A 115,343-nucleotide genomic window follows, 5' to 3' on the forward strand; every position below is an offset into this window, starting at 1 on the left:
ACTCTTGCGGGCGAATTTGGACACCCTACTCACCTTCCCGGTGAATTGCAGGTCTTTTTGCGCTGTCATTCGTACCTTAACCGGCATTCCCACCTTGAGCCTGAACATTTCTTCCTCGCCAACAATCGTCATGAATTTCAGTTTGCTGATATTTGTAATGGACCCGATTAGCTGTCCTTCCGTCACCGCACGTGTCTTGCTGTCTTCTTCATTCATCTGAAATATACCGGAAGCAGAAGTATATACAACAGACTTACTGATTACTGCCTGCTTTTTCTGTATCTCCTTCTCCTTGAGGACCAGTGCTTTTTGATTCAACTCATTCGTCAGGCGTTTGCCTTCCCGGTCTGCAAATGCCTTTTTGCGCTCTTCTTCCGTCACGCCAAGTGACTCGCTCATATTCGCCTGATCCAGGCTAACCTGATTCATCTTATTTTCGAGCTGGGCTTTCTCCAGATCACTCTGCAACTGTTCTACTTCTGTTTGTAACGTGGAAGTATCGAGGGTAAACAGGATATCGCCTTTGCTCACCTGCTCACCACTTTTCACGTGCCACTGCTTGATGTTGGAAGCATACGGAGCGAAGATATCCGTCTGATCGGCGTATACGGATTTCCCCTTTACCTGTATCGTTTGCGTCATCGTTTCCTGTGTCACATCAAAGGTAATCGGGGGCGGAATCTCTATAGGCGCCTCCGGTTTTGGCTTGTACTTTTCATACAGCCAGTACCCTACACCTGCCAAAAGTACAACGGTGATGATGATTTTAATCCATTTCTTCATGTGCCCAATTTCCCTTTCGCTGATAAAATTACATCGATTTGATCACAGTTAATGCATTGGTTCGGGATGCGCTGATTGCCGGATATATACCCGATACAATGCCAACCAGAACAGCAAACATGATGCCTAGCGGCAGAGCGGACTGCTGAATAACCACGGTCATCGGGCCATTGACCTGATCTGCCATCTGACTCGCCAGCAGACTGTTCACCCCGCCCAGGGCAGCAAAGGCAATCCCCACACCAGCCACACCGCCCATTAATCCAAGCATCGCTGCTTCTGTAATAAACATCTGGCGGACCTGCCACAGATTTGCGCCCAGCACCTTCATCACACCTATCTGTTTACGACGCTGATGCGTAGACATAATCATCGCTACGATAATGGATAACGAGGCCAGCAACATGATAAAACCACCAATCCCCAATGCTGCTTTCTGATACATCGCCAATTGGCCTGCCATCGCTTCCTCCTGGAACAGATTACTCTGTGTGTTTAACGTCAGCTTTTTAATCTGTTCTTCCACCTGGGATACATAACGTTTGTCCTCAACCTTGACCAAGGCCGAGTTAAGATGCTTAGCCGCACTGCTGTCGGCCTGCTGTAACCCAAGCTCATCCTGCAATGCACGAGCTGTATCCAGCGGCAGATATACTTTTTTATCGTTTTGAGCACTCATCTCATCCATGTTGGAAGGCTTCGTCAGTTCTCCAGATACGCGTATAGAGCCACTCATTTTGGTTTTGCTCGCATTTGCATAATCTTCATATCGAAACTGAATACGCTGCTGGACCAGCTGGTCCTGCTTCGCTGACATTTCTGTATACTGCTGCAAAAGCTCATTGTTATATGGATCCGCATTCAACTGCTCGAATAACTTCTGGGTTACTTTGGGGTCTACGAGTCCAAATGCGGCCCCATAACTGGTCACCGCCATACGACCATCCTCCGCCCCACGTCCCTCAGCATATGTGTATCCAAACCCGTTAAGGGTCTCCAGCTGGGTACCAATGACCTCAACATACGTGCTGCGACCATCCGGAAGCACCATTTCGAGCGAATCCAGCTTTAACATGGGAGCCACAGCAACAACATGGGGAAGTCTTTGGATAATCTGAATTTTTTCCAACGTCAACGCACCCCGTTCAAACTTCGATGTCTGACCGCTCCCCTTGCCGTTGCCGGTACGTATGCCTTCATTGGGCGTAATCGTAATTTCATCCATCTTGTAGTTGTCGTTTAATGTTTTCTCGCTATAGGTCTGTACGGACTGCCCTACACTAAGTGCAGTAATCATGGCGGCAGAACCGATCGACAGCCCCATCATACACAGCAGCGTAACCATTTTTCTGCGAATGATCTGTCCCCAGGCCATACGTGCTACATCCCGTATTCTCACATTTCCTCTCCTTTTGCCTCAAACTTCCCTTACAGCTTCTTCGACCAGTATGCCATGTTGCAGTGTAAGCACGACTTGCATCTGCTCCGCTACCTCTGCTTCATGTGTCACAATGACAAAGGTCGTATTCATATCCCGGTTAAGCTGCTGCAAAATCGCAATAATCTCTTCTTCCGTCTCGGTATCCAGATTACCGGTAGGCTCATCTGCAAAAATCACCGAGGGTTCGGTAATGAGTGAACGTGCAATACTGACACGTTGTTGTTGACCGCCCGACAACTGAGACGGGAACAAGTTTGCTTTTTCACCCAGTCCAACCTGTTCCAACAGCTTCAATGCTTTTGCTTTGCGTTTCGAAGGGCTTATGCCCATAAACACCAAGGGTAACTCTACATTTTCCCGGATCGTAAGATTGGACAGCAGTTCATAGGATTGAAAAATAAACCCGATATGACTGCGCCTGAACTCAGCCAGGCGATTTTCACTGAAACGTACAATATCTTGTCCCGCAATTAGAATCTTGCCCTGATCCGGTTTCATCAGCCCTGCCATCAAATTCAGCAGTGTGGATTTACCCGAACCAGAACTGCCCAGCAGGGCTACCATCTTGCCTTCTCCAATCGTCAGATTGATATTTTGAAGCACCGGCACGGTTCCCTGGCTATTACGGAACGAGTGGGATAATTGTTCAACTTGAAGCATTGCTACATGTCTTCCTTTCTTCTTACTGCATATGTAAAGATTCGCGTAGCACATTCCCCTTTCATTATAGGGTGGAGATGTATCCGGGCTGGCCGGAGTTGTATCCAACTTGTAAAATGTCTTAACAAAAAGACCTTGTCCGCAGAGTAGCTATCGCCAGCTCTAAACAGACCAAGGTCTTATATTCGTATACTTTCCACAGCTTACCAGGCTCTGAAACTAAAGCGGTACAGCTCACTTTTATCCATCGTACTGCCCACTGCAAATAGCTCATCGTCATTCCACTTCAGATTAGTAAAGTTATCAATATTGCGGTAGATCACCGTATCGGACGAAAGCTTGCTGTCATTCAGGTAAGCAACATGCAACTCACTCTTCTGATTCTGATTGTCCACCGGGTAAAAGTAAGCTATTCGCGATTCATCTGCATCCAGTTCGAAGTTCCAGATGGAACCTTTTAATACCAGATCATATTGCTCCTGCGCTGCACGATACCGATATAGTCCCTGTACCTTATTCATCGTTCCCTGGATGAGCATGTCGCCATTTTTCAGCAACTTGAATTGTAGAATGTCATCCATTGCAGCATACGCCTTCACTTCATGCCCGTCCTCAAGCGATACACGATAGATGGCATACTTGTCTTTCAGCATCACCAGCATATAAAACTGCTTCAGATCTTCGCTGACCTGCAACACATCCATTACGATAAACGTATCATTCGAACTTTTCCCTTGTTTCGGTCCTGTGAACATGTCCATCAGCTCTTCATGCGTGTAGATGATATGACTCGTCCCCTGGCTCAGATCAACTTGTTTAAATAACAGATCATCCTGACCAATGTAGGATTCGTTCCCTACAAACACTCGATAATACGAGTTGTCGTTCGGAAGCTTGCGACGTTTCCCATCCTCAATCACATACTCATACGATGTCTTCTGCGCCTGACCTGCCCGGTACTGGGAGTATATGATTTTCTTGTGATCTGGACTGATTGCAACGCCATAATCTGTATTACTCGCAATATTCTTCACTTCATTATCATCCAGATGCAGGAGAGACAGCTGAAGCCCTGAATAGGAAGGTTCCGATTGATTCAATATAATCGTGTTCCGGTCTACCACTTCAAAATCAAAGATCGCAAAGTCATTCGGAATCTTGGTCGCCGACTCGATCTGAATCGTACTGCTCGGTGGTGGCGCCAGACGACTGTTGAATTGCTCACTTGGCAAAATTACTGTTCTAGGCTTGAGATTTCCGATACTGAACAGACTTCCAATCCCAAAAATCCCGCTGACAAATGTGATCAACAGCCCGGACAGCATCAATATGTCTCGGTGTTTACGCCAAAATCCAGGATGTCTCATGCGTTCATTTCCCCCGGAAGACTTATATTTACTTGTGTCCCTTGCCGCATGATGCTCTTCATCTCCACTGTTCCTCCATGACGCTCAACGATGTTCTTCACAATAGACAGTCCCAGCCCGGCACTGCCTTTCTCGGCCCTGTTGATTCCTTTATCCTGGTAAAAGGGTTCAAATACATGCTGGAGCGCTTCAGCACCAATTCCTTCTCCCTGATCACGGATCACAATAGCAATGGAATCAACTAACCGGAAGGATTGCACTTCGATGATGGAGTTCACATCACTGTACTTGACCGAGTTATCCAGAACGTTGAGGAAGACCTCCTTCAGCTTATCCCGATCTCCCTGAAGATACTGGTGTTCCTCCAGCTCATAATGAATCCCTATATTGTACTTACTGGCCTTAATCGACATATCCTCGCAAGCTTCACGGATAATATCCGATACATCGATACGTTCGAAACGGTACGCCTGAATGACCGCAGAGGAGACAGAGACCTCCAGAATATCCGCAACCATCGTGTTGAGACGCTGACTTTCCTTGATAATATAATTCATGCCTTTGTCAAAAAAGTCCTGATCGGTAAATCCGTTATCCCGCAAAATCTGGGCGTACCCCAGGATCGTTGTTAAGGGTGTCTTCAATTCATGCGTCACATTGTCAAAAAAGACTTTGCTTCGCGCCTGCACTTGTTTTACTTCGTCCCGCTCTCGCTCAATCACATCAATCTGCTCCCGTACCCGATTAATCATGACGGTGAAACTTGAAGCCAATTCACCGATCTCATCCTTGGTTGTAATCTGAATGTCCGCATTCAGACTTCCCTGAGCCACTTCCGCAGAACGTTTCGTGAGTACACGGATGGGTTGTGTAATTTTCCGGGAAATAAAGATGGACCCGATAAATACAAATACGAAAATAACCGCTGCAAACAGCTTGATCGTATTCTGGAACCGAAGATTGCGTTTGTACAAGTCCGTGTAATCCTTTTCCAACTGCACAATGCCAATCAATTGTTGATCCATCTGAAGTGGGAAGGACAGACTGGAGATGACCCGACCTTTATCCACAACGGTGGTGTAAGCGATCCGGGATTGTATGGCTTGCTCCACATCAGGATGGTCAGATCGCTTGGCAACATTAACCTCGCTGCCAGCAGATCCGTAAGGCGAAGCATCGGGACGGTATACCGTAATCTTCCCGCCAACGGCTGATCCAATCTGCTCCGCGAGCTCGCGGCTTCCTGCTTCGAGCGAGTCTCTGCTCATGCGTTTGTTATGAATCAGGAAGTACTGATTGAGCGCGATGTCCAGATTTCTTTTGGATTGCACCATATCCTCATGCACTTCCCGGTACATATTCTCCTGTGCCACCTTATTGGACAGAATCAGCAGAACAGAGAATCCGATAAAGACAATGACCGAGAATAACACCACCATTTTGAACTGGATCGTCCACTTCATGTCTGTACCTGAATATTCAGCTTGTACCCCACACCGAATACCGTTTCAATCATCGAAATGCCTTGCACACCACTATCCAGTTTCTTGCGAATCCGTTGCACATGAATGTCCACCGTTCGGGTATCCCCTGCAAAATCAAATCCCCATACCTTGTCCAGTAGTTCAGAACGTGTATGAACCTTACGATGATGGGTCACGAGAAATAACAACAGATCATATTCTTTATTCGTGAGTCCTGCCCGTTCCCCGTCTTTCCACACTTCCCGTTCATCCTTGCGGATCTCAATATGCTTACCAAGCCTTACCACCTCATAGGACTGATTCTCCAGTGTCTCGCTGATCAGATCAATCCGGCGAAAGATCGCCCGAATGCGCGCAACCACTTCACGGATATCAAAAGGCTTCGTGATATAGTCATCTGCCCCCAGCTCCATGCCAAGTACCTTGTCCAGCATGTCCGACTTCGCAGTAATCATGATGACGGGTATCTTGGAGTTCACAGATAGTTGCCTGCACACATCAAAACCGCTCATATCCGGCAGCATCAGATCCAGCAGGATCAGATCCGGCTTCGAATCCCGAAGCAGATCCAGACCCTCTTTTCCCGTAGCTGCTTCCTTGATCTCAAATCCTTCCTTACGTAACGAATAGGACAAAATATCGCGAATGGACTCCTCGTCCTCAATAATTAAAATCTCTTTTTGTCTCATGATACTTTCGTAATCTCCCTGCTCTATGAATTTCCTTCATCTGCCTATATTTTGTATCCCAAGCCGTATGCTTGAATAGAGGGAAGCACGAAATGTTACAACTCCGATACAACTCTGAACCGTTTGGAAACAACCTCCCGCTATACTTGGATCATAAGAGACTCATACCAGACCGGACCCAAGCCTGATCTGCATCCAAGGGGGATTCACATCATATGAACAGCACACAAATTAATGATGCTTATGTCAACTATAAATCAGAAATCACAAGGTATCTATCCCATATCGTCAAACAACCGCAAGACGCAGAAGATCTGGCACAGGATTGTTTCATTCGACTGATGAACGTTACCGTGGATATCCCTGAAGATCGGCTTCTCTATTATCTCAAACGCATTGCCCGTAACCTGGCGATGGACAGCTTCCGCAGGCGGACCCGCACACTCAGACGAGACAGCCGTCTGGAGGTACCTACCCATCACGTCGATACATCCCACCTTGAAATTAGCGAAGGCGTTCATGATCTTGTCTCCCATATTAACAACACCGAACATCGTAAAATATTAGAACTTCGCCTCATCCATGGATACTCCATTAAGGAAACGGCAGAGCTGGTGAATCGCAGCGAAGGCATGATTAAATCCTCTGTCTTCCATGCCGTCAATCGAATTCGGGCCAAAGTCATCTCATAAGAGATGGCTTTTTTTATGCCGAAAGCAATATACGAGGGTTAATTGGATAAATGAAGACGGACCGAAATACCTATCGATATGTCAAAAGACCCAATTTTACAAATATCGAGTTAATTTTTACAAATTGTTATGACTATGTGAGATTTTCATGTGGTAGAATATGGACGAACTCATGAATCAACTAATATTTGGGAGGGATTTGGTTGGGTAAATTAACAGGTATGCGAGGAGTATTTTTAAAATCACTCCTGGCATTGTCCATGGCTTTGCCGCTTCAGATCGGATTATGGAACGGAGATGCATCGGTTCATGCGGAAGGACCGACAGACCCGGCACCGTTCATCCAGGCAAAGGTTGTAAACCAAAATGCAGGTAAAAAAGTATTGTTCGACAACTCTCACGGCCAAACGGCTGGAGCTGCAGACTGGGTCATTGATGGAGGTTTCTCCGACTTCGGGAATGCACTCGCGAATGATGGTTATTATGTCAAAGAACTTCGCAAGACAACTCCATTTACCTATGATGATCTGAAAGAGTATAACGTATTCGTTATTGCAGAGCCTCAAATTCCTTTCAAAACATCCGAACAAGCAGCACTCAAACAATATGTTGAAACGGGCGGCAGCATCTTCTTCGTTGGAGATCACTATAATGCAGACCGTAACAAAAACCGCTGGGATGGCTCTGAAGTCATCAACGGCTATCGTCGGGGAGCATTCGAAGATCCGGCCAAAGGCATGAGTACAGATGAGCGTAATTCTGAAGCGATGCAAAATATAACCAGTTCGGACTGGTTGTCCGATAACTTCGGCGTACGTTTCCGCTATAACGCACTTGGCGATATCAACGCCAATATCGTTGTACCGGCAGATCAAGCCTTCGGCATCACAGAAGGGGTATCGGCTGTAGCCATGCACGCCGGTTCAACACTTGCAATCACCGATCCGGAAAAGGCAAAAGGTATTGTGTACCTGCCAAAAACCAACGCAAAATGGAATAACGCCGTAGACCAAGGTGTCTACAACGGTGGCGGGATTGAAGAAGGTCCTTACGTGGCCGTATCCAAGCTGGGTGCAGGTAAGGCTGCCTTCATCGGTGACTCCTCTCCAGTAGAAGATGCATCACCAAAATATTTGCGTGAAGAGACAGGCACACGCAAAACAACTTATGACGGTTTTAAAGAAGCCGATGATGCGGTGTTGCTCGTAAATACCGTGAACTGGCTTGCTACACAAGAGAACTACACGGATCTAACTCAAGTGAACGGACTTGAACTGGACACAGCTACAGCGCTGCTGCCATTCGAGGAACCGGCTGCTTCCACAGAACCTCAGGCTGAACCTTGGGCCGCACCTGCTGCCGGATATAAGTGGTACGATCGTTCCACGTTCAAGGCTGGTTCTTACGGCGGCCCTGCATCCAGTGCAAACGCTGCTTACAGCTTCGTGAAGCAGGATACACTTCCGAATGCAGAAGACTTCCAGATTCGTGTAGTTGTGGAGAATATGGCTCCGAACACAACCGTATCCGGTTATAGTGCCGGTATCTATCTGACTGGCGGAACACAAGTAGCCATGATCCAGAATGAAAGTGGTACTTGGCCGACTTCGTACGGCTACAGCTCCACATTCAGTGTAACCTCGGACAGCCAAGGTCGCGCGATCAAAGATCTGAACGTACGCATCAAACCGGGTACAACTGGCGCTGCGAGCTTGCGTCTGCGTCTGAATGGCAGCAACCTGATCACCAATGCCGTGACTGTTGGCAATGTGCCAGCAGAACAGCTTCCGGAAGAAGAAGGACCGATTCCAGCGGCTATCACAGTTGCTGAAGCACGCACCAAAGCTGTTGGTACGACCGTAACTATCGAAGGTGTTGTGACGACAGAACCGGGTGCATTTGGTGGACAAGCCTTCTATCTTCAAGATGAAACTGCCGGAATTTACGTATTCCAGCACACCAGCGGCTTCCATGCTGGTGACAAGGTGAAAGTAACGGCAGCAACAACCATCTATAACAGCGAGTTCGAGCTTACGGATATCGTTGCGATTGAGAAAACAGGTACAGCTTCCGTACCTGCTCCAATCGAAGTTACAGCAATTACAGATGCGAACCAGGGTCAACTGGTTCAATTGAAAAATGTAACGATCGAAAACATCATCAGTGCTACACCAGTTGGATCATTTGAATTCGACGCCGTAGCAGCAGATGGAACAAGCACACATATCCGTGTAGATACCCGTACAGGTGTGACGGAGACTGCCTTCCCTTATGTTGCTGGTGACAAAATCGATATCACAGGCGTTTCCGCTATTTTCAAAGACGTTTATCAATTGAAACCTAGAAGCTTGAATGATTTTGTACCTGCTGAAAATCAAGGTGGAGGCGAAACACCTTCCACTCCAGCTGAAGGGGCACCGGGTAAACCGGTGCTTTCCTCTGATAATGGATATACCACTGGCCTGTTCGAAGGTTCGTACAACGTAAGCATGAACCTCTGGTGGGGCGAAAATGGTTCTGAGTACAAACTGTATGAGAACGGCGTTCTTGTGGATACCCAGAAGTTAACTGCAACTACACCGTCCGCCCAATTTGCCAAAACAACAATTACAGGTAAAGCCAACGGCACGTATACTTACGTAGCTGAGCTGACCAATGACAAAGGCACAACACGCAGTGACGTGCTGACGGTACAAGTAACTAATGCTGCTCCCGGGAAAGCCAACTTGTCCCAAAACAACTGGGATGGTGACGGCAGCTATAACGTATCCATGAACCTCTGGTGGGGTACAAACGCTACTGAATACCGTCTCTATGAAAATGATGTTCTGATTGATACACAAGCGTTGAAAGCTGCTACACCAGCTTCTCAAAGTGCTACAACTGAATTGTCCAATCGCGCTAACGGAACGTATACGTACCGTGCTGAGCTGATCAACGCCGCAGGCGTAACAAGCACCGAGACAATTACGGTTCAAGTTACTAAAGCATTGCCTTTGGCTAGCTAAGAAGATTGTAAGAAGCCTACCGTTTAACCCAGCAACTAAAAAACCGAAACCAACATTGCCTGATTCACAGGGCAACACGGTTTCGGTTTTTTTATTCATTTCAAACGTTCCGGCTCATATCCATTTCTAACAAATAGAATGCTGTTCCATACAGCACAATAAGCGGCCACGGAGATGACACTAATGACAAAAATCAAGTTCATCTGTGTAAACGTATAACTGCTTCCCGTAAAAATGATCAGGATTGCACTGAGTCCAATATTTTCTCTGTTATGTTTTTTAAACTTCTGAAAGATCATTCTGTACAGTAATAGGAGTACCATAAACCCAATCCATATAAAATAAAATATCTCCATAGGACACAATCCTTTCGAAAAACTCACTTCTTATATTGGTATCGATAGGGAGTATTGATTAATAACCTTAATTCCCTTTATATAGAAAACTATTAATATTACATGTAAATGGAAAATAATTCAATCATATTATACAAATTCTTGGAACCCTCTTATTCCTCAACGGTTAGCTGAACAACAAGAACGCACCGTTGTTTATTTGCAGACACGAAAGAAGACTATCCCTGCCAATATTCTGGCACCGAATAGCCCTCTCTTCTTACGCTATCATCTAATCTTAATTTATCCTCTAATATATTCCTAGCTCCACATCAACTCTATACCAGCTTCTTACGAATATAACCCGAGATCAAGTCAATAATCGTGATCATCACGATAATACCCAGCAGGATAATACCTACTCGAGGCCAGTTTCGTGTGCTCAGTGCAAAGATCAGCGGGGTACCAATCCCCCCTGCTCCGATTACCCCCAGTATGGTCGCGGAACGTACATTAATCTCAAAACGATACAACGTATAGTTCAGGAATCCAGGCATAACCTGCGGCAGGATGGCAAACCACAACTGCTGCATGCGATTGGCTCCGGATGCAAGCAGCGCCTCAGATGGGCCATAGTCGATATTTTCAACTTCATCCGCGTATAATTTGCCTAACATGCCGATGGAGTGTAATCCAAGGGCGAGAACCCCTGCAAACGATCCGGGACCTACTGCCTTAATGAACAACAAGGCCATGATAATCTCAGGGAACGTACGGATAAAGCTGAGTACCATTTTGCCTGCACCCGAGATGGAACGATGCCCACTCATGTTACGGGCAGACCAAAAGGCAAACGGAATACAGAGTACAGCCGAGATCACAGTACCCAGCACGGAAATCGCCAGCGTATCCAACAATCCCCGCAGCAGGTCTTCCCCCTCAGGCAAATATACAAAATCCCAGTCCGGTGAGAAAATCCCGGATACAATAGCCTTCATAATCTGAGCGGCGGTTTCTTTGAAACCAGTAAATGGTACACCGGCAAGAGCCCAGACATACACAAGGATCAGCAGTAACAAAATGACCCAGCGAAGCGGGTTTTTCCGTGGTTTAGGCCGGATGCGGCTTGTTTCATTTTTCATCATAGCAATTTCTCCCGCAGCTTAGTACTTACATAATCAATGATCAATACAATGACAAGAGTAAACAGAATAATTACGCTGGTCTTGTCATACTCCAGGAATCCAAGTGTGGCCTCATAGTAGAGTCCAATTCCTCCAGCTCCCACCAGTCCCAGAATGGCAGCAGCACGTATATTAATTTCGAAGGCATACAGCACATAGGATGTGAACTGGGCAGCCAGTTGCGGCACCACACCATATACAATGAGCTGAATCCGGTTCATGCCAACAGCCGTCATCGCTTCCAGTGGCCCCTTATCAATGGTTTCCAGCGTCTCATAGGTCAGCTTCGCAATCAGACCTATCGAGAACACAGCCAGTGCCAAGATTCCGGGGATTGGCCCCAGACCAAACACAGCGACAAATAAAGCAGCAAGCAGCAGATCCGGCACGGTCCGAATCAGGTTGAGCAGAAAACGTGCCGGATAGTAGATCCAGCGACTTGGCATCAGGTTACCGGCACAGATAATCGAGACCGGAATTGCAATAATCGCACCAATGGTTGTCCCAATCAGGGCCATTCGGATCGTTTCCAGCATGCCTTGCACGATATTATCAAAGTAACTCCACCGGGGTGGAAACATTTCCTTCAACAATTTCCACATTTCAGGGAATCCCTTAAATAACTCTGTGAAGCCAGCATCGGTCTGCTTGGCACTGGCCCATAGAAGGAGCAGAATGATCACTAAGGTGAGCAAATGTTTCGTACGCCCGGGCGGTTTCGGGCGATTCACAACCTGAGTCGGGCTGGAACCAGGTTCCTTTCCCACTCCGCCTGAATTCTGAAGTGGAACGTTGGACTGCCCCTTCATACCACAACTTCTCCCTGCTCATGCACAACCTGCTTGTCCAGCAATTCGTCAGCCAGAATCGGTCTGCCGTATATTTCTGCAAAACGCTCATCCGTTGCTTCGGATACCGGACCATCAAACACTACTTCGCCGGCACGCAATCCAACAATACGGGTCGCATACTCTCTCGCCAGATCAATAAAGTGAAGGTTAACGATGGTGGTAATCCCAAGGTCTTGATTGATGCGTTTCAGGTCATCCATGACCTGCTTCGTTGTAAGCGGGTCGAGTGAAGCAACCGGTTCGTCGGCCAGAATAATTTTTGCTTCCTGTGCCAGTACACGGGCAATAGCCACACGCTGTTGCTGTCCACCCGATAGCTGATCTGCACGGGAATAGGCTTTCTCCGAAATATTCACGCGATCCAGCGCAGTGAATGCCAGTTCGATATCCTCTTTTGGAAAACGACCCAAAATGGTACGCATGGTGGAATGATATCCAACCCGTCCAGCAAGTACGTTACGTAGTACACTGGACCTTTTCACCAGATTGAAACTCTGGAAGATCATGCCGATGTCACGTCTGATCATGCGCAGCCGTTTGCCTTGTGCCTTCGTGATGGAACTTCCGTTAATCAGAATCTCGCCCTCACTAATGTCGTGCAGTCGGTTAATGGAGCGTAAGAGTGTTGATTTACCTGCACCGGACAGACCCACTACAGCAATGAATTCACCCTGCTCAAATTTCAGATTAATATTATCCAGGCCCTTGGTGCCGTTAGCGTAAGTTTTGGTAACGTTATGAAGCTCAATCATGACAATATCCTTCTTTCATTCATAATGATCAACCATACATGAGTCCTTGCTATAATGGCACAAGCCAGCGCAGCGTAGATCACGCTGAACTGGCCTGTCCATTGCTACGATTAAGCTGTTCCCATCCAAGAAAGCTACTACAAAGTGAACAGATCCCGAACTACTTTTGGATCAGAATTATTCACCTTTCACTTTTTCACCATACTGGCGAACGATCTCAAACTTGCTATCATCGGACTCTACATAACCTTCATGCGTATAGATTTCTTTGATGATCTGGTGACCTTCAGTATCTTTACCGATATCGATGAAGGCTTGTTTGATCTTCGCAGTCCAATCTGCATTCATGTCTGTACGAACGGCAATGGTATCGTTAGGAATAGGCTCAGTGAACGCCAGTACACGTGTATCTTCAAATACAGTTGGATAGTCTTTGACTACCGTGTTGCGGGCATCTTGGAAAATAGCTGCGGCATCAACGTCACCGTTCAATACAGCGATAACAGCCTGGTCATGACCTTTCAACGTTACAGGTGTTACATCTTTTAATGGATCAATGCCTCTGTCCAGAAACAGAGCTGCTGGCCATACATAACCTGCGGAAGACGTTACGTTTTGGTAAGCGACTTTTTTACCTTTAAGGTCCTCGATGGATTGAATCGGTGAATCTTTTTTCACAATGAACATGGATTTATATGAATCTGCCAGTTGCTCTGTTGGAGCTCCAGTCTCATCATTAACACCAAAACGTTGTGCTTGCAGAATAACTTGTGCAGCGCCTTTTTCTTTAGCCAGTACATAAGCTGTCGGAGGCAAGAAACCTACGTCTACTTTGTTGGAAGCCATTGCTTCAATAATTGTGTTGTAGTCAGTCGATACGCTGACTTTTACCGGAATGCCCAGTTTGTCACCAAGCAGCTTCTCCAGCGGTTTCGCTTTGGCTTCAAGCGTGTCTGCGTTCTGGGAAGGAACAAATTGAACCGTCAGTTCAGTTGGCACATAACCTTCGACAGCTTTCTCTGTCTCTGCTGTAGGCGTACCGGATGCATTGGAACTCGAATTATCCCCGTTAGCCGAACCTGTTGTACTACTGCTAGACCCACAAGCACTCAGAAACAGAACCAAAATCAACAATGGTAAAAATAAAGCAGACTTCTTCAAACGAACACCCTCCAAAGAGTTTCTATTTTTCAGTACTTATCTACTATAGTTGCCAAATATTAGCGCGATGTGAAACGAAATTTGGAGTTTTGTAAAGTTTCCTGTCAGGCTGTCAGCGCGACTTGTATCTGTTAGAATAGGCTCATTATGGTTGAAGATATAAGAAGAACATCGGAGATAACGGCGTATACTTCGGTTCTTCAGGCTATTCATTCTTCTCCGTTTTATGGTAATTCCATATATCTGAACTTATATATTAGAGGAGATTGTAAAATGACATCCACAAACCATACGGCAAGTTTCGATATTCTGTATACCAGTGATCTGCACGGGGCGATCCGTCCCATTCATTACAATACCAATGCCTACCGTCCGGCTGGGCTAGCCCTGCTGGCTTCCCTGATTCGTAAGGAACGTGAACGTTCACCTGAATTGATGCTGGTGGATAACGGGGATCTGCTGCAAGGATCACCCTTGGCCTCCTATGCAGCTTCACAGGTTTCCAAAAACGAAATGCATTCATTCATAACAGTATTGAATGAACTCGGTTATGATGCTGCGGTGATGGGCAATCACGAGTTTAACTATGGTCAGAATCTGTTGCGTGGAGCAGTTGAAGCTTCCAACTTCCCATGGCTGTCTGCCAATATTGTAAAAGATGAGCAACCGGACGTACCTGCGTACGGTCCTCCGTATCTAATCAAAACATTGTCTACGGGTGTCAAAGTAGCCCTGCTAGGCGCAACTACGCACTACATCCCAAACTGGGAGCATCCGAAGAATATTGAGGGGTTACAGTTCATTGATGCCTTGGAGACGATTCGTGAATGGGTTAGCTATATCCATCAGCATGAACAACCAGATGTAATGGTTGTCAGTTATCACGGCGGATTTGAAAATGATCTGGAGACAGGCGAGCCCACCGAACGATTAACTGGAGAAAATCAAGGCTATGCCATCTGCCGGGACATCGAAGGCATCGATGTGTTGCTTACTGGACATCAGCATCGTCAGCTTACCGCTAATATTCATGGTGTAACCGTCATTCAGCCGGGCTTCAGTGGAAATGGTGCGGGGCATGTATCCGTTCAGTTGGAACAATCATCGGGCGGGAAATGGCAGATTACAGATAAGCAGGCTCGGTTGTTACTTCTGGATGAACATAGTGAAGTTGAGCCTGATGCGACGGTCTTGAAACTGACGGATGAGGTAGAAAATGAGGCTCAAGCATGGCTCGATCAACCCATTGGCGAGGTGACTGGGGATTTATCCATCATCAATGCTACGGCTCTGCGACTCAAGGCACATCCATTCATTGCTTTTGTACATCAAGTGCAGATGGAAGCGACTGGAGCGCAGCTCTCCAATACCGCCATGCTGAGTGAAGAAGCTCGCGGTTTCGGGAGTCACATCACCGTTCGGGACGTATTATCCAACTTCATCTATCCTAATACTCTGACGGTACTGGAGTTGAGTGGTCAGGATATCCGGGAGGCACTGGAACAAACGGCACGTTACTTTGAAGTGAATGCTTCTGGCGAGGTGGCAGTTAATCCGGCTTATATGGAGCCCAAACCCCAACATTATAATTACGATATGTGGGCTGGCATGGAATACGAGTTGGATATCTCCCAACCTGTGGGCAGTCGAGTTGTAAAGTTGGAACGTGAAGGCAAGCCAATGGACATGAATGGCATGTACTCTGTGGTGATGAACAGCTACCGCGCTGCTGGCGGCGGGGATTATGCAATGTACCCGGGCAAAAAGGTACTGCACGAGGGTGCCACGGACATGGCCGCACTGGTGGAGGATTACATCCGCAGACATCAGCCGTTAACGGTTGAGCAGGCGGATAACTGGAAAGTTATTGGAAGTTAAATGAGAAAGAGCAGGTCCCATGATCAGGATCTGCTCTTTTGTTTTAAACGATATAATCACCTATAAGGACTACAATTAGAAAAGCAACTAACCAAACGAGAAACAAATTAGCAATCACCATAGCCCATTTGTATTTGCCGTAATGATAGAATACCCAACAAATAAATGAGACTAACACACCAATAGGATAAGTAGCCATGAGGCCTGCTGTTACAATCTCCAACAATTCTTGATCACTTGAATGACTGTAGGCATACATGTATAGACTCATCATCAGTACAAAAGGATAGGGTAAAAGCGTGATAGCGTAAATGCCATTAAAGAGAATAAGCCTATGGGCGACTTTTTCATTTTTCAAAACCGATGGTAACCTCCCTAAAAACGAACTTAATCCAGTATATCCACCTGTATACATACCGTCATGGTTACATTTTCCATTTTTATTCAAGGGAATATGCAAAAAAAGAGCAGGAATGCGGAGCATCATGCCCCTATCCCTGCTTTATTTTTATACAACCACAACGATCTAGTAAAACATTCCCTAGAGGCTCCCAAAATGACTACTGTGCCTTTTTACGCAACTGACTGTAATACAGCTCGCTGTAGAAACCGCCTTGTTCCAGCAACGCATCATGCGAGCCTTGCTCCAACAGATGCCCATCCTTCAGCACCAGAATTCGATCGGCCTGACGGATCGTGTTCAGCCTGTGGGCAATGACAAAGCTGGTACGGCCTTGCATCAGGCGTTGTAACCCTTCCTGGATTTTTATCTCCGTAACGGTATCAATACTGCTCGTCGCTTCGTCCAGTACGAGTATGGATGGATCGGCCAGAATTGCCCGGGCAATGGCGAGTAATTGCTTCTGCCCCTGACTAATGCCGCTCCCATCGGCTTGGAGCACTTTGTCGTACCCGTCCTTCATGCGCACAATGAAGGAATGGGCATTCGCCAGTCGGGAGGCTGCTTCCACCTCTTCATCCGTCGCATCGAGACGGCCAAATCGAATATTTTCCCGAATCGTGCCCTGAAACAGAAATGAATCTTGTAGTACAAATGCCATATGGGACCGCAGATTCTCACGCCGAATGGTGGTCATATCGCGTCCATCTACCGTTAACGTGCCACCTGTCGGATCATAGAAGCGGGATAATAGCTGAATTAATGTTGTTTTCCCCGCTCCGGTCGGACCCACAAGGGCAATCATCTCCCCCGGTTTGGCTTCAAAGCTGATGTCATGCAAAATGTTACGTCCTTCATCGTATCCAAAGGATACTTTGTCGAAACGAACGGCTCCCTCTACCTTGTCCAGAGATACCGCTGCCCCTTCATCCTTCGCTTCCTCATCTTCATCCAGCACCTCGAATACACGCTCAGCCCCCGCAATCGCAGACAATAATGTATTCCACTGGTTCGCAAGATCATTCAGCGGACGGGTGAATTGACGAGCATATTCCACAAAGATAATAATTACCCCAACCGTAACCGAACCCTGAATCGCCAGAATACCACCGATACCCGCCACAATCGCAAAGCTCAGGTTATTCAATCCATTCATCAGTTTCGGGATAAAACCAGAGATCGTCTGTGCCCAAAAACCGGAAATCCGGATGCGGGTATTCCGTTCCTCAAAACCGCGAATCACCCGCTCTTCTTGAGAGAATGCCTTAATGATCCGCTGCCCGGATAATGTCTCTTCAATGTAACCGTTAAGTTCACCGAGATTGCGCTGCCGCTCCTTGAAGAGAGGTCCCGTTCTGCGCGTAATCCAACGCATACCAATGGCCATCAAAGGCACAACGATAAAGGTAAGCAGGGTCAGTAGCGGACTGAGCCAGAGCATAACCCCAAACGTCCCGAGCAGCGTCAATACACTTGAGAAAATCTGGATGGCTGAGCTGTTCAACGTACCGCTGACATTCTCGATATCATTGGTCACCCGACTCATAATCTCCCCCTGCTGGCGTTTACCGAAGAATGGAATCGGTAATTTGTGCAGATGGGAGAACAGATCATACCGCATGCGGAACACGGTTTCCTGTGCAATTTCGATCATCCATATATTTTGTAACCAGGATGTAAGAGAGAACAAGACATACACTGCGGTTAATCCAATCAGAAACCGAGTCCAGCTTGCCCCGCCTTCTCCCGCGATGAAATCATCCACGGCCACCCCTACCATGTAAGGGCCAAGCAAAGCGAGCGCGGAGCTGGCAAACACCATCAACAGTACCATGGACAGCTTAACCTTGCGACGTGCCAGATAGGTCCAGATACGACCTAGTGTACCTGACCAGTTCTTCGCCCGTGCCTTGGGTTTGCGACCACCACCTGATCGTAACGTCTCCGGATCAATCGGCGGTGGCGGCTGACGGAAAGGCTCAATGAATGCTTTGAACATGCTGTGCACCCTCCCCGTATTGTGATTCATGAATTCGACGATACAGCTCTGACGATTCCATCAGGTCTTCATGTTTTCCCTGCCCAATGAGTTGTCCATCATCAAGCAGCAGAATCAGGTCCGCCGAAGTGGTCGAACTGATCTTCTGGGTGATGATAAACGTGGTACACGACAATTCCTCCAGCGCATCCAGCAGTCTGCCTTCTGTAGCTACATCCAGCGCACTCGTGCTATCGTCCAGAATCAGAATTCTTGGTCTGCGTACCAGTGCTCTTGCAATGGAAAGTCGCTGCTTCTGTCCACCGGAGAGATTCACTCCCCGTTGTCCCAGCAATGTATCATAACCGTTTGGTAAATTCTCAATCGTTTCATGGATCTGCGCGCGCTTTGCGGCTTCCACGATCTCATCCAAAGTAGCATCTTCCTGACCCCAGGCAATATTCTCCCGTATGGAACCAGTAAACAGGACAACCTCCTGAGGCACATAACCAATCGCACCACGCAACATGGACAGATCCAGCTCTGATGCATCGGCACCATCAATCCGTACCTTTCCTTGATCCTCTGTGTATAACCGCGGAATAAGCTGTACCAGTGAAGATTTGCCTGAGCCAGTTGCTCCCATAATGGCAATGCGCTCCCCCGCTTTTGCAGTGAATGTGATGTTATCCAGTACTGTGATTTCACTATTCGGATAACTGAAGCCTACACTTCGGAATTCAACCGCTCCCTGTACAGTGCGCTGTTTCTTCGCTGAGTATGAAGATTGCGGAAAATGTAAAGATTTCACAGATCCAGCAGATGGTGCAGACGCTGATAATGCCTTTGTCTGTTCAGTCTCCGACGTGTCCTCCGTATTGAATACTTCATTCAGCCGTTGCGCCGAAGCACTTGCTCTGGAGAAGGTTACCAGAATCCATGACAACACAGACATGGCACCAATCGTGCGAAGCAGGTAGTTAATGACGGCGACCACTTCACCCACGGTCGCATTACCGGAGGCGATGTCTACTCGCCCAAACCACAGCACGGCGATGATACAACCGTTCATCATGAGCAGCATGAACGGCATCGTGGTCTCCGTCAGGCGTAGCGCGGAGATCGTGCCTTTCATCAGCTTGCCGCTGAATCCGGCAAAGCGTTCAATCTCATGGCCCATCCGTACGAAGACACGGATCAGCCGAATGCCTGTCAGATTCTCCTGGATGATTCCATTGACGGCATCCAGTCTGCGCTGCACATTGCGGAACAGCAGCGCTGCCTTTTTGATCATCCACACCACAACAATGAGCAGTACAGGCACCATGACAACCAGCAGCAGACCCAACCTCGGGTTCACGATCACTGCCATAATCATGCTACCAATCACCACCAGGGGCACACGTGTCATGAATCGCAGACTCATGAAGACCGCGTCTTGAACCTGGGTCACATCCCACGTTAATCGGGTAATCAGGGACGACGTTGCGAACCGGTTAAAGACGGCATAAGAGAACGTTTGCACTTTCTCATACAGCTTCTCCCGCAGATCGTATCCGAACCCCAGACTTGCATGGGATGCAAAGAACGAACTCGCAATTCCGGCAGCAAAAGCCACAACAGCACTAGCAACTAGCACACCGCCCCACAACCAGACGACAGATAAGTCTCCCTGTTGAATCCCGTTATCGATGATCTTGGAGATCAGATAAGGCTGAGCCAGCTCCACCGCAAGCTCAATTAACATCATGACCAGGGCTGCAATCGCGGCAACTCGGTACTTCTTCAAGTAGTACAACAGCTTGATCATAAGCATTCCTCCGGCTCGGAGCACCCTAAACCGATAACACGTTCCAGCTCAGAGCCTCCATTAGACATGTTGATTTCTCCACTTCGTCCAATATGTAATCATTTCTATGTACACATATGGTTATTATAGCGTATTTTACAATGCCGCTTCTATTCTTATTACCCTACTTTTCCCAATACAATAAACTTCTCATCATTTTGGCAATAAAAAAAGGAAGGTCTCCCTTCCTCACACTAGTTAAGTGCTTACAGCTGACGTAGTTTTTCACTTAGATACTCCCGACGTTTCACCACATATTCGCGAATTCTTTCCGGTTCACCTGCAAATACGTCCATGGGCCATTTCATGTAAGGATCTTTGTTGACATCTTCACGAATCTCATTGTGCAATCGATGGACTAGAGGCATAATTCGCTTCTCTGTAAAAGCATTCATCAGATGCTGCCGCATCAGCTTCTTATATTGTTGACGGAAACTACGAAATGCCAGCAATCGTCCGGTAAGTCTGTTATACCCCTGAATACGAACAAGATTGGGATCAACTCGTGTTCCATAACAGTTCCTCCCCCAAGTACCCTCATAATCCCAAGGCAGGATGCCATATTTACCGCTTTTGATTTTCTCATACCATGTGTAATTCTGATGAAATCCATCGAAGTTCCCTGTAAGCACAGCTCCACTTAACCAGCGTAAATAATTGTCTGTATCCACCCTCGACTGTAAAAAACGAAACAATTCCAGCCTGGACTTTGTGTTCAACTGCTGAATAAAGTGACGTAGCCTTGTGCGATCCACATCTTTGCCACGAATTAAGCTGTACCCGGACAATAGATCGGTACTTGTTGAAGAAGAGTCCGAATTTATCGTAAAACCAGCATGATCATTCACCGCATAGAAGATACTGCGCACAGGGATTTTCCTTTGGCGAAAAAAGAAGGACTTCACCCCTTCGATCCGCAGGTATACACCCAGAAGCTGCCCGTTCAGATAGAGCACGCAATGTTGTGTAGACGGTGCGGGTACACGAATCGACTCAAAAAAACGAAAAGAAAGTGCGTTTCGCAGCAACGAAGGATCATCATACTCCGCATTAAAATGATACGTCCGGCTGGATGTACGAATCTCAAATGATTTTTTCACATAGCCACGTGTATGGCCTCCCCGGTATCGAAGCCGGATCGGAAATGGCTTGCCGTCCATCTGCATCGTGCTGTTCACAAACGTCTCTGACCAAATGTTGGACGTTAACTGTTTATATTCGGTTGGAGACAAGCTGATATGGTAGACAGGTAGAGCCATTTCCATCCGCCTTTCGAGTACCTGTAAGATTCGCCCGTAGGCTCTTACATCATCCTATGCAGATGCACAGAAAGTCGTACGGGCGAATGCACAGTCCTGATACTTATCACATCCCAATTCACTTTCCATAATGCGGAAAAACCGAGTTATTAATCTATAAATTCACATCATTTTCATAGATTATAGCCGAAATGGTATAAATATAGTTAACTGGCTAGTCCCTCCAAGAGGCATGTCACATATGCTTAAACTACAGACAGACACGAATGACGAATGGAAGGGATCACAATTACATCCACCATTTATGTCCATCTGAACTTATATCATGGAAGGGGTAAAACACAATGTCTATGAATGGTCAAGGAATAAGAGATTTGTTGGGAAGAGAGATTAAGATTAACCGGGGAGGACCTGATTCAGTACAAGGTACACTTACGGATGTACGCTGGGACTATATGGCAATGAACTGCAAAGAAGGGATAGTCTACGTTAATGAATCACATGTCAAAAGCATAACAGATACAGGCCGTTCCGGTGGTAACCGAAATGCAGCCATGGGAAATCCTATTCCTTCCAACACGTTTTTGGGCGTTATGCAAGCACTCCGCTTCCGCCGTGTTCAGATTAACCGGGGAGGACCTGAAAAAGTGGAAGGCATCCTGGCCGATGCCAACCAAAACCAATTGATCATGACTTTGAAGAATCAGGAAATTGTTCGTATTCCGATGCAACATGTGAAATCTGTATCCCTCGTACGTGGTGGTGGAAACAACAACAACAACAATAACAGTAATACAAGTCAAGGGAACCAAGCAGTCCAAGGTAATCAGGCGGCTCAAGGCAATCAGTCGCGTGGCAATCGTTCTCAAGGTAACCAAGCCCAGGGTAATAAGTCCGGCGGCAACAAGTCACGAAGTAATCAGGGCAATCGTTCTCAGGGGCAACGAGTTCAAGGCAATCAATCCCAAGGCAATAAGTCAGGTGGCAACAAGTCGCGAGGCAATCAAGGTTGCCAAAGTTGCCAAGGCAATCAATCCCGTGGCAACAAATCCGGCGGTAAAAAGAAGTAAATAAAATAAACTGACAACTTAAGTTATCTACCAGCTTAAAGGGGGGAATTATCATGTTGACCTTCGTCGCATTAGTCTTGATTGGTGTGCCTTTTTACTGGATCGTTACACCCGGAAGGCCCACTCCATCCCATGAACATCTGCTTCAGGCTTCGTCAGGACTTCTCCCCCTGGGAGGTGAATCACAGTAAATGCCTGACTACCAGTTGTGGTTGACCTTCGGGGTATTTATCATCACTGTCATTTTCCTGATGTGGCGCCCTGGCGGATTGAATGAATCTATACCCACCTCGCTTGGCGCCCTTCTTCTTATTTTAACTGGAGTGAGCAGCTATGCTCACATTGTTGGAATCTTCGGGATCGTATCTGGTGCAGCCGTAACGATTCTCTCTACCATTGTCATGTCGATTATTCTAGATAGCATCGGCTTTTTTCGCTGGATCGCTTTGAATATGATTGAGAAAGCGAGAGGTTCCGGCTTTCGATTGTTCTGGCTAATTCTATTACTTTGTTTTCTCATGACCATCTTCTTCAACAATGATGGCAGTATTCTGATCACAACTCCGATTATTATTCGAATCTGTTCTATGCTTCGTCTGAAAATGCATCAACAGTTGCCCTACCTGATCTCCGGTGCCCTTATCGCTACGGCTTCCAGTGCGCCAATTGGACTTAGTAATCTGGCTAACCTGATTGCTTTGCAAATGGTTGGCTTAAATCTCAATACTTATACTCAGATGATGTTTGTGCCATCCATGCTTGCGATTATGGTGATGACCGTACTGCTGTTCTATTATTTTCGCAGAAGTATTCCCAAAGTTATTCATCATTTCCCTGTATCTCTGCAGTCTTCATCAGGTTCAACATATCATCCGCTGCAGACGGCTGAATCCGAGAATAAAGTAGACTGGTGGCTGTTCCGTGTCTGTATAGGCATCGTTGTATTTATCCGTGCAGGATATTTTCTAGCTGAGCAAGTCGGTATACGCATGGAGGTAGTTGCAATCACTGGTGTTATTCTCATGCTCGCTGTGCGTTGGTACCGCACCCGGACTGGACTCAAAGATGTGATAACACAAACCCCTTGGCACATTCTACTCTTTGCCTTCAGCATTTATGTTATTGTGGATAGTCTTCACCGCGCAGGCATGACCGCATCGATCATTCAGTGGATGAAACCTATAATAGAAGGAGGAAATGCCAGCATCATTGCTGTGTCAGGGTTAATGCTCACTCTGCTTTCCAATCTATTCAACAATTTGCCCTCCGTCATGATTGGGACCTTTGCTGTTACAGATCTTCCACTAAGTGAATCTCAACTGCATCTTGCGTATCTTGCCAACATTCTGGGAAGTGATATCGGAGCCTTGCTGACGCCTATTGGCACCTTGGCAACGTTAATTTGGATGTATATATTAAAGACCCATCATATTCGAATCTCCTGGAAACAGTATATGAAAGTTACCTTTATTGTGATACCAATAAGTCTAATTGTTAGCCTAATCTCACTATATATTTGGACATCTATACTCTACTGAGAGGAGGAATACTATGGAACTTGTAAAGCATTGGCTGGGTAAATCCATCGAATTGGAGCTGTCTGGCTGTAAACTACCGATCCAGGGTGAAATCGTTGATGTAGGTCAGGATCTGATTGTAGTCTACGGAAATCAACGATTTGTATATATTCCACTTCATCATGTTCAATCTATGCATGTCAACACGGTAGATGATTCAAGTATAGTTTTACCAACACCTGACCCCGAGATGGATCACACCAACATCTCTTACCGCAAAATGCTGATGAACGCCCGTGGACGATTCAGTGAAATCTCCATCGGAGGGAAAACATTGCATGGTTATATTACAAATATTATGAATGACTACTTTATGTTCTACTCTCCGTTATATCATTCTATCTATGTTTCCATTAATCATCTGAAGTATATCATTCCTTCCCCTATTAACAGCACACCCTACTCCCTTAGTAAGCAACATTTCCCTATGCAACCTTCGTCCATGTCACTCTCCCGTACACTTGATCAGCAACTTCATAAAATGATAGGTGAACTTGTTGTACTCAACCTCGGCTGCAAGCCTTACCGAGCAGGGTTATTGAAGAATGCAGACAGCCACTTGCTTGCGTTGGTAGAAGCAGATGGGACTTCTTTAATTATGCATACCGATCATATCCAAACCATTCATCTCCCTTGAGTATCAAAAGAACACAAAGGTTCATCTGCCTATGGCTGATGAACCTTTTTTTCAACTTTACTTCCTACCATCTTTTGCGTCCACGATCACCCCGATAGTCATCATTCAACTCGCCCAGGCGATCGTACGTCTCCTTATATATCCGAATCACGGCCTGAACTTTGATAAAATCACCATCTTCCGGTCCAAGTCCCTCCATAAACATTCTCTGAATGATCTGTTGGAAGAATTGCACTCTGGCCTCAACCTGTTCCTGCTCAAGCTGTAATATGTCTTCGAAACTGTGGTTCCCTATGTAATCCATCAACTCATCATCATGACTGGAATAATCCGCGTTTCTTCGATCCGCTACCCATTCATCCGGCTCGTCGGACTGGAGATTAACACTGGTGCGCAATTGGGATAGGATAATTTTCTCTTTGGCCAACATGACATGAAAATCTTTGTTACGGAGCAGCTCCGATACAATCAGACTGCACATTTCACGATTTTGGATCAGTATGCCGTCAAATGGATGCAGCGTCCACTCCCCGTTTGCATAATACAGGTTAAAGTTAAAGAACTCACTGCCATATTTGTATTGAATATTAATCTTGGTCTCATCAATAATCTCAAATGAAAAGTCCAGCATGTTCAGCAAGCTCCTTCGCACAACCCCAGATTTTAGCTATATTCTATCAAATAAATGAAACAAAGAGACGCACTCAGCGTCCCTCGTAGAAAATAAAACCATGTAGTGATGTCCATGCCATATGCAGCGAGTCTTACCCTAATCCAGGAAAGATCCTAATGCACTGGAATCCGGTTTGTTTTTCTCCGGAATGGCAGCGGCCTTCGGCCCTTCCAGACCCAGTCGTTCGCTCATTTTGGCGTTAAGGGTTGTCATCTTGTTGGTATAGTCATTACAGCTCTCGATGATCCGGCGATTGGACTGCTCGGACAGATCCAGTGCAGACATCAGATCACCCATCGCTTGATTGACCGCTTCAAGGGACATGGCCGGTTTGGACAACAGCTCATTTGTTTTCTCTGTTGTTGTCTTCAACAATCTGGCGTTCTCTTTGAATTGATCTTCAATCGTCTTATTCGTAGCTTCTACAGCGGAAATGACCTTCTCCTGATCATTAAGTGCCATCGCAATCATGGCCGAAACGGTGATCAGATTTGCTGTTTTATCAATGGCATTATTAACTGAATCAATCAACTTGTCATTGTTATCATTAATGATGTCGGTGGCTGCAATCGCCTGATTGTACAGCATGATCATCTCTGTCATGGATTGGGTACGTGTTACCACTTTGCGCAACCCACGCTCCAGATGTGCTTTACGATTCTCGTTCTCAGGCTTGGCGATCTCGGTTTCAAACAATGCTTTCAATTGATTACCGAAGGAAATTTTGGTCTGCAGATTGTAGATCTCCTGAATGGAAGAACGTTTCAATTGACGCATATTCACGATACTTTCTTCCAGGTTATCCTTACCGTCCCGCAACCCGTTAATGATGGCATCAATGTTCGTGCGAACGGATTGATAACGATATACGTAGTTTTTCAGCGGGCTTTTACGTAACAACTTCCCGACAAAACTCACATTTTTGCTCTGCTGCAAACTCTCACATTCATCACGGAGCTTCAGGATCATGTTGGATACCTCTGCCCGATTCCCGGACATCAGTTCATTGACTGGACGATCAAGCAGCTTGAGAGTCTGTCCCGCTCTCTCTTGTGTTTTCACACCCAACTTGCCGATATCATCCATTAAAGTATCCAGGTGAGCCGGATCACTTTGGGACACTTTCTGAATAAGCTGCGTTGCTTCCTGGTTAATCCGTTGCTCATCTTCCTGCTTCAACTGAGCCCATTCCGTTGCCATGCCAATCCCTCCTATAATTCAGAGCTGTTATACCGTTGATGTATTAGTTCCGCTTTGTTCTGGAGCTCCATCAAGTCTTTATGTTCAATCGTTGATACAATATCCGATATCTTGGAATCTACGTCTCTAAGACCATTCAGCAGCATACGCCGATTATTGCGTTTCGCTTCTCCACTTAAACGAAGAAATGGATTAATAAACCCGTTCAGGTCTTTCAAAATCAGTCTGCGCACCGTATGGTTAATATCCCCGTTGTTCAGCTCCTGAAGGGAAGGAATCACACGTTGCAGACGGGCGAACAACGCCAATGATTTCTCCACGATCTCATTATCCAGCTCGTTCTTCTGACCTTCGGAGATGATCATGTCCTCCAGAACCTCCAGGTATTCAATCACCGGATCAAATACAGGATCTGGTTCGGTGCGAGAAGGCTTCGCTTGTTCTGAGCCCGCATGTTGTGCGGGAGTGGAGCTCGAATGGGGCTGTGCCAGAGAAGCTTCTCTTGCCCCTGTTGGCACTTCGCTCGGCGCTTGTCCACCATTCAAGCGGGATGGTTCATTTCCGATATCTGTTATGGGTACAGGGGCTGATGACGAACCCTGGACCTGTGTACGTGACGTGGAACGTGAAGGAATCAGTCCCCCGACCACAGTTGCCAGTGCCGGAATTGCCCACGTGATGACATCCGGTAGAAAGGGACTCGAGATTGCCGCGAGACCATAACCGACCAATGCGCCTATACCTATCTTCGTTTTCCGTAACATTACTTGTCCTCCTGCCTTAACAACACTTATCCGTATTGTAAAAAAACCATCCAGAAGGTGTCAATGTTGAGGAAAATTCTCAGCTAGACGTGGTGTACTCCGCTTACCTTCTGAACATCGATTATAAATGGCTGTTCGATATGACTTCCCAGTATGCCAAACTTCGGATGAAGTGGTCCAATATCATGGCCAAGTGCAGACTTGACTGCCAGATAAGGGAAGTTCACGCCGGACAGACAAGACATGTGCAACCCACCCGACATACGCGGATTGATCTCAAGCAGCTTCGGTGTATCCTTGCGATATTTCATCTGTATATTAAAATTATAAGGAATCCGATATACCTCTGCCACATTGCGGGCAATCGCCAGCAGTTCCTCGTTTTCTTCGAGCAAGCGCAAACGTCCTCTTTCTTTTCTACGCGGAATAGCCGTTAATAGTTTCCCATTGCGGTCCGAAAGACAATCAATGCTGTATTCATATCCTTCCAGTACCTCCATCACCATGACGTTGGGAAAGGACGGAGCAGAAGAGAATGCACGCAGGGCATCTTCATATGAAATGGAGTTAAGCGCATATCCGAACAACTCCTGCAACGGATCACGTTCATTGTTGATCACCCGGAATCCCATGCCCCCCTCACCATTACATGGTTTGAAGCATACATCATGTCCACGTGCACGCAGCGCCTCATAGGCTTGCTGGAATTGTGCATCATTACTGACCGTGAAATAATCCGGAATCTCCATAATGCCTTTCTCACGCACCGATTCATAGAACCGGTCTTTCTCCATCAATTGTTCCAGCAATTCCGTGTCCGAGCATACGATAACCCGTGTGCCGATCTCTTCGAACAGGGAGATATGTCTGCTGATGTCCAACATGTTCCAGCGTGGAATAAACACATCAATCTGATGACGACGGCAAAAGTCGAGGCAAAAATCTACATATTCCCGGCCCGTTACACGCGGTTCAACTTCTGCAACATCACAGCCCTGTAATGCCATGTGTCCCGGATCAGGATGAGTACCGTAGATCTCAAATTCCATGCCGTCCTCATTGTCCCGAATTGCATTCATATAATGATACGTTACAGAGAACCAACGGTTGAAGTAAATCTTCATTTTTTTCATTTATACGGTCTCCCTTATCTCGGCATGGTCTATCTGGGTCTGTTGATCGTTATGAATACGGTGAACGTAATCGAGAATCTCATCTGCTGCAAAAGCACCGAATTGTTCCGTAAATTGATACGGCACCAGTTCAGGTGCACGTTGTCTCTCCACATGCAACTCTCCGTGAGATGGAGCAATGGCATGCTGCGCAAAATCCAGCAAACAGCGATCCAGCAAGGAGTCACCTGAAGCAATCACAGGCACATCACCGATACGTTGCCTAATATGCTCCACTGCAGCTCGTTTGTTCACGGCCGAAGGCACCAGATAGAGCTTCCGACCCTGAATTGAACTCTCCCATCCAAGCGTCTCTAACACCCGAATCTTATCTGCAATACGCTCCATTGGAAGCTTGTCACGTTCAATTAAGAGTGCATAGAACAGCTCATCACACAATCGCTGATTAATCACCCATTCCGGGCTGAGTACGTCGTCAAATAAATCCAGGACCTCTTCGGGAGTGGCTGCCTGCTGACGAAGCAAAGATCGAATATGCAGGTTCCACTCATCGTCTACCTGACCGTCAACAATGATGTTGCCACCATTACTCGTCACCGCATATTTCGGAATACATTCGCTCTGAAAAATATGAATGCGCCGGTACTGCTCCACTGTCCGTGTCGTCACAGGCATAAATACAATGTCTTGCGGCAAAGACTGCAATCGCTCCAGTGCATATGCTGACATAAAAGCGGACAACTTGCCGTTAATCCACTCTGCGGGAACAAGTCCCGGTGTATCTTCGGGAATACGGAGCGCACGACGGGAGTACACCAACGTCTGGTCCAGATCACTTGCGTAGATCATCATTCTCCTCCACCTCCCAGGGATTGAATAATGCCACAACAGGAATAGGTTAATCCCGGATATACCTCAACCGGCACATTTCTGTCTCTGGCGAGCATCATGATATGTTGTAGATCCGGATTATCCAGACGGTCCACAAGAATCTTCCAGGGGACCCGTCGCAATAACACCCGGGTTGTTTCTCCGATTCCAGGTTTGATCAGATTAATGTTCGTAATGCCAAAGGATTGCTGGATGGACTCGATATCCTGCCAGCCTTTCCAGGTAATTTCCGAAGTACCAGTAGCATTGTCCTCCGTTTGAATCTCCGCTAGATCTATCATTTGCGGAAAATGCTGAGCAATAGTATCCACGTATTGGGTCGACACATCCGCAGAGGACCATTCACGATACCATTTGGCCCCGTGAAAATCTTCCGGCCCAATCAGATCATCGCGAAGTACTGTACGGCTCACCAGTCCAGAGACAGTGGAATTCAGACAAGCGCTAGGAATGAGATAATCTTCCCTTGTCCCAAAAGTTCCTGAACATTGCCCCGGATCAGCCAATACAGCAAGATCATCATCGAGACTTACACCATAAGTCCGTTCCATTTGGTCACAGGATTCTTTCAGCACTTTGCGAATAGCCCCTTTGCCTGTCCAACCATCTACAAATTGAATGGCTGTTTCCAACCCATGCTGCTGTAAAATATATAAAATTGCATTCTCGTCCATACCCTTGCCACGAATAATCGAAATGCTATAATGCGGAATCGTTACCTTGTATTTCAATTCAATATAACGCTTGATCAGGATGCCCACAGGTGTTCCAGCTCGAGCCAGAGATACGAGCACAAGATTCAGTCCCCTGCGCTCTACAATCTTCTCAGCCACAATGGCGGTATGACGTGCGATTCTCGCAGCGGATTGTTCCAGCGTCTGGTGAAACAGCTCGATGTATTCTGCTGTCGGCTGATATTCCACGGGCAGCATCTCCGAATAATGAACCCCGGATTGGATCGCCTGCTCCCGTTCACCCGTTCCCTTTTCCAGATCCACATGGCTGATATCCTTCAGTAGGAAAACAACGTCCGATGCAGCATAACTGCCCATCGGCTCGGGAGACGGAATCTCACGTTGTCTGATTAGCTCCAGTGTAGTTAAGTTCATTGCTCGTTGTCCCCTGTCTTCTCTGGCAAGCCGCAATATACGATATGAATGTGTCCAGATCCCAACTGCCCCAGTACCTTCAACATCGGTTCCATTCGTTCTTCGGACATCTGTCTTTCCAGCAGCACAAAAATCTCGTCATATTGTCCGGGGGCGATGTTGTAGATAAAGTTACGAACGGAAGCGTCTTCCGGTGAGGCATATCCGGCACCACTACGAACAGCATATCCTGGAGCGGGATGTGTGTGGATTGGACTGCGGGTAGTGGATTGATACAACACGCCTTCTCCCATCTCGGAAGCAATACGCATCGGAATGTACATGAACTCCCCTGTTCCCATCACCAAAGTTCGTTCTCCCGTACGCTGCGACCGAAGTCGTTCTGCAATCCGACTAATCTCCTGGCGCAATACGCCATTATGCCGGGATTGCATACCAAACCTGCCCGTATGCTGGACGTAGCTCGCTGTGCTACGTTTACCTTCACCATCCTCGGAAGTAGCGTGCAGCTGATCGAAGGCATCGGCAACGGTAGAGGTCTGAATGGTTACAGATTGTAGGGACGGTTGATCAGCTTGCTGTGTTGGTTCCAACTGTGGAGTACCTACCACTTCAATACGGCCCTTTAACAGGCTTAACGGTGTAATGGTAATTCCAAGTTCAGCCTCCAGTTCGGCAAACCGAAGTTCGTCCGCTTCCGTACGCCAGTCCAACAGTGAAGCAATCACATATTGCTTCCGGGGATATCTGGCCTGAATATCCCGAATGATATTCAACGTCGTTTTGCCCGTCGTAATCTCGTCGTCCACCAGAACAATCGGGCCCTCTCCTGCAAAGGCTTCATGATCCAGCGCATAACAACGATGAGCCATCGCGTGGGAATGTTCTTCTTCAAATTGAATATCCGGATGCATCACTGGAACATATTCGCGAGTGGTGTGAATGTAGGAAGCATGATCAGCAAACATCTCGTACATGCTGTGACCCAACGCTGTAGCGGTCTCGGCAAAACCAACAAAACGAATCGTTTCCGGCAAACTCAAGCTTTCTTGCAACAGCATGTTATACACTTGCCGGGATTGCTTGGGATCAATCAAACCCTCGACCATTTCCCGTTTCCACTCGGTGATCTGAACTTTCGTCTCTTTCGTCTCCTCAGTCAGGTGCTCATATAACAGAACAGCCAATGCTGCGCCACTCAGAAGCGAGGTATACGGGTTAACCGGGATGTGCTTGCCCAGCAGTCTGCTTACAAACAAAAATGAACGTTTCTTATTGATTCGTGCAGCCATGGAAAATAGAGATTCTAGTGGAAGTTGCAGCGGGTTATGTGTAACCTGAACGTTCAGGTTGAATTGATCAAGAATTGGGAACGTAGTTGTGTTGTTGCTCATGCTTGGGCAAGAGCCCGACAAAATGCTGCTGTTCATGTAACACCCCATATATTTGTGATCGGATAAGAATTCGATTCGCCCAGCTCAAGTGTGGTTTAATCTCATTCATTTTGTTATAGTAATTACTTTTGAACACACCCAGGCTACCGTCATTACGGGCGATGATGTCTTGGGCATCGGAATACTCTTCATGTGTAACAACGTACATCGCTTGTACGGGCTTAATATGAGAAGGATGAATGATCGTTTTGCCTACAATTCCATTTTCCTTGTCCATCATGACTTCACGCATCAATCCATCCATTGTGTTCGTAATATATTTCATTCTCAGATGCAGCCCTGATTTGCCCAGGGTTTCTTCGAATGGAGTCTGTCGTAATTGAGGTTTGAACACGCGCTCCCGCTGACTGAAATATTCCCAGACAGGACCTGAGATCACATACGGCTTGTCCATCCGACCAAACAGATTGATAATATCCGAGATGCAGTCACGGATCGTGGCGATATCGTATATGGTCAATTCCGGGCTTCGGCGTAGTCCAAAAAGGCTGGAGAAATCGGTCGCTCCAATGCGTACATTGAGCACATATTCAACATTTTCATCGAGGATGTTTCGAAGATCCAGCAAGGTCTCCCAACGTGTCTCCCGATATATAATTGAAGCCGTTTCCAATATAGGCATTCCATAGAGAACGGGATAATGATCCGGTTTCCGTTGATTATACTTGCGGATCTGGTCGAAATAGGCTCTTCCATTGCCCACACAAAACTTGGGTAAAGCCACGCCTGTCAGCATGAACACCAATTCTCCCAACGTATCAATGAGACGTTCCAACTGTTGTGGTGAACGTACACGAGCAAACAGAAGAGGCATTTGATCCTGACTCAGCATGCCTGTCTCCATATAAGTCATCAGTTGAGTTAGATGCTGTACCAGACACTGCTCGGCAAACTCTACCTGGTCGTCACCCACAGCGTCCTCCAGATCAATAATAATGGTCGTCAGACCTTCATGTTTACCATTCATAATGTCGTCCGCGATATGTGTGCGCGTCGCGGGCATATATAAAGCAGCCCCAACAGCATATGCCAGTAGATCTTTGGAAGTCCGGTGATTGAACGAGACGGGTGAAGAGAAAAATAAAGTATCTTCTTCTTCCAGACTCAAAAAGTTAAAATATTTCAGAATTGTCTCCTCCTCGCACCTTTGGCAATAGCCAATCTTCAATAGTTGATTCCAGCTGTCGGGGCATAAAAACCAATCCCTCCTAATCTGGAGGGATTGATGGTCTATTATCGAGGATAACGTTGGTCAACAGTATCCTTGCAATGGTGCTGACCGATACAGCGTTTATATATTGAATAAATACAAATGATTACTTTCTTCCCGCAACCCACTGCATTCCCCAGTCATGAGCCTCGTCCAACGCCTGATGCCCATTATAGAACTGCACGATTCGTTCAATACTGAATGTCTCATTGTTCACATTGCGTAACATCGCGATGCCACACATGCCAAGCGGGCTCCCGTATTCATTCATTCGGACAATGATATCCGGGCCGTCCTTCTGCTGAATGGTTACCACACCGTCTACTTGAGACCAGTTGGCCACACCACCATAAATATAGGTGAATACCAAGATGCGCTCAATTTCCGATATACGGGCACCATTAATTCGCAGATTCTCTCCCGTCTTAACAGATCCCGTCCGGTCATCCCCATCCAGTGCAATATAAGGGAAACGATTCAGTGAACCAAACGTCTGTCCCAATGCCTGAATCACATCTCGTGTACCATCCTTCATCTCGAACAGGCAGCCCAAGTCCAAATCCACACTCTTGCTGCGACCAAATAACCCTTTGCTACCCTGTTGATTCCAGTTCAGGTTAATCAGGATTTCACCAAGTCCCCCCGCATTTTTCTTGAGGTTAATGGTGTCACCCTTCTTCTTCAATTCAATTTTGCTGAAATTGATCGAATTCACAGGAGATGGCGTTGGCTCTGGTGCGGGTACCGGGGGCGGTGGAGTTGGTACAGCTGTCGGAGGAACGGTTGAAGTCGTTGGTGCAGGGTCTGATCCACCATCCACATCCACACCAAAGTTAGCACAGAGTGCATTCAATCCGCCTGCAAAGCCCGACCCTATTGCATTGAACTTCCATTCTCCGTTATGACGATACAATTCACCGATGACAATCGCGGTCTCCACTGTAAAACCGCTTCCCAGATCATATCTCATCACTTCCTGACCTGTAGCTGCATTGGCAAACCGTAAAAAACCATGCTGAACCTGTCCAAAATGATGGCGCCGCGCTTCACCGTCATGAATCGTCAGGCTGAAGGCGATTTTCTCAATTCGGGCAGGGATTTTGCCAAGATCAATGGCGAACTGTTTCTTCTCGCCACCAACCTGCCCACCATCCATATACGTGATGAACGAGGTAGAGGGCTGATTATAAAAGATAAAATCCTCATCTCCAGCCACTTTATTGTCTGAACCCAGAAGGAATGCTGATGTGTCCAGTTCCACACCCGAAGCTGCCTCCCAACCAATGCCTACCGTTAGACGGGACAAGCCCGGGTTGGTTTTGGTCAGGTCACTCTTCTGGCCTTTCACGACAGAAATCGCCATAGCAGACTCACCTTTCTATGCCAAGTTATTGTGCATCCAGTCCGTAATGCTTGCATAAAGCAGATAGTCCACCTGTGAAACCGCTGCCTACCGCCTGGAATTTCCAGTCTGCACCCGCACGGTAAAACTCACAGAAAACCACGGCTGTTTCTGTAGAGTAATCTTCTCCAAGATCAAACCGGAGCACTTCCCGATCACTCGTAGCATCCACAACACGAACAAAAGCATTGGAGACTTGTCCGAAGTTCTGCCCTCGTCCATCTCCATCATAGATGGTTACCGTAATACCGATCCGGTGAATGTGCGCAGGGATTTTGCTGAAGTCAACGACAACTTGCTCATCATCGCCATCACCCTCACCCGTACGATTGTCACCGGTATGTGTCACTGAACCCGCACCGCCGCTTGGATTGTTGTAAAAAACAAAGTCATCCGTGCCTTTGGCTTTTCCATCTTCGTACAACAAAAAAGCCGAAGCGTCCAGGTCAAAATCGACTCCACCACTATATTTGTTTGTGTCCCAACCTAAACCAACTACCACACGGGTAAGGCCTGGATTCGTCTTAGTCAGGTCAATACGTTGTCCTTTGGCAAGACTGATCGTCATTTGTTTTTCCACCTTTCCAAGATATCTGATTAAATGAAAAGGAGAACCGTCCAGGAGACGGTTCTTCCCATCCTGTAAGTCGTTCTGTACGTCCTATTGCAAACCATAGTCGCGTGTCAATCCAACCAGTCCATCCTGGTAACCACTACCGATGGCACTGAACTTCCACTCGCCGTTATGACGATACAATTCACCAACAACTACACCCGTTTCAATAGAGAAATCTTCTCCCAGATCGAAACGAATCAGTTCTTCGTTGTTTGCTTCGTTAACAATTCGCACATAGGCACGGGAGACTTGTCCGAAGTTCTGGCTACGTTCCGTAGCTTCGTAGATCGTAATGGAGAATGCAATTTTCTCTACATCAGCGGGTACATTAGGCAGGTCGATATTGACCTGTTCATCATCACCGTCGCCATCACCTGTACGGTTGTCACCTGTGTGAACAACAGAACCATTTTCATTTTGAGGATTATTGAAGAAGATGAAGTTTTTCTCGCCTACTACTTTACCGTTTGCATTGGCACAGAATACCGATACATCCAGGTCAAAGTCTTTTCCGCCATCATACTTATTGGTATCCCAGCCCAAGCCTACTGTGATTTTTGTCAAACCTGGGTTCGTTTTAGTCAGATCGATTTTTTGACCTTTAGAGAGATTAATTGCCATCGTATGATCATCCTCGCTTATTTAAATGTATTGTAGTTATCGTGACATATGAATATCAGGATTATTGTCGATTTAGGTTAAATTTTGTACTTAGGAGTACCTGCGAGCGAGTTCGTTGATATGTACCGCATGGGAACCCTCTCCAATTGCCGAGAATTTCCATTCGCCTCCATGACGATACAATTCACCACAGATCAACGCTGTTGAACCTGTGTAGTTATCGGATAGATTGAACTTCACGAGCTCACTGGAATTTTTACCATCCAGAATACGAATATAAGCTCTCTCAATCATGCCAAAATCTTGCTTGCGATTGACACAATCGTAGATATTAACAACGATTAATACTTTATGAACATCAGCAGGAATACGGGACAGATCCATTTTGATCTGTTCGTCGTCACCGTCTCCCTGTCCTGTTAGATTGTCACCTGAATGGATAACCGAACGACATGCACTTTGCTTGTTGTGGAAGCAAACCAGGTTGGAGTCCTTAACCAACTTGCCTTCCTCATTCAACATAATGGCCGATGCATCACAATCGATATCCGCTTGTTTTTTTCTTCCGAAGAAACCTTTGGCAGTTACCGGGTCCCAACCGAGACCAGCAATCACCTCAGTAAGTCCTGCATTGCCTTTGGTTAAATCAATTTTCTGTCCTTTGACCAAATTAATGCTTGCCACTGATTTTCACCTCCCTTCATATGTACAATAGCTACTTAGAGATTGAATTCACCCGGGTTCAGTCCAAGTACACTGCATATTTCAGCAACGACTCTTTTCTCCTGATCGTCAAAGTTACCGTCAGCTGAACCAATCGCACTGCATACACCCACAATAACGCGTCCTACATCCGGCTTGGCTTTGAATTTCCCAATGGCTTTCAGCGCTTCCTGCTTCCCGATCTCTGGAGAGAACTCAAAGTTCGCGACATAGTGATTAAAGCGTGTAATCACTTCAGCCATATCGAATACTTTCAATTCCTGACTCAGGTTGATATAACCGGCCATCTTGTTCTTTTCCGCTTCGTCAATGGAACCATCTGCAAAAGCAACCAGTGCACAACCTGCAACTACAGCGTCCATAAAATCTTTATTTTTAAACTTTTTGACTTGCTCTTCAAGTCCTTGTTTTGTTGAATTTAACCAACTTTTAAATGAACTCATACTCAACCTCCAATAGTTTCAAACATGGTGTTCTTCACTTTTTTTCATGGTTTTCAGTAATTTTCATCCTTACATCATGATTGAATATAAGTTAAATTATTCCTTAACTATACTCTGAAATACGGCAATATTCTACATTAAAAAACAATTAATACCTTATGATACGCATCGTTCTGGATATAGTTTCAAGCGGATTTCAAAAAATTGCTCGCCACCTCTTTTCTTATTTCCACTCACATACAACACATAGAACCCTGACCACCGATCATCCCGGCAGTCAGGGTTCTATGAAATACCTCAGCATATATATAATTCGTTCAACTCATTCAAATTCTATTCAATACTACTATTGCTTTCCGTAAATCTCCTCTACACGTTCTTCCTCATTGGTAGACAACAGAACATTAAGCAACCCCATGGCATTATTGGCATCGGTTCTCGTCGTCTTGTACATCTCGGCAAACGCCGCTTCATCCTGCTCCGGGTCCATCGCAGCAAGCTTGCCCCACGACGTGCGGGCTTTGTCGTATAGCGTACTGAGCGTGATGTCACGCGGATGCTGTGCAACAGGTGCCATGGATTCAAATTTCGCTGTGACCCTGAAGAAATCCATCGAATCCTGGAACGATGTACTGTTATAATCCTTATTTTTCATCGCATCTTCGGTAATCAGCAGGCCTTCACGGGCGATAAACAGCGTTTTCACCATGGCACGCTCCAGATTGGTTGCTTCTTCCCAAGTTACATAAGATTCATCAGGTGCCTGTACGGTTGTGAAAAAAGGAAAGGCATCATCAATCAACCGTTGCGAATCGGAATGAATTGGAACCTCTGCATTCATGTCCACAACGGCATCGCTATAATTGGCGACATTAATATTTTTGGAACCTTCCTCACTAACCCGACGTACCGGATGATCTGTAAGCGGGATACGGATATAACCGAGCTTATCGGCATACTGCTGCTTCAACTCTTCCAGTGTGGAGTCCTTTCCAATCTTGCCGTCGTCGGCTGAAGAAGCTTCTTCTGTAGTTGAACCTGTCTCCTCACTCCCATTCGAACCGGTTGCTGCGGTTTCTGTTACGGCAGCATTCGAGCTGCTTGTTTCTGATGAAGCAACTTCTGTACCGGAAGCAGACTCCGGCGATGACGTCTCTTTAGCTCCGCCACCACAAGCTGTCAGAATCGCTACCAAACCAAGCATAACTGTGAACGTCTTTATCGTGTAATTCCATTTCATCTTCATCGTATAATCTTCCCCTATCATATGTATATTCCTGAGAACCATTAACCTCTGCTCCAAGACTTGAACACTCACTTACAAAAATATCCTTTCATATAACATGCTTGATTCACAATTGGACATGGTCTACATTCTATCATAAGTTAAAAATCGGTTGTATACGACGATATACCTGTGTCTAAAGCCTTTTACTATGCGCGCATTAACTATCCTCGTAACACAAAAACACTGCCGCCCGTATGGACAACAGTGCTTGTGAAAACAGTGCTCGTGAAGCGTAATTATTTGATACCTTTAGCCTTCTCCATATGCTCTGACCGAATCTGAGGGTCTGTCGAATTGACCGATGATAACAGGGCGTAGATCGCCTGAATATCCTTCTCTTGAAATACGGTTTCGGGAACCTCTGTCTCAAGTCGTTCTGTCTTGCGCTGAATCGTTTCCACCAATTCATGATCGTAGATGATCAGTTCATCCGAATTCACATATCTCACAGCAGGATCAACACTAATGCGGCAACGATTGGTGAAGGTCACCATAGAGACGAGACGTACTCTTTTGTAGTCTCCGAGGTGTGCATGGATGGCTTCCACATGTGCACGATGCTGCATGAGTGGATTGTACATTTTGACCCGGCTGCTGCTGACCGACCAATTGGCCTCTCTTCTTCCGCCGCGAATCTCACCTGTTGTGAGATTTCGGGTTTCGATCACAAAGATTGCCCGAGGACCGATTACGACATGATCAATCTGCGAATAACCGGAGCGTGACTTTGGATTGGTAACGAGTAAGTCGTTCAGCACTTTATATTGACTTGGAAGACCAATCAGCTGATCTGCTGTACTAGGCTCCTCCGGCTGGCGTGTCCAATCCCCTTCCGCCTTTTTCTTGCGCTTACTTCGGACCATACGCGGGGGAATGGTTGTCGTCGCTGGTAACGCTGAAGCGGAGGCTGTAATCTGGTTCGCAAGCTCTGGTTGTGTCTTGAACAGAGACAGGATTTTCTTGAACATGGGCAAGCTCCGTTCTATTATAGTGTGGGTTACGGGTGACCATTACAGGAGGAATAACATCCTTTGACACATTCATTATGTAAACTTCTATTACTTATGTCGGATAAAGAGGGGTAAAAATAAAGGGAAAACGATCAAAATCTCTCCAATACGCAAAGTACATATGAACATTTAACCAATTCCGTGACTTTAGACGCATAAACAAGCCGCAAAATTGAAAAAAAACAGCGCAACCTTTCCTGAATAGAAAAAGAATACGCTGCTGTTCTCTTGATGTTAAGCCTGAAGATAATAGGTGTAGAGCACCTGAGTCCCCTTCTCTTCCAGACCATTATTCGCTATTTCCTGATACAGAGATTCGGCCAGAGCCAGACCAGGCGTTTTCATGCCCATCGCTTTTGCAGACTCCAGTGCAATTCCCATGTCTTTGATAAAATGTTTCACATAGAATCCAGGCTCATAATCGCCTGCGATCATGCGCGGACCGAGATTGCTGAGCGACCAGCTTCCGGCTGCACCGGTAGCAATGCTCTTCAGCACGGTCTCCGCGTCCAGACCAGACGTCTTGGCATAGGCGAGTGCTTCGCATACACCTATCATGCCAGAGGCAATGGCAATCTGGTTGCACATTTTGGTATGCTGCCCGGCTCCCGCCTTGCCTTGCAGCACAATGTTAGTACCCATCTGCTCAAACAGCGGACGCACGGCTTCAAAGGCCTCCGAGCTACCACCAACCATAATGGACAGCTTCGCGTTCTGCGCTCCGATATCACCGCCCGACACAGGCGCGTCCAGTGCATGCAGTCCTTTGGCTTCAGCAGTTTCAAAGATTCGTGCAGCCAGTAACGGACTTGATGTTGTCATATCAATCAGATATGAACCCGGTTTTGCATTGACTACGAGCCCATCCTCACCGAGATAGATCTCCTCTACATCCTTCGGATACCCCACCATCGTGATGATGACATCACACGTGGCAGCCAGTTTGCCTGGTGTGTCATGCCATACGGCACCTTCCTTCACCAATGCTTCCGCTTTGGCAGCAGTTCGCGTGTAGACATGCAGCGGATACCCTGCTCTCTGGATATGTCCAGCCATGCTTTTACCCATCACGCCTGTACCAATAAAGCCAACTTTTGTCTCTCCAGGCGCCTTCGTTGTATTTGTCATCGCAGGTTTCCTCCCTATTTCTCTATGCTTCGCTCAGTGCTTGTCTTCGACATTGCTATATCTGTATGTTAAAGCTTTCTGGTTAGTCCGTCCATATCGGTTGCAGCTTTCTGTGAAAAAATCTGAAAAAGGAATCAACTTCCTGTATGCTGTACAACCTAACGGAAACTTCCTTCATTGGAAAGGAGGATTTCCATGAGTCGTGAAAAAGGTCAAATAACCATCTGGTTGTCCTTTTCCATCATTTTATTAAGTGCCGGACTGGTCTGCCATGTCTTGTCCATTCCAGCAATTCTCGAAGCTGGCGGCAGAGACGGATGGTTGTCTGTCGTAGCGGCTGCCCCTTTTTTCATGTTGTTTCTATGCATGATGTACATCATTATTCGCCGTGTACGTGGACAGCGATTAACGGATTGGATTACGCGAGAATTCGGTGCAGTCCCTTCCTGGATCTTCCGAATCTCCGCTTCCATTCTGCTGTTCACGCTTGGCACGCATACGTTGTATGAGACAACTAACTGGACCGTGTCCACATATCTTCAATTCACACCGCCTTACGTTCTGGCTGGTGGCGGTGCACTGGTTGCAGCGTGGGCAGCGGCTAAAGGCATACGCTCCATTGCGATGACTTCCAGTCTGCTGCTCCCCTTTGTAATTTTGCTTGGTTATTTTGTAATGTCCGCCAATATGAAATACAAAGACTACAGTCTATTGTTCCCGATTATGGAGAACGGCATGGGTCCCGTATGGCGGGGCATGATCTACTCCTTAGCCGGCCTTATGGAAATCTGGATTCTTATGTTGTTTCAACATGAAGTCAAAGGCAAAATTCGTTGGTGGTATGTTCTGATCCTCGGCGTGTTCATGCTCAGTATGGCGATAGGGCCAACGATCGGAGCCATCGTGGAATTTGGTCCCGAAGAAGCAGCGAAACAACGGAACAGTCCCTATGAGCAATGGAAACTTGTGAATATTGGAAAACTACTGCAGCACGTTGATTTTCTGTCCATCTATCAGTGGCTCAGTGGTTCCTTCGCAAGGGTCGCCATATCCATGTATCTCATCGTGGATCTGCTGAATTTCCGCAGACCGAAGAAACGATATATCGCGATTCTTACCATTACCGTCATCATGAGCTTCATGGCGATGCAATGGTGGCGCATTGATTACGTGGATTATTATGTGGACCATATTCAGTTCCCGGTCATGCTGGCCTATGTCTCAATCGTTACCGTGATATTAACCATCGCTGCATTAATCCACAAAAAGGACAAGGAGGCTCCCAAACGTGCCGATCTCAACCCAACCCAAGAATAATCGTGAAGTTGAACCGTTCCGAATGAACGAGCACAACTTGAATACCTTTTTTGCCGGATCTGATGATGTCATCATCAATAGTCATATGTTCGGGGAACCTCCGATGCAACTTCTTATGACCTATTGCAGCGGTATGGTAGATAGTGAAGCGATCTACGATATTATTCTCCCGGAACTCAAACGAACATATGAAAATACACACTTTGTCCGTACATCCGACATTGAAAAGTGCATCAGCCTGGAGTGGACCCGAATGGATCTGCAAGATCCGGCATTTGGAACTGAACTGATGTCTCTCCGTGTTTTTGAAGGCCATATGTTGATCTGTATTCCTTCCCTGCAAACCATGTGGAGTATTGATATATCTAACATCCCTACTCGAACACCGGAGGAATCCACCACCGAAGTTTCGATTCGCGGGGCAAGAGATGGTTTCATTGAACCACTTGCCGTCAATGTTGCCTTGATACGCACCCGACTACGTACGAACCAATTGGCCTGCAATATCGAACTGATCGGTTCACGTTCTGCAACCAAGGTGGCACTGATGTATCTCAAGAATATCGCCAATCCGGAGCTGATCGAAGACGTACAGGATCGGTTGCGTAAGATTGAAACCGAACGTATTTTGACCGCCAATGAACTGGAAGAATTGCTGTCGCCTTCCAAGATTACTTTGTTTCCCGTCACCCATTATACGGGTAGGCCCGACTTTGCTGCAGAATGTCTCCTGAACGGACGTTTTATCCTCATTGTTGACGGCAATCCCAGCGCCATTATTGGGCCAGTCAATCTGTTTCTTTTGCTCAAATCACCCGAGGATGCCAGCTTTCCCTTCTTGCCTGTCAACGTAGGGCGGATGCTACGCTTTCTCGGTCTGATGATCACCGTGTTCCTGCCCGGCTTTTATATTGCGTTGACCTCCTTTCATATGGATCAGATTCCTTTCCCACTGGTTGCCACAATATCGGTAGGGCGTACGGGATTGCCAATGGAATCGGGAGTGGAGATGTTTCTCATTATGCTGCTAATGGAACTGTTCCGAGAGGCGGGGGTACGTTTACCGAGTGCCATCGGCCAGACATTAACTGTCGTTGGAGGTTTGATTATCGGTGATTCCGCCATTCGAGCCGGCATGGTCTCTCCCCTCATGATTGTCATCATTGCAGTCACTGTCGTAGCTGGTGCAACCATTGTGAATCAGGTCATGACCAGCTCTGTGCTGATCCTGCGGTTCCTTTGTTTTGTCCTGGGGGCATCCCTCGGCATCTATGGGTTCATCCTGTCGTTGATTCTGTTCCTCATCTACCTGACCGATCTCAAATCATTTGGCATTCCGTATCTCACGCCGTTAACACCACTTCATTTCAAACAAGCGATAGCTTCATTATTCAAACTGCCAAAAGGGTTAGGTAAACGAAGACCCGTCTATCTTGAGACTCAAGAACCGCGTAAGAAAGGAAACGGACGATGAAACACTTGTTTCAGCGATGTTTGCTGGGTCTGTTAAGCCTATCGATGTGTGTGATGACGAGTGGGTGCTGGAGTGCCTTTGAAATCCAACAGGTGGACTACGCCAAAGCCTTTGGGATTGATTATAAGGACGGCATGTATCACCTGTATGTACAAACGCTGGATTTTGCGAGTGTCGCCAAAAGTGAAAGTTCAACCAAAAGTGCCGAGACACCGCCTGTATGGGTTGGACATGCCGAAGGAAAAACCATGAGTCTGGCGCTAAACGAACTGTTCCGTACGGCTCAATTACACATGGCTTGGGGGCATGTGACAGCCATCGTTATGGCGGAAGGTGTGCTCACCAACAAACACATCAAAGAAGTGTTCGACATGCTGGGACGGTTTCCAGAATCCCGTTATACAACCTGGGTGTATGGAACACGCGAGCCACTGGAGAAAATTCTGAGCGCAACGTCCATCTATAATATGTCGCCCTTGGATAGCATTCTTCACAATCCGCTCCCCACGTACATGGAAGAATCGTTGTACCCGCCCGTTCTTAGCTTTAAGCTCATTGCAACACATAATGATCCCGCTACCACGACGTATCTACCGAGTCTTGCATTGAACAATACCCAGTGGGCTGAGAATGAGAAGAAACATGATTTGTTTCTGGTGGAAGGGGCCTTTTTCGAGAAGACTGGCTATGACTTTGAATACTTTCCACGCAGTCAGCTTCCCGGTTATCACTGGTTAATTAAAGACATGCGACGGGCCCCCTTACTTGTCCAGAAGGATGGAACGATCTACGGGGCACTCAGTGTAGGATTGCCAAAGATCAAAATTAAACCGGTCATTCATGGGGAAGAGGTCAAGTTCAACATTGACGCCGAATACCTAACTGCCCTTTATGAATACCTGGTGCCTACCTCTTATAATGAAATGATCCAGATTAGTGAAGTGAAGTTGCGGGAGCAGATCATGCAGACCTATCGTCACGGCCTTGAGCGTGGTGTGGATATTTACGGTCTTCAGGAGAAACTGTATCGCAAAAATCCGAAGCTCTGGCGTAAGTTATCCAACAATGGCAGCAAGATGATGCTTACCGAAGACTCGATTCAGGATTTGAAAATTCATCTCACCATCCCGTATACAGGGAAATATAAACGGAAAGTGTAGGAAGAAAGTGAAACACCCCTTGTCCGTCTGGAGCCGGATAAGGGGTGTTTGTGTTTTTAATTTTTGATAAGAGAAAAATCCATTTTTCTTTAAAAACCAAATGTTAATCCTAAATATTCGACTATGATCCACGTAGCAGGCCAAAGTAATGGAACATGAACAACCCAGTAAGGTGCTTTGAATCGGCCGTTCTCGTAACTAATCCCACAATAGAATATTGCAAATAATACGCCCAAAGGATATGTAAAAAGAATTTTACCTAATAAATCACGGGAAGTATCGTATGTATGTGGAAACGGTGCAGCTAGAGACATACCCAGTCCGAAAAGAGCTATAGGCCAAATTAACAAACTAATTCCATACAAAACTAAAAATAATAATAAATAATTGAACAGCTTCTCATTCTTCCTCTTACTCATGTACCCTCCTGATTTCCTGATCGTATCGCTCAGCTTAATAAGCTTTATCAGAAAATTTTACAGTATATATATGGAAATATAAATACTTCGTTCCTTATTGATTATTAAAAAGACCTTCAACCATCGGCCTTAATATTCCCCTAAGAATTAATAATCCTTAATGCTAGTCACTACTCTTTGCTTTATTTACATGCATAATTACCAATTTACGACTCATACTACCATAAGTAAATTATCGAAGGAGTGACAGTATGAGGTTAAAAAGGTTCATCGCCGTTGGAGCCGTGTTAACATGCTCGACTCTGTTATGGGGCTGTGGCAATGGCACTGCGAATAATGCTTCCCAGCAACAGAATGACACCGTTCGATCGGAGAGTTGGAGCGATCCCAAACGACTGGAAGCTTCCCATCTTGAGGCGCTTGAGCGTATGGAGAAGGATCACATCCACCGAATGGTTTCGCTTAGCGCAAGTACAGATGGAGACAAAGTGATGACCACACTTGAACGGTCGAGCCAAAAGTTGGAGGAAATGAGACCGCTCGCCGAAATGCTCCAGCATGAAGGACATCCAGCATTATTACAGCGAATTCAGGACATGTCCCGGGATATCCAAGGTTCCAAATCCGTCATTGCTGAGATGAAAAAATTGCCTCAGGACGGCAAAATTAAGATCCAGTCTGAGAACTCCGATTCCTTGCATCACATCAGCAGCTTCCGTGATTACCATCAGTATATTCAGGGACAAGTGCAATCGTTGAACAGCAGTAATCCCAATTTACACTAATCAGTAACAGTACTGATTACCCAAGTGATTTCAATCTATACAAATGTATGAACGAAGCAAAAATAGTTAGGTGGGAAGATTACTTCCTATCTGACTATTTACGTGTGAGCGTATATAGACAATTACTGCATCCTGCTGCGATTTCTTTGATCTTCTCTGTCCGCTTCTTCCATCTTGCGAATGTATCGCTTCAATTCCTCTTTATGAGCTTCTAGTTCACTTAATCTAACAGCAGCACCTTCAACAAAAGACTGCATCTTGAAAGTTAGCACCGATGCTGATGTCCCTACCCAATCCTGCTGCAACCTTCCATGAATCGTACGCATCTTCTGTTCCTGTTGTATAAGCCTTTGCTGCAATTGTTCGCATTGTTGAACGGCTCTTCGTAAATCCGACAGAGATACGGATATTCTGCCCATATCCACTTTCCTCCTGTTAATCTATCTATATAAATCCCATTATTATTGTTGCTGATCAGCTATTACAAAATCTTCTCTCTTTCGTTCAATATAATCTGCAATCTCACTTATGGACTCTTGGTACCAACGGTTAATTTGTTGCAAAGTAGCTGTTGCATTATAAGCAATAGGTGTAAAAGACTGACTTTCGCTCGTTGCTATATGGGTCTGGAACATCTGAATAGAAGCTTGTGCATCGTTGGAAAATCCGCTCAAACTCAGTCTCATTTCTCGAGCAGACTGCGCTAATTCTTCCGGTGTTAATTGAATCTTACCGCCACCAGAACTACCTACTTCAGATATAAACGAAGCTACTGCACCAGACATCACATTAGAGAACACAGCCATTGCTTTCTGATGTGCAGTCCATCTAGGAGAAATATCAAGCGTCTCTCCCGTACTCCGATCGATTAACGGGCCAATTAAGTTGCCCTCCTTATCAAACTCATATTGCTTCATGGAGTGGTACCCCTTGCCTTCGTCCTTCGAGAAGGAATCCAATAATCTAACGATATTTCCAATGTACAGCTTATCTAGATCTACATCTATTCCAACGTCATGAACCAACATCGGGGAGCCTGCACCGAGAGGTTGAAAAGGGACCTTTAACTGTAATTGAAACTTCCAGTTCTGATACATCGCATTAGCGGTGTCAAAATCCTGTCCCTTGTACACCGTAAGTCCAACGTGCCTATCATATTCACTTATTCCGCCAGCTCCTACAGAATCACTCGGATGAACCACATTAACCATTTTGTTGTCAAAGTGACCTTCATTCACTTTAGCCAAACTTATATCATCCAGCAGATTCATTACACTTGGAGCACTGTACGTCATACCAGACACATCATGACGAGCAGCCACATATTGAGCCAAACCACCACCAAGAGAATGGCCTGTTAGCGAAATATCTGAATCGGGGTATGCTTTCTGTACTACCTCATACAATTCTTCAGCTTGATGAAACTGATTGTTTTCCCAACTTGAATTATCCATCATGAGTTTGAATGGACTATTTTTGAAGATATTATGACGCTCTGGGTCCGTTATGGAATCTTCAAGCCTTCTCGTTCTGCCCCCTACGACATCCAAAGCATCCGTCGCCCAGTCCGCAATTTTATCTGTCAACTTCCCTTCCGGTTCAGTCCCGCGATAACCGATGACAATCTGATCTGTAAGATCATTCTTTAAAACAACTGCGTCGAACCCAGACCTTCTATGCAATTTTGCTCCATCTGGCTCAATCACTTTCCAATTAGCCGAATCCAATGTATCAGGGTAATCTCCTTCATTCAAATTAAGATAGGCCAGTTCCGAAATTTCCTTATATGTTTTATCAGTTATATAGGTATCCATAAAAACTCCTCTCTGTTTACTGAACTAAAAAGTTAAAGTATATTTATAAAGTGTTAAGTTCACATATATAGGAGGTTGAAGAATATTTTTAAAAATATTCAATTTGTATCTATTCCACTTATAATCTTAGCCCTTATATTGGGAGGATGTAATTCTATGCCGAATCAAGACAAAATTATTGAAGAAGCAACTCAAGTGGGTCATCAATACTTTATTGATCACTATAATACTGAAGTGGAATTCACTGATCATAAATTTATGCCAAAAGATCTTAGTCACAATATCAGTTTGAGTGGTCATGTTAAAAATAATAAAGAAACCGAAATCACCATCCTCATTGATTATGACACGTTTGAAGTTCAAACAGCCGTTGTACCGAAAGAGTTACTTGACCAAAAAATCAAGTAAGTTCCAACAAGGAGTAGTAAATATGCTTATTATTAAATATCGTACACCTCTAACCCTATTAATATTGATTAGTATAAGTATCACTGTATTTTGCGGTTGCATGTTCAACCAGCAAAAAGAAATTGTACAAAAATCCAAGATCGCAAGCCTAACTTATTTTAAAGAAACCTATGGAATTGATGTTGAGTTTACAGGCCACAAGTTCATTCCGTCTGACTTGTCTCATACGGTGTCACTGACAGGGTACGTAAAAGGAAATAAGACCCAAGAAATATTCTCAATGGTGGATTACGATACTTATGAAGTCAAAACAGGCTCAGTGCCCGAAGACATCAAACCTCTTAAGTAGTTTATAAGAAATTTTAACTTTTAAAAACTTTAGGGCCTTGTACAGGTACATGGCTCTTTCATATGTAATAGTAGGGATTTCATAGCTAATCTTATCCTCTTTTTTCCAAAGAAGTAGAATCATTATAGTCCATCTTCTGTGAATCGTGTATACGACATATAAGAAATGAGCACAAAGTCTTTATAAATTTCAGGCATTAAATCTTACATATTATAAGTTATAGGACGTTGTTACCAGAATAATTTCAGTGATTTGCATAAATATGTGAAAGTAACGGTTTATAACTTTGTCAGGCAGCGACGCTCTATGTACATCTTTACACTCGTCACTGCCTATACACTCATAATGCTAGCTCCTCACTCGAACCAGATACGTGATATACGAAGCCCTCCTGATTCATCGATTGGATTACGAGCAGCAGTCACAGTAATTCACTGTACACCACCGCAGTCAGCGCTCTGGCTTTCACACTTTTTCCTCTTCTTTACAGCTTCATTCCACCCACAACGACACCCATATGAACACACTAAATAACAAGACTGGTGCAAGTGCGCCTGTGGCTAATATGATCCAAAGTGTCGCGGGCTTGATCCTTTGGCAGTATGCATCGACCTTGCGCATCCGATCTTTACGCCATTTGGCGAACCTGAGCTGTCTGACCATCCGACTCAGAACTTTTTGCCGCTGCTCGCCCTCTTCGAATTCATCGATCGCACGCCGCAACTCCTCATATAATTGAGCCTCTTCCTGCCCAGCCACTGTAGGTGTAATCATCTGATCCTTCCTCCCCTTGAGAACATTATTGAGATACAGCCTCTCGCCTAATCGAACCATCATTAGTACCCCTGTATTCTAGTCACTACCTTCCTCACTAAACACTACTTAAATAACACATTACAGACCTTCAAAGTTTGAATCTTTTTCAAAAAATGAACAACCCAAAAAGCCCGGGCATAGCCCGGACTTCGTTGAATCATGCTAGAACTATTTAACTGAGTGCCGTTTAGCCAGCGTCAGCGATCAATGCATTCAGGCAAACCGCACCCTGTGCACGCACATTAACGACAATAATCGGCGTATCCAACATGTCGTTCATCCAGGACATATACTCTTCTACTTTTTCATTAGGAAGGATCGTCAGAATAACTCCTGCGAATCCACCACCATGAATACGACAAGCGCCATCACCTAGGTTTTGCAGATAATTCTCGGTCAGTGCCAGCGCGATGCCAATCTCCTGTTCCTTCACAGCACCACTCTGATATACATTCTGCAACCACTTCCATGACGAGTTACCAGAAGCTGTAATCAGTTTCAGGAAATCAGCAAAACGTCCATCCCGCAACGCCTGAACCTGACCCTCGACACGATTGTTTTCCTCCAGGAAATGAAGTGCACGCAGCACGGCACGATCCCCAGCAGCTTCACGAACCTTCTTGAGGTTGGCATAGATTGCGTCAGCTGTAATTTCCCGAACATACTCACTGCCCAGCGCTTGAGCAACCGCTCTCATCTCATATGGCACAGCCGCGTAATCTTCCGTCAGATCGGCGTGGTTACCACCTGTATTCACAATGACCAATGAGTAGCCATTTTGTTGGAAATCCCACTGAACAGGTTCAATGACAGGCTGTGCGGGATTTTCAAAATCAATGGCAATGAGTCCGCCGTACGCACAAGCCATCTGATCCAGCAGACCGGAAGGTTTGTTCCAATAGTGATTCTCCGCATACTGACCAATCTTGGCCAAGGTGACAACATCCAATGCTCCATCATTATAGAAATGATTCAAAATCGTACAGATCAGCATCTCGAATGACGCCGAGGAACTCACCCCTGATGCCGAGAACACGTTACTTGAGAGGTACGCCTGGAAGCCGCCTACCTTATATCCAAATTCTCCAAATCCTGCAGCCATACCGCGAATCAATGCTGTTGTGCCATCGTCTTCCGTATTTGGCGTGAGGTCCGTGAGATCGATTACATATTTCTTGTCATAACCTTCTGAATAAAAGGTAATAACCGAATCCGTAGTTGGTGCAGCCACTGCAATCGTATCCAGCGTAATGCTGCCCGCTAGCACTTTACCATGGTTATGATCCGTGTGGTTGCCGCCAATCTCGCTGCGTCCTGATGCGCTGAACAACTTGCTTCCTTCTTGTGCGCCAAAGTACTCTTCGAACGTTGCGTTCAGCTTTGTATAACGTGAGGTCTGTTCCTCTACTTGTGATTGTCCATACATTTGGGCAAGCAACGCTTGGCCCTCCGTGGATTGGATCAGATTCAATGGTTGTGTCGTCATTAATAATCCTCCTATGGATATGCAGCTTTTTATTTTTTGGCTGTTGATGAACATGGTTGTCGCGTCTGTTTCATGCCTTATTCCTATCCCATTATCTCAGCTTCGTAGCTGAAAAGGTAGGGTAGAATTGAAAGTTTGTAAGCGTTTTGTGAAGTTATTTAATGTAAAAATAGGATTGAAAACCATTTTGTAATAACTTAAATTGGGTTTAAGTGAAAACACATTATTTTCCAACCTCAAAGTTGCTATGCTTAACATCTTATTCGTGGAGGGAACGATGAACATTAAGTCGAACTATACCAAGTTATTTGGTGCATTTTCGCTTACATTTTTGGGTGATGGACTTACACTTGCTGCGGTTCCTTGGCTCATATCAACACTAACGAGCGATACGTTGTATGCCTCCGTCACCATGACGGCACTTCGTTTACCCTGGCTACTATTCAGTCTGCCTGTAGGTGTCCTCATCGACCGTTACTCACGCAAACATATGCTGATTGGGGCAGGCTTTACGCGAATGATCCTTCTCCTTGTCCTGACGTTATGTATCTGGGGAGGATGGGTGAGCATTCCGATTCTGGCTCTGTTCATGTTTGGAATTGGCCTGAGCCGAGTCGTATTCGACAGTACGGTGCAGACGGTCATCCCTCAACTGGTAGATGAAAGTAAATTGGAGAAAGCGAATGGGCAGTTCACCGCCGGACAGTTAATCACGAGTGATATTCTGGGCGTTGCTATGGGAGGGTTTATCATCACCCTGCATATTGTTTTTCCTTTTGCCATAGACGCCGTAACGGCTGTTATTGCTCTGCTTTTTTTAATCAGTTTGAAGGGAAACTTCTACCCAGGGGATACGGAAACAACCAAGAAGGAAACTCGCCCGATGAAGAATTGGAAACGTGAGATGTGGTCCGGTATTCGATATGTCTATCATGATCGTTTTCTTCTCGGATTAGCCATTCTATCTGTCACCATTACGCTAATGTATTCGATCATTCTGGCTACTCAGATCTTCTTTGTACGAGATGTGCTTCAGTTGGATGCTTTTGCATTTGGTATTCTCATCTCCGTTGCAACAATCGGCAGCATTGTAGGGAGTCAGGCTGTTGCTTATATGCGTAAGAGATGGAGTACAAAACAATTGATTATCTCCTCCATTTTGTGCATGGGAATCATCTACGGTGTGGTGGGTCTAACTACAAATGCATATATGGTAGGCGGACTGTACTTCTGTGCTGCATTTTTCATTATTGTCTACAATGTTACCCGTTCCTCCATCCTGCAACGTTCCGTTCCTAATGAGATGCTTGGCAGGGTTGGAAGTGTGTTTCGCTTTCTATCCTTTGGCATTAGTGCCATCGGTACGCTTCTCGGCGGATTATTGGTGCGGGTTAGTGAAATGACTTTCGATCGCGTATTCTCGTTGCAACTCCCTTATCTCTTGTTAAGCCTGATCTATCTCCTGTCTGGTCTGGTATTCACTATGAAGATGAAGAACCGTTCAGAGAGTCAGCAGCGTAACATCAACGCTTGACTGTTACGTTAGGTCATACTTGATAATGATCTCAAGCTTACATGAAGGAGAGATTAAGGATGAAGATTACCGCGTTACGTTCAGATCAAATCTATGAGGAGATCATCCAGGCTGCACCCGATGAGAAATTGGAGTTATACCGCGAGCGAATGATGGGTCCTTTCATGAACAAATGGAACATACAACAGATTCCGTTTCGATCAAGCGAGCCTCACGGCTTCGACGTGATCATGATGAATAACTTTATGAATATCGCTCCCGCAGATATCACACCTGAGATTAACGAATCGTTAGCAGCAATCTCGTCTGAAGCATTTTGGCAACAGTGTCATGAAGCTGTTTGTACGAGTCTATCGACCTTTACAGATCACGGGATTGAGTTGTCGGTCTCCGAATATCTATACACGATTTTATTAGGCGACAAGAATAGCCCTTCACTCACCATGAACGAAGGCATCAGCGGAGATGGTGGAATCCCGGGTTATATTATTGCGAACCTGACCCCCAATGGGTATACTCTACCTCGTATCCAATCCGTGTTGGCCCATGAATGCAATCATAATGTGAGATATCAACATATCCAGTGGAATCCACAAATTACGCTTGGGGAAATGGTTGTTAGCGAGGGGTTGGCTGAGAGCTTTGCGACATCCCTGTATGGAGAAGAGTTGCTAGGACCCTGGGTAGCCAAAACGGGTATGGAAACTTTGAATAAAGTAATCAAACCAAAAATGAAAGACCAGCTGCATGTCACCGGTTTTGACCAGATTAATCCGTATCTATACGGCGATGAACTTGCCATAATGCAAAATTTCACGCCCGTAGGTATGCCCTATGCGGCTGGCTATGCCTGCGGTTATCACTTAATCCAATATTATCTGAACAAAACAGGTACACCGATTACCGAAGCCACCATCACTCCGGCAAGTGTCATCCTTGCTGAAACAAAGGAATTTTGGAATGAAGACACCCTATTTCACCGTTAAAGATATCATTCAGATTACTGGCATCACCAAACGCGCATTACATTATTATGATAAAACGGATCTATTGAAACCGAGCAAAGTCGAGGACAACGGCTATCGCTATTATGATCAAGAGGCACTGGGGAATCTGCAAATGATTCTGTTGTTCAAAGAAATGAATTTCTCATTGAAAGACATTGCCGCCATGATGCAACTTTCGAAAGACGAACAGAAAGATATCCTAAGAGAGCACCGCAGTACACTCGTTCAACGCAAACAAAAGCTCGAAACCATCATCGACCAGTTGGACGAGTATGTGGATGGGGCGAATATCTCTCATCTTCATCTGTTTGACGATTCTTCCATCCTGTCCATTGAAGAGCAATATGAATCCGAGGCGAAGTTCATCTACGGAGATACCGAGAAATATCAGGAATTCGAAGCTAATGTGAGCCTGCTGTCTGTGGAAGAGCAAGAACAAGCCTACCAGCAGTTCTCGGTCAACATGGAGCAGGTATTTCGGGAATTGGCGAAGCATCAGGATCTGTCCCCTGCTTCTGGTGAGGTGCAATCGTTAGTGTATGAATGGAAGAGTTGTCTGGAACAGTTTATGGTCTGTGATGATGAGATTTTGAGGTGTATCGCTGAAGCCTATACGATGGATCGTCGTTATGTGGGTTATTTTGGGATAACCTCTGGTACTGTATTTGCCATGCTAATCGCTCCTAATTCCTAGTGAAATCTTTACTTGCTATATGTACATTATCTATCAGTAAACCACAATTTTCCAGTACCCTTTTTCCCTACCAGTCATTTTTCTGAAGCATCTTATCCATTATATTTACCTTCCCACGTCAAAATCTTTATCTAGCACTTTTGAACTAATTAAGATTCCATACCTGAAAATGGTCCTTTGGAATCAAATTAATATAAATGGACTTATAAGGTATCTCTTGGTAAATATGTATGTTAGAGTATTAAAGTGAATAAAATTTTTCCAACGGAGGGTTTTAATGAGAATCAATAAAAAAATTTTAATACTCTGCACAAGTCTAGTCCTAAGTCTTTCTTTAAGTAGTGCCAGCTATGCGGCAAATGGGAAAACTTCCGAAAAAAATTTTAGCGGCTTTAGCTATAATTCTATCGATAATGTTTTCTCAAAAAAGGCTGATTTGAAAGATATTGAAGTCTCTTACTCTGATTCACATCTATCTGTTTCTTATATTTTGGATAATGTAGAAGTTAATCTTGAAGCAGATAAATATTCAGACGACGTATTGCAGAGTTACTCTGGGAATGCGCTTGTAGGTGCAGATCACCTACAAACAGACGTAGTAACTAATCAATACGGATTAAGTGGAGTAGTTTTTGATTCCAATCAAGTAGTTCATCATGCCTTTGTCATTGACGATAAAGGCGAGGCAATCAAAAACTCTAAACAAATCATCGATACCATTAATGATAGCCAAGGCGAATTGGAAGTGTCAATTGAAGAAACCAGTGGATTCTCTACGTTTTCAACAGCAAAAAATATGACAGTAAGACTGAGTCATAAATCATCCGAAATGGGCGGCTTTGTAAGAACAGGTTATAATGATGGTACATTATACTATACTAGATATACAAACGATCCTGATGGAATTAAGATTTACTTCAATAAACTTAATGCAACTATTGAGAAATTAGGACCTTATGGTTCTTTCGGAATTAAAAACAAAGATGCTGGTTATGGCTTTGTCTACACAACACCTTTTGAAGTGACGCAGCCCTTCACAGACTATCCTATTAAAACAACATCAACAAGTAGTAATGATTTTATACTATATTCTGCAGCAGCAAGACAAGTACAGGCTGGGCCTATACCTATTTATGCTTTCGATACTAAAGAAATTGTAATACCATAACGATAAGTTAGAGGGTATATTTATGAAAAATGATTGGCTCATTGCAAAAATTCTTGTTGTAATTATTATTGTCAGTAGAGGTTACTACCATCTTATTCCTTTTATAAACAATGACTCGTTCCCTTTTTTTCAGCTGGAATTAAGTACCTTTTGGTATCTTCCCTCAATAATATTGGCAGGGCTTGTACTATTGTCAGCAGCTATTTTAATTTTAACGAAACAAACAAATGCTGAGAAATTATTGGGTATTTTTATATTAATAGATAGTGTGTACTTTATGCTCTATTCATTAGTAACATTCATCCCACAATTTTCAACTTCTTGGTATTTACTCCTACTCTGTCTACTTGTAGGTGTGCTTGAACTAGCAACAGGCAAAAAAACATTATATAAGAATTTTTAAAATAACAACCCGGATTATAGAATTAAAAATCTATAATTCGGGTTGTTTTATTTATTGTTCTCCCCGCTCAAAATACGCATGCAAACGATACTGACAAATCTCCTTCGTCCAACGATACAGTAGCGCCTTTTCCTCCGTATCCTGCACTTTTACATTCAGCGAGAACATGCCATCCTCTAAACGGGTCATACTACCCTTCGCCCCGCTCCACATAGACATTGGCATGTCGATAATCAGTTTCTCAATCCGTTTTGCCGTCTTCTCATTCCATTCCCATAGCGCAAGTTTACCTTTGTCCGAAAAGTCCTTCCGTTTCCGGTACTCCTTCTCCGTCAGGTACGTATGGAAGAACCTTGCCATCTCACCCGGCGTGATTGGTTCCATCCAGTGGGTTTCGCCGCGCTCCAGCATGTACAGCAGCACGATCATTTTATAGCTTTTGTTCATGAGTGTCTTCTCCACATCACGCAGCCACGCCTCATGCCGGACGTACATCTCTCCCTCATATGGGGTCAGCAGCTCTGCCCAATACAGAAATCCAACATACGAACCAAACTCGCTCCGATACCCGACACTCTTCGAACGCCCCATGAGATGCAACTCCAGATAGTTCGGAATACGCCCCAGCTCTCGTTTCACATCCAGAAAATCCTGATGCAGCTTCTCTCGGCGCGGTAACCGTTTGCGGCTCAGCTCCTGAAGCAGGTTCACCACTCGGGTCTCCAGATGAATCCCGCAGTTGTCTGGAACTTCCGGTACAGCCGAATCCCGGTCTTTCGCGGTTCCCTCCAGCTCCCCGCGCACATCCAGCAGACTCAACTTTACATCCGCATTGCGGTAATTCCCGATCAGGTCAATGATGACGCAATGTGATTTGCCTTCCGCCAGCCGCAAACCGCGACCTACCTGCTGAGTGAACACCGTAAGCGACTCCGTTGGACGCACAAAGAGTAGCGTGTCTACACTCGGAATATCCGTACCTTCATTGAACAGGTCCACCGTCAACACAACCTCCAGTTCACCCGCATCAAGCTGGCGAATGGCTTCCTCCCGGGACATCTCCGATGTGCGCGAATGCAGACTGAGCACCTTCACGCCCTTACTGCGAAAATACGCAGCCAAATAATCCGCCTGACGGATCGACGAGCAAAAGCCGATCGTTCTCGTCTGCTTGTGCCGCAGCCAGGCCGCATAGATCGTCTCCACATGCTCCTCTTGCAACTGAACAGCCATGAGCTGTTCTTCATCATACCTCGTACCGATCCAGCGGATCTGCGAATAGTCCGTATCGTCGAATACTCCGTAATATTGAAATGGCGCCAGCCACCCTCGCCGGATCGCTTCAATAAAATGTATCTGGTACGCCACATTCCCATCACAGAGCGCATACACATCTTTGCCATCCAATCGATCCGGGGTCGCCGTGATGCCCAGCAGAAACCTCGGCTGAAAATGTTCAATCATCAACATATACGTCTTCGCCGCCGCATGATGGAACTCATCCACCACGATCAGGTCAAAGGCATCCACTGCAAACCCATCCCGGTGCTTCTGCATACTCAGCGTAAAGATCGAAGCATACACACAATCCGCCGCTCCATCCTTGTACTGCCCGTTATATATCCCGTGACTGCGCTCCGGCATGATCCGCTGAAAAGATTTCTTGGCCTGGAACAAAATCTCTTCCCGATGCGCCACAAACAACACCCGCTGGAACCGCTGGGCGAAGAAACCCGCCAGATACGTTTTGCCAAGCCCTGTCGCCATGACGACCATTGCCTTGTCGTACTGTTCCTCCATCGTGCCATGAAGTGCTTCGAGGGCATCTAACTGTGCAAAGCGCGGTTGAATGGGCACCAGTGATAGCTCAGCAGTTTCTTCCTCTTTGTCCTCCGGCAGCCCCGTACCGTACTCCGCTTCTTCCATCTCCGTGATCCGCTGGATCATCTCCGGGTTCTTCTGGTGATATTTGCGGTACTCTTCCTCATACAGTGCAATCGAATCTGGGTTCACCGGCAAAGTTGTCTCGTGGTAGAAGCTCTGCATGAACTTGTCCAACGCCATCTGAAACGTATACGGCTCCGCCTCCGCATTCATCGCGGGATTCCATTCATATCCCGTCTTCAGTGCTGTGAAGGAAAAGTTCGAAGAGCCGACGATCAGTAGTCCTTCGCCGTTGTCATGATCGAACAGATACGCTTTCGGGTGAAAAGAAGTCCCCATACTTCGCCACAGCCGCGCTTCAATTCGTGAATCGACCTCACAGAGCGCCCGAAGTCCTTCCGGCTGCGTGATATACAGATAGTCTCCCGCGAGCATTCGCACCTCAGCTCCACGTTCTGCTGCCCGTTTCAAATGCGGAGCAAGCAGCTTCACACCAGACTGCATAATAAAGGAAGTCATAATATAAATCCCGGATGCATGCTGCATCCGGGCAATCAGTTCGTCTGCCAAGTTATCTGTAATGAGTTTAACGTTAAGCTTCGTCGACATCGATCAGATACACCCGTTCCTGGAATCCACCACGCTCCTCGGCTTTGTCTGCTCGAAGCTTATCCAACTGGGCCGCATTCGCCCCGTGTACCTCCGCCAGCGCCCGGATGACCTCCAGCATGTCGGCCAGTTCTTCCAACGCTTCCTGATCGTTCGCTGCACTCACGTATTCTTCAGACTCTTCAATCAGCTTCGTTCGTAATTCTTGCTTATATTCCTCCGGGTCGAGAATGCGCGTCCGGCATTCCTTACCGCTGGATGTGATAATATGCGGAATCTTGTCCCGCACCAATTTGTTGTATGTAGGCATGTGGTATAACATCCTTTCTGCTGTGAGGCCTTCAAGCCTCGCGCCAGAATCTCCCTTTTTGCCATTATACCATTTGCTATGGGGAGGGATGGGTTGATTTAATAGAAAATAATCAACAAACACACCAACGGGCACGCCGTCAACAATGCCGCTGTAAAACTGATCTGTGCCGCGACTCGTCCTCCGGTAAACTCTTGCCGTGAAAAGAACATCCAGATCGAGAGGTACATAGCGCCTAGTGGGAATGAAATTATCCCGCTAAACGTACTCGGTTCCATATACCCAGTCATCATGCTTTTACCAATTAGTATTAGAGTAACCAATTCCATTATAGATAATATGAAAAACGCGATAGCAATTACTCTTTTCAAGATGTACACCTACTTTCCCGATGCAAAGCAAAGAAAATCCTTTGTAATCTCTGCAACATATATCCTTTATTTGGATGATATCATCTTGTAAGCGTAACACAGATAAATCAAACATTTAACCGAAATGATCAATTAAAAAAATATCTTACTCTGATGAATCATCCTTCATTCGAGTGGCTAACTCGTCCAATATCTCTTCTGTTCGTTGAAGAAGCCTTTCGATGTTGTTTAGTTGTATGGGTTGGTCATATGGGTAATCCGCTTGGGATGATATATGTTGCATCGTGCCGATGAACAAGGCAATATCTAGTCCGGGTTCAGTCTCCGTATGCACTAAAGGCAAGATTTCGTTCATGGTGAGTTCCTTCGGTGGATGAACTGAGTGATACTTATAGATATATAGCGCCTTGATCATGGAGGTAAGAGCCCAATCGCAGAGAATGAGGCAGGCTTTGAACTGATTGTGATTATGCATGATGGTGGCAAGTTTGAGATGATACTTAGCATGTTGGTGATAGTCCAATATTGTAGTATGTAGCATGTGGTAAGCAGGAGTTTGTTTGGATCTCGGTTGTGTGGAGATATCATGGTCTTGCGAACGTGGAGTAAAATCTACTTGGTGATTACAATGTGCTTCGGTTATGGACCAATTTCTTGCCATTGTCATCCCTCCAAAGAGTTAATACCAGTATTATACAATAAAATGATACTTATAGTAATCAAATAAATTATTTGTATTCTTCGTTTGGTGTTTACCTTGAGGAAACTTGTCTACACTTTTGAACATAGAGAGGTGAATACCGTGAACGAGGACAGAGAAGTTTTGAAGCTGGTGGGAGCCAGAATTCGCGCACTACGTAAAGAAAGAGGGTATTCACAGGAATCCCTCGGAGAAAAAGGTGGATTTCATTTTTCATACATAGGACAGATCGAACGTGGAGAAAAGAATGTTTCTTTGGTGAACTTGGCAAAGATCGCTGAGTCGTTGGATGTTAATTTGATTCAATTATTTGCTTATATAGAAGAAGAGTTCGAGGTAACTGAAGATGAGAAACAAATCAAAGAAATTGTACAACTGCTAAGAGATTCTTCTCCAGATAATATTCGTGTTGCCAAAAATGTTATTAAAGGAATATTGATGTGAAAACAGCAAACCCTATCCGTCCATTTATGGATTGATAGGGTTTCTCTCTACTTTGCATAGTCCATGGTGCACATCATCTTGAATTTGCTCTGCTGCATAAATAATTCATCAATTCTTGATCCCGACAGTAAACATAACAACCTTTCATACCCCGAGACATCAAAATTTTATAAATATTTTTGATAAGTTTTGTTAGTTCCTCATTCTTAAATTTAAGCCCTCGTTTTCCCATTCTATCTTTGTACTCCTCATAATCTGAATACAGTTCCATTTTATTCGAATCATATTTTAGATCATTCCCTATAATTACGCCTACATAATCAAACTCAAGACCTTGAGACGTATGAACACATCCAATCTGGTCTATACCACTTTCATGGATAGCCCAAGTACTTGATATTGAACGAGCATTCCAAGGCATAGCAAAACGATGTTCTTCAATAGTTACATCCGGAATTTCCCCATTGCGATTACCTTCTTTATCAGCTGTCCAATTCCAAGCAAAACCTGCCAACATCCTCGCCTTATACCCCTGATCGTTTTTACTTTTGATTAGATCGTATACTTCGTTAGGTGTGTCTACTAATTTAAATTCAAAAGAATCTTGATCCCAACCATCGAAATTAGCGGTGGGACGAATCTGTAAAGCATCATCAACCCAATTCAAAAAGCCTTCTGCTCCAGAACAACGGAACTGTGCTGCTAGTGAATATTCATGCACTTCCGAATCATATAGGGCAGCTAAACGTTTAATCTCGTCTATAGAACCTATATCTTCAGGACGAATACGTTGAAAATCATCTATGAAAAACACATTCACTTTAGATGCCTTTATGATATCTTCGATCTGATTCTCTCCAAGATATTGATATGCTCCTTTGCCTTTTAATCGATGCGCCTCATCCACAACTAGTACGTCATACATATCAGCTGGCTCTTTGTAAAACTGACTTGATCCTGTAAATAACATCTTTGTCCTAGTCTTGTTTCTAGCTTGTCGCTGAGTCAAGGTCTCTACCATAACTGTCCGAAATGAAGCATTCGGGGCAATGAATTTAACATTTAACTTGTTTTTAAGTAATCCGCCAAGTGCATTCATAGATATCACTGATTTACCTGTTCCAGGCCCACCTTGTACAATGATTGTGCGTTTTACATCTGTTTGCTTGGCAAGGCTTATAATGGCCTCGTATGCAACCTTCTGCTCATCAAGTAAAACAAAATCAGAGTTCCCTTGAAATAATCCATCGATATGATCAATTAGTTTCTTAGAAGGACGAATCTTACCATTCTCAATTAAATAAAGTAAATTAACTCCATTCCCTTCACCTACATGCCTTTTTAGAAAATCTTGAAGTTTAGAAGCATCATCAGCTAGAAACAAAGGGGCTTCACGGATGATATCCTGATATTGATTATATTGAAGGGGGTCCGGCTGTACTGTCCTGTAGTTATGTAGATATGCACATGAGTATCCGTTAATATCTTTGGAATATACGGCCTCATTCATATCACTCAAATACTGTTTGTATGACCATGCTTGATATGAAGGATGCGGTGTCTCTCTTGTTCTACCTCCAATAAAGGCCCTTACAACATCCTCGCGATCCATAGCCTCTACTGCATCCCATTGTTTTAACTCAACGATCACAAAGTTATCATTCTTCTGTTCATCCTGACCTGCAATGATAAAATCTATCCTCTTACTTGTAGAAGGAATATTATATTCAATCAATATTCCGCAGTCATCAGCTACCTTCGAATTCCGGATAATTTTCTCCATAAACTGCATAGAGTTGTTCCAAGCTCGTACTTCCCCTTGATTAGGTCTTTTTCCCATGCCTTTAATGTATGCTTCTTCAATCTGAACTGTAATTTGGTTGTTATCAACTGATTCCCGGAAAGCTAATGCGTTACTGCTGTAGATAATCATGATGCACCGCCTATACGTTATTCATTAGAATTTTTCTTTAATCTCAATATATGAATTTTCTCTGTTAAAACATTTTTTCGCTCTTCAACTCTATAAATGGCTGCTTCTTCTTTAATCTTTGAATTACCTAACAGAAAGTTTTCTTTATCAATAAGATGATAAACAAACCACTTTAAGCTTGTATCATGCTTATCTGTGATATAAAAACAGTCATAATCATATTCACTAAATTTTTCATTAATTTTCTTGTTACTGAATTTTATAATAATCATAAAAACTAAAGTAGATAGACCTAAAACTATGGTAGCAGCAACTATCGTTAATATGAATTCATCGCTTGGAGTAGGTGAAAAGCTTACCTTTCCTGATAATATTGATTGAGCAACTGAAATTGGAAATAGTGAAAACATACATAGAGTTTGAACTAACAACATGAATTTCCACAATATAATATTCTGTACTCTAGAAAGATTTTTATCGAAATAGTTGTTTTCCCTAAGAGAGATATACAAGATTAGTAGATAAGAGAAAGCACCTATAATAGAAACATATTGGATGAAATATTCACTTACTTCAATAAAATAATATACAGTTGTTAAGATTACACTTAAAACAAAGCCTAGGATTAACTGGGACAAAAAGTATATAGTCTTGAGAATCATTTTCTTTTCTTTCGAAAAAAATAACTTTTCTATCTTGGTAGATGTTAGTGTCGTTATGAATTGATTTTTTCGTAAAAATGTATATAAAGCACCGATAAAAATAATTATACTACTTAGACCACTTAACCTTGAAAGTAAAGACCATTCAGCGATTTGACTCCACACTTTCTAACAACTCCATTCTAACTTTTAACTTCTAATCTAATATCCGTTAAACAATACACTTATTCGCCACCGCCACCATCTTCGCGGGCATCTCTTCCCGCAGTCGCCATACAAAGCTCATCGGTTTGTTCCCCTCATGACTGACATAATCGGCTTCGCCCAAGAAAACAAATGGAGACGTATAGCCATGCTCCTCCTTATACTCCCGCACGAACAGCACAATCCGGTTGCCTGTCTCGCGGTGATGAATATATCGCTGCGCCGTAGCCGTATGCTCCGACACCCGGCTCTGTGTCTGCCAGTGGAATAGACGCTCGTTGATCGCATAATCCTCGTACAGCGTGGAGGGTGAGAAATCTTTGTCCGATTTGTTCAGTGTAATGAAGAAGATATCGGTCTGTTCGTCTGCAAAATACTTCACCCCTTCACGGAAGGCGGGTGATTGCTCAGCGTTCCAGTAGCCAAAGGCGGCAAGCACTTGGTCGATGGAGTACATACAGTGGATATCCAGTGGACAAGTGTAAGGGAACGAATTGTTTTTATCCACAAATCGCAGATGACCCAGATTATATTTTAAAATATCCACAAGCTCTTCTTGAAAAGCCCCACAAGACAGTACACGCTGTACTCCCTCTTCGATGCTACTCAACCCTAGTTTCTCAGGCGCAGCCCGGTGGAAGGTGTAATAGAACATGATCAACATGCGCTGTTCATCGGCGGTGGTTGGTTCTTTGCCTTTTTCAATAAAGTCGATCAGGAACGTCAGCCAGCTTCGTGAGTTGATCGTCAGCACAGAGGGCAGTCTGCGGATGTACTCCCCGTATTCATCTTCAATGGGTGCTTTTAATCCGGCTTCGGCCAACATGCCACGGAAATACCTTTTCCCTGTACGTCCACCATACAATTCATATAGTGTCATCCCGTGATGTTCTACAAAATGAGCCAAGGTCAGCGGCAGTCCAGTGTCTTGCTGGAACGTTTGCAGCTTCTGGATCAACGCTCTGCGATTACGACTCATCTGCTTGAGGTTGCGCATGATGTATTCTTTCGCTTGCTTTTCCAATTGAATGAACGTGCCGCGAGGCAGGTTCGAAAAGCCGTTCTCGACGTAGTACGAGATGGAATGTTTGGTGGCGCCGATCAGGGCGCGGAATTTATCCTGGAACCTGTACTCCTGATGCGCTTGTCCGATGAAGTCGAGCACAGTCAGGCACTCTTTGCCCTCCGACATCCGTAGTCCACGGCCAAGCTGTTGCAGGAATACGGTCAGACTTTCAGTAGGACGCAGGAACAGGATGGTGTTCACCTCAGGGATATCCACGCCCTCATTGTACAGATCCACGACAAAGATCATGCGCAGTTCCCCGTTCACCAGCTGTCCTTTCGCAGAATGTCGTTCCTGTTCGCCCGACCCACCATGCAGGGCCATGGATGGAATGCCGGCATCGTTAAATATTTTGGCCATATACATTGCATGATCCACCCCTACGCAGAACCCAAGTCCCTTCACATCGTCCAGATCGGTTACGTATTTGTTCAGACTTTGAATGATCTGGTTGGCACGGATTTTGTTATGAGTGTAGAGCTTCTCCAGTTCGTTCAGGTCGTAGCCTTTACGCGACCACTTCACCTGGGACAGATCGACGGTATCGGTGACACCAAAATATTGAAAAGGACTCAGCAACTTCCGGTCAATGGCATCAGTTAGACGGATCTCAGCGGCAATCGTATGATCGAAGTAGGCGGTAATGTCTTTGCCATCCATCCGTTCAGGCGTTGCGGTGAGTCCCAGCAAAATCTTCGGTTCATAATGGGATAACAGCTTCTGGTACGAAGGAGCAGCCGCATGATGGAATTCATCCACAATGATGTAATCGTAATAGTCTGGGCTGGTGATCTCCGTCAGCTTCATGGAGTTAAGGCTCTGAATACTAACAAACAAGTGGTCCAACGCCTCTGCTCGGTGATTCCCGACATGCAGCTCGCCAAAGTTCATATCCTTCAGGATATACCGGAACGTATCCCGGCTTTGCTTCAAGATTTCTTCCCGATGGGCGACAAAAAGAAGCTTTGCTCCCGCATGGCTTGCACGGAATCGTTTGTAGTCGAAGGCAGAGATGACCGTCTTGCCAACGCCTGTGGCGGCAACGATCAAATTGCGGGTTCGTCCATACAGCGTACGCTCAGCGTCTAGCTGTTCCAGCACTTCCTTTTGGTAATCGTAAGGTTGGATGTCGAGGTGAAAGTGGTTGGACTGATCTTTTTTACGATTCAGAGCCGCCTTCAACTGTGCCTCATGGCCTTCATCCTCAGCCACATATCGCGTAAATTCACGGTCATTCCAGTAGCTCTCAAAAGTCGCTTCAATCTTGCGCAGCACGTCGAGTGAATCCTTCTCCGTCACCTTGAGGTTCCACTCCATACCACTGGTTAGCGCCGGGTTGGACAGGTTGGAAGAGCCGACATAGGCGGTGGTGAATCCAGTATCACGGTGGAAAATGTACGTTTTGGCGTGCAGTCGGGTCACTTTGGTATCATACGAAATCTGGATCTCTGTGTTAGGTAATTTGCTAAGTTCAGTAATAGCTTTGAGGTCGGTTGCTTCCATATAGGTGGTCGTGATGATCCGCAGCTTCCCACCGCTCGCCGTGAATTGCTGAAGTTGTTCCAGAAGCAGACGAAGCCCGCTGAATTTGATAAATGACACCAGCCAATCGATCCGATCGGCGGTAACGATCTCCTTTTGCAACTCCAATAACATACTCGGTTCAGACTTTGCACCTGTGAATAAAGAGCTTTGGGAGATCGGCGTATCTGGACGAACGATTCTGGTATCCCTAACCGCACGAATGCTGTTCAGCTTGGAATACACATGGGTCAACACTTCCCCCTGCTCATCCAGTTGCAATTCGTTGTACTCTTCTTCACCAAGTGTGTCTTTCAGCTTGGAAATAATCTCATTACTCGCTCGGATCTGTGCCAATACTGCCGTTTTATCTTCCGTCTGCTCCCGCACAATCTTAAGCGCTCGCCGGGTCACCGCCGCCAAATACGTGGACAGCAGCTTGCGCGCTTCCTCTGCATCCAACTTCTCGGTCCCAATGTTATACACATCCGGGTCCAGCGCCGAAATCTCCTGTCTGGTAATCGTGTTGATAAGCTGTTCATATATGCCTTGTTTCATGAATGTACCTCGTGTGGGTATAGGATGGTTGTGGATAGTTCTCTATGTATATAATTGTTTCTTCTATATTATCGACCAATCTGTGGAAGATTTCATTAGTTGTTTGATTTCATAGGAAAAAGCACCTCTACTTTTGGTTTAGTAGAAGTGCTTTTCTATGAATACGATTTTGCGAAATATTAACCTAATGATCTAAAGATTATTAAATATCAATCGGATCTTTCTCAACAAATTTTTCATACCAATTGTTTAATTGAAAATGTGAGACTTGTGTAATTTCTAGAGAGAGTGGTTTGATGGTAAAAGAGCCCCCTCGTTCAAAAAGTATAATTAACGGTTCATATATGTCTAGATACTGGCTGATGCTCGGAGTATTCTCTGCGTACTTCGCCAACTGTAGATAGTATTCAAATATTCTTTTCACATATGAGTTTTGATTCAAATACGCAACAGCCTCCGAACTACAATAAGCTGAAATATCTAATTCCTCTTCTTGATCTCCTAGCAGTTTCGCCACATTTGTAAATGCAGGTGGCATAGGCTTCAGCTGCTCCGCTTTATAAAATTGAGCCATTCTTCTGAGAAATTCATATCCGAGTTTAGTATCCTCATCAGAGATAACAGTACCTACTAAGGCCCAATTTATATTATTTAGTTTGGATACTGCATTTTCCAATAACATTCTATTTCACCTCAACATTTAGCAATCAATCTTATCATCGTAGCTAGTATCCTTATTCCATAAAAATGCACTTCTACTTTTGGTCCGGTAGAAGTACATTTAACATTACTTATCTGTAATTCAGTTGTGAGGTTTCGTAAAAACCGAATACTCGATATTCTCAAGGAGTTCTCCATAATGCGTCTGGAGCAGTTCAAGGTATGTTCCGTTGAACGTATACTTTCCGTTTTTAAAGAGAAATATCTCCTCTCCAGAAGTGTGATAGAATAGGCCCACTACTCTAAGTGATTCTAATATAGCGAAAGAAATTTCATACATTGTTTTATACCATAATTCATATTGCTGGTTATTCTCCAATTCATAAGAAATCGTTTGTTGATAAATAAAATCCTCTTCTTGGAACATCGTTTCATAAGATGCTGCTGGATGATCAGCCGGAAAATTATTATCATAAACAGTAATTTTTAAACCACCGCTTAGATCAAACTCATGAATGAACAATGCATTGTGTTGTCGGTTCATATAATTCACTTCAAAATTCTTACTTTCAATTAATCCTTTCAACCATAAAGGATCTTGTTTTCCATTCAACTTCAGTGAATATTCCATAAACTTGTCTCCTCTACTTTAAGGGAATACCGATATGATCTTACCGTCCTTTTTGATTGCGATAACTTCTTCTAAACCTTGGATTTCCCATTCTTTAAATTGCTTAAGCAACGCAGAATCATCTCCAGACCACTTTGTTAAATTAATCACCACATTCTTGGTTTGTTGTTTAATAACAACCTTTTCTTGAACCTCACTCCAAATACCTCTAATACCTTTATTTTCAGTTGGTGCATAACAGTCAAATATACGCCCTTCAATTCTAAAATCAGGATCTCTTTTGGAATCAATTCCATCACTATCTAAAACTTTAGGGTTCTGTTCAATCCGATATCCACTTCTCGCCAATTGATCAGCAGCATCATTTTCTAGTTCTAAAGACTGTTTAGTCGCCTTGTCCGCATTATTCGGAATTTTTGTTCTCGCTCCACTTGGTAAGGCTTCTGGATTAGGTGATCCACTTGGCTTTATTAGATCTCTGGGACTGTCAATTCCCTTTTGAGGCTCCTTCTTACCTCCACCCGATCCACCCAGATCGGTATGCTTATCATCCATCGAACGAAAGGCTTTCCCAAACAATACATACGCCAGAGCCTGACCTGTCATCGCCCCACCGTAATATCCTGCTCCACTCTCATCAATCTGCTTCTTCTGGTCTTCTACAAATTTCTCTATATCAGACCTCGCGGTCCCCGTACCCCAGGCCGCATCCCATGCAAATTGAATGCCCCGCCCAACGTCTACAACTTTGCCCACGGTAATGGCATATGCCACACTGCCTAATGTACTGAACGGGTTATTGAAGAAAGCTTCTGCCGTTTGGCCCATTCCCGTTATTGTTTCTCCTATGGATTTATCAAGCAGCCCTACAGCGAAATTGCGCTTCAGCTCCTCTGGGATGTACAATGCCACCTCGCCTGAGCCATCCGTTGTTCTGAAGTTCTTTGCGATAAACGTAAACTCATTCTGGATCTTGTCCAACAGCCCGATTGTAGTCGGGAACACTTCTTTTGCCTGCATAAAATCCCAGAAGAACCGCTCTCCGGTCACACCCGACCAATCGGATTGCAACATATAGATGGATTTCTCCAGTTCCCAGACCATTCGCTCCAGTTCCTGTTTCTTCTGCTGGACCAATCGAGCTTTCTCGTCCAACACATCGGGATGTACCTGAATACGTTGCATCCTATCTTCACCGCCAACCTGACCATAGTTTATGTACCTAAATTTTAACAAGTGAGAGTGAGGATTGGAATCAAACGGAAGGATCATTTCCTCGTTAAAGATGCAGTAGGCAGGAAACATTCACTAGCCAGATATTTTGCGTGTTAGTGCATTTTGTATTTAAAGGAGATGACTGTTTTGCCGGCGTATAAAGCTGATGAAACAATTAACTGACTTCCACCCATTTGATCCGGTCAGCTATGCGGATATTTCATCATTCGTACCTTGGATTCAAAGCCTCTCTCCAAACGTCATCATCAACGAAATTTACATTATTCTCTTGAAAATAATTTCGGGTCTCTTGCTCCAGATCATTCAATATTTGGGGCCATTCCTTTTCGTTTGTTTCCTTGGATTCAAAGTCCCCAACTATGTTAAGCCATCGCTCATTTAACTGCTGATACTCCTCAATTCTAGCCTTAAGTTCAGCTGTTACAGGATAACTGGTTATATCCAGCCTCACGAATGTCATTCCCATACGGTGAAGGGTAAGTGGCATTATGTCGTCTGGACCTAAGCCATCTGTGAATAATGCTGCAGGTTTGACCAACCAATTGGCTTCTTGACTGAAACTTAGATTCATCAAGTTATACTTATTGATTATCTGTATCATATCTGTAAAGTTATAATAAAGCTGGCTGGCTTGTTCTCCATCCTCAACCATCTCGTTTGTTATTTTGTCATTCTCCAGTATTCGGTTAAATAAACTATCATTATTGATAATCGCACTCTTCAGATCAACGAGATCTTGGCGGACATTCATCGTTAGATACTGTTCATACATTCTTTTCTCTTTATAAAAGCTATAGGTTAGAATAAGTAAGATCACAAAGGCAATACAACATCCGATCATTAAAAGTCGTTTTTTCAGTATCATGGCAAGCTGTTCTCCTAATTTTTTTATAGTAAGAAGCACCTCTACGCTTGTGTGTAGAAGTGCATTTAAGTAGTATCCTTTTTAAATTTTAATGCACTAGAGTAATCCTCCACCCTCGTATTTACACAACCTTTTCGCTACACCACTTTGGGTTGTACGGCCTTTGACTTAATTTCAAGATATCGTTTGCTGTGTAATACCACTCAGCATCATCAAACCATAAGTAATCTTCCTTGTTATGTTGAAAATACTCTACTAAAAACCTATAAATAAATTCATATTCATGATTAATATTTACAATATCCACTGCCCAAAAGTAATCTGTTGAATGGGTGAGCCACGTAAAACTATCATATGAATCTTCGACAACTTTATTCACGTTAAAAGTGAAGTATTTAATCGTTTCTTCATCATCAGTATTTGAAAGGGTCTCCTCATTTACTTCAGATAGTGTGCCTTCTGCAGATTGAAATTTGTTATCTGCATCAAGATCAACTGTTAAATGAAAACAATACATATTCGCTCTCTGTGCTGCATGCTTAAAGTTCTCAAGAGTCTGCTCCGGAGAATAATTAGAGATTTTTTTTAGAATGATTACTGAACTCATTTACTGACAACCTCCTTCAATTCCTCTAATGAGCTAATTAATTTTATATTCTGATCTTTTAATTTTCCAACTAAATCAGACTGAGTTTTATTTTTCACAGTTACATCTTCAATGTAATAAATAACTTCTCGATTGTCATAGTTAAAATAATTTCTATTTGATGGATTGATCAACTTATCCAGTTGCTTTTCATCTAAGGCACTTAAAGACTTCTTGACTTCAATAATATGCGATTCTGTCAGAATATCGATATCGCCTGCTTTTAATTTATTTTGCAATTTCAACTCTATACCTGTACCTTCTAATCTACCAGTCTCTCTTATTGTCTCTGCCACTCGCCCCTCTAAAATATCACCAGGTTTTGAGCTTCTCAAATTTTTTTCGATAATTGCATCTATATCCTTAGGACCTTGATTAGTCCAAGATATTTCATTCCCGAATGAATTTGTGTATGTGGTTTTACTGCCTTCCGTTCTTAGCCTTCCATCATGGTTCAGACTATTTCCCTCACTCTTCTCCTTCTTACCTTCCACTGCTCCACCCGATTCATGGTGATCCTTCGAGTGCAAGGCTTTGCCAAAGAGAAAATAGGAGAAAGCCTGGCCTAACATGGCACCTTTATAATAACCCGACTTATCCTTATCGAGTTGCTTCTTCTGTTCATCCATAAACTGCTCGATGTCAGACCTTGCCGTTCCCGTTCCCCAGGCCGCATCCCATGCGAATCCAATGCCACGTCCAACGTCAACTACCTTACCCATAGTCATGGCTTAGGCCAGACTGGTTAATGTACTAAACGGATTATAAATGAACGCTTCTGCCATCTCACCAAGTCCCGTAACGGTGTCACCAATTGCTTTATCGACCAGTCCGGTGCCGAAGCTTGGTTTCAGTTCCTCTGGAATGTACAGCGCAACCTCACCTGAGCCGTCCGTTGTTCTGAAGTTCCTCGCGATAAACGTAAACTCTTTTTGGATTTCGTCCAACAACCCGAGTGTAGTCGGGAACACTTCTTTCACCTGCATAAAATCCCAGAAGAAACGCTCTCCGGTCACACCCGACCATTCGGATTGCAACATATAAATGGATTTCTCCAGTTCCCGGACCATTCGTTCCAGTTCCTGTTTCTTCTGCTGGACCAACCGGGCCTTTTCCTCCAATAGATCGGGATGTACCTCGATTCGCTGCATTTCCTATTCACCGCCAACCTGACCGTAGTTTATGTACCTAAATTTTAACAAGTGAGAAGGAGGATTGGAATCAAACGGAAGGATCATTTCCTCAGAGGTTATCCGGTAGTTCGGCAACATCCTTGGGTAACTATTTTTGCACAATAATGCATAGATGAATGCCGTTGAGTCGACTGGGTATCTTGTACAAAAAGAACGACTTCTATCACAGATAGAAGTCGCACAAGATAACAATGCAGCATGATTAAATCTTCTTTAAGACACTACAAATTGTACAACAATTGGAGTCCCATCATTTAATGCATCTCCACCGGGAATTGTAATTGTAGTCGTCGTAGCCGAGGAGGTATCTGCTGTTTGCATAAGGCCATTAATATAAAGATTGTAGTAGTTGTAGGTGCCTGGAAATGCGGTTGCAGCTACACCAGCGTCGTTTGTAAAATCAGTCGCAGCAATGGCAAACGCTGCTCCAGTGCCGGTCCCATCACCAATGGTTGCAGCAAATCTTAAACTGTTCTGAAATGGTGTCACAAGTGGCATGTTTCTCACCTCCTACCTAACATAGTATATGTGGTAGGTTTGGGAGTAGTGAAGGCAAAGGAACCAGTAGATAAAACCAATTTTAACCATTTATGATATTGGCTGTTATTATAATTATCTCTATAGTTATAGGTGTCCCTGCAAAGATCACACCGTTTTGTGACGAAAAAAACAAACTCTCAGCACTTAGATCGTATGAGTTTCCTTGTTGGACGATCCCGTTGATATATAGATTGTTAAAACTGTTAAGTCCAATTCCCGCAAATTCGGTTATGCTGCCGCCATCGTCATTTGTGAATGCGGTGGCAGGAATTATAACTGAGGCCGACAAATCCAGATCGGTGTCCGGGAAATAGAAGTAACGGTTTGCCGTAGGAATGATTTCAATTCCGGGTATGGTGCCCGGCGGGCCTTGCTCACCTGGGGGGCCCGTCGGTCCTTGGACTCCGGGAGTTCCCGGTTGACCCTGCTCACCTTGAGGGCCAACGGGACCCTGCGCTCCCGGAACTCCCGATTGACCCGGTTCACCCTGAGGACCTGCGGGGCCTTGTGCTCCGGGAAACCCCACTTGACCCGTCTCACCCTGAGGACCAGCGGGACCCTGAGCTCCGGGTTGACCCGGCTCACCCTGAGGGCCTGGAGGACCTTGCGCTCCGGGAAGCCCTGGTTGACCCAGCCCGCCGTTAGGACCAACGGGACCCTGCACTCCTGGAGTTCCCGCCTGCCCCGGCTCACCGTGAGATCCGGCGGTGCCTTGGGCACCTGCCACACCTTGCGTTCCAGGGAGACTCACAATCTTCAATTCATGTTGTCTCGACGGAGCGAGCAGGGTGCCGTGCTCACAACATACCGGTTTGTTGCCTCCCCCTCTCGGTAATGCAATGACTTTTTTGTGACGGGCCATTTTCTGTGATCTTACTGGACGCTTCAGTGAGCAGCGCTTTCTTCGATAAGATCTTCGGATAATATGGCATTTCTTTCGTTTTCCCAAGTGTTTGTTTCTGCATTTTGGCGTAGAACGACTGGGCCTTAATTTGTTGAGGGTGGCTGTCCTCTTGTTCAGATACTTCAAAATGTTCATCTCCTTAGGCCAAGGCACACAGTATATATGCCCTATACTATGTCCTTAGCACATTCGGAGAGTGTGCGAATAACTATGAGGGAAGCCCAATAAAAAAGATAAGAATCCTACTATAGTTGTCCTTTGTCTTGCCAGCATGGCTTTATTGTCTAATTATGAGGGATGCGGAATACCCTTATGAAGCGGAGCTCAACTTCCTTTTTGCCGTCCAATAGCTCCAACCTTGGAATACTACACACAACGCTACCGCCATGGTCAAACTCATCCCCATCTCCAACACCCGCTGCATATTCCCATCTTGAAAAACGCTGTACCCCTGAGTCACCGCGGAACTGAACTGCTCAGAGGCGAAAAATACATAATAGAGACTAAACATCAGCATATGAACAAAGGTATACATGATGGAAAAGGCAAAAGGTAGAATGGATATATACTTATTTTTACTTATCGCAAACATACCGAGTGCCTGTGCACTCAAGAACATAGAGGCGATTAAGGTGGACTTTAATCCACCAGACGTATGGAGCACGCCACTAAAAAATAACTTCTCAAACATATTAAACGTAAGTCCTTCACCCCAATAATGATACATCACCTGAAAATAAGCTTGCAGGTACCCTAAAGTGAATAACAGGGGCACAGATAACAGGCAAAAACGATCCACACGTTTGCGCGTAAACACAAGACAGGCACCTAACGCACACACCGTAATCCAAAAAATAGGCATCAATTCGATATACCGATTATGCACACCATATCGATTCGCGATTAGTCCACCCGCCAGTGTTACAATGAAGAGGAGCAAACCTGCTAAGGCACAGCCAAAAATCATTTTCATATTAAATCCATACGTTTCTTTGGTTACCGTTTTGCGCAGTTCTGAGATAGAGCCAAATTGTTGAATGGAACGTTCGATGGCCTCCGTCTCTCCCAACCCCTGGCGCTTTAGATGATCCACCGAGGAATAGAGGTGAGCGGCCATTTCTTCTCTCCACTCAGACTTTTCCCTCTTCGTTAAAAATGTAAATCGAAGTACTTGATCCAAATACTGTTCAATGACTTCCATGCAGATCCCCTCCCAAGAATATATCAATAATCTTGATGTTCTCCGTCCATGATGTCCTCAATGTGTTGAGCTGAGTTTGGCCATCCGGGGTGATTCGGTAATATCGCCGCCGCGGTCCACTAATTTGCTCTCCCCAATAACCTTCTATGTACCCGTTAGCCTCCATACGTTTCAGTGCCGGATACAACGTGCCTTCTTTTAGATCAAACTGACCATTGGTCTCGTCATTCACCGTTCTGGATATTTCGTATCCGTATGCATCCTGCTTATTCAGTACAGACAGTACTATTCCATCGATATATCCTTTAATCATTTCATTTCTCAGCTTCACGCACCACCTACTATGCATTTCTATGTAGTTAAGCATAACAAACAAATATTGTAAAAAGCAATCTTATGGAGCCAACTGTCTCAAAATAAATCTTATTCAACGTTGCACGCAACGATACGAAGCCGGAATCGGTAACTCCGGCAGCGCCTTTGGAGGTCAGCATCAGTACATCGAGCAGTACCAGCACCTGGGTAATGGCAAGCTCCACCCCATATGCCTGAGCCATGAACATCGCCGGCTCAGGTAGACCGAACCCATCATTTTACCGATGGAGAACAGTTAGCCTATGCCGGTATTGCCAATCGTATATACCAGGGCCCCGAAGGTTCATTTAAAGCTTAGGCATCGAAAAGGGGTTCTCTTCCTTCTCACACCCGGTTAACACGTAAAAAATATGTCCCTGCTCACTCTTCATCGTTCCGATCCCTTTGCAAGTGTCGGTCTTCATTCCCTGTTTGGAGCCATAGGCATCCCTTGAGTTATCGTAAGTCGATTGAATAGCTGTACCATCATAGATCAATTCCTGGATAATGGGCCCACCTTCAATGGTATACATCGTTACACGAACCTGATCCTGCTGTTTTTTCTCTACATTCTTCATAAATGTGTTCCACTTATCTTCGTTCCGTATGCCTCCATGAAGCACAACCACATCCCCGCTTTGCTCCGCTTGCTCTGGATTATGGGGCTCAATAATTTCTGGGAATGATTTCGTGATTACTGGAGAATCCACTGTCCGATCCTTTGCCTCACACGCTGGTAACGCTATTAAAACTAACAAAACCGTAAGCAGCACTCTTTTCATCCAATCACCTCATGTCTACAACATTAAAGACTACGTGCAGGTTACCTAGTTTCTGTTAGAAAGGCTGCAATTACGCTCAGCTCTCTTCAATATAAAGGAAATTTTATCACTTGTATGTAACTTCATCCCTTCATAGAGCGTTTAGAAAGAAATGCAACATTCATACCCAACTCATTCGAAAAAGAGGCGATATCATGCAATCGGTAAACTCATCCGATCACATAGCAAAAGAAAAACGCTCCACTTCACGCTTGAATAATCGATCCAAGAGTAACGGTAAAGAGACCCGTCGATTCACCATTGCAATAGCTACAACATTAGTTGCGTCAAGCCTGCTGATGGAGCTAGCTCCTGTGCCAACGACTCATGCAGCCACTAACATGTCACCCTCCACTAGTAACACCTCTGTTCAATCGACTTCATCAAGCAGTGTAGAGAAGAAACTTTACTATACCGCTGTACAGGGTGCTTATTATTACACAATTGCATTGAGAAATGATGGTTCCGTATGGGCCTGGGGCCGTAATCTCTGGGGAGAACTTGGTGTGAGCGACACCGTTCGATATCGTCATACATTTAGTCCGATTCGTATTCCCAAGATATCCAATGTAACAGTTATTTCATCCTCCGGCGGTGGGAACAACGCAGCCATTCAAGCAGATGGAACCATCTGGGAGTGGGGTAACGGCAACATGCCACGTCAAGTGCCTGATATTACCTCTGCCAAAAATGTTAGAATAGGGGCTTTTTCAACCATCGCCCTTCTCCAGGATGGAACCGTTCTGTCTTGGCAAAACCCGCCTCAAGCCGTAGCCCTGGAACAGACACGTAAGCTACAGACGATCAGTGGGCTAAAAGATATCATTCAAGTTGAATCCACTGGCCTGCACGGCTATGCTCTGAAGAAAGATGGCTCCGTATGGACATGGAACGAGCCAAACGAACCCGGTAAAGCACCTTCCAAACCAACCAAGTTAAAGGGGTTGAACAACATATCTTCGATCACCGGTGCAGATGCATCTCTACTTGCACTGGATAAGAAGGGAAAGGCTTGGCAGTTAGACCTGGAAGGCATAGTCACCCCCTTTCATCACGAACTCAAAGTGAAGAAGATGGATGGCAATTCAGGTTATACGTTATTACTTACTACTTCTGGTGAGGTGTATAGCTATGGGAGGACAGTGACCGGAAAAGAAGGGAGAGTAAACCATCTGTCCGGCATTACCGATGTTTCAGCGGGATATCACCATAGTCTTGCATTATCCTCCGAGGGGACCGTTTGGGGCTGGGGCAGTGATAAATATCAGGAAGCAGGTGCACCAGCAACATCTTCTGGAGGCATGGTCTACAAACCGGTTCAGGCCAAGCTTGGAATAGATGTTTATCTAAACGGTGAGCTATTCCAGTCGATGTATCCCGCGGTGGAAACGTCCAAGACTATACAGCTGCCAATCAAAGCAATCGCTGCAGCAATCGGAGCAGAATTTGAGGTGCATAAGGTGGAAAATAGCCTGAGTTACTATACGTTGAAATATAACAATCGAACAATTACGATCACCCCTAACGAAGCACATTATCATATAACTTCCACAGATTCGTCTAGTGAGCAACTCATAGAGCTATCTGAACCCATAAATAACTACTCAGGAGCAACCACCTTGCCTTTTGAAGTATTGCGTGGTTTGGGTTTGAACGTGTCTTGGGATTCTGAAAAATCCCTGTTGACCATTGATGATCTGGACAAGAAAAAGTCAGGGCTCTAGACGAACGCTTTTACACCATATGAATCCCTTAACATAGAAAAAATCCTCTTCAATTAAACGTCCTGTTCTTTACGAACATCGTTATTTGAAGAGGATTAATCTGTTTAAGCGCACAACGCTAAACGGAGCAATGCTGGACAACATTCATTCCAAGTATCGTCCTATTTCTCGAATCGGAACCAGCCAAAGTCAAACTGACTGCCTGGCAGGAAGATAAAGCTTACTTTCTGCACACCTTTCACCTGCTCAAGCTCAAACACCCGCTCCTCATATCCTTCGGATTGTGTGAACTCAACCAACTGGTTGCTCTGTCCGTCCGCACCTGCGAAACGAATATGAATCGTATTTTTATCAATCGGTGAATGGCCGTAGATCACGAGCTTTGATGTGCCTTCTGCCGTAAAGTCCATGTTTTCAAACTCCAGCGATACATTGTTCCCGATACCTTCTACTCTGTCGCCCTCAATTTTGAACGTATCTCCATAGAGATGGTCACAGGATGCAGCCACATTCTGTTCAAACGCACGACTCTGACGCTCGAAAGAGAAACCTTTAATATGAATCTTCTGTTTCAACACAAAGCAGATCGACGTAATCCCACTCAGGCGTTTGGACAGATGATACGTCTCTTCCTGGTAGACATTCCATTGAGATTCCTTGTCATACACCACATCCGCGATCATCGTACTTCCCTCTTCATCCGGCATACCTTCCCAGATCTGAATGAAGTAATCCTCAGTGGACAGCGTGAAAATAGGAATCGTTATGGTATCGGAGCCGTATGGTCCGAAGTCAATATTACGGAAGCCTACATGCGTCTCCCCGTCGCGACTTGTCGCTACCCCACGTTCGTTGCCGTTACCTACATCACCTTTGGTGTAATCGTACAGTCCGCCCGTGATGAAGCCGTATGGATCTTTGTAGGCTGTACCGAGACCGTCAGCCTTGAATTCCAGCTGCGAGATCAGTTTCGTTTTATCCGTACCGTTGGTACTGGTTGCACGAAGTCTGAACTCCCCGTCACCTATAGCCGATACCTTTACCGCATGTTGGTGCTCGCCGTTGTCGCCCGTTTCCGCTTGAACGGCTTCCACTTTGGCTATGTTGGACTCGATTCCCGCATCATTCACAACCGCCCACTCGATATCACGATAGGAGGTGTTCTCTGGATACAGCTTGGCGGTTACAGTAAGCTCCGGGTTGGACGGATCGAGCAACTGTCCTGCAGTACTGATGATCTCGATTCTCCGCAAAGGAATCTCCTGAGCATTCCCCGTAAGCACTGGACGTTCTTTATTTTGCATGAAGACAGCTTGCGTTTGATTATTAACTACACTGCTCACTTCAAGTTCCCCATCCACAACCCGCGAAACGAACTCAGCCGTAGCCCCTTCCAATCCTTCGGAAGAAACTTCAATCCGTACCGTTCCAGATTCATTTGTCGCTCCGATGATAGCCATCAGCTTGCCGCTGAATAGTCTTCTGCTCAACCCTTTGTATGGATCATAGTCGGTGCTGTCCCCGTTATCCAGACCCAGCAATCGTCCTGCACCCGTCACCTGAACTTGCACGCGGTTGTTCGCATTGTGAACTGGATTACCCGCTTCATCTTCCACATCAATTTCTACAAAAATGAGGTCTGTGCCATTCGCTTGCAACTGCTCCCGATCCGCTTGCAGACGAATCTTCTTCGCATCCGTATAGGATCTTTGCACATCGGTTGCAATGATCTGACCGTTCTCATCATAAGCGATCGCTTTCAGCTCACCCTCTTCGTACGGCACTTTCCACCAGCCGGACAGCTGTGTTCCATGGGCATGATCGATATCGTACGTACCAATGGTTTTACCATTGAGTTGCAGCTCAATCTTCGGCGCGTTGCTGCACACGCGTACATCAATGATCTGACCCGGGTTGAAATCCCAATAAGGGAACAGGTGAACCATCGGATTTTTCTTATAATCCGTCCAAGCCGATTGGTAGATATAATAAGAGTCTTTCGGGAACGTTGCGGTATCCAGCTGTCCAAAATACGAATTCTTCGTATGATATGGTGTAGGCTCTCCAATATAATCGAATCCGGTCCACAGGAACTGACCCAGCGAATACGGTGTATCCCGCTCTGCCAAGATACAGTATTCTGCCGACTTCGCGCCCCAGCTGGTTGTACTGTTACCCAAAGCCGAGCACTGCTCATCATCATCTGCCAGAATCGGCTGTTCGAACGGGAAGTGATAAATGCCACGGCTTTGCACCACCGAAGATGTCTCACTACCATAGATGATCCAGTCCGGATGTTCTTCATGATGTTTGTCGTAGTATTTTTCCGCGTAGTTGTAACCTGCCAGCTTCACGATATCCGCGCATTTTTGTGCATTTTCCCAAGGCATATAGTTCGAACCAATCGTCACGCCAGCATTACCTTTTGGATCAAATTCCAGCACATAATCCATCAGCATCCGGGTTACTTCCTGTCCACGCTCATCCGCATGGGTATCATAGATTTCATTCCCGATACTCCACATGATCAGACTGGCATGGTTACGGTCGCGTTTCACCCAACTCTTCACATCCGTATGCACCCACTCCGGGAAAAATCTCGCATAATCGTATGGCGTTTTGGCACGTTCCCACATATCAAAGGCTTCCGATACAACCAGCATACCCATCTCATCCGCAAGTTCCATGAACTCTTTGGCAGGCATATTATGCGCGGTGCGAATAGCGTTAACGCCCATTTCTTTGAGCAAAACGAATCTTCTACGCAATGCCGTCAGGTTAAACGCCGCTCCCAGTGCCCCGAGATCATGGTGTTCGCACACACCGTTCAGGTGGAACCCTTCATTGGCATCCAGCTTGATATCCCGGAATCCAATGCGCTGTGATACCGATTCAACTGTCCGATCTTCCTGATCATCCGAGATCAATCGCAGTTCTGTCACCAGTTCATACAGATGCGGTGCATCCGGGCTCCACAGGTTTGGATTCTCCACAATGATCTGTTGGCTATCTACCGATACGGCCGCATTCTCAACCGCCGAAGCCGCGACATTCGCTTGGCTGGATGCCACCACCTGACCTTCATACCGGATCGTATGCACCAGCTCTGCCTGCTGATTCTGTTCCAGGTTCAGCTCCGTATCTACTTCCACCTGCCAGCCATTCGGCTGCTGATTAATGGATACATATGTTCCATCCGTAACAATATGGTTGCGGCCTCTCATCTTCAGCCACACATGGCGATAGATTCCGGCCCCGGAATACCATCTGCTGTTCGGGCTCTGATGCACTACTTTGACCACAATCTCATTGTCGCCTTCCACCAGTGCATTCGTGATCTCATGTTCAAAAGCAGAATATCCATACTTCCACTCTCCAACCAGCTGCCCGTTCACATACACCGAAGAATCCATGTATACGCCATCAAAACAAAGCAAAAGCTGCTGCTCATCCTTCGTGTATTGGAACGTCTTCCGGTACCAACCAATGCTGTTTTCATACAGTTCAAGCGTATTATATATCAGCCAGTCATGGGGAAGTTCCACAGGTTCATACACCAGACCCGCAGGTTCCGTAACATCCAGCTTACTTTTCGCAAATTGCCATCCATCATTAAAAAGTCTCTTCTGATTCATGGTAGTTTCTCACTTTCTTGAAGTAAATTATGATTGCGGTTACAACAGTAAATGTCGCTTCTTCCGAAAACCTTTTCGGTAATACATAAATATGACTATAACACATAACCCGATTATATCATCAGTCTCTTCGCTGCAACTCCTTTTCATAAGATTTTTTAGCCGTAATGATGAACGTTTTATTCCCTCCAAGTATTGTAACTTTCGATGACAACAAACCAAAAAGGCAACCCGTCAACCGGGTCATGTTCACAGCCCCGTCAAGTAGACAATATAAGCCCGGAATGGTGAACCGCGAAGAAACTTATAAGGTATTTCAGGGAATGACGATATCAAATTCATTAAAATCGTTAAAAGAAAAGCTGCGAGTGTCCCTTTTTTTGTCCGAATCGCAATTTGTATTCATTTCTCAACAAAAGATACCGATATAAAATGAAATGTTACAATTATTTCAAAAATTTCCATTCGAAGAGGGTGTGAAGTCATGCATATTAACAATTCTAGTCCTAGCATTTATCACATTAACCAACGCAACAATCTAACAAACAACAAAGAGTTGTTTAAATCAACGCTGCTCGTACAAACAGTCGAAAAGAAAGAAGACGAAGAAAAGAAAGACAAATCAGTAGAAAAAAAAGGGCAGCTGGTTACAGCAAGGGAAGGTGCTTATACTAGACAGTATCTTGTTAATTCAGACGGCTCAAAGGTTCTATTGAGTGAAACAAAACATGCTGAAGGAGAAGCAACAAGTACAGAAAACTATTCGCGGTTCCTCTCCAACTCCAATAAGAATCAGAATGACGACGGAATGAGTAATAATTCAAAGGAAATAGTAAGTCTGTTAAATCAACAAATAGGTAATTTTAATCAACCGAAAACAACCAATTAGTAAATATAAGTAAAAAAGTGTTTTATTTCCTTTATCGGGATATGTATACTCTAGTTGTGCTAGAATACAAAATTACGAGGAGGAATGAAATCTATGTTAAAAAAGGTTTTGTTATCAGTTGTAATAGCGACGTCAATAGCGACAGGTGCTACTGCAGTTGGGCCCTTGTCCACTCCTGTGTATGCTGCCGCAACAGTAATAACCTTACCAACTCAATTTTCAGGGTATAGTCTTCCTTATTCGTCAGGTTACTCGTATGTGTATGATAATACCTGGATTACAATTTCCTCTACCGGAAAGGTAACAACTTATTTTTCTGCAACAGTTCCAGTTAAAATTTATAATGCTTCTGGTACATTGGTGTACGATTACATCATCAAAGTTGGTAATGGATAAGTTTCGGAATTATAACAACAATAATTTAAAGAAATTAAAGGGCATTCCTTATTTTTTCTGGGAGTGCTCTTTTTTTATCTCGTGCAATATGTTCATCCTCCGTCAAGTTGACAGATGAAAAAAAAGCTATGCTATTGTCCGTCTGGTTGCTGCAAAATAGCTACATAGATACCTTCCGTAACGATGCGGTTGTGGTCTCTCGTCTTCAGCCACACATTGCCGTCATAAGAAGGTGAGCCAGTAACACTTATTCATTTATAACATCAGTCCGATTTCTGTACTTGGATTTCATCAGATTCACCTTCAATAATTATGAACATTTATTCCCCCCCCCCGATTTGAACCTTCATTACCAAAAAAACCAAAAAGGCAGCCCATCAAGCGGGCCACCTTCTGCATTCTATCCCTTGTAAAAAGGGTTCCACCCTATGCCTTTACCTGATGGCATCGCGCCAGGCACCCCGTCTGCTTCAAGCAGCGGACGGACAACTAACTTCACGGGCCACTCCTTGCTCTCGAATATCACATGAGTGAGCGCGGCCCGGTCGGATTCTGGAAGCTGCACTTGTTGCAGCGCTTCCTTCCAAGCCTGCTCCGTGATCTCCCAAAACTTCGTTTCCGGGATGTGATACACCTCGCTAAGTGCCTCCATGATCGCAGCCAGATTCACCTGCGTGCCCAGCGACTGCACATAGAAAATCAGCTTCTGAATCGTCTCGTTATACAGGCTGTTCGAGTAGCCAGGTCGAATATGATAGGCAGGGTCTGCAATGCCATGTTTGTCCAGATATGGCTGATGCAGACGCACGGAATCATGATCGCGGAACAAAAGACCTTTTACCTGATTATCTCGTAACACCAGACAGCAGTTCTGACCATGAATCTCAGGCACAACGCCCACCTTGAACAGACGCATCACGATATCATAAAACGTCGTAGTTATGCTGGTATAGAAGTCGAGGACATCCGTGCTACTCAGGGTATCCCCCAGAATCTCCGTCAATAGATGATGCCCTTCCAGATTCACACCCAGTGCGGCCATTGGGATTACTTTATAATCATCATCCAACAATTCAGCGGGATACACACGAATCTGTGCAGCCAGGTGCCGGGGATGATCATCGAACAGTCCCATGGATTCCGGCATGCAGCCCCACCAGTTCTGCTCTTCGCACATATACACCTTATCCTTCAACGTCTCGTCGCAAGCTACAGCCTGCCTTAACATCTGTTCTCCAGCAAGACCATTCAGCAGCTTGACCACCGGAAGATAACGAGCAGCCCCCAGTGACAATACGCTAACCGGTAGCTTGAGCATTAGGGTAGACTCGGTTGATGGGGCCATCGAGCGCAAAGAGGATGTTGCCTGTACATCGCCCACTTCTATGTCCAATACGACAATGCTACCCTCTTCGATCTCCCCCGTGAAGCGAGGCAGAATCACATGTTCCAATTGCCACGGATGAACAGGCATGGGCAGATATTCGTCCAACGTGATCCCTTTTCGAGCAAACTCGGCTTCCACCACTCTGCGCTGAACATCATCTAACACGTCTAAAATGGACAGGCCACCTTCGCAACCTTGCTGTACGGCATCCAGTCGTATAGCCACCCAACGCAGCGAAATCGCCTTCCCGAATTCCGCTGCATACCGAGTTACATCTTCTGCGTTGAATCCCACTTTGGCTTTGGACGATGGATGAAATGGACGATCCCGCAATGCTGCAACGCGTTCACCTTTGATAAACCATTCATAAGCAGATGCCGGAACGTTGGCGGACAGATACTGAACTTGTTCCCAGCCCAGAGCATACTGCTCTACGGCAATATTCAGACTAGACAGAAATTCTGCTACTCCGGGTTGTGCATAGGCTTCATCTGACAAAGACCTCTGTAACACCGCACGTCCAACCTCTGTCGGAGAATCAAGGAGAACCCAGCTTCCATCTGTATTCTCCTCGTAGATCGGTGAACCCTGAACCCACTGAGTCCCCTGTCTTACTCCTGCTTCAACCAGACACAGTACACCTTGCGTATGCAATCTGACATGTGAAGCCCCATTCTGATTATGCTCTTCGCCGTCATATCCTTTGTACAATCGACGGAACGGTGCAGGTGCTGCGGCAAAATCAATGAACGGTTGATCCCCCAGTGGGATTAATTGCTCCGACAAAAATGAATTCATCAGATCCGCCATAATCCGGCGTTCAGCGGCTTGCAGACTGGAACGCTTCATCAGTGTTGACATGATTATTGTCCTCCGTTAGATAATGGAATGCCGGGTGCGGATGCCCCAGAAAATCATGATGCGAGATGGTCCAGCAATAAGCCCCAGACTTTTCAAACAAAACAATATCTCCCACGCGCAGCAGTGCTACCTCCGCATCAGAATGCATGCGATCCTTGGGTGTGCATAGCTCACCTACGATATGGACTCGACGATCTCTTACCTGTGGACGGGCAAACGAGTGTTTCCAGCGATCCGTCGCCATAATCTGAAACGGATGGTTATGTCCCCATGAAGCAGGCAGACGATTGTGATGCGTACCTCCCCTTAACACGGCAAAATACTGACCATGAGAAGTTTTGATATCCGTAACCTCTGCCGCGTAATACCCGTGGTCTGCCACCAGTAGTCGACCCGATTCAAAATACAGCTGACCTCCGCGTGAAACAAGGCGCTGTCTGGCTTCACTTTGCTCCAGCAGGGAAGTGAATAAAGGCCAGTCGAATCCGGGACTGCCGTCGTAAGTTACACCAAACCCGCCTCCTGCATTCACCACTTCCACAGGAAGATCATACTGCTGCTGCCACTGCTCCACCTTCTGCAAATACAGCTCGATCATCTCGGCATGTAGCCTGGCATCCATATTGTTGGACAAGGAGTGAAAATGGAACCCGCTTAACCGAACCACACCTGCGCCTTCCACACGAATGAGTTCAATGGCTTCTTCCACCGCCTCTTCATCGATTCCAAAAGGACTCGGCCCACCGCCCATAACAATCTTCGTCCGAGGTAACGTACTGCTTCGCAGATTGATCCGGAGCAGAATACGCACTTCCTGTGCTTGCTTCTGCTCTTGCATCAGTTCCTCGCCGTATGCTTGCGTATATCTCTGCTCCGGGTTCTGCTCCCATTCTTGCTTCTGCCTGCTCTCCTGCACCTGCTCCTGCTTCATCGCTCTCTCTTTCGCAATCGCAATGATCCGCCGCAGCTCCAGCAAACTTTCCACATGAATGTAACTCACGCCATTCTCGATGGCTAGCCTCAGTTCGCTCTCCTTTTTACCCGGACCTCCAAACAGAATCGGAACCTCGCGACTTACCGCTCTAACCTTGAGTAGCTCTCCAATCGAAGCCACTTCAAAACCCTTCACAAATGGAAGCAACGTCTCAATGATTCGCGGATCTGGATTCGCCTTGATAGCGTAGAACAATTGTGTGTTCCCAGGCATGCTGTCCAGCATCTGACGTACCTGTTCCTGAATGCCAGCCAGATCGTAGACATACGCACATACCGGGTCTTCCATCCCGCGTTGCAGTTCATCGATCGCTTGCCATACACTAGGTTTCATATCTGCCCACCCGCATTCCTGTAATCATTCCGTTTTTGGGCATACGCCCGAAACGCCGTATTCCGATCATCACCTAGCACGTATATATGTACTCCCCGCTCAGCCCAGAGCGACATGTCATCCACGCCTCTAGTGACCGTTGCATAAGGTACTTCGCACTGCTGGGCAATAGCATGCAATTCATCTAGCGCACGTCTCACATCCGGGTGCTCTGTCTGCCATGGCACACCGAGAGATTGCGACAGATCCGCCGCTCCTTCCAATACAAAACTCACCTGTGGGTGAGATAGAATCTGTGCACTTTGCCGAACGCCCTCCGCACTTTCAATCATGGGGACAACCATCACTTGTTCATTAGCTTCCTCGATATATCCCGTGAGCGGATATTTCCCGAATACACCGGGACGACCACTATTCAAGCTGCGTATGCCAACCGGATGATAGTAGGCGTAACGAACCGCTTCCTCCACCTGCTCCAGTTGCTCGACATGCGGAATGACGATACCTTGTGCGCCACAGTCCAGCACTTTAAGAATCTCCACTCGCTCCACTTTCGAAATGCGAACCAACGGGGTAAGGCCGACCAGTTCTGCCGCTCGGATCAACTCTTCCACTGATTCCATCGAAGTTGCGGCATGTTCCAGATCAATAATGACAAAATCATATTCCGCCTGTCCGATCATCTCGATGATGACCGGGTGTGGTATGGTTACAAAAAGGCCATAGACAGGCTGTTTGCGTGCAATCTTTTCCTTCAGCGTGTTAATCCTCATTCGACGATTCCCTTTGATTCGGGTGTTCTCTTGGATTCAAGTGTATCCTTTGATACCTTGAGCGGATTGATCGCCTTGCGGAAATATAACTCCCCATCCCCATACAGACGGCGCTTGGTCATCTCTTCAATCAGTGCATCTTCGGCAAAAAGGTCAAATGCAACAAACCGCTCTGCGTATTCCGGGTGCTCTCGCTGATAATCCACAATAACACCTGCGCACAGCTGCCAGAATGCTTCCTCTGACAACCCAAACTTCTCAAGCGCCAACGCAATATCTGTCATGCAGATAAAAAAGAATGCGTCATACGTGTAGTCACGGACTTCCGACACATCTCCCGCATAGATGAAGGAGTACCGATTGAACTTGCGATGAGTTTCCGGCTCCGGGTTCAGCTTCGGTGCCCGTTCTGGATGTAACAGTTGATCAGGTACATAACGAACACCATCATGCAAGTCCTTGATAATGATTCGTTTCGGCAGATCGTCTTCCAGTACCAAAATAATATTCTGAGCATGAGATTCCAGCGCAATCCCGTGTGCATAGAGCAAATGTATAATCGGCAGTGTAACCGTGCGAACAAGGGCCTCGCTCCACTTTTTCACCCCATGTCGTTCTACAGCATTATGGATAAATGGAACACCATCCGGCTGTACCAACATAAGCGCATTCAACGGCCACGCCGTCTCACCTTGCTTCAGATGAACAGATACATTCTCCCGCCAGATCGCACCGAGCGTACCATAGGCCCGTCCATACTGCGTTGCAGGCAACTGCTCATAACGGAACGACAGTCCCATGATTTCTTTCAAAATGCCAAACTGCGCCTGCTGCAACAGCTCATCTTCACGGACAAGTTCTTCCAGCCAATCACTGATCAGCGGTGCGTTCTGGGTTGTATGCTGTGCCAGAATACGCGTGCTCGACGTGTTGGTGATGCTGAGTGCCAGCTTGATGTAAGACGCTTCCGGATTCACCCGGTTCGACAGCGAACGGATCGATTGCTGTGCACGATAGGGCGAAGACGATGGACCGAGATACACGATGTCCCCATCCATCAGTTGCCGGGCATATACCGATTCCAACTGATGCTCCCACTGCCATGGATGAACCGGAATGAACATATATCGATCACCCGCCTTAGAACCTATTTCCCCATCCATCTTGCTGTCTTTGCTGCCAACGCTAGAGCCTATTAAGCTATCTTGAGCAATTTTTATTTCACCAACCTCGGCACTGCTCCCAAGCTGATCTGCACTCGTCGCATATGCGTTGACGTTCTCACCCATGTCCGTACGACCTTGTTGTTGCAGGATCTGTTGAAATCGCTGCATATCCTCCGCGGTCAGATGTTGCCCCACCAATTTTTCAGAGCTATACCCTGCGGATACAGCGGTCTGAGCAAATTCTTTTTTCACAGCCACCCAGACTAATGCAACCTTCGAGTTAAATTCAGGGCCATAAGCCAGATTGTCTTTCAAAGAAAATCCCAACCTCGACTTATAACTCGGGTGGTAAAGATGACCGTCGGTCATGTGACTTTCGAGCGCATCATAATGTTGATCTTCACTCGGAATGTTCAAGGGTAATATTGCCCGGCACTGGCTGTCCTTTGCCATCGTTTCGAGCAGTTCCTGGATAAAAGCCCTGACATTTGCACCCTTCAAAGCGTTCAGCACAATTTCCTCCAAAAACAGATCCAGATCGGTGCAGAGTACGCCTTCCCTTTGAATCGAACCTTTCTTCACCTTCACCCGGCCAAATGAGAACTTTCGCTCCGCTTCACACGTGTACGCCACAGAATCGCCGGAAGATGTAAGGCCCTCGGTTCGCCATTCGCTTCCACCCACATGACTGTCCAGAATGCCTTCGAACCACATCGCCTCCAACGTCTGCCGCATGATCCGTTCCTGTACACCCACGTAGACTGCTTCTGTCCTGCCGTATGCTTCAGCCCTGTATCCCACGACTCCCACGCACTTCACTCCCTATTCGTTTCATTACATTGCTCACCGGCACGTAGGCCGGGGTCTGGCTGATACCCCTTAGACAACTCACCAGATTTTGTTTGGCCAGAAATGCATCCGTTGTCAGCAGATGTTGCACATATGCATTGCCCGTTCGTTCCAGTTCATCTGCAAGTACCTCACGTACCTGCTCCCAGAAATGCTCCTCCGGGACGTTCAAATCTCGCGCCATCACATGGATCAGAGACCCCAGATGATTGACGATAAAATAGTACGATGTCCGCGCCCAGGCTTTCTCTCGCGAATAAAATAATAAATCGGATGCAGCACGATCCTGTTCACTTATAAGTTCCTCATCCACACTGACCCCTTCCAGATCGCGGACGATAAAATCAACAGGCAACCCATCCTTTAAGGTCACAAGGGTATTCTGAAGATGAGCTTCAAAATGAATGCCTTTCTCACCAGCCGCCCGTACAATCGGCAGCAGAGTACATTTCAGATAACGATCCAGCCAACGCTCGGCCATGTCACGTCCACCACCCAGCATCGTCATCAACCTAGAGCGCATCCCGGGAAGCGGTGCTTCAACCAGACTGGATAAGACATACGTATTCTCAACATCAAACTCAATGGGTCGATACGCTATCGTAAACAGGCTGGTTAACTCTTCATCTTCAAAAGCACAAGTCGCTACGCCTGTCTCATACGCAATATGCGTGTTCGGTTCAGCACCGAAGCAGTCATGCTGCCTGACGTATCTGGAGGCATCCAGTGTTCTGCGCATCTGCTCGGCACTATTGGTGCGAATCATGTTGGTGATCTGCATATTCAGTGACAGCTTGATATTGCAGTTCCATGCGGGAACATAAACTGTACGGACTGAAGAGGTTGGGTAGACGGTTGGCCCCGCACTACCGAGTAGGATTAATTTTTCATCTCGAAAATAGGACTGTATCTCGGTCAACCGCGATATGTATGCGTATTGCCATGGATGGACAGGCAACAGCCCATACATTCCTTTCTTTTCTTTTAAAATAGGCTCCACATGGCTCCGCAGGAGGTAATGCAAATCCATTGCGCCCTCGTCATCCACCCATTCCTGCATGTAGACATCCTGCCTCACGGCGATATAACAGAGTTGAAACGATGTACGTAACTCCGGACTGTACTTCTGTACATCCTGCTCGCTGAAGCCTTTGGAGTTTTTCGGAAACGGATGGAACGGATGACCATACAACAGTGACTGTTCAGATGTGCGATAGTCGTGGATGTCGAGACCGGCCGCTTGTTCGATATACAACGTAAGGTTACCCACACTGTTATCTACCTTTTGTGCAAAATCTCTGGCATACGCCAGCTCTACGCGATTCGTATTCTCACCCAATGGATCTACATTCTCCAGCTCAAGTGAACTCTTCATTTCCATCACACTTTTATTCATTCCATGTTGATCCGAACTCGCTCCCTGTTCCCCATTTCCGCTTAGCTCAGATGTGATCCAACGTACCAAGTCGCTATAATGCACCGTTTCCCCGCCAGATTCCATGCTGAGGTATTCATGCTCCCCTATCGCAGAGTAATAAGACAAGCGTCCTGTCACCTTCACTCTACTGGCTTGAAAAGCAACAGTGTACGTCAGCGTGTTCGGATTAATCCGAATATCGCTTTCTTTTTCTAGCGCAAGCTCACGGATGTAACAGTTCAACAGCAGCTTGCACGAATGTTCGTGGGCCTGCTGCTCAGCCTCAGACCGGAGCTTGTTTTCCATCTCGAACAATGATGCCAACCTTCTTTCGGGTTATAAGTAAGACCAGGGGAAGTGTAAGCAGTATGGCGCAGCCAAGTCCGATACAGATCTCTTTGAGTGCTCCCCATTTTGCCATCTCCATGGACGTTCCTGCCCCGGCAAGCCATTGCCAACGCATATCGTAATATAGGGTCATGCCCATCACCGCAAACGAAGAAGCCAGACGCTCAATCGTGGTTGATAACACCGACCCTTCGTGCATGTCTTCGTCCGGTAATGCTTGCAGACCAATTGCAGAGATACTCATGCCTGACAGACCAACGCCAATTCCCCGACACGCCATGAGCATACCGATGATCCAGATCGATGCTCCCATGGGCAGAACCGCAAACGACAAGATCGATATGGACACCAACAATGTGCCCCATGCGATAAAATGCATGGACCGACCACGATCCAGCAAGCTGCCGCCAATCCACATGAACAGACTTGTACAGATCGACAAGGGAATGAACAACGCACCGGACAGGGCCGGCGATAGGTGGAAGACGTCCTGGAACAATAACGGCAATGCAAAGATTACGCCAAACATGACACAATCCTGAATGGTCGAGATCAATACAGTCAGCGGAAAGACGGCATTACGCCGCAGCAACGGGTACCGGATCAGTGGTTCCTTGCGAGCGTTCTCGGTCTGGACAAAACGAATAAGCAACACCACACCAAGCGCAATCAGCATCCAAGGTACCCATACCCCTACGACAGGGCTTGAATACAACTGCACCCCGAGACTAAGGGCACCTACCGCACAGATTAGCAGCATGACGCTGGATAGATGCCATTTTTTTCTGCGCGCAGGGATATAGGTCTGAATGACTCGACCGCACCCGATGAACGAAAACACAGCCAGTGGCACATTGAGCCAGAACAGCATTTCAAGCCGTCCATACTGAATGATGAAGCCACCCAGCGTTGGACCAGCAGCAGGAGCCAGCATAAGCAGCAAGCCCCATGCTCCGGTAATTCGTCCCCTTACCTCCGGTCCGTAGACATCAAACAGCAGCACAAGTGATAACGGAATCATCAACCCTGCCGCGACCCCATGCATGAAACGGACCAGCAACAGTACTTCGATGGAGTGATAAAACAACGCACCTGCCACCGAGAACACTCCATAGATGGTGATGCCCAGCATATATGTCTGTTTACGGCCCAATCGGTCCACGATCAGGGAAGCCAGCGGCATCGTTAACGTCATAGCCAGCATGTACAGCGCGATGATCCATCCGCCTGCTGTGGTAGATATCTGATAATATTGCACAAAATAAGGCAGCAGCAGGTTAAATGCACTGTTGGTCAGCACCAGCGAAAAAGCACCGATCAGAATCGCGAGTAATACTGCATGCCTCTTCATCAGGGACAACTTCAGCATGCGGCCGTTGCTAGGGCAATCGCTTCAGTTACCGATTTCTCAAAGATCGTAAGGATTGCACTCGTTTCTTGCTCCGTAATATTCAGCGGCGGCAGAAAACGAACAACAGCTGAATGACGCCCACCCAGTTCCACAATCAATCCATTCTTGAAACATTCACGCTGAATCGACTCAGCCAGCGCACCATTAGGCAGATAATGTCCCAGACGATCCTTGCGTCCCATTGGATCAACCACCTCAACGCCAATCATCAGTCCTCTGCCTCGCACGTCACCAATCTCTGCATACCGCCCTTTCATTGCATTCAGTTGATTCATGAACTGCTCACTGCGCAGATGTACGTTGTGCAAAACATCCTGTTCCCGAATATACCGAAGTGTAGCAAGTCCCGCAGCCATGGCAAGCTGATTGCCACGGAACGTACCCGTGTGCGCCCCAGGCTGCCATTGGTCCAGTTCTTCTTGGTAGATGACAACAGACATGGGCAGACTTCCGCCAACTGCTTTGGAGCAGATGATTACATCGGGTACAATTCCGGCATGTTCAAACGAAAACATTCGCCCTGTCCGTCCGATGCCTGTCTGAACTTCGTCGATAATAAGTGGAATGCTTCGCTCTGCCGTAATTCGGCGCACCTCCCTCAACCATTCAAGGTCTGCCGGAATCGCCCCGCCTTCGCCCTGAACCGTCTCCACAATGACCCCGCACGGTGCGGCAATACCGCTCTCGCAATCATCGAGCAGGTTCTCGATATACTGTGCGCTCAACCGGGCCGTCATGCCTTCACCAACACCAAATGGGCAGCGGTATTCATAAGGAAACGGCAGGAAATGAACATCGGGTAGCAGGCTTTGCAGATGTTGTTTCTTGCTCAGGTTGCCACTCATCGACATCGTCGCTTGGGTCGAACCGTGATAACCTCCCTGAAAGGCAAGAATGGACTTGCCACCTGTGGCATGTTTGACCAGCTTAATGGCTGCTTCTACTGCATCCGCTCCGGTTGGACCACAGAACTGGATTTTGGCTTTGTCTCGCATCTCTGCTGGAAGAATGGAGAACAGTTCTTGCATATATGAAAGCTTCAGCGGCGTTGCCAAATCCAGTGTATGAAGCGGAATCTGCTGATCCAGGACATCGCGAATGGCGTTGACCACCGTGTCATGGTTGTGCCCCAGCGCCAATGTTCCTGCACCAGCGAGGCAGTCGTAGAATACACGGCCTTCCGTATCGGTAATCTTTACCCCATTGGCCTTGCTAATGACAAGCGGGAAATGTCTGGGGTACGATCTTGCATTGGATTCCTTCTCATTTTGCATCTTCAGATATTCCGTCTGCACCTCTACTGACATAGCCCTCTAACGCTCCTTATTAATCGATTCAGGCTGAACCTGCTGCCTGTGTTTCTTGTCTACATTTTGCATATGACATAGTATTGGTTCAAAATCATGGTAAGGTCCGAATTAAATGATGGTATTCGTCATCTGTTATTCGTATATTTTGTCATCTATACGTTGTTATAAGCTATACATCTTAGATTCAAGTTGTTCCTGACACAGGTATTCCAGATATAACCGAACCACATCACGAGTTGTCCCACCATGGGGGAAGACGTGGTGTGTCATATCTGGCAAGGCGTTCACTTCCAGAATGCCCCCTTGTTCTCTGGAGATTGGCGTGCGGATATCACAACAACGAACATCGACCCCTGCTACATCGATCTGAAGAGTCTTTGCCGCCTGAATGATCATTCGGGCATTTTCGGGATGAATAATTTCGGTACAATCCTTGTAGAATTCACTGATTTTTCCGGCGGCAGAATTGCGGAGATCGTATAACTCGATTTCTTTTCCGGCGTCAGGTACTTCATCCAGTGTTGTCCCTTGTGCACGTAATACCTCCAGCAGTCGTTCCGTTTCTGCATCCACCTGGGGAAACGCTTCATACTCGCCAATGGGTGTCATCTCGATTCGTTCCTGATTCAACTGCTCAATTAAAGCCCGAACGGTTGAAGTTCCGTCTCCCTCGACATAGACAGGCCGATACTGGTTCACAGCCGCCACTTCACCATTAATAATCAGCACTCTGTAATCGATCCCGGTCACATATTGCTGTAACATAATGCTTCTGCCGTGGACACTCGCAAGATGAATGGCAGCCTCCAGTTCATCTGGGGTACGCACATCAAGCGTCACGCCCATGCTGCTGCTCGCATCCAGCGGTTTCACTACAATAGAGCCATGCCTTTCCAGAAAATCTGCTGCTTCGCTTCCCATCTCCGGGATCACGATAAATGATGGAACAGGCATCCCCTGTTCATGCAACAACATATTACATGCCTGCTTGTTCTTCGCGAGCAGTCCAGCGATTAACGGCAGACGATGAGATCTGGTTTTGTTAATGATGATCTGCTTGTCCCCTACAGACAGCTTCAGAAAATCTTCGCATCCCTCAAGAAGTGGCTCACAGGTGATGCCCATTTCTCTCGCTTTGTTTATAATGAGTCGGTTTTGCAGATTATGAATCCCTTTCGGAAACACTGAAAATCCTCCTCGATCGAATGAAGGTACTCGCTCCTATATAAGTTGAATAGAGTTTTCACACGAAATCACTGCGCGGTCAGAACCATCTTCCGATCGCTGTTATCCCCAGATTTTTTTGAATCCCTTTACAAAGGGGAAAATCCGGGGATAAAGGCGCACGCTACGCTTCTTCAGATCTGTTCTGCCCCCTCCGTTAACGTGTGAAATTTGAATTAAACTTATATAGCTCATACTTTCATCAATTTTTATTGTAGTTTTATATTGATAATGATTATCAATATCATATAAAATCTATTTTATGGCAATTCGAGTTATGTTGTCAATAATAAACTTTTAAGGAAAAATAAGATTGAATTTAGTGTGGGTTTGAGTCGATGCAGGTATGCTTTTATCGAATAATAGGCACAACAAACCGGGCAAGCCTGGGGCATGGTTTTACCAACGGCTTGCCTAATTTGTCATCTGTATAATCATACAATGGAGTTGATTTGGAGTTTTGAATAACTATTGAACGAATCAAAAACGGACTTTTTGATCCTCAGGCCAGCTGAGTGTAACGCTGTTCTCCATTCAGCTTCCTTCCCCTTCCATGCGGGATACAGGTTGGTGTGCCGAACAGTGGATCAACCGCAATCTCACACTCCATCTGGAAGACTTTACGGACCATGTCCTGTGTAACAATATCTTCCGGTTTACCTTCTGCGTAGATGGACTTGTTGTGAACAGCCACAATGTGATGCGCATAACGACATGCCAGATTCAGATCATGAAGTACCATGACAATCGTGCGTCCTTCCCGTTCGTTCAACTCAAACAACAGATCGAGGATATCAATCTGATGTGTCATATCCAGATAGGTTGTAGGTTCATCCAATAGCAGCGTTTCAGTACCCTGCGCAAGTGTCATCGCAATCCAGGCACGCTGACGCTGTCCACCGGACAATGCATCCACAGGCCGATCCGCGAGTTCTGTCAGATGTGTGGATTCAAGTGCCAGCTTGACCATGCGCTCATCCTCTCGTGACCATTGCTTCAGCCACGTTTGATGTGGATAACGTCCTTGCTTAACCAGTTGGTTCACCGTCAAACCTTCCGGAGCGGTCGGACCCTGTGGCAGGATGGACATGCGTCTTGAAATTTCCTTGGTTGGCAGCTTCGCAATCTCTTCGCCATCCAGCAGTACCGAACCGGAGCTGGATTTCAGCAACCGGGCCATCGTACGCAGCAGCGTAGATTTGCCACAGCCGTTGCTGCCAATCAGGACGGTAATCTGTCCCTTGGGAATGGTCAGGTTCAAATTTTCAATAATGGGATCTGCTCCATAGGAGATCGTAAGCTCCTTGGCTTCCAGAATACTCACAGCTCTCTCCTCCTCAAAACTGATTTCGATTCTTGAACAACAAATACAGGAAAAACGGTGCGCCTACGCCTGCGGTGAATACCCCTGCGGGAACATCAAGCGGTAGGAAGGCTGTACGAGCTATGAGATCTGCAGCAAATACAAGCAGAGCACCAACCAGTCCAGACACAATCAGCATACTGCCAAACATCCGGCCGACCAACTTCCGGGCAATATGTGGAGCGATTAGACCAACAAACCCAATGGTTCCGGCAACCGCAACGGCAATTCCCGCCAGCAATACACTGCATAACAGCAATACTGAACGATGCCACTGTACCGTTACCCCCAGCCCTGTGGCTAGGTCATCCCCGAACTCCTGTGCATTCAGGCTGCGGGCGAACCAGATCGCCAGAGGTACAACAATCACGATAACCGGCAAAATCGTTCGGACATCGGTCCACGATGCTCCATATATACTTCCTGTCAGCCAGATATAGGCTTGACCTGCCGTGTAGAACGGACTCAGGATCAACATGAACGTCGTCCCGGCCCCGGTAATGGCTGACACTCCAATTCCGATCAGCACCAAGCGGATCGGACTGACTCCCTTTTTCCAGGCAAGCACGTAGATGATCAAAGCCGTCACAATTGCGCCAGCGATGGCGAACAGTGGTAACAACTTGATGCTCACCGCTCCGCCCAGCAATGTAACAAAACCTACAGCCGCAACAGCTGCACCACCAGTGATTCCGATGACATCCGGTGAGGCCAGTGGGTTACGGATAATACCTTGCAGGAGCGCACCTGACATACCGAGAGCTGCACCTACGAGCAGGGATAATAACACTCGTGGCAGTCTCAGGGTCAGCACGACGAAGTCATGCTCCCCTGCATTCAGGCCAAATATCGTTCTAAGCACATCCAGCGGAGAAATAAAGTCACTGCCTACACTGGTACCGACCACTCCTGCCACCAGAAACAAGAGGATACACATGACGATGACGGCCAGTGATTTCCGTTCCATTTGCAACGAGACGGTGTCTTTTTTGTTGCGAAAAGTCAACATCTTCCTCATATCTTCGTCACCCCCTTGCGGGCTATGTATACGAAGAATGGTCCGCCAATCAGTGCAGTCATGACACCGAGTGGAACTTCCTGCGGCATGATCACCAACCTTGCAACAACATCCGCGGACAGCAGCAGAATCGCTCCCCCTACAATAGAGTAAGGAACGAGCCAGCGGTAATCATTGCCCACCAGTGCACGCATGATATGCGGGACAACCAGACCGACGAGACTGATCGAACCGCCTACGGCAACCGAACCACCCGCCAGCAATACCGTAACAACACCCATGAGCACCTTGACCAGAAGTACATTCTGCCCCATGCCTTTGGCGATATCGTCACCCGTCAGCAGCAGGTTGATCGCTCTACCCATGAACAAAGAGACAATAGCTGCGGCTGTCATGTACGGCAGAACAGGATATAACATTTCCAACGTCCGGCCACTTACTGAACCGGCAAGCCAAAACAATACATCCTGCAATCCGGTTCCATCCAACACCAGAATGGCCTGTGTGAACGAGGCAAATAACGCGGAGATTGCCGTACCTGCCAATACAATTTTGATCGGTGTCAGACCATCACGACCGAGGGAACCTAGCCCATATACAATTGCCGCGGCAATGGCAGCCCCTGCAAAACCAAACCACATCATGGTGGTTAGCGAGGATACGGACAATACAACAATGGCAATAACAATAAAAAAGATCGCACCGGAATTAATTCCGAACACACTTGGTGATGCAAGCGGATTACGTGTTAATGCCTGCATCAGTCCACCCGCCACGGCCAAACTTGCACCAACGACAGCAGCGATAATTGTACGTGGCAGCCGTTCCGTCAGGAGCACCACATGTTCCACAGAACTCTCGTCATAGAATTGCAGCGCATCCCATGCCATCTGAAATGTGATATGCGTGCGTCCCAGAATCAAGCTGGCTAGACAGGCCAATAGAAGCAATATGAATAAACCAGCCAGACCACAGATCTTGGCGCGTACCTTTGTAAAAAGGGGAAACATATTCTCACTCTTTCATCTGTAAAATGAAAAAAGACCTGCCTGCCCATACACTTCGTTAACGAATGTCCTGGTGCATGGCAGGTTCTTCTCCTGTTAGTTAGTTCAGGTTGAACTGCTTATATAGATCGTCCAGCATCATGTTGGCCGATGTGTATCCACCTGCCATGTTCCAGGCCACTTCATCGACCTGAACCAATTGATTGTTCTTGACTGCATCAAGGTTTTTCCACAGTGGACTGCTCGTCCAATCATCATAATTTTTCTGAATGGCATCGGTTTCTGTGCCTGAGTTAAAGTTAAAGATCATGTCTGCATTCATATCCGGAATGTTTTCTTTGGAAGTCAATTCAACTCCCCATGTGTCTGCATCATGTCCTTCGGGTCTGGTGAATCCAAGCTCGTTCAGAATTTTACCTGCATAACCCATGTAGAAAATACGAACCTGATCGGCTCTAAAGTTCGTAATGGTTGCTTCAATTGGCAGACGATCGCCCATTTTCGCTTTAAAATCTGCTACACGGCCATCCCAATCAGACAACAATTTATCAGATTGCTCAACCATATTCATCGCTTCACCCGCTATTTTCACCGTTTCTTTCCAGTCAAACAGGGTCTCCGTCACTACCGTTGGTGCGATCTGGGACAATTGCTCATAGATCTCTTCATGTCTGATCTTCGTAGCAATAATCAAGTCCGGTTTCAACTTGTTGATCTCTTCCAGATTGGGCTGCGATTCCTGTCCTACTTGTGGAACTCCGTCCAGATCTGCTCTCAGATATTCATAGACTGGTTGCTGAACCCATGATTCCACCACGCCTGTTGGTTTCACGCCAAGTGCAACAACTACATCATTCGCACCCTGGAACAGTGTCACGATCTTTTGCGGGGTTCCCTTGATTGTGGTTTCGCCCATGGCATGTTTGATCACTCGGGTCTGATCTTCAGCTGCACTAGCTGTTTTATCACTTTCATTATTGCTCTCATTACTGCTTGCAGCTTGGCTGGACGTATTCGTTGTCTCGGCACTTCCACCCGAAGCACAACCGGCAAGTAGTGAAATCATCAGAATAAATGCTGCATAAATGTATAGCTTTTTCTTTACTTTATACATGTAACCCGTCTCCCCTTTTCCCTCTAAATGATATTGAATCTCATTATCAATTGTATTGTAATGGAGATGAAATCATTATACAAGTATTTTATTTGGAAAAACTTCTCACTCAATCTCGAACTCTATGACTTCTTAAAACAACAATAAACAAAGACATTTCAGTTACATCTATATAATATATATCGATACAATACGCCTCCACATAAACCATATATGTAATTTTTTTCTTACCTGCTAAATATACAAATCTCTCTTCTTACTTTTAGCTTCATCTAATAGATGTCCTTTTTGCTGGTGAATCATTATTCATCCATATGCATTCAAGCGAGTTATTTACTGTAAAACAATTCCTGTAATATCTTGTCGTACTATGTTAGATTATCCATTGGAATAAAATCACATCTATAGATAGGGGAAATTAACACGTGAAGAAATCTTGGGTACTATCAATCATTATGAGTTTTGTCTTGCTCGGCGGGGTATTCGCACCTGCGGGGTCCTACGCCTCAGCTGCGGACGACTCAACCACTACATATTCGGAAGACGAATACTATGAAGAAGTTGACACATCAGAACAAGAACCGATCCCTACAGTTGAAGAAGAAGATTTCCTGAGCTACCTTGATCAGTTGGATAAGGCATCGGTATATGAGGAGAAAGCCTTCAATGCTTTGGGAGGTGGATTCTACATTACATCGTCCAATCGCAAGTCCGTTTTCCTGAAACTGACCAACACAGCGATTCCTAACTACACCAAATATGTATCCAAGCTGAAACTGATTAAACCGCAAACTACGGAATTGCAAAAAATCCATGCCAACCTGATCAAAGGTAGCTATACACAGTTGGAAGGATTCCAACTCGCTAAAAAAGCGGTCTCCAAAACAACGGTAAACAGCGCTGTCCTGAAACAAGCCAATGCCAAAATTGATGCCGGCAAGAAAAATATCGAGAAGTTTCACAAAGAATTCTCTGCATACGCCAATAAACTTGGATTTGATTTATAAAAAACAGTAACTTCAGATATGCGGTGATACTCATTCACCCTTATCTGATATATGAAGCGGAAATATCCTATGTTTCGAACATAACAAATTGAAATTTAAGGAAAAAAAGTGTTTTCTTTTGCTGAGTTAGTTCGTATAATAGCACTATAATCAAAAGGCTATGCTGCCGAAAGGTACAACCTCGTGAACAATAGAGGTTGTGCCTTTTTTGCGTTTATGGCCGCATTGATCTGAATTTCATCATCTGACGAGGAGTGATTCACATGATTCTTGAAGCCATTTATCATCGCCCCAAACTCAATTGGTCTTATGCGTATGACCGCGCGACCATGCACCTCCGACTTCGGTCCAAACGCGGGGACCTGGATGCGGTGATTGCTATTACCGGGGACAAATATGCCTGGGATCGGACGATCACGCACATTCCCATGCGCATCTTTGCCCAGGATGAAATGTTCGATTATTGGGAAGCCGAGACTTCACCTCCCTATCGCAGATTACGGTATGGCTTCCAATTGATTCAGGGGGAAGAATCGGTCTGGATGACTGAGCGCGGATTCGAGCAGGAACTGCCCGATCATCCACTTGAATTCTTTGATTTTCCATTTATGAATCCAGTCGACATTTTTGAACCGCCTGCATGGGTTAAGGACGCTGTATTTTATCAGATTTTCCCTGAACGTTATGCCAATGGCGATCCATCCATCAGTCCCAAAAATGCTGAACCCTGGGGAGGGGAACCCACACCGGTGAACTTCTTCGGCGGCGACCTCCAAGGTGTGCTTGATCATCTGGATCATATAAGTCAGCTTGGCATCAATGCCATCTACTTCTGTCCGCTGTTCGAGGCTACTACGAATCACAAATATAATACAGGCGATTACATGAAAGTTGATCCTCACTTTGGAACCAATGAACAGTTCAAAGCCTTTGTGGACGCCTGTCATCAGCGCGGCATACGCGTTGTTCTGGATGCGGTGTTCAATCATTCCGGCAGAGAGTTCCCTCCTTTTGTGGATGTGATGAAGAATGGAGCCGCTTCCCCCTACGCAGACTGGTTCTATATCAAAGATTGGCCGCCACGTGTGGAGGATGGTATACCAACTTATGACACCTTTGCCTTTGAACCACTTATGCCAAAGCTGAACACGGAACACCCTGAAGTGAAGGCATATTTGCTGGACGTAGGACGTTTCTGGATTGAGGAGATGGACATTGACGGCTGGAGGCTTGATGTAGCCAACGAGGTAGATCATCAGTTCTGGCGCGAATTCCGTCAGACGGTAAAAACCATCAAGCCTGATGCCTATTTGCTTGGTGAGATCTGGCATGATTCGCTCATGTGGCTTCAGGGAGACCAGTTCGATGCTGTGATGAATTATCCGTTTACCAACTCGGTATTGGATTATACAGTGCATGGAAAGCTCGACGGACTCGGATTTGCCAATGAGATTGGCAAACTGCTCGCAGCCTATTCACAGCCTGTGACCGAAGCGGCCTTCAATCTGCTCGGAAGTCATGATACACCCAGACTGCTGACCTTGTGTGATGGAGACGAGCGCAAGATGAAACTTGCCGTTACGTTGCTGCTTACGTATCCAGGTGTGCCATGTATCTATTATGGAGACGAAGTCGGTCTTGACGGGGGATATGATCCGGGTTGCCGTAAGTGTATGGAATGGGATGAGACCAAGCAGAACCGTGAACTTCTGGAATTCTTCACCCGTACGATTGCCCTGCGCAAACAGCACCCTGCCCTACGCAGCACAGAACTGAAGATTGTATATGCAAAAGCCGGAGACCCTTGTCTTGCCATCGAACGATTGGATTCGCATACGGGAGAGCGCATGCTTCTTGTGCTGAATGCGGGTGATGAGCCATGTACCCTTGAACTTCCTTTGGCAGATCGTAACGTCTGGCGAAATCTGTTCACATTAAACGCCGTGGAAGCTCGGCAAAACAAACTGACCCTCGATCTGGAAGCATACGGATTCTCCCTGATGCAACTTGAGGTGAAACAACCAGCTGAGGCCTGAGATAAATACAGCTAACAAGGAAAAATAACTCCAAAGAGGCTGTCCTCCAGGTCATATTGACGACCGGGGAACAGCCTCTCCTGCATCTTATACGTCAAATCCTAACGAACCCAGCACACGTTATTCGCTTCATTATACGCGGGTTAAATACCTAACGAATCAGAGAGACGTTATTCCGTTTAATGAGTTGATTTTCGCAAGCAGAAGCCGTATTTTTGACGCAATAACGTTACTGAGATTCGTTAGGTTTTACTTTTGTTGATTATCCCCTCAATACGATGTTTAAGGTTCGCTAGCGATAGCGATTCAAGCAAGATGAAACTCTTCAAAAAATCACCTTTTCTGTTCCCATTCGCGCTTTCGGATAGGTTAAAGTTCACTACTTTCCTGCCTGATACTCAATGGTGGCAGCGACCTATTTCCCAGGCGAAGCGAAGGATATCGAAGTCATCGGTTTTCGTATTTTCTTCATTCTTGAACTGACGAGTTCTTTCTGTGTAATTACGATTTTCTGCGGAATCTTGTATGAAGGTAGCTTGTCCCGACAATATTCCCAGATGGATCGCCGCAGATCGGTGAGAGTACATTCTTTAGCCAGCCGGATAGTCACCTTCACCCTCTGACCCGTGATACCACTCTGTTCTCCAGAAACTACGGCCGCTTCAATACATTCCATCTCTTCCAGAACACCCTCAACCTCGGCGGGATACACTTTCCGTCCGCCCACATTAATGATCTCGGACCGACGTCCCAGAATACGAATGTACCCCTGCTCCAGCAAGGCTTCATCCCCTGTACGAAGCCACCCATCCTCTGTAAAGGGTGATGGTGCATTCAAATATCCAATCATCGCGGTTTCCGTATGAATCTGCAATTCTCCTTCCACGATCCGGTACTTGACCTCTTCATCTTGAATGGAAAACAGCAACGAGCCTGGCTCTTTGGAGCGGGTTGGCAGAATGCCAAGTTCAGACATCCCATAGGCTTGTATCGTCCTTAGTTGTGGAAATCTCCGGTTCCAGGCTGCCAGTATGGATTCAGGCATCACTTCCGATCCATATGATACAACCTCGAGACTGGACAGGTCATACCCCTCATCATTTCTACCCAGCAGCAACAGATTCATGAATGTTGGGGAGACAGGCAATGCCTGCACACGAAACTTCTCAATCGTCCGGCACACTTCTTCGGGAGATCGATCCGCAATGATACACAGACACCCCCCACTAGACAGGGATTGCAGCATTGTATTCACACCACCGATATGATCAAACATCATGAATGGAATCGTTCGCAAGGGCCGAACCTGCCGGCGAAAACGATGTAACAGCCGATCTGCACGATGCACAGTCGCTTTACTCACTCCGGTTGATCCGGATGAAAAGAGTACTAATCCCCCTACGCCCTCCTGTGCCAGCGAGGATAACAACACAGGAACCTCTCCAGAGGATTCACACGTTTGCCGAATGCACAACTTGCCTTCCTCAACGCCCAAACGCCATTTCACCTGTGCCAGTTGGATGTATTCCTCTCGTTTGGCTTCCACCAGGTATCGATCCATGGGAAGCACGACGCAACCTTGTCCGAGCAAAGCAATCAATGCTGCCGCTGCATAGGGAGAATAGTCTTCCTCCAGCGTTACAAGTTGCCCAGCCAGCCCTTCTGCTGTAATCCACTCACTCATGATGCCAACCTGTTCCAGCAGCCAACGGTAACTGTACTCCTGTTCCCTCCAGATCAGCGCAGGTTGCTGTCCCTGCTCCGCGAATCGCTCAAGCAAGAATTGGTTCAACATCTTGCATCCTCCTCTCGGGCAGGTGCCCATTGCTGTGCGAGATATTCAACAAGTGAGCCTACAGTCTGATAGGGACTTTCCGGCATGGAAGCAGCTGCTATCTCCGACAGAGCAGCTCCCATTCCCGTACCCCATCGATCCTCGATTCCCTGCTCCACCACTGCAAGTAATGACACGAGTTCCAGCGAATCCAGTTGCCCACTTCGTCCGTACAGTGGAGCGTTACCACCCTCACCAAGTGGAATCGATGTATTATGGTACGTATTTAACTCCCGGCAACTATCCAATACGATACGGAGCAGATCCTCCCTGTGTTCTTGTCCAATCATCAACACGGCCTGACGTGGAAAGCAATCTGCCTGAGGTATGGACTGTCGAAGTGACTCATACCATTGCCATTCATCGGTGACCAACATTTCAATTACACCTGTTAGCTGTACTTTCCAGTTCTCACGCTGCTTTATCCGACTGACCTGAAGCATATTGTAGGCCTTCTCCCACCGTACAATGATGTCGCTGAATTCTCTCGCATATTGATCAAGTGGCGAACCTAGCCATAAGGCAGACTCCTGAAGAAGATCTCGAAGAAAATATCGACTCCATCGCATATCAAACAGCAGACCGGATATTAGCATTTCCTTGGCTTGATCCCCTTCATTCGCCCCATGCAACGCATCTAAAAGCTGTAGAGACATCGCATGTCCAAAATGAAAATTCCGCCCTCCTTGTGTAATCGTCCGGCCTGTTAGAAACTCTTCAATTTGCGTTGTCAGCGCCTGGGTCAACATGTCTTGGTAACCGGCAGAGTCAAGCTTCACATTCGCTCGAATGTCCATGGTGCCATACGTTCGGAGTTCTTCTTTGCGCTTCGCCTGAGCAAGCTCGGGTATGCTTTGGTTTCCTTTCCAGAAATCATGAAAGGCCCTTTGAGCAACCTTCCCCTTATACTTGGAGGGCACGGGATCGTAGACGTGAACATACTCATCTTCCAAACCATATACGGCAATCCAATGGTCTACCAGATGCAGACGGGAGCCTTGCTTCACGTGTTTGCGAATGTACTCGGGATTCTGATAATCCTCACAATAAGGTAGATGATAACTGGTTCCGGTAGCCAAAAAAAGCCCACCTTCGCCCATATGCTGCCTGATCTGCGCCTTGCCTTCCTCGAAGCTGTCCATCTCCCGCTGACCATACATCTCCCAGATCGGCTCTGCATAATCCAGTTTGTGAAAATAAGGCTTCACCAGTCCGTTATCCCCGCACGAAGGAAGACTATATAACCGACTTGCCGCCAGCAGTGCAAGACTTGTGATGGATCCTTGTCGATGGAGCACTTCATGAATCAGAGGGAAATTGCAGGGATAATAATAGGGAATGTCCAGCACTGGAGCAAATGAAGGAATGATCATTTTGGGCCTCCTGTTCCCGTTTTGGCTGACGTACTGCCCCAGGATTGGATTAGGTAATGCACAGACATATCATCTGTCGCTCGAAATACCCGATTGGCAATAGGCTTGCCATCCACATCGGTCTCGAAACGACGGAAACCGCGAGTAAATCGGAAAGAGAACCCACTATCACGCGGGACTCGGTAACAACCTTCATATCGACCTTTACCGGAACGAACAAGCTTCATGCCCATCCCACCATATATCGTCTCCTCCGAGTCTTCATCGGGAGCCACCTCTGCATGAATGCAGACCTCCACATGAGTGGACAATTCAGGAACGACAGTGTAGATGCGTGTAGCAGACAGTTCCCCCATCGTCAGCGTGATGGATGCACTTCCAATACCGACAGGAACCAACTCTCCACTCGCATGAACCTGAAGCACATTTGGGTCACTCGAAGTATAATTCCCATGCAGCAGACTCTGAACCAACCCACTCTCGTAGTACATTTGTGCATTGATACACACAGTCATTCCACCCTGTAGTCCGATGACATCCCTTCCAAGCAGTTCGAGCGAGGAGGGCTTACCCACGTGGCCGAACATGTACAGTAACGGGAGGTGAATGCGTGCTCCCCAGTCACCTTCCTGATGACAGGCACCCTGCTGTTCCAGAAATGCCAATTCCTCATCCGATCCTACTCCGCTTTCAAGTAATTGATGAGCTACCCTTCTGACCTGAGAAGGCAGAAACAGACCTTCCGTATCTCCAATATCCATCCATATTCGAACGGCGGGTACCTCCTCTGGCAAGCGATACATGTCTTCTTCCAACAGCCCGCTCTCCGATGTTTCGTCCAGCTGCACATCCACATAGAATGGCGACATCATGATCAGTTTTCCGAAAACATCCGGATTTCGCATCCCCATGTGCAATGTACAAAGTGCCGCGGCAGATGAACCCAACAATCCAGTATTCGACTTGTCCGGCAGTGTCCGGTAACGATGATCAATGATCGGCTTGAGCTCATGAATGATGAAATGTTCATAGGCGATGCCTGAACACCCCACACTCACGGCCTCTCTCTCCGGAGCGACGAAGTGATAGAATTCGTTGTGCGTGACTGGACGGACATGCGTAATGCCGACAATAATCAGTGATTCAATCTGCCCGGAGGAAATAAAACCGTCTGCTGTCTGGTCCATATTCCATGTTTCATTGCCTGGCCCGGATGGACCAAAAGCCCGCTGCCCCGCATGAACGTAGAGAACCGGATAATGCCGAGCTGTCTGCTCATGGTAACCGGGCGGGAGGTACACATAAATGTTGCGGATATTGCCCAGCCGCGATGCCTGAATGCCTTCCAAACATTCGATGACAGAATGGGTACTCAACGATCATCAACCGCCTCTCTTCTCCCGATTCGACTGTATAATACAAATAACCCCGCCTCAGAAGAGACGGGGTTGTCCCAGAACACACGTAAGTGTCCCGAGATACATAGCCCTTATATTGTGAATCTGCGAATAGTTTAAATCCCCGGACGTGCTTTTGTAAACATAAAAATAGAAAATAAATGCTCCCAAAAAAGTTATTGACATAAGATCCAATATTTCTTACGATAACGTTGTGATCATAACTCGAGGGCCATGCTTTTAAACCTGAGCGGTTTAGGACAACCCCGGTAACTCCCGAAGGAGATGCCGGGGTTGTTGGCGTGTCAAAAGGAGGGAAGTCTTCAATCCACTGCGTATCATTCCGTTGTATTGAAAGCGCTATTATTCATGAGCCAGGTTGGTTGTTTATCTAAACTACTACATTCACGAGAAGGGTGGATTACTATGTTCCAAATGGCCAAACGCGTACTCCTCAGCACAACACTGACACTCAGTTTACTTGCAGGGGGCGCACTTCCCTATCTGCCTGCTTCCGCCATCTATGCCGATGCAGATACCGCGGTTACCAACAAGCAGAACTTTAGTACAGATGTCATCTATCAGATCTTCACGGACCGATTCTTGGACGGTAATCCTTCCAACAATCCTACTGGCGCTGCCTACGATGCCACTTGTAGTAACCTCAAGCTGTATTGCGGAGGAGACTGGCAGGGTCTGATCAATAAAATCAACGATAACTATTTCAGTGATCTGGGCGTTACGGCATTGTGGATCTCCCAGCCGGTTGAGAATATCTTCGCCACGATCAACTACGGCGGCGTGATCAACACAGCGTATCATGGTTACTGGGCACGTGATTTCAAGAAGACCAATCCGTATTTCGGAACGATGGCTGATTTTCAAAATCTGATTACGACCGCTCATGCCAAAGGCATCAAGATCGTAATTGACTTTGCACCGAACCACACGTCTCCTGCCATGGAGACCGATACCTCATTTGCAGAGAATGGCAAGTTGTACGATAACGGTAATCTTGTTGGCGGATATACGAACGATACGAATGGCTACTTCCATCACAACGGCGGCTCCGATTTTTCCTCCCTGGAGAATGGTATCTACAAAAACCTCTATGACCTCGCTGACCTGAATCACAATAACAGTACCATTGATCAATATTTCAAAGATGCAATCAAGCTATGGCTTGATATGGGCGTGGACGGCATTCGTGTTGATGCGGTCAAACATATGCCTCTCGGCTGGCAAAAGAGCTGGATGTCCTCCATCTATGCACATAAACCTGTATTCACTTTCGGTGAATGGTTTCTGGGATCTGCTGTATCTGATGCGGATAACACGGAATTTGCCAACGAATCTGGGATGAGCCTGCTTGATTTCCGCTTTAACTCTGCCGTGCGCGATGTCTTCCGGGATAACACATCCAACATGTATGCTCTGGATTCGATGATTACAGGCACAGCCGCAGATTACAATCAGGTGAATGACCAAGTCACGTTCATCGACAACCATGATATGGATCGGTTCAAAACAAGTGCCGTCAACAACCGTCGTCTTGAACAAGCGCTGGCTTTCACGCTGACTTCACGCGGCGTACCTGCCATCTATTATGGTACCGAGCAGTATCTGACTGGAAACGGAGACCCTGATAATCGGGCCAAAATGCCTTCCTTCTCCAAAACAACCACTGCTTTCAACGTGATCAGCAAGCTGGCCCCTCTTCGCAAATCCAATCCGGCGATTGCCTACGGCTCCACTCAGCAACGCTGGATCAATAATGATGTGTATATCTATGAACGCAAATTTGGTAAAAGTGTAGCTGTTGTTGCGATGAACCGTAATCTCTCCACATCAGCAAGCATTGCAAATCTAAGCACTTCACTGCCAACAGGCAACTACACCGATGTACTGGGCGGCGCACTGAACGGTAATAACATCACTTCCATCAATGGCAACGTCTCTTCCTTCACACTGGCAGCCGGAGCAACCGCGGTATGGCAGTATACCACGAGCGAAACAACACCAACCATCGGACATGTAGGTCCGGTCATGGGCAAACCGGGTAATGTCGTCACCATTAGCGGACGTGGATTCGGCTCCACCAAAGGCACCGTATACTTCGGTACAACAGCCGTTACTGGTGCTGCTATCACATCCTGGGAAGATACGCAGATCAAAGTAACGATTCCAGCTGTTGCCGCAGGCAATTATGCTGTGAAAGTAGCTGCGAATGGCGTTAACAGCAATGCGTATAACAACTTTACCATCCTTACGGGTGATCAGGTCACTGTACGATTTGTCATTAACAATGCTTCCACCACACTGGGTCAGAACATCTATCTGACAGGTAACGTGGCAGAACTGGGCAACTGGAGTACGGGCACAACCGCTATTGGTCCTGCTTTCAATCAGGTCATCCACTCCTACCCAACTTGGTACTATGATGTGAGCGTGCCAGCCGGGAAACAACTGGAGTTCAAATTCTTCAAGAAAAATGGTGCAACCATTACGTGGGAAGGTGGTTCCAACCACACGTTCACCACACCAACCAACGGTACAGCCACAGTTAATGTAAACTGGCAATAGAATATTCGGTCCACAAGCTAACCCGGAGTTACGCTAACACAGCGTATGCTCCGGGTTTTGCTTTAACCTAGCCAGATTGCTTAGATTGCTTCTATCCTCTCTGTTGGATCTGCACATGTGGGTTCAATTCATATCATCTAGATGTATCATAGAATGTTATTGATAGGTTCGAATCGACTTCAGTGTTGTAGCGGCCAGAATACCTGTTGCCAGCAGTAATATGCCCACGCCTTGCAGCACAGAAGCTGCCCCCCATTGATCTGCCAATACGGAGACAACCGTCAATCCCAGAATAGGCGCTGTACTGGTGATTGTTCCAACTACGCCATAGACTCTTCCTTGCAGCTCGTCTGGAACGGCTGTCCTCAGCATAATCTGGGTGAGCATCGTACAGCACGCGAACATCGCACCTCCGCCCACGATGAACGGTAACGCCATAATTGGCGAGGATACATTCGCCAAAAAAATATAGAGTGGCCCCAACACAATCAGACCGATAAATACCCATCTCCCTCTTCGCTTCAATCGTTTTCCCGAAGCAATCAACAGCGCAGAGCCAATCATGTATCCCAGCGGAATACAGGTCTCAATTAATCCAAACTGCACCGGATTCGCCTCCCACACCTTGACCGCCATCACTTGAACCAGCATCATAGCCGACATGAAAAACAAAATCAGCAACGGATTGAGCAATACAATGGATCGGATCAGACGATTCCGATAGATGTAGCCAAACGAACTGCGCCACTCCTGAGCAAACGTAGTCTGCTGACTATCGGATCGCTGTACCTCTGGAAAGCGGCCCGCCATCAGCACACAGACTGCGGACAACAGAAAGGTTGCCCCAGTAATTAATATGGCAACGAATCCGCCAAAGGCAGCAACAGCCACTCCCGCAGCGGCTAGTCCACTGATTCGGGCAAGATTATCCACCATATGAATGGTTCCGGTCGCTTGTTGAATATGTTTTCTGCCAACCATACTTGCTACAGAGGCGTGGAATGCAGGGGCCTGAAACAGGCTTGAAAACATGGACAGCGAGAGTAACAAGAGCACCACTGGGAAGGGTGCATGCCAACCAAATAAGCTAACCGCAATCAGTACCGCCATTACGCCCCTAAATACATCCGAGGCCAGCATCAGCTTCCTGCGATCCAATCGGTCTGCAACCGTACCCGCCACCGATCCAAATAAAAAACTGACGGCCATATTGCAGATCTGTACGGCCGCCATGCTCTTTGCACTCCCTGTGGTCTGTAACACCCACAGACTGATCGCAATCCCATTGAAGCAATCTCCAAAGACCGAGATGCCATAGCCGTACAATATCCTGCGAAAGGTAACATTACGCCAAAGTGTTCGCGGGGTCTTAGCATTTTGCAATGCAGCTTGTCCACTTTTATATCCCATCATCTCGGGCTCACTGGACGGGTTCATGCCCATACATCACGTTCCTCCCTTATAATCATTCAAGCCCATACGGAACCAGGCACTTCCGCAGTTCTGTCACTCGACAAAGACATGACATTACGGAAGTGCCTGGTTGGGATGTGCCGCAGATATCGCGGCTGACTATGTTGTTATGGCACAGAATTAACCTTTGGAAGCTCCTGCCGTCAGCCCTTGAACAAGGAATCGCTGCAGGAACACAAACAGCAGGGTGATTGGAATGGCGATCAGTACCGCTCCCGCAGCAAACATCGTAAAGTTACTGTCTTGATAACGGTTGACCAGATCCCACATGCCCACCGCCAGTGTCCAGTTTTCCTTCGTCCGCAATACCAGCCGGGCGAAGATAAAGTCCATCCACGCACCAGTAAAACTGGTTAGTGCCACATAGGTCAGCATTGGCTTGGATAAGGGCAGGATGATGCTGGTAAATACCCGCAGATGACTTGCACCATCCATGCGAGCAGCTTCATCCAAACTGCGCGGGATGGTATCAAAGAAACCTTTGACGATAAAGCCGCCCAGCACCGCTCCTGAAGAATAGACCAGGATGAGCGCAGCGTGGGTGTCGAGCAATTTAACTTGCAGCAAAATGATATAGATCGCAATCATGCTCATAAAGCTTGGGAACATGCCAAGAATCAGCATGGTGGAGAGAATGGTTTTACGTCCACGGAAGCGGAAGCGGGACAATGCGTACATCCCGAGTGTCACCATCAACGTGGAGAAGATCATTGTGAAAAAGGCAATTTTCAGCGTATTCATATACCATCTGCCGTACATAAAGGACGGGTTATTGAACAGTTCCCCGTAATGGGTAAGCGTGAATGCTTCGGGCCACAACCGTTCACTGAACAATGCCGCACCAGGTCTCAGGGAAGAGAGAAAGATCCAGAGTACCGGGTAGATGGAGACAATAGCGATAATCACCAATAACACATAACTCAGGGCCAGACGCAGCGGATTATTACGTGTCTTCATTGAATCATGTCCTCCTCCTTGAATGATTTGGAGCGGCGGAAGTTCCAGATGGAGAATGAAGCGATGATGAGGAAGATAATAATCCCTACCGCTGAAGCCATATTGAATTTGTTATTGTCGAGCGTGAGCTTGTAGAGCCATGTTACCAAGAGGTCTGTCGCCCCCGCGTACTGATAATCTCCGCGTAGCGGATTTCCGTTCGTCAGCAGGAAGATGACATTGAAGTTGTTGAAGTTTCCGGCGAACTGCATGATGAGTACCGGAGTTGTAGCAAAAAGAATGAACGGCATCGTAATAATTCGGAATTTCTGAAACGCGGATGCTCCATCCACTTCGGCAGCCTCGTAGAGATCACGAGGGATGGCTGTCAATACACCCAGAATGAGCACCATACTGACCGGAATACCGATCCACATGTTGACAACAATGACGGTGACTTTGGCCCAGAACGGATTCGTCAGCCAGGGTAATCCCTCCAGCCCAAACGCACGCATGTAGGTATTGATTGGTCCAAACTGACCATTAAACAGATTACGCATGAGCAGCAAAGAAATGATCTGCGGAATCGCATAAGGCAGGATAAAAATCGTACGCCACAACTTCTTGAAGCGTATGCCCCGCTGTTCAATCAATAGTGCCACAAGCACACCGCCAAAATAGGTGGTGACTGTCGCCAGAATGGCCCAGATGACCGTCCAGGTAAGCACGCCATAGAAGGTCTGGCTCCAAGATTTCAATTGAATCAGATCGCTGAACGTCTTAAAGCCCACCCAGTCCACGAGTTTGGCTGGCGGAATATGATCCGGGGCCGAATAGTTGGTAAACGCAATCGTGATCGTAAACAGGATGGGCATAACGGTGAAGAAAAGGATGCCCAGTGCCGGAATGGACAGGAACAGATACGGAAAGTTTTTGTCCATCATGTTCCGAAGCGATGCCGCTGCACCCAGGGTCTGCTTGCCTTCCTCCCTCGCGAATCCTGTGACGTACGCATCCCGAATATTCAGGATGTAGATCAGCATAAACACAAAAAACACCAGCAGTACGATAATGCCATCAAGCAGCAAAAAGATGGAATGGTCTCCCCTTTGAAGTACGGTGGACCCATTCACTTTGACAAAACGCTGTGTATTTTCCCCCAGTGTCCATATGCCCCATACGGCCTGTGACAGGCGAGGAAGCAGGTACGCAAGCCCTGCTCCCTCCAGTAACAGTAGACAAATCCCCTTAATCCATTGTCGATTGTACAGTTGTCCAAGACCTTGCAGTATGATGGAACATATGGCCGCTGTCATCCGGTGCTGTCTTTCCCTGTTCGGTCCAACAGGCACCGGGACATGCTGCTGTTGCATTTGCTCTCTCCTCCCCGCCTATTGCTAACCTGTATACATTGAACAAAAGTGTACTTACACTGACAACTCCGATGACAGAACAAGCTTCCGATCGCTGTTATCCCCAGATTTTTTTCGTTCCCTTTTCCAAAGGGGAAAATCCGGTGATAAAGGCGAGCGTATGCTTCCGAAGTAGCTTTCTTTCAGAAAGCTTTTAGTTTCACTTCTTCAGCTTTCTTCTGCCCTCTCCGTTTTTGTGTAAATATGAAGTTCAATCTATACAATTCTTATGCATATCTTCGCATTCGTCGTTCGTCCTTATTGGACGGTAGCAAGGCTTTCCTGGATCTGTTTCACGGCATTGTCCAGTGATGCCTTCACGTCCTTATCGGTATCCCAGATATCCGTAATGGCCGACGTGATCGGTCCCCATACACTGTCCATGGCAGGAAGCGAAGGCATTGGTGTCGAGTTGTTGAACTGTTCAAGGAACGCCTTATTGATCGGGTCCTCTTGCAACTTCGGATCAGCAGCTACGTTTTTGTTCGCAGGAAGTGTACCGTTCAGGTCAAAGTTCTCCATCTGAGCTTCTTCATTGGAAAGGAACGCTGCCAAAAGCTTCGACGCATTCGGGTATTGTGTAAATGCATTCACATAATAAGCTTTAACGCCTGAGAAGGAGGTCATCGGTTTGCCATCGATTGCCGGAAGCGGAGCAACGCCAAAATCAATACCTGCATTGCGATAATCGGCAATGGTCCACGGACCGTTAATGTCCATAGCCAGCTTGCCGCTGGAGAATAATCCTTTTTTGATATCATAGTTCACGTCACCCATCTTAAGCGGTAGCACTTCCGACTTCAGCTTCTGCAAGAACTGTCCACCCTTCTGGGCTCCTTCGTTATTCAGACCGAGATCGGCACTATCCATCCCGTTGTCTCCAAAAATATAACCACCCTGCGAAGCCAGGAATGCATAGTTATAGTAAAATTGCTGCAATTCCCACATCAGCGCATACTGATTGGACTTCACATTATTGAACGTCTTGGCGAAACTGATAATCTCATCGAAGTTTTTTGGAGCTTCTGAATACAATGCTTTGTTGTAAAAAAGAGCATAGGTCTCCACGCTGTACGGATAGCCGTACAAGATATCCTTGAACGTCACCGCCTTCAGCGCGTTGTCGCTGGTGTTCTCTACAGTCTCTGCTTCGAATATGTCATTGGGCAGAATAAGTCCCGCCTCTGAAGCGCTACCAATCTTATCATGTGGGAAAACAACGACATCTGCTGCCAGACCCGCCGGGCCATCCGTTGTCAGCTTGGTTACCTGATCGGTTGGAGGTAATTCCTCCATTTTGACTGTTACCCCATACTTCTCTTCGAATTTTTTGACTCTTTGCTCAATAAAGCTGCTTTGATTTTTATCCTCCCAGATCACCAGGGTTGCCCCTTCTTCCGGTTGAAGGTTCTCGGATGTCAGCTCTACAACTTCCTCCGGATTCTCACCTGCCGTAGTTGGAGATGGACTTCCGCCTCCAGCCCCGCACGCAACCAGTGTAAAGGCCATCATGACGGACAATGTTGCCCCTTGCCATTTTCTCATGTAAAATGTCTCCTTCCCTCTGCTTGGTCCAACAAAGTTCGCGCTTTTCACCCTTTTGTCTGCGTATGTTGTCAGGTTTTGCACCCCATATCCCCTTTTGTACAAACGTTTGCTCAAATGGAAGACAAGATGACCTATCCGTTTAATATGTAGGGGTAAATAAGTCAAGAAGTATGTAATTCCACTGATGTAAGCGCTACAATAACAATCACATCATACAATATCGCACTTTCTTTGCACAAACGTTTGCACAAGCCATATTCGCTTAATTTCAACCAATTTATCTCTTTTACCTACAGTAATTTCCTGTTTCCTTGTTCAGACTCTTTCTTCCTTTATTTTACTTCGCGTGCATCCCTTACTCGGCAGTTAGCAATTGATTTATCGTATCCTTTGGATTACCATAGGAGAATATTTATACGATTGTTCAGAAGGGATTTTTTACATGATTACAATCAAGGATATTGCCAAATTGGCGGGTGTTTCCCCTTCTACAGTGTCACGGGTGATTTCCAACCATCCCAGAATCAGCACCAAGACATCTCTCAAAGTGAAACAAATTATGAAAGAATTGAACTATCATCCCAACATCATCGCGAAGAGCCTGGTTTCCAAAACAACACATACCCTTGGGATTATGCTTCCACGTCCTGCAGAAGAATTGTTTCAGAATTACTTTTTCGGGGAACTGCTACGAGGGATTATTACACATGCCACCCGTATGAATTATGAATTGCTGCTAACAACCGAAACATCATCAGACAATGAACTGCATGCGATATCCCGTCTTGTGCATGGCCGTAGAGTGGATGGCATTCTGCTGCTTGGGTCCAAGCGAGACGATCCCATCATTTCATTTTTGGAAGCAGAAAAGTTTCCTTTTGTGTTAATCGGTCGCAGTGAGGCCCATCCAAATGCCCCCATGGTGGATAACGATAATGTGCAGACTGCTTATGATGCGACTCATCATCTAATCGCTCAGGGACATACTCGAATCGGATTTGTCAGCGGTCCTCCGGACATTACGTTATCGCATGATCGCATGTTAGGATACCAAAAAGCGCTTGCCCAAGCCGGGCTGGATGCCGATAGTGACTGGATTGTAGAAGGTGAATTTCTACAGGAAAGTGGATTCAGAGCGATGTCGCTGTTCATGTCCTTGCCGAACAGACCCACCGCAATCGTTGTCATTGATGACAATGTGGCCTTTGGGGTACTGAGAGCTCTTGCCGAGCTTCACTATCTGGTGCCTGAAGATATCAGCGTGGTCAGTTTTAACAATATTGCATTATCGGAACTGGCTTCTCCACCCCTAAGCTCTATCGACATCGGAACTTATCAGCTTGGTTATACAGCCGTTCAGGTATTGTTAAAAATTCTTAGTGGGGAACCACAGCTTCATAATCCGGTCATTATCCCCCATCGTCTGATCGTGCGTGAATCCTCACTCTTTTCCAAACCAAAGCCACCCTCAAGTTGATTCCTTTCGAGCATCCGTGTAGTAATGCAAACGTTTGTCCTACACGGAATATGATGCTGTTATCTACAACACGTAGGTGCAAAAAAGAAGCCGCATATACTCATGTGGCTTCCTGACTTTACACACACACTATTTCCGGACTCCATGAACGACTGCACTTGAATGGATTAGTAAGAGCTCC

Annotated in this window: 102 protein-coding genes (2 of these 102 cut by a window edge); 26 read left to right on the forward strand and 76 right to left on the reverse strand. The window is 46.1% G+C overall.

Going from position 1 to position 115,343, the window contains the following annotated elements; translation table 11 throughout:
* The 6 genes from QVE09_RS18865 to QVE09_RS18890 form a co-directional block, all read right to left on the reverse strand.
* A protein-coding gene (locus tag QVE09_RS18865) for an efflux RND transporter periplasmic adaptor subunit (RefSeq protein WP_315938005.1) crosses the window boundary here: on the reverse strand, positions 1 to 783 show its 5' portion. It extends 294 nt beyond the left edge of the window; only the first 783 of its 1,077 coding nucleotides appear in the window; the start codon lies at positions 781 to 783; the stop codon falls past the left edge of the window.
* Positions 784 to 811: 28 nt separating this feature from the next.
* The gene (locus tag QVE09_RS18870) at positions 812 to 2,182 is read right to left on the reverse strand and encodes an ABC transporter permease (protein ID WP_315938006.1); all 1,371 of its coding nucleotides are present in this window, start codon (positions 2,180 to 2,182) and stop codon (positions 812 to 814) included.
* Positions 2,183 to 2,200: 18 nt separating this feature from the next.
* The gene (locus tag QVE09_RS18875; protein ID WP_315938007.1) at positions 2,201 to 2,884 is read right to left on the reverse strand and encodes an ABC transporter ATP-binding protein; all 684 of its coding nucleotides are present in this window, start codon (positions 2,882 to 2,884) and stop codon (positions 2,201 to 2,203) included.
* A 203-nt stretch (positions 2,885 to 3,087) separates the two neighbouring features.
* Positions 3,088 to 4,251 carry a hypothetical protein gene (locus tag QVE09_RS18880; RefSeq protein WP_315938008.1) on the reverse strand — a complete coding sequence of 388 codons (1,164 nt, stop codon included), beginning with the start codon at positions 4,249 to 4,251 and terminating at the stop codon, positions 3,088 to 3,090.
* Entirely contained in the window at positions 4,248 to 5,714 is a 1,467-nt protein-coding gene (locus QVE09_RS18885; RefSeq protein ID WP_315938009.1) for a sensor histidine kinase, read from the reverse strand. The genes QVE09_RS18880 and QVE09_RS18885 overlap by 4 nt, the downstream gene beginning before the upstream one ends.
* Positions 5,711 to 6,424, reverse strand: a complete 714-nt coding sequence (locus tag QVE09_RS18890; RefSeq protein WP_036606313.1) for a response regulator transcription factor — start codon at positions 6,422 to 6,424, stop codon at positions 5,711 to 5,713. Before QVE09_RS18890 ends, QVE09_RS18885 begins: the two co-directional genes overlap by 4 nt.
* A 215-nt stretch (positions 6,425 to 6,639) precedes the next feature.
* Here QVE09_RS18890 and QVE09_RS18895 point away from each other — a divergent pair, with 215 nt between their 5' ends.
* Positions 6,640 to 7,116 (forward strand): RNA polymerase sigma factor, encoded by a 477-nt coding sequence (locus QVE09_RS18895; protein ID WP_315938010.1) that lies wholly within the window; start codon positions 6,640 to 6,642, stop codon positions 7,114 to 7,116.
* 221 nt (positions 7,117 to 7,337) lie between these two features.
* Entirely contained in the window at positions 7,338 to 10,124 is a 2,787-nt protein-coding gene (locus QVE09_RS18900; protein WP_397387068.1) for a DUF5689 domain-containing protein, read from the forward strand.
* A gap of 95 nt (positions 10,125 to 10,219) precedes the next feature.
* Here QVE09_RS18900 and QVE09_RS18905 read toward each other — a convergent pair whose 3' ends face one another.
* From QVE09_RS18905 to QVE09_RS18925, 5 genes are all read right to left on the reverse strand, one after another.
* Entirely contained in the window at positions 10,220 to 10,480 is a 261-nt protein-coding gene (locus QVE09_RS18905) for a hypothetical protein (protein WP_315938011.1), read from the reverse strand.
* Positions 10,481 to 10,797: 317 nt separating this feature from the next.
* Positions 10,798 to 11,604 (reverse strand): phosphonate ABC transporter, permease protein PhnE, encoded by an 807-nt coding sequence (gene phnE / locus QVE09_RS18910; RefSeq protein ID WP_315938012.1) that lies wholly within the window; start codon positions 11,602 to 11,604, stop codon positions 10,798 to 10,800.
* Positions 11,601 to 12,452, reverse strand: a complete 852-nt coding sequence (gene phnE / locus QVE09_RS18915; protein ID WP_315938013.1) for a phosphonate ABC transporter, permease protein PhnE — start codon at positions 12,450 to 12,452, stop codon at positions 11,601 to 11,603. Before phnE (QVE09_RS18915) ends, phnE (QVE09_RS18910) begins: the two co-directional genes overlap by 4 nt.
* Positions 12,449 to 13,246, reverse strand: coding sequence for a phosphonate ABC transporter ATP-binding protein (gene phnC, locus QVE09_RS18920; RefSeq protein ID WP_315938014.1), 798 nt, complete (start codon positions 13,244 to 13,246; stop codon positions 12,449 to 12,451). Before phnC ends, phnE (QVE09_RS18915) begins: the two co-directional genes overlap by 4 nt.
* A gap of 177 nt (positions 13,247 to 13,423) precedes the next feature.
* Entirely contained in the window at positions 13,424 to 14,422 is a 999-nt protein-coding gene (locus tag QVE09_RS18925; protein WP_397387062.1) for a phosphate/phosphite/phosphonate ABC transporter substrate-binding protein, read from the reverse strand.
* Between the two features lie 258 nt (positions 14,423 to 14,680).
* Here QVE09_RS18925 and QVE09_RS18930 point away from each other — a divergent pair, with 258 nt between their 5' ends.
* Positions 14,681 to 16,285, forward strand: a complete 1,605-nt coding sequence (locus QVE09_RS18930; protein WP_315938016.1) for a bifunctional metallophosphatase/5'-nucleotidase — start codon at positions 14,681 to 14,683, stop codon at positions 16,283 to 16,285.
* A gap of 43 nt (positions 16,286 to 16,328) precedes the next feature.
* On the opposite strand, the gene QVE09_RS18935 is transcribed toward QVE09_RS18930, so the two are convergent.
* The 4 genes from QVE09_RS18935 to QVE09_RS18950 form a co-directional block, all read right to left on the reverse strand.
* Positions 16,329 to 16,772 carry a hypothetical protein gene (locus QVE09_RS18935; RefSeq protein WP_315938017.1) on the reverse strand — a complete coding sequence of 148 codons (444 nt, stop codon included), beginning with the start codon at positions 16,770 to 16,772 and terminating at the stop codon, positions 16,329 to 16,331.
* 73 nt (positions 16,773 to 16,845) lie between these two features.
* A complete protein-coding gene (locus tag QVE09_RS18940) occupies positions 16,846 to 18,684 on the reverse strand; it encodes an ABC transporter ATP-binding protein (RefSeq protein WP_315938018.1) in 1,839 nt (612 codons plus the stop codon).
* Complete coding sequence (locus tag QVE09_RS18945) at positions 18,665 to 20,473, reverse strand: ABC transporter ATP-binding protein (protein WP_315938019.1); 1,809 nt, start codon at positions 20,471 to 20,473, stop codon at positions 18,665 to 18,667. The genes QVE09_RS18940 and QVE09_RS18945 overlap by 20 nt, the downstream gene beginning before the upstream one ends.
* 245 nt (positions 20,474 to 20,718) lie before the next feature.
* Positions 20,719 to 21,771: a CotH kinase family protein gene (locus QVE09_RS18950; protein ID WP_315938020.1), complete on the reverse strand. Its 1,053-nt coding sequence runs from the start codon at positions 21,769 to 21,771 to the stop codon at positions 20,719 to 20,721.
* 344 nt (positions 21,772 to 22,115) lie between these two features.
* On the opposite strand from QVE09_RS18950, the gene QVE09_RS18955 reads away from it, so the two are divergent.
* Genes QVE09_RS18955 through QVE09_RS18970 form a run of 4 tightly spaced genes read left to right on the forward strand, consistent with a single transcriptional unit; the run spans position 22,116 to position 25,055 of the window.
* Positions 22,116 to 22,841, forward strand: coding sequence for an LSm family protein (locus tag QVE09_RS18955; protein WP_315938021.1), 726 nt, complete (start codon positions 22,116 to 22,118; stop codon positions 22,839 to 22,841).
* A gap of 53 nt (positions 22,842 to 22,894) precedes the next feature.
* A complete protein-coding gene (locus tag QVE09_RS18960; protein ID WP_315938022.1) occupies positions 22,895 to 23,032 on the forward strand; it encodes a hypothetical protein in 138 nt (45 codons plus the stop codon).
* On the forward strand, positions 23,033 to 24,379 hold the full coding sequence (locus QVE09_RS18965) for an arsenic transporter (RefSeq protein ID WP_315938023.1): 1,347 nt from the start codon (positions 23,033 to 23,035) through the stop codon (positions 24,377 to 24,379).
* 13 nt (positions 24,380 to 24,392) lie between these two features.
* Positions 24,393 to 25,055, forward strand: a complete 663-nt coding sequence (locus QVE09_RS18970; protein WP_315938024.1) for a DUF2642 domain-containing protein — start codon at positions 24,393 to 24,395, stop codon at positions 25,053 to 25,055.
* A 64-nt stretch (positions 25,056 to 25,119) separates the two neighbouring features.
* On the opposite strand, the gene QVE09_RS18975 is transcribed toward QVE09_RS18970, so the two are convergent.
* The 16 genes from QVE09_RS18975 to QVE09_RS19050 form a co-directional block, all read right to left on the reverse strand.
* A complete protein-coding gene (locus QVE09_RS18975; RefSeq protein WP_315938025.1) occupies positions 25,120 to 25,686 on the reverse strand; it encodes a hypothetical protein in 567 nt (188 codons plus the stop codon).
* Between the two features lie 138 nt (positions 25,687 to 25,824).
* Positions 25,825 to 26,928 (reverse strand): toxic anion resistance protein, encoded by a 1,104-nt coding sequence (locus QVE09_RS18980; RefSeq protein WP_315938026.1) that lies wholly within the window; start codon positions 26,926 to 26,928, stop codon positions 25,825 to 25,827.
* Between the two features lie 11 nt (positions 26,929 to 26,939).
* On the reverse strand, positions 26,940 to 27,692 hold the full coding sequence (locus QVE09_RS18985; protein WP_315938027.1) for a hypothetical protein: 753 nt from the start codon (positions 27,690 to 27,692) through the stop codon (positions 26,940 to 26,942).
* A gap of 83 nt (positions 27,693 to 27,775) precedes the next feature.
* Positions 27,776 to 28,825: an ATP-grasp domain-containing protein gene (locus QVE09_RS18990; RefSeq protein WP_315938028.1), complete on the reverse strand. Its 1,050-nt coding sequence runs from the start codon at positions 28,823 to 28,825 to the stop codon at positions 27,776 to 27,778.
* Complete coding sequence (locus QVE09_RS18995; RefSeq protein ID WP_315938158.1) at positions 28,826 to 29,674, reverse strand: HAD family hydrolase; 849 nt, start codon at positions 29,672 to 29,674, stop codon at positions 28,826 to 28,828.
* Positions 29,674 to 30,825, reverse strand: a complete 1,152-nt coding sequence (locus QVE09_RS19000) for a cysteine protease StiP family protein (RefSeq protein WP_315938029.1) — start codon at positions 30,823 to 30,825, stop codon at positions 29,674 to 29,676. Before QVE09_RS19000 ends, QVE09_RS18995 begins: the two co-directional genes overlap by 1 nt.
* The gene (locus QVE09_RS19005; protein WP_315938030.1) at positions 30,822 to 32,255 is read right to left on the reverse strand and encodes a phosphoribosyltransferase family protein; all 1,434 of its coding nucleotides are present in this window, start codon (positions 32,253 to 32,255) and stop codon (positions 30,822 to 30,824) included. The genes QVE09_RS19000 and QVE09_RS19005 overlap by 4 nt, the downstream gene beginning before the upstream one ends.
* The gene (locus QVE09_RS19010; protein ID WP_315938159.1) at positions 32,185 to 33,405 is read right to left on the reverse strand and encodes an HpcH/HpaI aldolase/citrate lyase family protein; all 1,221 of its coding nucleotides are present in this window, start codon (positions 33,403 to 33,405) and stop codon (positions 32,185 to 32,187) included. Before QVE09_RS19010 ends, QVE09_RS19005 begins: the two co-directional genes overlap by 71 nt.
* Positions 33,406 to 33,595: 190 nt before the next feature.
* Positions 33,596 to 34,852 carry a TerD family protein gene (locus QVE09_RS19015; RefSeq protein ID WP_315373247.1) on the reverse strand — a complete coding sequence of 419 codons (1,257 nt, stop codon included), beginning with the start codon at positions 34,850 to 34,852 and terminating at the stop codon, positions 33,596 to 33,598.
* Between the two features lie 25 nt (positions 34,853 to 34,877).
* Positions 34,878 to 35,459: a TerD family protein gene (locus QVE09_RS19020; RefSeq protein ID WP_315938031.1), complete on the reverse strand. Its 582-nt coding sequence runs from the start codon at positions 35,457 to 35,459 to the stop codon at positions 34,878 to 34,880.
* Positions 35,460 to 35,552: 93 nt separating this feature from the next.
* Complete coding sequence (locus tag QVE09_RS19025; protein WP_315938032.1) at positions 35,553 to 36,128, reverse strand: TerD family protein; 576 nt, start codon at positions 36,126 to 36,128, stop codon at positions 35,553 to 35,555.
* Positions 36,129 to 36,218: 90 nt separating this feature from the next.
* Complete coding sequence (locus QVE09_RS19030; RefSeq protein ID WP_315938033.1) at positions 36,219 to 36,812, reverse strand: TerD family protein; 594 nt, start codon at positions 36,810 to 36,812, stop codon at positions 36,219 to 36,221.
* Between the two features lie 35 nt (positions 36,813 to 36,847).
* Entirely contained in the window at positions 36,848 to 37,294 is a 447-nt protein-coding gene (locus QVE09_RS19035; protein ID WP_315938034.1) for a tellurite resistance TerB family protein, read from the reverse strand.
* A 346-nt stretch (positions 37,295 to 37,640) separates the two neighbouring features.
* Positions 37,641 to 38,540 carry a hypothetical protein gene (locus tag QVE09_RS19040; RefSeq protein WP_315938035.1) on the reverse strand — a complete coding sequence of 300 codons (900 nt, stop codon included), beginning with the start codon at positions 38,538 to 38,540 and terminating at the stop codon, positions 37,641 to 37,643.
* Between the two features lie 278 nt (positions 38,541 to 38,818).
* Positions 38,819 to 39,550, reverse strand: coding sequence for a nuclease-related domain-containing protein (locus tag QVE09_RS19045; protein ID WP_253430802.1), 732 nt, complete (start codon positions 39,548 to 39,550; stop codon positions 38,819 to 38,821).
* 276 nt (positions 39,551 to 39,826) lie between these two features.
* Entirely contained in the window at positions 39,827 to 40,720 is an 894-nt protein-coding gene (locus tag QVE09_RS19050; RefSeq protein WP_315938036.1) for an NAD(P)-dependent oxidoreductase, read from the reverse strand.
* 195 nt (positions 40,721 to 40,915) lie between these two features.
* Here QVE09_RS19050 and QVE09_RS19055 point away from each other — a divergent pair, with 195 nt between their 5' ends.
* The 3 genes from QVE09_RS19055 to QVE09_RS19065 are packed head-to-tail and all read left to right on the forward strand — an operon-like array spanning position 40,916 to position 44,671.
* On the forward strand, positions 40,916 to 42,037 hold the full coding sequence (locus QVE09_RS19055) for a GerAB/ArcD/ProY family transporter (protein ID WP_315938037.1): 1,122 nt from the start codon (positions 40,916 to 40,918) through the stop codon (positions 42,035 to 42,037).
* On the forward strand, positions 42,009 to 43,511 hold the full coding sequence (locus tag QVE09_RS19060; RefSeq protein ID WP_315938038.1) for a spore germination protein: 1,503 nt from the start codon (positions 42,009 to 42,011) through the stop codon (positions 43,509 to 43,511). Before QVE09_RS19055 ends, QVE09_RS19060 begins: the two co-directional genes overlap by 29 nt.
* Positions 43,508 to 44,671, forward strand: a complete 1,164-nt coding sequence (locus tag QVE09_RS19065) for a Ger(x)C family spore germination protein (protein WP_315938039.1) — start codon at positions 43,508 to 43,510, stop codon at positions 44,669 to 44,671. Before QVE09_RS19060 ends, QVE09_RS19065 begins: the two co-directional genes overlap by 4 nt.
* 89 nt (positions 44,672 to 44,760) lie before the next feature.
* Here the strand turns inward: QVE09_RS19065 and QVE09_RS19070 are convergent, their stop codons facing one another.
* Entirely contained in the window at positions 44,761 to 45,090 is a 330-nt protein-coding gene (locus QVE09_RS19070; protein ID WP_145321059.1) for a hypothetical protein, read from the reverse strand.
* Between the two features lie 251 nt (positions 45,091 to 45,341).
* Between QVE09_RS19070 and QVE09_RS19075 the strand changes: the two genes are divergently transcribed.
* Positions 45,342 to 45,875 (forward strand): hypothetical protein, encoded by a 534-nt coding sequence (locus QVE09_RS19075; RefSeq protein WP_315938040.1) that lies wholly within the window; start codon positions 45,342 to 45,344, stop codon positions 45,873 to 45,875.
* Positions 45,876 to 45,997: 122 nt separating this feature from the next.
* Here the strand turns inward: QVE09_RS19075 and QVE09_RS19080 are convergent, their stop codons facing one another.
* The gene (locus QVE09_RS19080) at positions 45,998 to 46,294 is read right to left on the reverse strand and encodes a WXG100 family type VII secretion target (RefSeq protein ID WP_315938041.1); all 297 of its coding nucleotides are present in this window, start codon (positions 46,292 to 46,294) and stop codon (positions 45,998 to 46,000) included.
* Between the two features lie 42 nt (positions 46,295 to 46,336).
* Positions 46,337 to 47,689 carry a lipase family protein gene (locus QVE09_RS19085; RefSeq protein ID WP_315938042.1) on the reverse strand — a complete coding sequence of 451 codons (1,353 nt, stop codon included), beginning with the start codon at positions 47,687 to 47,689 and terminating at the stop codon, positions 46,337 to 46,339.
* Positions 47,690 to 47,845: 156 nt separating this feature from the next.
* Between QVE09_RS19085 and QVE09_RS19090 the strand changes: the two genes are divergently transcribed.
* Positions 47,846 to 48,097, forward strand: coding sequence for a hypothetical protein (locus tag QVE09_RS19090; protein WP_091015829.1), 252 nt, complete (start codon positions 47,846 to 47,848; stop codon positions 48,095 to 48,097).
* A 22-nt stretch (positions 48,098 to 48,119) separates the two neighbouring features.
* Positions 48,120 to 48,446, forward strand: coding sequence for a hypothetical protein (locus QVE09_RS19095; RefSeq protein WP_315938043.1), 327 nt, complete (start codon positions 48,120 to 48,122; stop codon positions 48,444 to 48,446).
* 492 nt (positions 48,447 to 48,938) lie between these two features.
* On the opposite strand, the gene QVE09_RS19100 is transcribed toward QVE09_RS19095, so the two are convergent.
* A complete protein-coding gene (locus tag QVE09_RS19100) occupies positions 48,939 to 49,220 on the reverse strand; it encodes a hypothetical protein (protein ID WP_315938044.1) in 282 nt (93 codons plus the stop codon).
* Between the two features lie 229 nt (positions 49,221 to 49,449).
* Positions 49,450 to 50,748, reverse strand: a complete 1,299-nt coding sequence (locus QVE09_RS19105; protein ID WP_315938045.1) for a galactokinase — start codon at positions 50,746 to 50,748, stop codon at positions 49,450 to 49,452.
* A 277-nt stretch (positions 50,749 to 51,025) separates the two neighbouring features.
* Here QVE09_RS19105 and QVE09_RS19110 point away from each other — a divergent pair, with 277 nt between their 5' ends.
* The 5 genes from QVE09_RS19110 (at position 51,026) to QVE09_RS19130 (ending at position 55,554) form a co-directional block, all read left to right on the forward strand.
* Positions 51,026 to 52,282, forward strand: a complete 1,257-nt coding sequence (locus tag QVE09_RS19110; protein ID WP_315938046.1) for an MFS transporter — start codon at positions 51,026 to 51,028, stop codon at positions 52,280 to 52,282.
* Between the two features lie 59 nt (positions 52,283 to 52,341).
* Positions 52,342 to 53,268, forward strand: a complete 927-nt coding sequence (locus tag QVE09_RS19115; RefSeq protein ID WP_315938047.1) for a DUF2268 domain-containing putative Zn-dependent protease — start codon at positions 52,342 to 52,344, stop codon at positions 53,266 to 53,268.
* Positions 53,243 to 53,983, forward strand: coding sequence for a MerR family transcriptional regulator (locus QVE09_RS19120; protein WP_315938048.1), 741 nt, complete (start codon positions 53,243 to 53,245; stop codon positions 53,981 to 53,983). The genes QVE09_RS19115 and QVE09_RS19120 overlap by 26 nt, the downstream gene beginning before the upstream one ends.
* Before the next feature lie 277 nt (positions 53,984 to 54,260).
* Positions 54,261 to 55,151, forward strand: coding sequence for a hypothetical protein (locus QVE09_RS19125; RefSeq protein ID WP_315938049.1), 891 nt, complete (start codon positions 54,261 to 54,263; stop codon positions 55,149 to 55,151).
* Positions 55,152 to 55,173: 22 nt separating this feature from the next.
* On the forward strand, positions 55,174 to 55,554 hold the full coding sequence (locus QVE09_RS19130) for a hypothetical protein (protein ID WP_315938050.1): 381 nt from the start codon (positions 55,174 to 55,176) through the stop codon (positions 55,552 to 55,554).
* 51 nt (positions 55,555 to 55,605) lie between these two features.
* Here the strand turns inward: QVE09_RS19130 and QVE09_RS19135 are convergent, their stop codons facing one another.
* The 3 genes from QVE09_RS19135 to QVE09_RS19145 form a co-directional block, all read right to left on the reverse strand.
* On the reverse strand, positions 55,606 to 58,047 hold the full coding sequence (locus tag QVE09_RS19135) for a DEAD/DEAH box helicase family protein (protein ID WP_315938051.1): 2,442 nt from the start codon (positions 58,045 to 58,047) through the stop codon (positions 55,606 to 55,608).
* On the reverse strand, positions 58,031 to 58,357 hold the full coding sequence (locus QVE09_RS19140) for a nucleoside triphosphate pyrophosphohydrolase (protein WP_315938052.1): 327 nt from the start codon (positions 58,355 to 58,357) through the stop codon (positions 58,031 to 58,033). The genes QVE09_RS19135 and QVE09_RS19140 overlap by 17 nt, the downstream gene beginning before the upstream one ends.
* 516 nt (positions 58,358 to 58,873) lie before the next feature.
* The gene (locus QVE09_RS19145; RefSeq protein ID WP_315938053.1) at positions 58,874 to 59,389 is read right to left on the reverse strand and encodes a HEPN domain-containing protein; all 516 of its coding nucleotides are present in this window, start codon (positions 59,387 to 59,389) and stop codon (positions 58,874 to 58,876) included.
* 141 nt (positions 59,390 to 59,530) lie between these two features.
* On the opposite strand from QVE09_RS19145, the gene QVE09_RS19150 reads away from it, so the two are divergent.
* The gene (locus tag QVE09_RS19150) at positions 59,531 to 59,872 is read left to right on the forward strand and encodes a helix-turn-helix domain-containing protein (protein WP_036606225.1); all 342 of its coding nucleotides are present in this window, start codon (positions 59,531 to 59,533) and stop codon (positions 59,870 to 59,872) included.
* Between the two features lie 73 nt (positions 59,873 to 59,945).
* Here the strand turns inward: QVE09_RS19150 and QVE09_RS19155 are convergent, their stop codons facing one another.
* The 16 genes from QVE09_RS19155 to QVE09_RS19230 form a co-directional block, all read right to left on the reverse strand.
* The gene (locus QVE09_RS19155; RefSeq protein ID WP_315938054.1) at positions 59,946 to 61,805 is read right to left on the reverse strand and encodes a DNA/RNA helicase domain-containing protein; all 1,860 of its coding nucleotides are present in this window, start codon (positions 61,803 to 61,805) and stop codon (positions 59,946 to 59,948) included.
* 17 nt (positions 61,806 to 61,822) lie between these two features.
* Complete coding sequence (locus QVE09_RS19160; protein ID WP_315938055.1) at positions 61,823 to 62,632, reverse strand: hypothetical protein; 810 nt, start codon at positions 62,630 to 62,632, stop codon at positions 61,823 to 61,825.
* Positions 62,633 to 62,678: 46 nt separating this feature from the next.
* On the reverse strand, positions 62,679 to 65,816 hold the full coding sequence (locus QVE09_RS19165) for a DEAD/DEAH box helicase (RefSeq protein ID WP_315938056.1): 3,138 nt from the start codon (positions 65,814 to 65,816) through the stop codon (positions 62,679 to 62,681).
* 202 nt (positions 65,817 to 66,018) lie between these two features.
* On the reverse strand, positions 66,019 to 66,498 hold the full coding sequence (locus QVE09_RS19170; RefSeq protein WP_315938057.1) for a hypothetical protein: 480 nt from the start codon (positions 66,496 to 66,498) through the stop codon (positions 66,019 to 66,021).
* Between the two features lie 120 nt (positions 66,499 to 66,618).
* Positions 66,619 to 67,107, reverse strand: coding sequence for a hypothetical protein (locus tag QVE09_RS19175; RefSeq protein WP_315938058.1), 489 nt, complete (start codon positions 67,105 to 67,107; stop codon positions 66,619 to 66,621).
* Positions 67,108 to 67,125: 18 nt separating this feature from the next.
* Positions 67,126 to 68,292 (reverse strand): WXG100 family type VII secretion target, encoded by a 1,167-nt coding sequence (locus QVE09_RS19180; protein WP_315938059.1) that lies wholly within the window; start codon positions 68,290 to 68,292, stop codon positions 67,126 to 67,128.
* Positions 68,293 to 68,545: 253 nt separating this feature from the next.
* Positions 68,546 to 69,208 carry a hypothetical protein gene (locus QVE09_RS19185; RefSeq protein WP_315938060.1) on the reverse strand — a complete coding sequence of 221 codons (663 nt, stop codon included), beginning with the start codon at positions 69,206 to 69,208 and terminating at the stop codon, positions 68,546 to 68,548.
* 121 nt (positions 69,209 to 69,329) lie between these two features.
* Positions 69,330 to 69,815, reverse strand: coding sequence for a hypothetical protein (locus QVE09_RS19190; protein WP_315938061.1), 486 nt, complete (start codon positions 69,813 to 69,815; stop codon positions 69,330 to 69,332).
* Complete coding sequence (locus QVE09_RS19195) at positions 69,812 to 70,582, reverse strand: hypothetical protein (protein WP_315938062.1); 771 nt, start codon at positions 70,580 to 70,582, stop codon at positions 69,812 to 69,814. Before QVE09_RS19195 ends, QVE09_RS19190 begins: the two co-directional genes overlap by 4 nt.
* Before the next feature lie 3 nt (positions 70,583 to 70,585).
* Complete coding sequence (locus QVE09_RS19200) at positions 70,586 to 71,005, reverse strand: WXG100 family type VII secretion target (RefSeq protein WP_315938063.1); 420 nt, start codon at positions 71,003 to 71,005, stop codon at positions 70,586 to 70,588.
* A gap of 255 nt (positions 71,006 to 71,260) precedes the next feature.
* Positions 71,261 to 71,545 (reverse strand): DUF4183 domain-containing protein, encoded by a 285-nt coding sequence (locus QVE09_RS19205; RefSeq protein ID WP_315938064.1) that lies wholly within the window; start codon positions 71,543 to 71,545, stop codon positions 71,261 to 71,263.
* A gap of 82 nt (positions 71,546 to 71,627) precedes the next feature.
* A complete protein-coding gene (locus QVE09_RS19210) occupies positions 71,628 to 72,449 on the reverse strand; it encodes a DUF4183 domain-containing protein (protein ID WP_315938065.1) in 822 nt (273 codons plus the stop codon).
* A 352-nt stretch (positions 72,450 to 72,801) separates the two neighbouring features.
* A complete protein-coding gene (locus QVE09_RS19215; protein WP_315938066.1) occupies positions 72,802 to 73,692 on the reverse strand; it encodes a permease prefix domain 1-containing protein in 891 nt (296 codons plus the stop codon).
* Complete coding sequence (locus QVE09_RS19220) at positions 73,679 to 74,023, reverse strand: PadR family transcriptional regulator (RefSeq protein WP_315938067.1); 345 nt, start codon at positions 74,021 to 74,023, stop codon at positions 73,679 to 73,681. The genes QVE09_RS19215 and QVE09_RS19220 overlap by 14 nt, the downstream gene beginning before the upstream one ends.
* 28 nt (positions 74,024 to 74,051) lie before the next feature.
* Positions 74,052 to 74,249 (reverse strand): cation:dicarboxylate symporter family transporter, encoded by a 198-nt coding sequence (locus QVE09_RS19225; protein ID WP_397387064.1) that lies wholly within the window; start codon positions 74,247 to 74,249, stop codon positions 74,052 to 74,054.
* 105 nt (positions 74,250 to 74,354) lie between these two features.
* A complete protein-coding gene (locus tag QVE09_RS19230; RefSeq protein WP_315938068.1) occupies positions 74,355 to 74,828 on the reverse strand; it encodes a DUF4362 domain-containing protein in 474 nt (157 codons plus the stop codon).
* A 194-nt stretch (positions 74,829 to 75,022) separates the two neighbouring features.
* On the opposite strand from QVE09_RS19230, the gene QVE09_RS19235 reads away from it, so the two are divergent.
* Positions 75,023 to 76,591: an RCC1 domain-containing protein gene (locus tag QVE09_RS19235; protein ID WP_315938069.1), complete on the forward strand. Its 1,569-nt coding sequence runs from the start codon at positions 75,023 to 75,025 to the stop codon at positions 76,589 to 76,591.
* A 161-nt stretch (positions 76,592 to 76,752) separates the two neighbouring features.
* Here the strand turns inward: QVE09_RS19235 and QVE09_RS19240 are convergent, their stop codons facing one another.
* A complete protein-coding gene (locus tag QVE09_RS19240; RefSeq protein WP_315938070.1) occupies positions 76,753 to 80,226 on the reverse strand; it encodes a glycoside hydrolase family 2 TIM barrel-domain containing protein in 3,474 nt (1,157 codons plus the stop codon).
* Positions 80,227 to 80,710: 484 nt separating this feature from the next.
* Between QVE09_RS19240 and QVE09_RS19245 the strand changes: the two genes are divergently transcribed.
* Positions 80,711 to 81,115, forward strand: coding sequence for a hypothetical protein (locus QVE09_RS19245; RefSeq protein WP_315938071.1), 405 nt, complete (start codon positions 80,711 to 80,713; stop codon positions 81,113 to 81,115).
* A 93-nt stretch (positions 81,116 to 81,208) separates the two neighbouring features.
* The gene (locus QVE09_RS19250; protein WP_315938072.1) at positions 81,209 to 81,511 is read left to right on the forward strand and encodes a hypothetical protein; all 303 of its coding nucleotides are present in this window, start codon (positions 81,209 to 81,211) and stop codon (positions 81,509 to 81,511) included.
* Between the two features lie 400 nt (positions 81,512 to 81,911).
* Here the strand turns inward: QVE09_RS19250 and QVE09_RS19255 are convergent, their stop codons facing one another.
* The 12 genes from QVE09_RS19255 to QVE09_RS19310 all read right to left on the reverse strand — a co-directional run bounded on the left by QVE09_RS19255 (position 81,912) and on the right by QVE09_RS19310 (position 98,086).
* Complete coding sequence (locus QVE09_RS19255) at positions 81,912 to 83,759, reverse strand: IucA/IucC family protein (protein WP_315938073.1); 1,848 nt, start codon at positions 83,757 to 83,759, stop codon at positions 81,912 to 81,914.
* The gene (locus QVE09_RS19260; protein WP_315938074.1) at positions 83,719 to 85,086 is read right to left on the reverse strand and encodes a type III PLP-dependent enzyme; all 1,368 of its coding nucleotides are present in this window, start codon (positions 85,084 to 85,086) and stop codon (positions 83,719 to 83,721) included. The genes QVE09_RS19255 and QVE09_RS19260 overlap by 41 nt, the downstream gene beginning before the upstream one ends.
* Positions 85,083 to 85,859, reverse strand: a complete 777-nt coding sequence (locus QVE09_RS19265; protein ID WP_315938075.1) for an HpcH/HpaI aldolase family protein — start codon at positions 85,857 to 85,859, stop codon at positions 85,083 to 85,085. Before QVE09_RS19265 ends, QVE09_RS19260 begins: the two co-directional genes overlap by 4 nt.
* A complete protein-coding gene (locus QVE09_RS19270) occupies positions 85,856 to 87,835 on the reverse strand; it encodes an IucA/IucC family protein (RefSeq protein ID WP_315938076.1) in 1,980 nt (659 codons plus the stop codon). The genes QVE09_RS19265 and QVE09_RS19270 overlap by 4 nt, the downstream gene beginning before the upstream one ends.
* Entirely contained in the window at positions 87,810 to 89,597 is a 1,788-nt protein-coding gene (locus QVE09_RS19275) for an IucA/IucC family protein (protein WP_315938160.1), read from the reverse strand. The genes QVE09_RS19270 and QVE09_RS19275 overlap by 26 nt, the downstream gene beginning before the upstream one ends.
* Positions 89,575 to 90,990, reverse strand: coding sequence for an MFS transporter (locus QVE09_RS19280; protein ID WP_315938077.1), 1,416 nt, complete (start codon positions 90,988 to 90,990; stop codon positions 89,575 to 89,577). Before QVE09_RS19280 ends, QVE09_RS19275 begins: the two co-directional genes overlap by 23 nt.
* An 11-nt stretch (positions 90,991 to 91,001) precedes the next feature.
* The gene (locus tag QVE09_RS19285) at positions 91,002 to 92,357 is read right to left on the reverse strand and encodes a diaminobutyrate--2-oxoglutarate transaminase (RefSeq protein ID WP_315938078.1); all 1,356 of its coding nucleotides are present in this window, start codon (positions 92,355 to 92,357) and stop codon (positions 91,002 to 91,004) included.
* A gap of 165 nt (positions 92,358 to 92,522) precedes the next feature.
* Complete coding sequence (locus QVE09_RS19290) at positions 92,523 to 93,545, reverse strand: ATP-grasp domain-containing protein (protein WP_315938079.1); 1,023 nt, start codon at positions 93,543 to 93,545, stop codon at positions 92,523 to 92,525.
* Positions 93,546 to 94,086: 541 nt separating this feature from the next.
* Positions 94,087 to 94,908, reverse strand: coding sequence for an ABC transporter ATP-binding protein (locus QVE09_RS19295; RefSeq protein ID WP_100526515.1), 822 nt, complete (start codon positions 94,906 to 94,908; stop codon positions 94,087 to 94,089).
* A gap of 13 nt (positions 94,909 to 94,921) precedes the next feature.
* Positions 94,922 to 95,965, reverse strand: coding sequence for a FecCD family ABC transporter permease (locus QVE09_RS19300; RefSeq protein ID WP_315938080.1), 1,044 nt, complete (start codon positions 95,963 to 95,965; stop codon positions 94,922 to 94,924).
* Complete coding sequence (locus QVE09_RS19305) at positions 95,962 to 96,975, reverse strand: FecCD family ABC transporter permease (RefSeq protein WP_315938081.1); 1,014 nt, start codon at positions 96,973 to 96,975, stop codon at positions 95,962 to 95,964. The genes QVE09_RS19300 and QVE09_RS19305 overlap by 4 nt, the downstream gene beginning before the upstream one ends.
* A 97-nt stretch (positions 96,976 to 97,072) precedes the next feature.
* Positions 97,073 to 98,086, reverse strand: a complete 1,014-nt coding sequence (locus QVE09_RS19310; RefSeq protein ID WP_315938082.1) for an ABC transporter substrate-binding protein — start codon at positions 98,084 to 98,086, stop codon at positions 97,073 to 97,075.
* A 425-nt stretch (positions 98,087 to 98,511) separates the two neighbouring features.
* On the opposite strand from QVE09_RS19310, the gene QVE09_RS19315 reads away from it, so the two are divergent.
* Complete coding sequence (locus QVE09_RS19315) at positions 98,512 to 99,093, forward strand: hypothetical protein (protein ID WP_315938083.1); 582 nt, start codon at positions 98,512 to 98,514, stop codon at positions 99,091 to 99,093.
* 263 nt (positions 99,094 to 99,356) lie between these two features.
* On the forward strand, positions 99,357 to 101,129 hold the full coding sequence (locus QVE09_RS19320; protein WP_315938084.1) for an alpha-glycosidase: 1,773 nt from the start codon (positions 99,357 to 99,359) through the stop codon (positions 101,127 to 101,129).
* 415 nt (positions 101,130 to 101,544) lie between these two features.
* On the opposite strand, the gene QVE09_RS19325 is transcribed toward QVE09_RS19320, so the two are convergent.
* Genes QVE09_RS19325 through QVE09_RS19335 form a run of 3 tightly spaced genes read right to left on the reverse strand, consistent with a single transcriptional unit; the run spans position 101,545 to position 105,712 of the window.
* The gene (locus QVE09_RS19325; RefSeq protein WP_315938085.1) at positions 101,545 to 102,924 is read right to left on the reverse strand and encodes an ANL family adenylate-forming protein; all 1,380 of its coding nucleotides are present in this window, start codon (positions 102,922 to 102,924) and stop codon (positions 101,545 to 101,547) included.
* Positions 102,918 to 104,336, reverse strand: coding sequence for a cysteine peptidase family C39 domain-containing protein (locus QVE09_RS19330; protein WP_315938086.1), 1,419 nt, complete (start codon positions 104,334 to 104,336; stop codon positions 102,918 to 102,920). Before QVE09_RS19330 ends, QVE09_RS19325 begins: the two co-directional genes overlap by 7 nt.
* Positions 104,333 to 105,712 carry an alpha/beta hydrolase gene (locus tag QVE09_RS19335; protein ID WP_315938087.1) on the reverse strand — a complete coding sequence of 460 codons (1,380 nt, stop codon included), beginning with the start codon at positions 105,710 to 105,712 and terminating at the stop codon, positions 104,333 to 104,335. The genes QVE09_RS19330 and QVE09_RS19335 overlap by 4 nt, the downstream gene beginning before the upstream one ends.
* 447 nt (positions 105,713 to 106,159) lie before the next feature.
* Between QVE09_RS19335 and QVE09_RS19340 the strand changes: the two genes are divergently transcribed.
* Positions 106,160 to 108,316, forward strand: a complete 2,157-nt coding sequence (locus QVE09_RS19340; RefSeq protein ID WP_315938088.1) for an alpha-amylase family glycosyl hydrolase — start codon at positions 106,160 to 106,162, stop codon at positions 108,314 to 108,316.
* Positions 108,317 to 108,472: 156 nt separating this feature from the next.
* On the opposite strand, the gene QVE09_RS19345 is transcribed toward QVE09_RS19340, so the two are convergent.
* The 4 genes from QVE09_RS19345 to QVE09_RS19360 form a co-directional block, all read right to left on the reverse strand.
* Complete coding sequence (locus QVE09_RS19345; protein WP_315938089.1) at positions 108,473 to 109,759, reverse strand: MFS transporter; 1,287 nt, start codon at positions 109,757 to 109,759, stop codon at positions 108,473 to 108,475.
* A gap of 150 nt (positions 109,760 to 109,909) precedes the next feature.
* Entirely contained in the window at positions 109,910 to 110,746 is an 837-nt protein-coding gene (locus tag QVE09_RS19350) for a sugar ABC transporter permease (RefSeq protein ID WP_091015889.1), read from the reverse strand.
* Positions 110,743 to 112,098, reverse strand: a complete 1,356-nt coding sequence (locus QVE09_RS19355) for a sugar ABC transporter permease (RefSeq protein WP_315938090.1) — start codon at positions 112,096 to 112,098, stop codon at positions 110,743 to 110,745. Before QVE09_RS19355 ends, QVE09_RS19350 begins: the two co-directional genes overlap by 4 nt.
* 297 nt (positions 112,099 to 112,395) lie before the next feature.
* Positions 112,396 to 113,682: a sugar ABC transporter substrate-binding protein gene (locus QVE09_RS19360; protein ID WP_315938091.1), complete on the reverse strand. Its 1,287-nt coding sequence runs from the start codon at positions 113,680 to 113,682 to the stop codon at positions 112,396 to 112,398.
* 445 nt (positions 113,683 to 114,127) lie between these two features.
* On the opposite strand from QVE09_RS19360, the gene QVE09_RS19365 reads away from it, so the two are divergent.
* Positions 114,128 to 115,162 (forward strand): LacI family DNA-binding transcriptional regulator, encoded by a 1,035-nt coding sequence (locus QVE09_RS19365; RefSeq protein WP_315938092.1) that lies wholly within the window; start codon positions 114,128 to 114,130, stop codon positions 115,160 to 115,162.
* Between the two features lie 167 nt (positions 115,163 to 115,329).
* On the opposite strand, the gene QVE09_RS19370 is transcribed toward QVE09_RS19365, so the two are convergent.
* On the reverse strand, positions 115,330 to 115,343 hold the 3' portion of the coding sequence (locus QVE09_RS19370; RefSeq protein WP_315938093.1) for an SDR family oxidoreductase. It continues 745 nt past the right edge of the window; the window shows 14 of its 759 coding nt (coding positions 746-759); its start codon lies beyond the right edge, outside the window — the gene reads right to left on this strand; the stop codon is at positions 115,330 to 115,332.

This window comes from Paenibacillus sp. ClWae2A, assembly GCF_032452295.1.
Classification (GTDB): Bacteria; Bacillota; Bacilli; order Paenibacillales; family Paenibacillaceae; genus Paenibacillus.

Coding starts and splice junctions, on each gene's coding strand:
- QVE09_RS19015 (WP_315373247.1), bottom strand. CDS start 34,852: ATGGCGATTTCTGTCGTGAAAGGCCAGAAGAGTGACCTGACCAAAACC.
- QVE09_RS19360 (WP_315938091.1), bottom strand. CDS start 113,682: ATGAGAAAATGGCAAGGGGCAACATTGTCCGTCATGATGGCCTTTACA.
- QVE09_RS19310 (WP_315938082.1), bottom strand. CDS start 98,086: ATGTATAAAGTAAAGAAAAAGCTATACATTTATGCAGCATTTATTCTG.
- QVE09_RS19175 (WP_315938058.1), bottom strand. CDS start 67,107: ATGGAATATTCACTGAAGTTGAATGGAAAACAAGATCCTTTATGGTTG.
- QVE09_RS19285 (WP_315938078.1), bottom strand. CDS start 92,357: ATGTCAGTAGAGGTGCAGACGGAATATCTGAAGATGCAAAATGAGAAG.
- QVE09_RS19350 (WP_091015889.1), bottom strand. CDS start 110,746: ATGAAGACACGTAATAATCCGCTGCGTCTGGCCCTGAGTTATGTGTTA.
- QVE09_RS18930 (WP_315938016.1), top strand. CDS start 14,681: ATGACATCCACAAACCATACGGCAAGTTTCGATATTCTGTATACCAGT.
- QVE09_RS19070 (WP_145321059.1), bottom strand. CDS start 45,090: ATGAGTAAGAGGAAGAATGAGAAGCTGTTCAATTATTTATTATTATTT.
- QVE09_RS19110 (WP_315938046.1), top strand. CDS start 51,026: ATGAACATTAAGTCGAACTATACCAAGTTATTTGGTGCATTTTCGCTT.
- QVE09_RS19040 (WP_315938035.1), bottom strand. CDS start 38,540: ATGAAGATGAAATGGAATTACACGATAAAGACGTTCACAGTTATGCTT.
- QVE09_RS18905 (WP_315938011.1), bottom strand. CDS start 10,480: ATGGAGATATTTTATTTTATATGGATTGGGTTTATGGTACTCCTATTA.
- phnE (WP_315938013.1), bottom strand. CDS start 12,452: ATGAAGGGGCAGTCCAACGTTCCACTTCAGAATTCAGGCGGAGTGGGA.
- QVE09_RS19355 (WP_315938090.1), bottom strand. CDS start 112,098: ATGCAACAGCAGCATGTCCCGGTGCCTGTTGGACCGAACAGGGAAAGA.
- QVE09_RS19300 (WP_315938080.1), bottom strand. CDS start 95,965: ATGAGGAAGATGTTGACTTTTCGCAACAAAAAAGACACCGTCTCGTTG.
- QVE09_RS19045 (WP_253430802.1), bottom strand. CDS start 39,550: ATGTTCAAGAAAATCCTGTCTCTGTTCAAGACACAACCAGAGCTTGCG.
- QVE09_RS19225 (WP_397387064.1), bottom strand. CDS start 74,249: ATGGCTCAGGCATATGGGGTGGAGCTTGCCATTACCCAGGTGCTGGTA.
- QVE09_RS19170 (WP_315938057.1), bottom strand. CDS start 66,498: ATGTTATTGGAAAATGCAGTATCCAAACTAAATAATATAAATTGGGCC.
- QVE09_RS19250 (WP_315938072.1), top strand. CDS start 81,209: ATGTTAAAAAAGGTTTTGTTATCAGTTGTAATAGCGACGTCAATAGCG.
- QVE09_RS19255 (WP_315938073.1), bottom strand. CDS start 83,759: ATGTCAACACTGATGAAGCGTTCCAGTCTGCAAGCCGCTGAACGCCGG.
- QVE09_RS19305 (WP_315938081.1), bottom strand. CDS start 96,975: ATGTTTCCCCTTTTTACAAAGGTACGCGCCAAGATCTGTGGTCTGGCT.
- QVE09_RS18945 (WP_315938019.1), bottom strand. CDS start 20,473: ATGATCAAGCTGTTGTACTACTTGAAGAAGTACCGAGTTGCCGCGATT.
- QVE09_RS19065 (WP_315938039.1), top strand. CDS start 43,508: ATGAAACACTTGTTTCAGCGATGTTTGCTGGGTCTGTTAAGCCTATCG.
- QVE09_RS19130 (WP_315938050.1), top strand. CDS start 55,174: ATGAAAAATGATTGGCTCATTGCAAAAATTCTTGTTGTAATTATTATT.
- QVE09_RS18980 (WP_315938026.1), bottom strand. CDS start 26,928: ATGGCAACGGAATGGGCTCAGTTGAAGCAGGAAGATGAGCAACGGATT.
- QVE09_RS19230 (WP_315938068.1), bottom strand. CDS start 74,828: ATGAAAAGAGTGCTGCTTACGGTTTTGTTAGTTTTAATAGCGTTACCA.
- QVE09_RS18950 (WP_315938020.1), bottom strand. CDS start 21,771: ATGGCTCTACCTGTCTACCATATCAGCTTGTCTCCAACCGAATATAAA.
- QVE09_RS19260 (WP_315938074.1), bottom strand. CDS start 85,086: ATGAAACCTAGTGTATGGCAAGCGATCGATGAACTGCAACGCGGGATG.
- QVE09_RS19050 (WP_315938036.1), bottom strand. CDS start 40,720: ATGACAAATACAACGAAGGCGCCTGGAGAGACAAAAGTTGGCTTTATT.
- QVE09_RS19280 (WP_315938077.1), bottom strand. CDS start 90,990: ATGAAGAGGCATGCAGTATTACTCGCGATTCTGATCGGTGCTTTTTCG.
- QVE09_RS19055 (WP_315938037.1), top strand. CDS start 40,916: ATGAGTCGTGAAAAAGGTCAAATAACCATCTGGTTGTCCTTTTCCATC.
- QVE09_RS19025 (WP_315938032.1), bottom strand. CDS start 36,128: ATGGCAATTAATCTCTCTAAAGGTCAAAAAATCGATCTGACTAAAACG.
- QVE09_RS19245 (WP_315938071.1), top strand. CDS start 80,711: ATGCATATTAACAATTCTAGTCCTAGCATTTATCACATTAACCAACGC.
- QVE09_RS19345 (WP_315938089.1), bottom strand. CDS start 109,759: ATGGGCATGAACCCGTCCAGTGAGCCCGAGATGATGGGATATAAAAGT.
- QVE09_RS19340 (WP_315938088.1), top strand. CDS start 106,160: ATGTTCCAAATGGCCAAACGCGTACTCCTCAGCACAACACTGACACTC.
- QVE09_RS18985 (WP_315938027.1), bottom strand. CDS start 27,692: ATGTTACGGAAAACGAAGATAGGTATAGGCGCATTGGTCGGTTATGGT.
- QVE09_RS18885 (WP_315938009.1), bottom strand. CDS start 5,714: ATGAAGTGGACGATCCAGTTCAAAATGGTGGTGTTATTCTCGGTCATT.
- QVE09_RS19205 (WP_315938064.1), bottom strand. CDS start 71,545: ATGCCACTTGTGACACCATTTCAGAACAGTTTAAGATTTGCTGCAACC.
- QVE09_RS19275 (WP_315938160.1), bottom strand. CDS start 89,597: ATGGAAAACAAGCTCCGGTCTGAGGCTGAGCAGCAGGCCCACGAACAT.
- QVE09_RS19325 (WP_315938085.1), bottom strand. CDS start 102,924: ATGTTGAACCAATTCTTGCTTGAGCGATTCGCGGAGCAGGGACAGCAA.
- QVE09_RS18965 (WP_315938023.1), top strand. CDS start 23,033: ATGCCTGACTACCAGTTGTGGTTGACCTTCGGGGTATTTATCATCACT.
- QVE09_RS18880 (WP_315938008.1), bottom strand. CDS start 4,251: ATGAGACATCCTGGATTTTGGCGTAAACACCGAGACATATTGATGCTG.
- QVE09_RS19115 (WP_315938047.1), top strand. CDS start 52,342: ATGAAGATTACCGCGTTACGTTCAGATCAAATCTATGAGGAGATCATC.
- QVE09_RS18975 (WP_315938025.1), bottom strand. CDS start 25,686: ATGCTGGACTTTTCATTTGAGATTATTGATGAGACCAAGATTAATATT.
- QVE09_RS19145 (WP_315938053.1), bottom strand. CDS start 59,389: ATGGCAAGAAATTGGTCCATAACCGAAGCACATTGTAATCACCAAGTA.
- QVE09_RS19155 (WP_315938054.1), bottom strand. CDS start 61,805: ATGATTATCTACAGCAGTAACGCATTAGCTTTCCGGGAATCAGTTGAT.
- QVE09_RS18890 (WP_036606313.1), bottom strand. CDS start 6,424: ATGAGACAAAAAGAGATTTTAATTATTGAGGACGAGGAGTCCATTCGC.
- phnE (WP_315938012.1), bottom strand. CDS start 11,604: ATGATGAAAAATGAAACAAGCCGCATCCGGCCTAAACCACGGAAAAAC.
- QVE09_RS19195 (WP_315938062.1), bottom strand. CDS start 70,582: ATGACTATGGGTAAGGTAGTTGACGTTGGACGTGGCATTGGATTCGCA.
- QVE09_RS19200 (WP_315938063.1), bottom strand. CDS start 71,005: ATGCAGCGAATCGAGGTACATCCCGATCTATTGGAGGAAAAGGCCCGG.
- QVE09_RS19135 (WP_315938051.1), bottom strand. CDS start 58,047: ATGTCGACGAAGCTTAACGTTAAACTCATTACAGATAACTTGGCAGAC.
- QVE09_RS19320 (WP_315938084.1), top strand. CDS start 99,357: ATGATTCTTGAAGCCATTTATCATCGCCCCAAACTCAATTGGTCTTAT.
- QVE09_RS19080 (WP_315938041.1), bottom strand. CDS start 46,294: ATGGGCAGAATATCCGTATCTCTGTCGGATTTACGAAGAGCCGTTCAA.
- QVE09_RS19185 (WP_315938060.1), bottom strand. CDS start 69,208: ATGATACTGAAAAAACGACTTTTAATGATCGGATGTTGTATTGCCTTT.
- QVE09_RS19090 (WP_091015829.1), top strand. CDS start 47,846: ATGCCGAATCAAGACAAAATTATTGAAGAAGCAACTCAAGTGGGTCAT.
- QVE09_RS19190 (WP_315938061.1), bottom strand. CDS start 69,815: ATGAGTTCAGTAATCATTCTAAAAAAAATCTCTAATTATTCTCCGGAG.
- QVE09_RS19265 (WP_315938075.1), bottom strand. CDS start 85,859: ATGAGGATTAACACGCTGAAGGAAAAGATTGCACGCAAACAGCCTGTC.
- QVE09_RS19120 (WP_315938048.1), top strand. CDS start 53,243: ATGAAGACACCCTATTTCACCGTTAAAGATATCATTCAGATTACTGGC.
- QVE09_RS18990 (WP_315938028.1), bottom strand. CDS start 28,825: ATGAAAAAAATGAAGATTTACTTCAACCGTTGGTTCTCTGTAACGTAT.
- QVE09_RS19330 (WP_315938086.1), bottom strand. CDS start 104,336: ATGATCATTCCTTCATTTGCTCCAGTGCTGGACATTCCCTATTATTAT.
- QVE09_RS19180 (WP_315938059.1), bottom strand. CDS start 68,292: ATGCAACGTATTCAGGTACATCCCGATGTGTTGGACGAGAAAGCTCGA.
- QVE09_RS19235 (WP_315938069.1), top strand. CDS start 75,023: ATGCAATCGGTAAACTCATCCGATCACATAGCAAAAGAAAAACGCTCC.
- QVE09_RS18940 (WP_315938018.1), bottom strand. CDS start 18,684: ATGTTCAAAGCATTCATTGAGCCTTTCCGTCAGCCGCCACCGCCGATT.
- QVE09_RS19365 (WP_315938092.1), top strand. CDS start 114,128: ATGATTACAATCAAGGATATTGCCAAATTGGCGGGTGTTTCCCCTTCT.
- QVE09_RS18995 (WP_315938158.1), bottom strand. CDS start 29,674: ATGATCTACGCAAGTGATCTGGACCAGACGTTGGTGTACTCCCGTCGT.
- QVE09_RS18955 (WP_315938021.1), top strand. CDS start 22,116: ATGTCTATGAATGGTCAAGGAATAAGAGATTTGTTGGGAAGAGAGATT.
- QVE09_RS18935 (WP_315938017.1), bottom strand. CDS start 16,772: ATGATGCTCCGCATTCCTGCTCTTTTTTTGCATATTCCCTTGAATAAA.
- QVE09_RS18895 (WP_315938010.1), top strand. CDS start 6,640: ATGAACAGCACACAAATTAATGATGCTTATGTCAACTATAAATCAGAA.
- QVE09_RS19085 (WP_315938042.1), bottom strand. CDS start 47,689: ATGGATACCTATATAACTGATAAAACATATAAGGAAATTTCGGAACTG.
- QVE09_RS19240 (WP_315938070.1), bottom strand. CDS start 80,226: ATGAATCAGAAGAGACTTTTTAATGATGGATGGCAATTTGCGAAAAGT.
- QVE09_RS18875 (WP_315938007.1), bottom strand. CDS start 2,884: ATGCTTCAAGTTGAACAATTATCCCACTCGTTCCGTAATAGCCAGGGA.
- QVE09_RS19165 (WP_315938056.1), bottom strand. CDS start 65,816: ATGAAACAAGGCATATATGAACAGCTTATCAACACGATTACCAGACAG.
- QVE09_RS19210 (WP_315938065.1), bottom strand. CDS start 72,449: ATGGCCCGTCACAAAAAAGTCATTGCATTACCGAGAGGGGGAGGCAAC.
- QVE09_RS19140 (WP_315938052.1), bottom strand. CDS start 58,357: ATGCCTACATACAACAAATTGGTGCGGGACAAGATTCCGCATATTATC.
- QVE09_RS19020 (WP_315938031.1), bottom strand. CDS start 35,459: ATGACGATCAGTCTTGCCAAAGGACAACGTATTGACCTGACTAAGACG.
- QVE09_RS18900 (WP_397387068.1), top strand. CDS start 7,338: ATGCGAGGAGTATTTTTAAAATCACTCCTGGCATTGTCCATGGCTTTG.
- QVE09_RS19100 (WP_315938044.1), bottom strand. CDS start 49,220: ATGATTACACCTACAGTGGCTGGGCAGGAAGAGGCTCAATTATATGAG.
- QVE09_RS19035 (WP_315938034.1), bottom strand. CDS start 37,294: ATGAGTTCATTTAAAAGTTGGTTAAATTCAACAAAACAAGGACTTGAA.
- QVE09_RS19215 (WP_315938066.1), bottom strand. CDS start 73,692: ATGGAAGTCATTGAACAGTATTTGGATCAAGTACTTCGATTTACATTT.
- QVE09_RS19105 (WP_315938045.1), bottom strand. CDS start 50,748: ATGACGACACAACCATTGAATCTGATCCAATCCACGGAGGGCCAAGCG.
- QVE09_RS19005 (WP_315938030.1), bottom strand. CDS start 32,255: ATGAACAGCAGCATTTTGTCGGGCTCTTGCCCAAGCATGAGCAACAAC.
- QVE09_RS19075 (WP_315938040.1), top strand. CDS start 45,342: ATGAGGTTAAAAAGGTTCATCGCCGTTGGAGCCGTGTTAACATGCTCG.
- QVE09_RS19000 (WP_315938029.1), bottom strand. CDS start 30,825: ATGAACTTAACTACACTGGAGCTAATCAGACAACGTGAGATTCCGTCT.
- phnC (WP_315938014.1), bottom strand. CDS start 13,246: ATGATTGAGCTTCATAACGTTACCAAAACTTACGCTAACGGCACCAAG.
- QVE09_RS18960 (WP_315938022.1), top strand. CDS start 22,895: ATGTTGACCTTCGTCGCATTAGTCTTGATTGGTGTGCCTTTTTACTGG.
- QVE09_RS19095 (WP_315938043.1), top strand. CDS start 48,120: ATGCTTATTATTAAATATCGTACACCTCTAACCCTATTAATATTGATT.
- QVE09_RS18970 (WP_315938024.1), top strand. CDS start 24,393: ATGGAACTTGTAAAGCATTGGCTGGGTAAATCCATCGAATTGGAGCTG.
- QVE09_RS19125 (WP_315938049.1), top strand. CDS start 54,261: ATGAGAATCAATAAAAAAATTTTAATACTCTGCACAAGTCTAGTCCTA.